This window comes from Prevotella sp. S7 MS 2 (assembly GCF_000762865.1).
Lineage (GTDB): Bacteria > Bacteroidota > Bacteroidia > Bacteroidales > Bacteroidaceae > Prevotella.
In genome coordinates this window covers 1-102,207 of the sequence record NZ_JRPT01000004.1, presented here as the reverse complement: position 1 = coordinate 102,207, position 102,207 = coordinate 1, and the positions used below count along the sequence as shown (strand labels likewise).

Annotated in this window: 91 protein-coding genes and 3 pseudogenes; 58 read left to right on the top strand and 36 right to left on the bottom strand. The window is 47.2% G+C overall.

Going from position 1 to position 102,207, the window contains the following annotated elements; genetic code table 11:
* Positions 1-92, bottom strand: a pseudogene (locus tag HMPREF0671_RS02020) (DNA-binding protein); the annotation flags it as partial.
* Positions 93-123: 31 nt separating this feature from the next.
* Complete coding sequence (locus HMPREF0671_RS02015) at positions 124-423, bottom strand: helix-turn-helix domain-containing protein (RefSeq protein ID WP_019131010.1); 300 nt, start codon at positions 421-423, stop codon at positions 124-126.
* A gap of 280 nt (positions 424-703) precedes the next feature.
* Between HMPREF0671_RS02015 and HMPREF0671_RS02010 the strand changes: the two genes are divergently transcribed.
* The 13 genes from HMPREF0671_RS02010 to HMPREF0671_RS01950 all read left to right on the top strand — a co-directional run bounded on the left by HMPREF0671_RS02010 (position 704) and on the right by HMPREF0671_RS01950 (position 24,141).
* Complete coding sequence (locus HMPREF0671_RS02010; protein ID WP_002561004.1) at positions 704-1,060, top strand: helix-turn-helix domain-containing protein; 357 nt, start codon at positions 704-706, stop codon at positions 1,058-1,060.
* A 3-nt stretch (positions 1,061-1,063) separates the two neighbouring features.
* The gene (locus HMPREF0671_RS02005) at positions 1,064-1,414 is read left to right on the top strand and encodes a helix-turn-helix domain-containing protein (protein ID WP_004291454.1); all 351 of its coding nucleotides are present in this window, start codon (positions 1,064-1,066) and stop codon (positions 1,412-1,414) included.
* A gap of 20 nt (positions 1,415-1,434) precedes the next feature.
* A complete protein-coding gene (locus tag HMPREF0671_RS02000; protein WP_002561002.1) occupies positions 1,435-3,003 on the top strand; it encodes a DUF3945 domain-containing protein in 1,569 nt (522 codons plus the stop codon).
* A gap of 61 nt (positions 3,004-3,064) precedes the next feature.
* Positions 3,065-5,152 carry a type IA DNA topoisomerase gene (gene topB / locus HMPREF0671_RS01995; RefSeq protein ID WP_002561001.1) on the top strand — a complete coding sequence of 696 codons (2,088 nt, stop codon included), beginning with the start codon at positions 3,065-3,067 and terminating at the stop codon, positions 5,150-5,152.
* Between the two features lie 239 nt (positions 5,153-5,391).
* Positions 5,392-5,844, top strand: a complete 453-nt coding sequence (locus HMPREF0671_RS01990; protein WP_002561000.1) for a DUF1896 domain-containing protein — start codon at positions 5,392-5,394, stop codon at positions 5,842-5,844.
* Positions 5,834-11,674, top strand: coding sequence for an N-6 DNA methylase (locus tag HMPREF0671_RS01985; protein ID WP_002560999.1), 5,841 nt, complete (start codon positions 5,834-5,836; stop codon positions 11,672-11,674). The genes HMPREF0671_RS01990 and HMPREF0671_RS01985 overlap by 11 nt, the downstream gene beginning before the upstream one ends.
* A 659-nt stretch (positions 11,675-12,333) precedes the next feature.
* On the top strand, positions 12,334-14,259 hold the full coding sequence (tet(Q), locus tag HMPREF0671_RS01980; RefSeq protein ID WP_002560998.1) for a tetracycline resistance ribosomal protection protein Tet(Q): 1,926 nt from the start codon (positions 12,334-12,336) through the stop codon (positions 14,257-14,259).
* Positions 14,259-16,577 carry an ATP-binding protein gene (locus tag HMPREF0671_RS01975; RefSeq protein WP_002560997.1) on the top strand — a complete coding sequence of 773 codons (2,319 nt, stop codon included), beginning with the start codon at positions 14,259-14,261 and terminating at the stop codon, positions 16,575-16,577. The genes tet(Q) and HMPREF0671_RS01975 overlap by 1 nt, the downstream gene beginning before the upstream one ends.
* Positions 16,570-17,892, top strand: coding sequence for a sigma-54 dependent transcriptional regulator (locus HMPREF0671_RS01970; RefSeq protein ID WP_002560996.1), 1,323 nt, complete (start codon positions 16,570-16,572; stop codon positions 17,890-17,892). Before HMPREF0671_RS01975 ends, HMPREF0671_RS01970 begins: the two co-directional genes overlap by 8 nt.
* Before the next feature lie 279 nt (positions 17,893-18,171).
* A complete protein-coding gene (locus tag HMPREF0671_RS01965) occupies positions 18,172-18,594 on the top strand; it encodes a dihydrofolate reductase family protein (protein ID WP_002560995.1) in 423 nt (140 codons plus the stop codon).
* Between the two features lie 238 nt (positions 18,595-18,832).
* A complete protein-coding gene (locus HMPREF0671_RS01960; RefSeq protein ID WP_036896391.1) occupies positions 18,833-19,435 on the top strand; it encodes an RteC domain-containing protein in 603 nt (200 codons plus the stop codon).
* A 301-nt stretch (positions 19,436-19,736) separates the two neighbouring features.
* Complete coding sequence (locus HMPREF0671_RS01955; RefSeq protein WP_019036225.1) at positions 19,737-20,867, top strand: ATP-binding protein; 1,131 nt, start codon at positions 19,737-19,739, stop codon at positions 20,865-20,867.
* Positions 20,868-20,883: 16 nt separating this feature from the next.
* A complete protein-coding gene (locus HMPREF0671_RS01950; protein WP_019036224.1) occupies positions 20,884-24,141 on the top strand; it encodes a P-loop NTPase fold protein in 3,258 nt (1,085 codons plus the stop codon).
* Positions 24,142-24,278: 137 nt separating this feature from the next.
* Here HMPREF0671_RS01950 and mobC read toward each other — a convergent pair whose 3' ends face one another.
* The 3 genes from mobC to mobA are packed head-to-tail and all read right to left on the bottom strand — an operon-like array spanning position 24,279 to position 27,982.
* The gene (gene mobC / locus HMPREF0671_RS01945; protein ID WP_036896390.1) at positions 24,279-26,297 is read right to left on the bottom strand and encodes a conjugal transfer protein MobC; all 2,019 of its coding nucleotides are present in this window, start codon (positions 26,295-26,297) and stop codon (positions 24,279-24,281) included.
* 30 nt (positions 26,298-26,327) lie between these two features.
* Positions 26,328-27,575, bottom strand: coding sequence for a conjugal transfer protein MobB (gene mobB / locus HMPREF0671_RS01940; protein ID WP_036896389.1), 1,248 nt, complete (start codon positions 27,573-27,575; stop codon positions 26,328-26,330).
* Positions 27,554-27,982 (bottom strand): conjugal transfer protein MobA, encoded by a 429-nt coding sequence (gene mobA, locus HMPREF0671_RS01935; protein WP_036896388.1) that lies wholly within the window; start codon positions 27,980-27,982, stop codon positions 27,554-27,556. Before mobA ends, mobB begins: the two co-directional genes overlap by 22 nt.
* A 422-nt stretch (positions 27,983-28,404) precedes the next feature.
* Here mobA and HMPREF0671_RS01930 point away from each other — a divergent pair, with 422 nt between their 5' ends.
* The 19 genes from HMPREF0671_RS01930 (at position 28,405) to HMPREF0671_RS01840 (ending at position 43,388) form a co-directional block, all read left to right on the top strand.
* Entirely contained in the window at positions 28,405-29,454 is a 1,050-nt protein-coding gene (locus HMPREF0671_RS01930) for a ParA family protein (RefSeq protein WP_084589704.1), read from the top strand.
* A gap of 2 nt (positions 29,455-29,456) precedes the next feature.
* The gene (locus tag HMPREF0671_RS01925) at positions 29,457-29,897 is read left to right on the top strand and encodes a DUF3408 domain-containing protein (protein WP_036896387.1); all 441 of its coding nucleotides are present in this window, start codon (positions 29,457-29,459) and stop codon (positions 29,895-29,897) included.
* A 1-nt stretch (position 29,898) separates the two neighbouring features.
* On the top strand, positions 29,899-30,252 hold the full coding sequence (locus tag HMPREF0671_RS01920) for a DUF3408 domain-containing protein (RefSeq protein ID WP_036896386.1): 354 nt from the start codon (positions 29,899-29,901) through the stop codon (positions 30,250-30,252).
* A gap of 16 nt (positions 30,253-30,268) precedes the next feature.
* A complete protein-coding gene (locus tag HMPREF0671_RS01915) occupies positions 30,269-30,997 on the top strand; it encodes a hypothetical protein (RefSeq protein WP_036896385.1) in 729 nt (242 codons plus the stop codon).
* Positions 30,998-31,199: 202 nt separating this feature from the next.
* Entirely contained in the window at positions 31,200-31,517 is a 318-nt protein-coding gene (locus HMPREF0671_RS01910; RefSeq protein WP_005796934.1) for a DUF4134 domain-containing protein, read from the top strand.
* A gap of 11 nt (positions 31,518-31,528) precedes the next feature.
* Positions 31,529-31,861, top strand: coding sequence for a DUF4133 domain-containing protein (locus HMPREF0671_RS01905; RefSeq protein ID WP_036896384.1), 333 nt, complete (start codon positions 31,529-31,531; stop codon positions 31,859-31,861).
* Positions 31,858-34,374, top strand: a complete 2,517-nt coding sequence (locus HMPREF0671_RS01900) for a TraG family conjugative transposon ATPase (RefSeq protein WP_036896383.1) — start codon at positions 31,858-31,860, stop codon at positions 34,372-34,374. The genes HMPREF0671_RS01905 and HMPREF0671_RS01900 overlap by 4 nt, the downstream gene beginning before the upstream one ends.
* A 38-nt stretch (positions 34,375-34,412) precedes the next feature.
* A complete protein-coding gene (locus HMPREF0671_RS01895) occupies positions 34,413-34,793 on the top strand; it encodes a DUF3876 domain-containing protein (RefSeq protein WP_036896403.1) in 381 nt (126 codons plus the stop codon).
* A 23-nt stretch (positions 34,794-34,816) separates the two neighbouring features.
* Complete coding sequence (locus HMPREF0671_RS01890) at positions 34,817-35,446, top strand: DUF4141 domain-containing protein (RefSeq protein WP_036896380.1); 630 nt, start codon at positions 34,817-34,819, stop codon at positions 35,444-35,446.
* 3 nt (positions 35,447-35,449) lie between these two features.
* On the top strand, positions 35,450-36,454 hold the full coding sequence (gene traJ, locus HMPREF0671_RS01885; RefSeq protein WP_036896378.1) for a conjugative transposon protein TraJ: 1,005 nt from the start codon (positions 35,450-35,452) through the stop codon (positions 36,452-36,454).
* 32 nt (positions 36,455-36,486) lie between these two features.
* On the top strand, positions 36,487-37,110 hold the full coding sequence (traK, locus tag HMPREF0671_RS01880; RefSeq protein ID WP_036896375.1) for a conjugative transposon protein TraK: 624 nt from the start codon (positions 36,487-36,489) through the stop codon (positions 37,108-37,110).
* A 39-nt stretch (positions 37,111-37,149) separates the two neighbouring features.
* Positions 37,150-37,437 carry a TraL conjugative transposon family protein gene (locus tag HMPREF0671_RS01875; RefSeq protein ID WP_036896402.1) on the top strand — a complete coding sequence of 96 codons (288 nt, stop codon included), beginning with the start codon at positions 37,150-37,152 and terminating at the stop codon, positions 37,435-37,437.
* On the top strand, positions 37,418-38,776 hold the full coding sequence (gene traM / locus HMPREF0671_RS01870) for a conjugative transposon protein TraM (RefSeq protein WP_036896372.1): 1,359 nt from the start codon (positions 37,418-37,420) through the stop codon (positions 38,774-38,776). The genes HMPREF0671_RS01875 and traM overlap by 20 nt, the downstream gene beginning before the upstream one ends.
* 37 nt (positions 38,777-38,813) lie before the next feature.
* Complete coding sequence (gene traN, locus HMPREF0671_RS01865; protein WP_036896370.1) at positions 38,814-39,800, top strand: conjugative transposon protein TraN; 987 nt, start codon at positions 38,814-38,816, stop codon at positions 39,798-39,800.
* A 2-nt stretch (positions 39,801-39,802) separates the two neighbouring features.
* Positions 39,803-40,378: a conjugal transfer protein TraO gene (locus tag HMPREF0671_RS01860; RefSeq protein ID WP_036896369.1), complete on the top strand. Its 576-nt coding sequence runs from the start codon at positions 39,803-39,805 to the stop codon at positions 40,376-40,378.
* Between the two features lie 7 nt (positions 40,379-40,385).
* Positions 40,386-41,270: a toprim domain-containing protein gene (locus tag HMPREF0671_RS01855; RefSeq protein WP_036896367.1), complete on the top strand. Its 885-nt coding sequence runs from the start codon at positions 40,386-40,388 to the stop codon at positions 41,268-41,270.
* Between the two features lie 13 nt (positions 41,271-41,283).
* Entirely contained in the window at positions 41,284-41,781 is a 498-nt protein-coding gene (locus HMPREF0671_RS01850) for a DUF3872 domain-containing protein (RefSeq protein WP_005790779.1), read from the top strand.
* Positions 41,782-41,783: 2 nt separating this feature from the next.
* Positions 41,784-42,311, top strand: coding sequence for a lysozyme (locus HMPREF0671_RS01845; protein ID WP_036896401.1), 528 nt, complete (start codon positions 41,784-41,786; stop codon positions 42,309-42,311).
* Positions 42,312-42,404: 93 nt separating this feature from the next.
* Positions 42,405-43,388, top strand: a complete 984-nt coding sequence (locus tag HMPREF0671_RS01840) for a phage exclusion protein Lit family protein (RefSeq protein WP_036896365.1) — start codon at positions 42,405-42,407, stop codon at positions 43,386-43,388.
* A 51-nt stretch (positions 43,389-43,439) separates the two neighbouring features.
* Here the strand turns inward: HMPREF0671_RS01840 and HMPREF0671_RS01835 are convergent, their stop codons facing one another.
* From HMPREF0671_RS01835 to HMPREF0671_RS01795, 10 genes are all read right to left on the bottom strand, one after another.
* A complete protein-coding gene (locus HMPREF0671_RS01835) occupies positions 43,440-43,661 on the bottom strand; it encodes a hypothetical protein (protein ID WP_036896364.1) in 222 nt (73 codons plus the stop codon).
* 119 nt (positions 43,662-43,780) lie between these two features.
* Positions 43,781-44,089 carry a hypothetical protein gene (locus HMPREF0671_RS01830; RefSeq protein ID WP_036896400.1) on the bottom strand — a complete coding sequence of 103 codons (309 nt, stop codon included), beginning with the start codon at positions 44,087-44,089 and terminating at the stop codon, positions 43,781-43,783.
* Between the two features lie 53 nt (positions 44,090-44,142).
* Positions 44,143-44,445, bottom strand: a complete 303-nt coding sequence (locus HMPREF0671_RS01825; RefSeq protein ID WP_369793912.1) for a hypothetical protein — start codon at positions 44,443-44,445, stop codon at positions 44,143-44,145.
* Complete coding sequence (locus tag HMPREF0671_RS11885; RefSeq protein WP_084589703.1) at positions 44,385-44,615, bottom strand: DUF3873 domain-containing protein; 231 nt, start codon at positions 44,613-44,615, stop codon at positions 44,385-44,387. Before HMPREF0671_RS11885 ends, HMPREF0671_RS01825 begins: the two co-directional genes overlap by 61 nt.
* A gap of 19 nt (positions 44,616-44,634) precedes the next feature.
* Positions 44,635-44,892: a hypothetical protein gene (locus tag HMPREF0671_RS01820; RefSeq protein ID WP_036896363.1), complete on the bottom strand. Its 258-nt coding sequence runs from the start codon at positions 44,890-44,892 to the stop codon at positions 44,635-44,637.
* Between the two features lie 24 nt (positions 44,893-44,916).
* Positions 44,917-46,200, bottom strand: a complete 1,284-nt coding sequence (locus HMPREF0671_RS01815) for a PcfJ domain-containing protein (RefSeq protein WP_036896362.1) — start codon at positions 46,198-46,200, stop codon at positions 44,917-44,919.
* The gene (locus tag HMPREF0671_RS01810; RefSeq protein WP_036896357.1) at positions 46,197-46,613 is read right to left on the bottom strand and encodes a PcfK-like family protein; all 417 of its coding nucleotides are present in this window, start codon (positions 46,611-46,613) and stop codon (positions 46,197-46,199) included. The genes HMPREF0671_RS01815 and HMPREF0671_RS01810 overlap by 4 nt, the downstream gene beginning before the upstream one ends.
* Before the next feature lie 13 nt (positions 46,614-46,626).
* The gene (locus tag HMPREF0671_RS01805) at positions 46,627-46,848 is read right to left on the bottom strand and encodes a hypothetical protein (protein WP_036896355.1); all 222 of its coding nucleotides are present in this window, start codon (positions 46,846-46,848) and stop codon (positions 46,627-46,629) included.
* Positions 46,849-46,859: 11 nt separating this feature from the next.
* Positions 46,860-47,075: a hypothetical protein gene (locus HMPREF0671_RS11880; RefSeq protein ID WP_084589702.1), complete on the bottom strand. Its 216-nt coding sequence runs from the start codon at positions 47,073-47,075 to the stop codon at positions 46,860-46,862.
* Between the two features lie 8 nt (positions 47,076-47,083).
* The gene (locus tag HMPREF0671_RS01795; RefSeq protein ID WP_036896397.1) at positions 47,084-47,419 is read right to left on the bottom strand and encodes a hypothetical protein; all 336 of its coding nucleotides are present in this window, start codon (positions 47,417-47,419) and stop codon (positions 47,084-47,086) included.
* A 674-nt stretch (positions 47,420-48,093) separates the two neighbouring features.
* On the opposite strand from HMPREF0671_RS01795, the pseudogene HMPREF0671_RS12625 reads away from it, so the two are divergent.
* From HMPREF0671_RS12625 to rplS, 4 genes and pseudogenes are all read left to right on the top strand, one after another.
* Positions 48,094-48,307, top strand: a pseudogene (locus HMPREF0671_RS12625) (hypothetical protein).
* A gap of 1,022 nt (positions 48,308-49,329) precedes the next feature.
* Positions 49,330-52,377 carry a TonB-dependent receptor gene (locus HMPREF0671_RS01785; RefSeq protein WP_052052756.1) on the top strand — a complete coding sequence of 1,016 codons (3,048 nt, stop codon included), beginning with the start codon at positions 49,330-49,332 and terminating at the stop codon, positions 52,375-52,377.
* A gap of 12 nt (positions 52,378-52,389) precedes the next feature.
* Positions 52,390-53,940 carry a RagB/SusD family nutrient uptake outer membrane protein gene (locus HMPREF0671_RS01780; RefSeq protein WP_036896350.1) on the top strand — a complete coding sequence of 517 codons (1,551 nt, stop codon included), beginning with the start codon at positions 52,390-52,392 and terminating at the stop codon, positions 53,938-53,940.
* A gap of 190 nt (positions 53,941-54,130) precedes the next feature.
* The gene (rplS, locus tag HMPREF0671_RS01775; protein ID WP_036896348.1) at positions 54,131-54,496 is read left to right on the top strand and encodes a 50S ribosomal protein L19; all 366 of its coding nucleotides are present in this window, start codon (positions 54,131-54,133) and stop codon (positions 54,494-54,496) included.
* Positions 54,497-54,612: 116 nt separating this feature from the next.
* Here rplS and HMPREF0671_RS01770 read toward each other — a convergent pair whose 3' ends face one another.
* Positions 54,613-54,891 (bottom strand): hypothetical protein, encoded by a 279-nt coding sequence (locus tag HMPREF0671_RS01770; RefSeq protein ID WP_036896347.1) that lies wholly within the window; start codon positions 54,889-54,891, stop codon positions 54,613-54,615.
* Between the two features lie 222 nt (positions 54,892-55,113).
* On the opposite strand from HMPREF0671_RS01770, the gene HMPREF0671_RS01765 reads away from it, so the two are divergent.
* Together HMPREF0671_RS01765 and HMPREF0671_RS01760 are read left to right on the top strand one after the other, a co-directional pair.
* On the top strand, positions 55,114-55,956 hold the full coding sequence (locus HMPREF0671_RS01765) for a DUF3737 family protein (RefSeq protein ID WP_036896395.1): 843 nt from the start codon (positions 55,114-55,116) through the stop codon (positions 55,954-55,956).
* 12 nt (positions 55,957-55,968) lie between these two features.
* Positions 55,969-57,117, top strand: coding sequence for a MalY/PatB family protein (locus HMPREF0671_RS01760; RefSeq protein ID WP_036896346.1), 1,149 nt, complete (start codon positions 55,969-55,971; stop codon positions 57,115-57,117).
* Positions 57,118-57,154: 37 nt separating this feature from the next.
* On the opposite strand, the gene HMPREF0671_RS01755 is transcribed toward HMPREF0671_RS01760, so the two are convergent.
* The 7 genes from HMPREF0671_RS01755 to HMPREF0671_RS12165 all read right to left on the bottom strand — a co-directional run bounded on the left by HMPREF0671_RS01755 (position 57,155) and on the right by HMPREF0671_RS12165 (position 65,225).
* Positions 57,155-57,934: a FecR family protein gene (locus tag HMPREF0671_RS01755; RefSeq protein ID WP_036896344.1), complete on the bottom strand. Its 780-nt coding sequence runs from the start codon at positions 57,932-57,934 to the stop codon at positions 57,155-57,157.
* 78 nt (positions 57,935-58,012) lie between these two features.
* Positions 58,013-59,008 (bottom strand): DUF4249 domain-containing protein, encoded by a 996-nt coding sequence (locus HMPREF0671_RS01750; protein ID WP_036896340.1) that lies wholly within the window; start codon positions 59,006-59,008, stop codon positions 58,013-58,015.
* Positions 59,009-59,011: 3 nt separating this feature from the next.
* A complete protein-coding gene (locus HMPREF0671_RS01745) occupies positions 59,012-61,687 on the bottom strand; it encodes a carboxypeptidase-like regulatory domain-containing protein (protein ID WP_036896338.1) in 2,676 nt (891 codons plus the stop codon).
* 470 nt (positions 61,688-62,157) lie between these two features.
* A complete protein-coding gene (locus HMPREF0671_RS01740) occupies positions 62,158-63,201 on the bottom strand; it encodes a DUF4831 family protein (RefSeq protein ID WP_036896394.1) in 1,044 nt (347 codons plus the stop codon).
* 10 nt (positions 63,202-63,211) lie between these two features.
* Positions 63,212-64,729, bottom strand: coding sequence for a bifunctional ADP-dependent NAD(P)H-hydrate dehydratase/NAD(P)H-hydrate epimerase (locus HMPREF0671_RS01735; protein WP_036896337.1), 1,518 nt, complete (start codon positions 64,727-64,729; stop codon positions 63,212-63,214).
* Between the two features lie 61 nt (positions 64,730-64,790).
* A complete protein-coding gene (locus tag HMPREF0671_RS01730; protein ID WP_036896336.1) occupies positions 64,791-65,015 on the bottom strand; it encodes a hypothetical protein in 225 nt (74 codons plus the stop codon).
* A 42-nt stretch (positions 65,016-65,057) separates the two neighbouring features.
* Complete coding sequence (locus HMPREF0671_RS12165) at positions 65,058-65,225, bottom strand: hypothetical protein (RefSeq protein WP_156958351.1); 168 nt, start codon at positions 65,223-65,225, stop codon at positions 65,058-65,060.
* A 588-nt stretch (positions 65,226-65,813) separates the two neighbouring features.
* Between HMPREF0671_RS12165 and hpt the strand changes: the two genes are divergently transcribed.
* The 5 genes from hpt (at position 65,814) to HMPREF0671_RS01700 (ending at position 70,596) form a co-directional block, all read left to right on the top strand.
* Positions 65,814-66,350: a hypoxanthine phosphoribosyltransferase gene (hpt, locus tag HMPREF0671_RS01720; protein WP_036896333.1), complete on the top strand. Its 537-nt coding sequence runs from the start codon at positions 65,814-65,816 to the stop codon at positions 66,348-66,350.
* Between the two features lie 29 nt (positions 66,351-66,379).
* On the top strand, positions 66,380-66,952 hold the full coding sequence (locus HMPREF0671_RS01715) for an adenylate kinase (RefSeq protein ID WP_036896331.1): 573 nt from the start codon (positions 66,380-66,382) through the stop codon (positions 66,950-66,952).
* Between the two features lie 456 nt (positions 66,953-67,408).
* The gene (gene obgE, locus HMPREF0671_RS01710; protein ID WP_036896330.1) at positions 67,409-68,590 is read left to right on the top strand and encodes a GTPase ObgE; all 1,182 of its coding nucleotides are present in this window, start codon (positions 67,409-67,411) and stop codon (positions 68,588-68,590) included.
* 10 nt (positions 68,591-68,600) lie between these two features.
* Positions 68,601-69,389 (top strand): peptidoglycan editing factor PgeF, encoded by a 789-nt coding sequence (pgeF, locus tag HMPREF0671_RS01705; protein ID WP_036896329.1) that lies wholly within the window; start codon positions 68,601-68,603, stop codon positions 69,387-69,389.
* A gap of 19 nt (positions 69,390-69,408) precedes the next feature.
* Positions 69,409-70,596 carry a M23 family metallopeptidase gene (locus HMPREF0671_RS01700; RefSeq protein ID WP_036896328.1) on the top strand — a complete coding sequence of 396 codons (1,188 nt, stop codon included), beginning with the start codon at positions 69,409-69,411 and terminating at the stop codon, positions 70,594-70,596.
* An 8-nt stretch (positions 70,597-70,604) separates the two neighbouring features.
* On the opposite strand, the gene HMPREF0671_RS01695 is transcribed toward HMPREF0671_RS01700, so the two are convergent.
* From HMPREF0671_RS01695 to dnaE, 4 genes are all read right to left on the bottom strand, one after another.
* Entirely contained in the window at positions 70,605-70,793 is a 189-nt protein-coding gene (locus HMPREF0671_RS01695; protein ID WP_036896327.1) for a hypothetical protein, read from the bottom strand.
* 163 nt (positions 70,794-70,956) lie between these two features.
* Positions 70,957-72,138 carry a phosphoribosylaminoimidazolecarboxamide formyltransferase gene (locus HMPREF0671_RS01690; protein ID WP_036896326.1) on the bottom strand — a complete coding sequence of 394 codons (1,182 nt, stop codon included), beginning with the start codon at positions 72,136-72,138 and terminating at the stop codon, positions 70,957-70,959.
* Between the two features lie 153 nt (positions 72,139-72,291).
* A complete protein-coding gene (gene trxA, locus HMPREF0671_RS01685) occupies positions 72,292-72,606 on the bottom strand; it encodes a thioredoxin (protein ID WP_036896325.1) in 315 nt (104 codons plus the stop codon).
* 106 nt (positions 72,607-72,712) lie between these two features.
* Positions 72,713-76,420 carry a DNA polymerase III subunit alpha gene (gene dnaE, locus HMPREF0671_RS01680; RefSeq protein WP_036896324.1) on the bottom strand — a complete coding sequence of 1,236 codons (3,708 nt, stop codon included), beginning with the start codon at positions 76,418-76,420 and terminating at the stop codon, positions 72,713-72,715.
* A 205-nt stretch (positions 76,421-76,625) separates the two neighbouring features.
* Here dnaE and HMPREF0671_RS01675 point away from each other — a divergent pair, with 205 nt between their 5' ends.
* Positions 76,626-77,321: a phosphatidylserine decarboxylase family protein gene (locus HMPREF0671_RS01675; protein ID WP_036896323.1), complete on the top strand. Its 696-nt coding sequence runs from the start codon at positions 76,626-76,628 to the stop codon at positions 77,319-77,321.
* 341 nt (positions 77,322-77,662) lie between these two features.
* Here HMPREF0671_RS01675 and HMPREF0671_RS01670 read toward each other — a convergent pair whose 3' ends face one another.
* Positions 77,663-78,121 (bottom strand): nucleoside deaminase, encoded by a 459-nt coding sequence (locus HMPREF0671_RS01670; RefSeq protein WP_369793911.1) that lies wholly within the window; start codon positions 78,119-78,121, stop codon positions 77,663-77,665.
* Positions 78,122-78,201: 80 nt separating this feature from the next.
* On the opposite strand from HMPREF0671_RS01670, the gene HMPREF0671_RS01665 reads away from it, so the two are divergent.
* From HMPREF0671_RS01665 to pyrH, 4 genes are all read left to right on the top strand, one after another.
* Positions 78,202-79,002, top strand: a complete 801-nt coding sequence (locus HMPREF0671_RS01665) for a hypothetical protein (RefSeq protein WP_036896322.1) — start codon at positions 78,202-78,204, stop codon at positions 79,000-79,002.
* Positions 79,003-79,005: 3 nt separating this feature from the next.
* On the top strand, positions 79,006-79,380 hold the full coding sequence (locus HMPREF0671_RS01660; RefSeq protein WP_036896321.1) for a YraN family protein: 375 nt from the start codon (positions 79,006-79,008) through the stop codon (positions 79,378-79,380).
* A gap of 9 nt (positions 79,381-79,389) precedes the next feature.
* Positions 79,390-80,121 carry a biotin--[acetyl-CoA-carboxylase] ligase gene (locus HMPREF0671_RS01655; protein WP_036896320.1) on the top strand — a complete coding sequence of 244 codons (732 nt, stop codon included), beginning with the start codon at positions 79,390-79,392 and terminating at the stop codon, positions 80,119-80,121.
* Between the two features lie 72 nt (positions 80,122-80,193).
* On the top strand, positions 80,194-80,904 hold the full coding sequence (gene pyrH, locus HMPREF0671_RS01650; RefSeq protein ID WP_036896319.1) for a UMP kinase: 711 nt from the start codon (positions 80,194-80,196) through the stop codon (positions 80,902-80,904).
* Between the two features lie 177 nt (positions 80,905-81,081).
* Here the strand turns inward: pyrH and HMPREF0671_RS01645 are convergent, their stop codons facing one another.
* Together HMPREF0671_RS01645 and pssA are read right to left on the bottom strand one after the other, a co-directional pair.
* Positions 81,082-81,363, bottom strand: coding sequence for a DUF4834 family protein (locus tag HMPREF0671_RS01645; protein WP_036896318.1), 282 nt, complete (start codon positions 81,361-81,363; stop codon positions 81,082-81,084).
* Positions 81,364-82,077 (bottom strand): CDP-diacylglycerol--serine O-phosphatidyltransferase, encoded by a 714-nt coding sequence (gene pssA / locus HMPREF0671_RS01640; RefSeq protein ID WP_036896317.1) that lies wholly within the window; start codon positions 82,075-82,077, stop codon positions 81,364-81,366.
* A 279-nt stretch (positions 82,078-82,356) separates the two neighbouring features.
* Here pssA and HMPREF0671_RS01635 point away from each other — a divergent pair, with 279 nt between their 5' ends.
* The 10 genes and pseudogenes from HMPREF0671_RS01635 to HMPREF0671_RS12620 form a co-directional block, all read left to right on the top strand.
* Positions 82,357-84,258 (top strand): LptF/LptG family permease, encoded by a 1,902-nt coding sequence (locus tag HMPREF0671_RS01635; protein ID WP_036896316.1) that lies wholly within the window; start codon positions 82,357-82,359, stop codon positions 84,256-84,258.
* Positions 84,259-84,281: 23 nt separating this feature from the next.
* Positions 84,282-85,493 (top strand): bifunctional 3,4-dihydroxy-2-butanone-4-phosphate synthase/GTP cyclohydrolase II, encoded by a 1,212-nt coding sequence (locus HMPREF0671_RS01630; protein ID WP_036896315.1) that lies wholly within the window; start codon positions 84,282-84,284, stop codon positions 85,491-85,493.
* A 109-nt stretch (positions 85,494-85,602) separates the two neighbouring features.
* The gene (locus HMPREF0671_RS01625; protein ID WP_036896314.1) at positions 85,603-86,796 is read left to right on the top strand and encodes a pyridoxal phosphate-dependent aminotransferase; all 1,194 of its coding nucleotides are present in this window, start codon (positions 85,603-85,605) and stop codon (positions 86,794-86,796) included.
* Between the two features lie 302 nt (positions 86,797-87,098).
* Positions 87,099-87,935, top strand: a complete 837-nt coding sequence (locus HMPREF0671_RS01620; protein ID WP_036896313.1) for a MotA/TolQ/ExbB proton channel family protein — start codon at positions 87,099-87,101, stop codon at positions 87,933-87,935.
* A gap of 30 nt (positions 87,936-87,965) precedes the next feature.
* On the top strand, positions 87,966-88,577 hold the full coding sequence (locus HMPREF0671_RS01615; protein ID WP_036896312.1) for a biopolymer transporter ExbD: 612 nt from the start codon (positions 87,966-87,968) through the stop codon (positions 88,575-88,577).
* Between the two features lie 3 nt (positions 88,578-88,580).
* Entirely contained in the window at positions 88,581-89,228 is a 648-nt protein-coding gene (locus HMPREF0671_RS01610; RefSeq protein WP_036896311.1) for a biopolymer transporter ExbD, read from the top strand.
* A 34-nt stretch (positions 89,229-89,262) separates the two neighbouring features.
* Positions 89,263-90,096: an energy transducer TonB gene (locus HMPREF0671_RS01605; protein WP_036896310.1), complete on the top strand. Its 834-nt coding sequence runs from the start codon at positions 89,263-89,265 to the stop codon at positions 90,094-90,096.
* A 7-nt stretch (positions 90,097-90,103) separates the two neighbouring features.
* Entirely contained in the window at positions 90,104-91,066 is a 963-nt protein-coding gene (locus HMPREF0671_RS01600) for a PstS family phosphate ABC transporter substrate-binding protein (protein ID WP_036896308.1), read from the top strand.
* 87 nt (positions 91,067-91,153) lie between these two features.
* Entirely contained in the window at positions 91,154-92,566 is a 1,413-nt protein-coding gene (locus HMPREF0671_RS01595) for a lipopolysaccharide assembly protein LapB (protein ID WP_036896306.1), read from the top strand.
* A gap of 327 nt (positions 92,567-92,893) precedes the next feature.
* A pseudogene (locus HMPREF0671_RS12620) lies at positions 92,894-93,007 on the top strand (IS982 family transposase); the annotation flags it as partial.
* Positions 93,008-93,124: 117 nt separating this feature from the next.
* Here the strand turns inward: HMPREF0671_RS12620 and HMPREF0671_RS01590 are convergent.
* The 6 genes from HMPREF0671_RS01590 to HMPREF0671_RS01565 are packed head-to-tail and all read right to left on the bottom strand — an operon-like array spanning position 93,125 to position 101,968.
* Positions 93,125-93,457: a DUF2149 domain-containing protein gene (locus HMPREF0671_RS01590; RefSeq protein ID WP_036896304.1), complete on the bottom strand. Its 333-nt coding sequence runs from the start codon at positions 93,455-93,457 to the stop codon at positions 93,125-93,127.
* On the bottom strand, positions 93,454-94,056 hold the full coding sequence (locus HMPREF0671_RS01585; RefSeq protein WP_036896303.1) for a MotA/TolQ/ExbB proton channel family protein: 603 nt from the start codon (positions 94,054-94,056) through the stop codon (positions 93,454-93,456). The genes HMPREF0671_RS01590 and HMPREF0671_RS01585 overlap by 4 nt, the downstream gene beginning before the upstream one ends.
* Positions 94,057-94,060: 4 nt before the next feature.
* Positions 94,061-94,777, bottom strand: a complete 717-nt coding sequence (locus HMPREF0671_RS01580) for a hypothetical protein (protein WP_036896301.1) — start codon at positions 94,775-94,777, stop codon at positions 94,061-94,063.
* Positions 94,778-94,783: 6 nt separating this feature from the next.
* Positions 94,784-99,007, bottom strand: a complete 4,224-nt coding sequence (locus HMPREF0671_RS01575) for a cobaltochelatase subunit CobN (RefSeq protein ID WP_036896300.1) — start codon at positions 99,005-99,007, stop codon at positions 94,784-94,786.
* 28 nt (positions 99,008-99,035) lie between these two features.
* Positions 99,036-101,264, bottom strand: a complete 2,229-nt coding sequence (locus tag HMPREF0671_RS01570; protein ID WP_036896392.1) for a TonB-dependent receptor — start codon at positions 101,262-101,264, stop codon at positions 99,036-99,038.
* 35 nt (positions 101,265-101,299) lie between these two features.
* Positions 101,300-101,968 (bottom strand): HmuY family protein, encoded by a 669-nt coding sequence (locus tag HMPREF0671_RS01565; protein WP_036896298.1) that lies wholly within the window; start codon positions 101,966-101,968, stop codon positions 101,300-101,302.
* Positions 101,969-102,207 lie beyond the last annotated feature (239 nt).

Below are 102,207 nucleotides of genomic sequence, written 5' to 3'. Positions count from 1 at the left end.
AACAGCCATTTCGAGCCTTTGCGCATATCCTGCATCACAGAGGCTATCGGCTCGTCTTCCATCGTAAAAACATCGTTGGTCTCGTTCATCATAACTTCGGATTCAGTGGGTGAATAAATCAAATCATCTGCCGTGCGAATAGAGCGTGCCGATAAGCGGTATCAACCTCTTAACCTCCTCCGGCTTGTAATAGAACCTGCGGTTTATCTGCGAGTAGCCGATAAGCCGCCTGTCGCGCAGCGTCTGCAACGTGCGCGGGCTTATTCTCAACTGCCCGCAGACCTCCTCGCCCGTGAGCCATCTTTCCATGCGCCCCGTGTCGCTTTTGCGCCTTAGGGCGGCGACCTTCTCCGAGAGTGCGCCGAATGCCGCCACCATCATCTCGAAAGTCTTTTTCTCGATAGATACTATTTCCATATTCATGCAATTATCGGTTTGCCCGCAAAGGTAACGATGCAGCCCTTAACACGTACCGTTTTCCGCTGAAAGGCTGCCTGTTGCACCGTTTGACCGGGTTACGGAGCCATCTTCCGTAAAAATCTTACGTGAGTCACGTAGTGAGTTGTTAAAGCCCCTTTTGTTTATTGCCGAATTTTGTCGCAGAAACATAGAGCAAGCCGAGTGTAGAGCGTCAAACTTGCTTGAACGGTATGCCGAGGCGCAGCCTATGTTCATGAAAATAAACAAAAATAAAGGACTGAATATGAAAGTGATAACGATGGAAAGTTCTGCCTTCCGGTCATTGACGGAACAGATAGCGGAGATTGCGGCACACGTCCGTGCCGCCTCCGGCGACAAGAAAGCGGCATCGCCCGACAGGTTGCTCACCACACGCGAGGCGGCGCACCTGCTTAACGTGAGTACCCGCACCCTCCAGCGTATGCGCAGCGAGCAACGCATCGGTTATGTCGTGCTTCGCGGTAAATGCCGCTACCGGCAGTCGGAAATAGACCGCCTGCTTGAAGCGTGTGCCGTCAACGAGGACGCGGCGACACCGCAGGAATTGAAACGCAACCACACGCTGCGCACTGGCGGCAAACCAAAAGGAAGGAGGACATAGGTCATGGAACTGCTCACACGAAACAACTTCGAGGGCTGGATGCAGAAGCTGATGGAACGGCTCGACCGTCAGGACGAACTGCTGCTGGCGATGAAGGCTGAGGGGAAACAGCCTACTATCACGGAAAGCATCCGCCTTTTCGACAATCAGGATTTGTGCATGCTGCTCCAGATAAGCAAGCGCACACTGCAACGCTACCGCAGTGTCGGCGCATTGCCCTACAAGACACTGGGCAAGAAAACCTATTACAGCGAGGAGGATGTGCTGACATTCCTTTCCAACCATATCAAGGACTTCAAAAAAGAAGATATAGCCTTCTACAAGGCTCGTATCCATAATTTCTTTCATAAATAACCCATTAAAACATTTTTCAAATGGCAAAGAAAAAAGACGAAAAGGACGTGCTGGTAGTCCGTGACGAGAAGACGGGCGAGATCAGCGTGGTAGCCGGGCTGAATGCAGACGACACACCCAAGCGTACCCCTGCGAAAGCTGAGAACGCGCAGAGTTTCCTGCAATTCGACCGACACGGCGACGTGCTGGACAACTTCTTCAAGAACTTCTTCCGGCAGTGCAAGGAACCCAGCCGCTTCGGTTTCTACCGCATCGCGGCAGACCAAGTGGATTCCATGCTTGGCGTGATGAAAGACCTGCTTCAGCATCCGTACCAGAACAAACAAATCCTTGCACCGCACAAAATCGACACCTTCCCTTATCAACAGCAGGTGCAGGAAGAGATGGCGGCACAAAAGACAGAGAAACAAGAACCTCAAAAACAGGAAAACATGGAACAACAGAAAGAACAGCAGGAAAGCCCGCAACAGACGCAGGGCAGACAGGGCTACCAACCCATCAACGAGAGCAAAATCAACTGGCAGGAGCTGGAGGACAGATGGGGCGTGAAGCGTGACGACCTTGAAAAGTCCGGAGACCTTACGAAGATGCTCCACTACGGCAAGTCCGACTTGGTAAAGGTCAAGCCCACCTTCGGCGGCGAATCATTCGAGCTGGACGCCCGCCTCTCCTTCAAGAAGGACGGCGAGGGAAATGTCAGCCTCGTGCCGCACTTCATCCGCAAGGAGCAGAAGTTAGATGAGTACAAGGAACACAAATTCTCCGACGATGACCGGAAGAACCTGCGCGAAACGGGCAACCTCGGCAGGGTCGTGGACATTGTGGACAGGGAAACGGGCGAAATCATCCCCTCCTACATCAGCATCGACCGCAAGACGAATGAAATCACGGACATTCCGGCAAACAAGGTGCGCATCCCGGAGCGCATCGGCAAGACGGAAATCACCAAACAGGAGCAGGACATGCTCCGCGCCGGACTGCCCGTGCGCGACAAGCTCATCGAGCGCAACGACGGCAGGAAGTTCGTCACCACCCTTCAAGTGAACGTGGAGCAGCGCGGCGTGGAGTTCGTGCCGGGAACCGGAAGGTCGCCCCGTACCGCACAGACGCAGGAAGCCAAAGGTGACACCTCGAAAAGTCAGGCGCAAGGCGGGGAAAATGCCGCACAGACCAAGAAGGAGCAACGCCGCAACACGTGGATGAACGAGGACGGCAGCATCCGCCCCATCAGCAAATGGAGCGGCGTGAACTTCACCGACAAGCAGAAAGCCGACTACGTGGCGGGTAAAGCCGTGAAACTGGAGAACGTGACCGACAAGCAGGGCTTCCATGCCACGATGTATATCAAGTTCAACCCGGAGAAGGGCCGCCCGTACCGCTACGAAACGAACCCCGACAACGCCCAGCAGGTCGCCCCGTCCAACGAGAGCCGCACACAGGTGGCGGTGAACAACGAGGGCAAAACCAACGAGGCGACAAAGAACCTGAAAGAGCCTTTGCAGAAAGGTCAGACCGCCCCAAAGGACGACCGCCAGCAACAGCAGCAGGAGAAGCCGAAAAAGAAGAACAACAAAGGCATGAAAATGTAATCCCGTGTCCGCCACTGAATCCAAAATAAAATCCAAAGTATCAACAAAAAAGCAAGAAAACATGAAGACAATCATTGCAGAAAAGCCCTCCGTGGCACGTGAAATCGCCCGCATCGTGGGCGCGACAAAGAGAGAGGAAGGATATTTCGAAGGAGGCGGCTATGCCGTGACATGGGCATTCGGACACCTCGTTCAGCTTGCCATGCCCGACGGCTACGGCGTGCGCGGATTTGTCCGTGACAACCTCCCGATTATTCCCGACACATTCACGCTCGTCCCCCGTCAGGTCAGGACGGAGAAAGGTTACAAGCCCGACAGCGGCGTGGTGTCGCAGATAAAAGTCATCAAAAGACTGTTCGACACAAGCGAACAAATCATCGTGGCGACCGATGCCGGACGCGAGGGAGAGCTTATCTTCCGCTACCTCTACCACTATACGGGTTGCACCACTCCTTTCGTGCGTCTGTGGATCAGCTCGCTCACCGACAAGGCTATCCGTGAGGGACTGCGCAACCTCGAAGACGGCAGCAGGTACGACAACCTATACCTCGCCGCCAAAGCGCGGAGCGAATCCGACTGGCTCGTGGGCATCAACGGCACTCAGGCGTTATCCATAGCCGCCGGACATGGCACGTATTCGGTGGGGCGTGTGCAGACACCCACGCTGGCGATGGTGTGTGAACGCTATTGGGAGAACCGCCGTTTTACGTCCGAAGCATTCTGGCAGCTCCATATCGCAACAGACGGTTGCGACGGCGAGGTCGTGAAACTCTCATCCTCCGAGAAATGGAAGTCGAAAGAACCGGCAACGGAGCTATATAATAAGGTAAAGGCGGCAGGCAGCGCAACGGTAACGAAAGCAGAGCGTAAGGAGAAGACGGAGGAAACTCCCTTGCTGTACGACCTGACCACGCTCCAAAAAGAAGCCAACGCCAAGCACGGCTTCACGGCGGAACAGACGCTTGAAATCGCGCAGAAGCTCTACGAGAAGAAGTTGATAACCTATCCGAGAACGGGAAGCCGCTACATCCCCGAAGACGTGTTCGCTGAAATCCCCAAGCTACTCGCCTTTATCGGCACGCAGCCCGAATGGAAAGACAAGGTGCGGGCAAAAGCCATCCCGACACGCCGTAGCGTGGATGACGGCAAGGTAACAGACCACCATGCCCTGCTCGTCACGGGAGAGAAACCGCTCTTCCTCTCCAAAGAGGACAGCACCATTTATCAGATGATTGCCGGACGAATGATAGAGGCATTCTCCGAAAAATGCGTCAAGGACGTGACTGCTGTCACGGCAGAATGTGCCGGAGTGGAGTTCACCGTGAAAGGCAGTGTCGTGAAGCAAGCCGGATGGCGTGCCGTCTATGGCGAGGAAAAGGAGGAAACTACCATCCCCGGCTGGCAGGATGGCGACACGCTCACGCTGAAAGCCACCTCCATCACCGAAGGAAAGACCAAACCCAAGCCGCTGCATACCGAAGCCACCCTGCTCTCGGCAATGGAAACAGCGGGCAAGGAAATTGAGGACGACGCGCTGCGGCAGGCGATGAAGGACTGCGGCATCGGCACTCCCGCCACACGAGCGTCCATCATCGAAACGCTTTTCAAGCGCGGTTACATGGAACGCTGCAAGAAGTCGCTTGTTCCCACCGAAAAGGGACTCGCCCTCAATTCCGTGGTGAAGACGATGCGCATCGCCGATGTAGCCATGACGGGCGAATGGGAAAAGGAACTGGCACGTATCGAGCGCGGGGAACTGCCCGCCGACACTTTCCGCAAGGAGATAGAGGCGTACACACGGGAAATCACCTCCGAACTGCTCTCGTGCGACAAGCTCTTCGGCAGCCGTGATTCCGGCTGCGCGTGTCCCAAGTGCGGCACGGGCAGGATGCGGTTCTACGGCAAGGTGGTACGTTGCGACAACACGGAGTGCGGACTGCCCGTGTTCCGGCAGAAAGCGGGACGCACCCTGTCCGACGACGAAATCAAAGACCTGCTCACCGACGGGCACACCAAGCCGCTCAAAGGCTTCAAGAGCAAGCAGGGCAAGAACTTCGATGCCATAGTCGCCTTTGACGGGGAATATAACACGACGTTCGTGTTCCCGGAAAAGAAATGCAAGTCTTCCTATCCGAAAAAAAGGAAATAATCACTAACTTTTGATAAGTTAGGCTGCATCTCAACAATAGAAACAAACAAGTTTTTTTCGTATTGTCTTCGATTTGCACTAACTTTGCCACTTGTTCAGAGTAATGAATTGTTCTTCGATACCGGATTACACTCATACTTTGGATTTAGTGGTGGCACTCGGAGGGATACCGAGTGCCTTTTTCTTCCTTTTTCCAATCAATTATCCCGTTAAATATCAATCCACTAAACTCCAAAGTAATGAACAACAAGAAGAAAAACGAGGGTCAGACCGACTTTTCCTATTACGGTCTGTACCTGCTGGACTACCTCCGCACGAACAAGTTTGAACAGGCGACTGACACCGCTTTCATACGGGAACGGGCCGACCGTGCCGCCGAAACGTATGAAAAGGCGCGGCTCGAAGGCTATCCCGCCGATGGCGCGCAAGAGCAGGCGATGGACACGCTGCTGCGCGGGCTGCGCTATTCCCGGTACGCCATTCTCCGTGAAGTCGTGGAGAGCGAGTTTTTCGACGAAGTGCCGGAAGAGAAACAAGAAGCCTTTATTCTGAAACTCATGCCGCTTGTCGGCAACGTGTTCTCCGTCTATGACCTTTCGGACGACAACTTCGCCCTGTCTTCCGATTACGACCTGCTCTACACGGAGCTGACGGGGGCAACCGTCCTTTACATCGGGGAATATGGCGTTTAACCGCAAACAGAAACTGCGGGACAACATCGAGGCGATACGGACGGCATTCATCCTTGACAGGGAAAACAGGACAGCGACAACCGAAGAGCGTGCCATACTTCAAAGGTACTGCGGTTTCGGCGGTCTGAAATGTATCCTCAACCCTGCAAAGGAACTGACGGATGCCGTCCGGTGGGCGAAATCCGACCTCGAACTGTTCGCCCCGACAGTGGAGTTGCACAGGCTTATCCGTGAGAACAGCAAGGACGAAACAGAGTACAAGCGGTTTGTGGATTCGCTGAAAGCGTCCGTGCTGACCGCTTTCTACACCCCCAAAGAGATAACCGACACCATCGCGGACGTGCTGGCAGATTACAGCGTCCGCCCCGCCCGTATGCTCGAACCGTCGGCGGGGGTTGGCGTGTTCGTGGATTCCATGCTGCGGCACAACCCCAATGCGGATGTGATGGCTTTCGAGAAGGATCTGCTCACGGGTACAATCCTGAGGCATCTCTATCCCGGCAAGAAAACGCGCACCTGCGGTTTTGAGAAAATCGAAAGACCGTTCAACAATTATTTCGACTTGGCGGTGTCCAACATTCCGTTCGGAGACATAGCCGTGTTCGACCCTGAGTTTCAGCGGAGCGACTCATTCGGCAGACGCTCCGCCCAGAAAGCCATCCACAACTATTTCTTTCTCAAAGGACTGGATGCCGTGCGTGACGGCGGTATCGTGGCGTTCATCACCTCGCAAGGGGTATTGAACAGCACCAAGACCTCCGTGCGTAACGAGCTGTTCAGTAAGGCTGATCTGGTATCCGCGATACGCCTGCCCAACAACCTGTTCACGGACAACGCGGGGACAGAAGTGGGCAGTGACCTGATTGTCCTGCAAAAGAACCTCAGCAAGAAGGAAATGTCGCAGGACGAGCGGCTGATGACCGTAATACAGACGGACACGAAAACCGATCTGACCGACAACGCCTATTTCATCCACCACCCGGAACGCATCGTGCATACGACGGCGAAACTTGACACCGACCCATACGGGAAGCCCGCTATGGTCTATCTGCACGAGGGCAAGGCAGCAGGCATCGCCGGGGATTTGCACCGTATGCTCGACGAGGATTTCCATTACAGGCTCGCCATGCGTCTGTATTCGGGTTCAATCCGGCAGTCGGGAACGGAAGAAAAAGTTACCGTTCAAAAGGAGGTGGAGCGTACTGCCATAAAGATGGAAACAACATCTTCGATGCAGGCGGTGGAAACTCCGACGGAGAAACCGCAACCCACAGAGGAAAAGCCGGAGATAGAGCCACGTCCGAAATATTCTGACGGTGTGCAGCTATCCTTGCTCGATCTCTGGGGGATGACGGAAGAAGTCAGCCAACAACCGAAAACCGCCAAAAAGAAAAAGGAGGCGAAAAAGGAAAGCTCGGCAAGGCGCGTTCTACCCAAGCCACAGGTGCATGTCACACAAAATGTTACGGCTGTGCCGACGGCTACCACCCCTAAGACTGTAACAGAGAACAAGGAGGCTAAAACGGAGAACACCGCCAAGCCTGCCGACCCGGACGACATCTATGCCACGTTGGACTGGGATACCAATCCTCCCATCAACGGCTTCTACGAGATGATGATGGATTTGACGCCGGAACGCAGGAAGGAACTTCGGGAACTGGCAAGGCAGCATAACGAGAAACAAGCGGCGGCGGAAAAGATGGAAGTGAAAGCCGTGCCGGACACTCCCCGTGAGCAACCACGGCAGGAGGAAACACAGCCGGAAGCAGTCACCGCACCTGCCGTTACAGATACCCCACCGGAAGCGGTGGCGACCTCCCTTTTCCCCGACATCGAAGCGGAGAAGCCGAAGGAAGAAGTCGTGGACCTTTCGCCGCGTGCCTACCACCGCACGCCGGAGATGCACCTGCGCGAAGGGTCGCTGGTGGCTGACAGGGGGCGTCATAACATCGGCTACCTGAAGGACATCACGCCATACGGGGCGACATTCCAGCCGCTCGACCTGAAAGGCTACCAGAAGGAGAAGGCGTTACAGTATGTTTTACTCCGTGACGCCTACGAGCGGCTGTACCGCTATGAATCGAACCTGCATGAAGCAAATGTCCCGTGGCGAGAGCATCTAAACACCTGTTACGATGAGTTTGTCATGCGCTACGGCAACCTCAACGCCAAGCAGAACGTGAAGTTAGTGATGATGGACGCGGGCGGGCGTGACATCCTTTCGCTGGAACGGGCGGAGAACGGGAAGTTTGTCAAGGCGGACATCTTCGAGCGTCCCGTTTCCTTCTCCGTGGAGAGCCATGCCAACGTCGGCTCACCCGAAGAAGCACTGTCCGCGTCGCTCAACAAGTTCGGCACTGTCGATCTCGACTATATGCGGGAGATAACCGACAGTACGGCGGAGGATTTGCTCACAGCCCTGCAAGGGCGCATCTATTACAATCCGCTCGTAACCGGTTACGAGATTAAGGACCGCTTTATTGCCGGAAACGTGATAGAGAAAGCGGAACGCATAGAGGCTTGGATGGGCGAAAACCCCGAAAGTGAACGTATGCCGGAGGTGAAGCAGGCGTTGGAGGCTCTGAAAGATGCCGAACCGCCGCGCATCGCTTTTGAAGACCTTGATTTCAATTTCGGGGAACGCTGGATTCCGACGGGTGTCTATGCCGCCTACATGAGCCGGCTGTTCGACACGGAGGTGAAAATCGCCTACTCTGCAAGCATGGACGAGTTTTCGGTGGCGTGCGGCTACCGCACCATGAAAATCACGGACGAGTTTCTGGTGAAGGGGTATTACCGTAACTATGACGGCATGCACCTTCTGAAACACGCCCTGCACAACACCTGTCCCGACATGATGAAGTCCATCGGCAGGGACGAGCATGGCAACGACATCAAGGTGCGCGACAGCGAGGGAATACAGCTCGCCAACGCCAAGATTGACGAGATACGAAACGGCTTCTCCGAATGGCTCGAAGAGCAGTCGCCACAGTTCAAGGAGCGGCTGACGACGATGTATAACCGCAAGTTCAACTGTTTCGTGCGCCCGAAGTATGACGGCTCGCATCAGACTTTTCCCGACCTCAATCTGAAAGGGCTGGCAAGCCGGGGCATCAGGAGCGTCTATCCCTCGCAGATGGATTGCGTCTGGATGCTGAAACAGAACGGCGGCGGAATTTGTGACCACGAGGTTGGAACCGGCAAGACGCTGATAATGTGCATCGCCGCGCATGAAATGAAGCGTCTGAACTTGGCGCACAAGCCGATGATTATCGGGCTGAAAGCCAATGTTGCGGAGATTGCCGCCACCTATCAAGCGGCATATCCCAACGCGAGGATTCTGTACGCTTCGGAGAAAGACTTTTCGACCGCCAACCGCGTGCGTTTCTTCAACAACATCAAGAACAACGACTACGATTGTGTCATTATGTCGCACGACCAGTTCGGCAAGATACCGCAGTCGCCGGAGTTGCAGCAGCGCATCCTGCAAGCGGAGCTTGACACGGTGGAGGAAAACCTCGAAGTGCTGCGCCAGCAGGGAAAGAACGTATCGCGGGCGATGCTGAAAGGTCTGGAGAAGCGCAAGCATAACCTTGAAGCGAAATTGGAGAAGGTGGAACACGCCATAAAGTCACGCACGGACGACGTGGTGGACTTCAAGCAGATGGGCATCGACCACATTTTCATTGATGAATCGCACCAGTTCAAGAATCTGACTTTCAACACGCGCCACGACCGTGTGGCGGGATTGGGGAACAGCGAGGGAAGCCAGAAGGCACTGAACATGCTCTTTGCTATCCGCACCATACAGGAGCGCACGGGCAAGGACTTGGGGGCGACCTTCCTCTCCGGCACGACTATCAGCAACTCGCTGACTGAGCTGTACCTGCTGTTCAAGTACCTGCGCCCGAAGGAGCTGGAACGGCAGGACATTCGATGTTTTGATGCGTGGTCGGCGATATTTGCCAAGAAGACAACGGATTTTGAGTTCAACGTGACGAACAACGTGGTGCAGAAGGAGCGTTTCCGCTACTTCATCAAAGTGCCGGAGCTTGCCGCCTTCTATAATGAAATCACGGACTACCGCACGGCGGAGGATGTGGGCGTGGACCGTCCCAACAAAAACGAGATACTGCACCACATACCGCCCACGCCGGAGCAGGAGGACTTCATACAGAAGCTGATGCAATTCGCCAAGACGGGCGACGCCACCCTGTTGGGCAGACTGCCGCTTTCGGAAACGGAGGAAAAGGCGAAGATGCTTATCGCCACGGACTATGCCCGGAAGATGGCACTCGACATGCGCATGATAGACCCGCATTACGAAGACCACCCCGACAACAAGGCGAGCCACTGTGCCAAAATAATCGCGGAGTATTATCAAAAATACGACGCGCAGAAAGGCACGCAGTTCGTTTTCTCTGACTTGGGGACTTACCAGCCGGGCGATGGGTGGAACGTCTATTCGGAAATCAAGCGCAAACTGACGGAGGACTACGGCATACCGCCAAGCGAGGTGCGCTTCATTCAGGAGTGCAAGACCGACAAGGCTCGGAAGGCGGTGATAGATGCCATGAACGCCGGGACGGTGCGTGTGCTGTTCGGCTCCACCTCCATGCTCGGAACGGGTGTGAACGCACAGAAACGGTGTGTGGCAATTCATCATCTTGATACGCCGTGGCGACCGTCCGACCTGCAACAGCGTGACGGACGGGGAGTTAGAGCAGGCAACGAGATAGCCAAGCATTTCGCCGGGAACAACGTGGACGTAATAATCTACGCGGTGGAAAAATCACTGGACAGTTACAAGTTCAACCTCCTGCACTGCAAGCAGACTTTCATCAGCCAGCTTAAAAGCGGTGCTATGGAAGCGCGTACCATCGACGAGGGGGCAATGGACGAGAAATCGGGCATGAACTTCTCGGAATATATGGCGTTGCTATCCGGCAACACCGACCTGCTGGACAAGGCGAAACTGGAAAAACGTATCGCCTCGCTCGAAGGGGAACGCAAGTCGTTCAACAAGGGCAAGCGTGATTCGGAGTTCAAGCTGGAATCGAAGACCCGCGAGCTGGGCAACAACACAGCTTTCATAGATGCCATGACGGAGGACTGGAACCGCTTCCTCTCTGTGGTGCAGACCGACAAGGAGGGCAATCACCTTAATATAATAAAGGTGGACGGAGTGGATTCCGCCGATGAGAAAGTCATCGGAAAGCGTTTGCAGGAGATAGCCAAGAATGCCACGACCGGAGGGTTGTACACGCAGGTTGGAGAGTTTTACGGTTTCCCGATAAAGGTGGTCAGCGAAAGGATACTCAAAGAGGGATTGGAGTTTACCGACAACCGCTTCGTGGTCGAGGGGAACTACAAGTACACCTACAACAACGGGCATCTGGCGCTGGCTGACCCGTTGGCCGCCGCCCGCAACTTCCTCAACGCGATTGAGAGAATCCCCTCCATCATCGACCAGTATAAAGCGAAGAATGAGGTCTTGGAACGTGAGATACCGCAGTTGCAGGAGATAGCAGGCAAGGTGTGGAAGAAGGAGGAAGAACTGAAACAGTTGAAGTCCGAACTTGCCGCCCTTGACCGCAAGATACAGCTGGAACTTGCGCCGCCTACACCCGAAATCACCGAAAAGGAGCATGAAGGGCAACAGGTCAAACCGGAAGCGAAAGGTGTGCGAAACGGTATCAGGCAATATCCCGAAGATACATCACCGCAAATACGCAATCCATCGGAAAGTATTATCGCCAATCACACCATAACTGGGCATCCGGGGCTGTATGCCAAGGAGGAAACCCGGTCCAAAGGATTGAAAATATAACCTTAGGAATTTTATCTGAAGTATTAATAAGGGCTATCCCAAAAGGTCTAAAAGTAAATTTTATCCTTTCTGCAAGTATCTGTAGGATGGCAACTGCATTTTTTTTCTTTTTGGGCAGCCCTTATTAAAATTTATTCTTATTTTAGGTTATATACATTCATGTCCATTTATGTAAAAAATCCTGCTGACCTTGTTTATGTCTTGTCAGTCACCATTTGCAAAACCATATTTGACCCTCAAAGAGGCTGAATTTGATAAGCAACTTGCTACATACTCATAATAAGGAGCTAAATAGAACACGAATGGGAAATACTCAAATGCCAAACTAAAGAAGATATTGGCCAAAATAAACGTTATACCGAGAGAGAAACTTGATTTTTTTCAACTTCCTAAAACGTTGTTGTTCAAACATTTCTACTTATTTGTACTTACCAGTTGAACCTACGCTTCCCTAATAAAATGTCTATGGTAAAAAGTTAAAAAATCCTCCCACTTTTGTTAGATATATTTTTTTGTGTAATTTTGTAATCGTTATGCGGCAGTAATAATATACATATTAATACGAGTTAGTAATCCTGTAGTTCTCACATGCTACGAGGAGGTATTAAAAGGTGCGTTTCGACAATGCATCTATTGTAGTATATTATTGCTTAATCCAAATGAATATTATAAATTTAGGAATTCTTGCTCACATTGATGCAGGAAAAACTTCCGTAACCGAGAATCTGCTGTTTGCCAGTGGAGCAACGGAAAAGTGCGGCCGTGTGGATAATGGTGACACCATAACAGACTCTATGGATATAGAGAAACGTAGAGGAATTACTGTTCGGGCTTCTACGACATCTATTATCTGGAATGGAGTGAAATGCAATATCATTGACACTCCGGGACACATGGATTTTATTGCGGAAGTGGAGCGGACATTCAAAATGCTTGATGGAGCAGTCCTCATCTTATCCGCAAAGGAAGGCATACAAGCGCAAACAAAGTTGCTGTTCAATACTTTACAAAAACTGCAAATCCCGACAATTATATTTATCAATAAAATTGACCGTGACGGTGTGAATTTAGAGCGTTTGTATCTGGATATAAAAACAAATCTGTCTCAAGATGTCCTGTTTATGCAAACTGTTGTCGATGGATTGGTTTATCCGATTTGCTCCCAAACATATATAAAGGAAGAATACAAAGAATTTGTATGCAACCATGACGACAATATATTAGAACGATATTTGGCGGATAGCGAAATTTCACCGGCTGATTATTGGAATACGATAATCGATCTTGTGGCAAAAGCCAAAGTCTATCCGGTACTACATGGATCAGCAATGTTCAATATCGGTATCAATGAGTTGTTGGACGCCATCTCTTCTTTTATACTTCCTCCAGAATCAGTCTCAAACAGACTTTCAGCTTATCTCTATAAGATAGAGCATGACCCCAAAGGACATAAAAGAAGTTTTCTAAAAATAATTGACGGAAGTCTGAGACTTCGAGACATTGTAAGAATCAACGATTCGGAAAAATTCATCAAGATTAAAAATCTAAAGACTATTTATCAGGGCAGAGAGATAAATGTTGATGAAGTGGGGGCCAATGATATCGCGATTGTAGAAGATATGGAAGATTTTCGAATCGGAGATTATTTAGGTACTAAACCTTGTTTGATTCAAGGGTTATCTCATCAGCATCCCGCTCTCAAATCCTCCGTCCGGCCAGACAGGTCCGAAGAGAGAAGCAAGGTGATATCCGCTCTGAATACATTGTGGATTGAAGACCCGTCTTTGTCCTTTTCCATAAACTCATATAGTGATGAATTGGAAATCTCGTTATATGGTTTGACACAAAAGGAAATCATACAGACATTGCTGGAAGAACGATTTTCCGTAAAGGTCCATTTTGATGAGATCAAGACTATCTACAAAGAACGACCTGTAAAAAAGGTCAATAAGATTATTCAGATCGAAGTGCCACCCAACCCTTACTGGGCCACAATAGGGCTGACGCTTGAACCCTTGCCGTTAGGGACAGGGTTGCAAATCGAAAGTGACATCTCCTATGGTTATCTGAACCATTCTTTTCAAAATGCCGTTTTTGAAGGGATTCGTATGTCTTGCCAATCTGGTTTACATGGATGGGAAGTGACTGATCTGAAAGTAACTTTTACTCAAGCCGAGTATTATAGCCCGGTAAGTACACCTGCTGATTTCAGACAGCTGACCCCTTATGTCTTCAGGCTGGCCTTGCAACAGTCAGGTGTGGACATTCTCGAACCGATGCTCTATTTTGAGTTGCAGATACCCCAAGCGGCAAGTTCCAAAGCTATTACAGATTTGCAAAAAATGATGTCTGAGATTGAAGACATCAGTTGCAATAATGAGTGGTGTCATATTAAAGGGAAAGTTCCATTAAATACAAGTAAAGACTACGCCTCAGAAGTAAGTTCATACACTAAGGGCTTAGGCGTTTTTATGGTCAAGCCATGCGGGTATCAAATAACAAAAGGCGATTATTCTGATAATATCCGCATGAACGAAAAAGATAAACTTTTATTCATGTTCCAAAAATCAATGTCATCAAAATAATGGAGCGGTCAGGAAATTTCTATAAGGCAATACAGTTGGGATATATACTTATCTCCATTCTTATCGGATGTATGGCATATAATAGCCTCTATGAATGGCAGGAGATAGAAGCATTAGAACTTGGCAATAAAAAAATAGACGAGCTCCGAAAAGAAATAAACAATATCAATATTCAAATGATAAAATTTTCTCTATTGGGTGAAACAATACTGGAATGGAACGATAAAGATATCGAGCATTACCATGCACGGCGTATGGCAATGGACAGTATGCTCTGCCGTTTCAAGGCCACCTATCCAGCAGAGCGCATCGATAGTGTGCGCAGTCTTTTAGAGGATAAGGAACGACAGATGTTCCAGATAGTCCGGTTAATGGATGAACAACAATCTATTAACAAGAAGATAGCCAATCAAATTCCGGTTATTGTGCAGAAAAGTGTGCAGGAACAGTCCAAAAAGCCAAAACGAAAAGGTTTCTTGGGCATCTTTGGCAAAAAAGAGGGAACGAAGCCAACGACAACAACGACTACGCTCCGTTCATCCAATAGAAACATGGTCAACGAACAGAAAGCGCAGAGCCGTCGATTGTCAGAACAAGCCGATAGTCTTGCTGCCCGTAATGCAGAACTTAACAGACAACTGCAAGGATTGATTTGCCAAATCGAAAAGAAGGTACAATCTGATTTACAAAATAGAGAAAGCGAGATAACAGCGATGCGTAAAAAATCATTTATGCAGATAGGCGGCTTGATGGGATTTGTTCTTTTGCTGTTGGTCATTTCCTATATCATCATACACCGTGATGCAAAGAACATTAAACGATACAAACGCAAGACAACGGATTTGATCGAGCAATTGGAACAGTCCGTGCAACAAAATGAGGTACTCATAACCTCCCGAAAGAAAGCGGTACATACTATTACCCATGAGTTGCGTACACCACTGACGGCAATAACTGGCTATACCGAACTTTTGCGGAAAGAATGCAATAGCGGTAATAATGGGCAATATATCCGAAATATACTGCAATCCTCCGACCGTATGCGGGATATGCTCAACACTTTGCTTGACTTCTTCCGCCTGGACAACGGCAAGGAACAGCCCCGTCTGTCACCCTGCCGGATTTCTGCAATCACGCACACACTTGAAACGGAGTTCATTCCTGTTGCAGTGAACAAAGGGTTGTCCTTGTCCGTGAAGACTGGACACGATGCCATTGTATTGACCGACAAAGAGCGAATAATACAAATCGGGAATAACCTGCTGTCAAACGCAGTCAAGTTCACAGAAGAAGGCGGTGTTTCTTTGATTACTGAATATGATAATGGAGTTCTGACACTGGTCGTTGAAGATACAGGTACAGGCATGACAGAAGAGGAACAGAAACAAGCGTTCGGTGCGTTTGAACGTCTATCAAATGCCGCCGCAAAGGAGGGTTTCGGGCTTGGGCTTGCCATAATGCGTAATATTGTGTCGATGCTTGGCGGAACAATCCGTTTGGACAGCAAGAAAGGGAAAGGCAGTCGTTTCACAGTTGAAATTTCTATGCAGGAAGCTGAAGAACAGCTTGGATATACAAGCAATACACCTGTTTATCATAACAATAAATTCCATGATGTTGTCGCCATTGACAATGATGAGGTATTACTTCTGATGCTGAAAGAGATGTACTCCCAAGAAGGAATACACTGCGACACTTGCACCGATGCTGCGGAACTGATGGAAATGATACGCCAGAAAGAATACAGCCTGTTGCTGACAGACTTGAATATGCCCGGTATAAACGGTTTCGAATTACTGGAACTGTTGCGTTCGTCCAACGTGGGCAATTCACCAACAATCCCGGTGGTTGTGGCAACCGCTTCGGGCAGTTGTAACAAAGGGGAACTATTGGCAAAAGGCTTTGCCGGATGCCTGTTCAAGCCGTTCTCCATATCGGAGTTGATGGAGGTTTCCGACAGGTGTGCCATAAAAGAAACACCGGACGGGAAACCGGATTTTTCAGCTTTGCTGTCTTACGGCAATGAAGCCGTTATGCTGGAAAAGTTGATGACGGAAACTGAAAAAGAGATGCAGACAATACGGGAAGCGGCAACAGAAAAAGACCTGCAAAAGCTGGATTCCCTGACACACCACCTGCGCAGCTCGTGGGAGGTGCTACGTGCCGACCAACCGCTAAATGTACTTTACAGATTGCTTCATGGCGATGTACTCCCGGATGGTGAAGCGTTAAGCCATGCCGTGACTGCCGTGCTGGATAAGGGAGCGGAAATAATCCGGTTGGCAGAAGAGGAAAGGAGAAAATACGAAGATGGATAAGACAACAATAATTGTGGTAGAAGACAATATCGTGTACTGCGAGTTTGTCTGCAACATGCTGGCGCGGGAGGGCTACCGCACCGTGAAGGCTTACCACCTCTCAACCGCGAAGAAACATCTACAACAGGCGACAGATAATGACATCGTGGTTGCCGACCTGCGCCTGCCTGACGGTAACGGCATTGACCTTTTGCGCTGGATGCGAAAGGAGGGAAAGATGCAGCCCTTCATCATTATGACCGACTACGCCGAAGTTAATACCGCCGTGGAAAGCATGAAACTCGGCTCGATAGACTATATTCCCAAACAGCTTGTGGAGGATAAACTTGTCCCCCTGATCCGTTCCATACTGAAAGAACGTCAGGCAGGACAACGCCGTATGCCTGTGTTCGCCCGTGACGGTTCCGCATTTCAGAAAATCATGCACCGTATAAGGCTGGTAGCCGCTACCGATATGAGCGTGATGATATTCGGAGAGAACGGCACGGGTAAGGAACATATTGCCCACCACCTGCACGACAAGAGCAAGCGGGCAGTCAAGCCATTCGTGGCGGTGGACTGCGGTTCACTCACCAAAGAGCTTGCGCCCTCGGCCTTCTTCGGACACGTCAAGGGAGCGTTTACAGGAGCAGATTGTGCCAAGAAAGGATATTTCCATGAGGCGGAAGGCGGCACGCTGTTTCTGGACGAGGTAGGAAACCTCGCGTTGGAAACCCAACAGATGTTGCTCCGCGCCATACAGGAGAGGCGGTATCGCCCGGTCGGAGACAAGGCAGACAGGAGTTTCAATGTCCGCATCATCGCCGCCACCAACGAGGATCTGGAAGCGGCAGTGAGTGAAAAGCGTTTTCGGCAGGATCTTCTGTACCGCCTGCACGACTTCGGGATAACCGTTCCTCCGTTGCGTGACTGTCAGGAAGACATCATGCCGCTGGCAGAGTTCTTCCGTGATATGGCAAACAGAGAGCTGGAGTGTAGCGTGAGCGGGTTCAGTTCCGAAGCACGTAAAGCGTTGCTGACACACGCATGGCCGGGCAACGTGCGGGAACTTCGGCAGAAAGTTATGGGTGCTGTATTGCAGGCGCAGGAAGGTGTTGTCATGAAAGAGCATCTGGAACTTGCCGTGACGAAACCGACCTCTACTGTCAACTTCGCCCTGCGCAATGACGCGGAGGATAAGGAGCGGATATTGCGTGCGTTGAAACAGGCAAACGGCAACCGGAGTGTCGCCGCCGAACTGCTCGGAATAGGCAGGACAACACTATACAGCAAACTTGAAGAGTATGGACTTAAATATAAATTCAAGCAATCATAGCCTGTAATTCACTGAATTTGGCTATCTTTGCATAACATTTGAGAAAAACGGCGATTGGCAGGAGCTTTTCGCCGCCAACATATAGGATAAGACCGCAAGGCGTTTCAAGCGAAAATCTGGTAAATTGGAACTACGGAGACGATTGCGTGATGCTTATGCTATGCTTACGCATAGCGTGCATTCACGTACTCTCCGTAAAGGCTTTACCAGAGCCATCGCTTGAAGGTAGTGTGAATTGCACGCTACTTTTTTGCCCTTGCCTAATGAAAGGTAACGATTATGGGTAAAGTTCAGATTCTCGCCGTACTGACGATGGACGGATGTCTTTCTTCAGAGTTATATTATAAAGCACATCAGGATTTGTGCCTTGACCGTTGCGGTCTTGATGAAATCAGGAAGAACGCCCTTTACCGCGTGACACCAGACTATTCCATTTCAATGCTGCACGAATGGAGAAAAGACGGCACAAACATCCGTTACCTCGCGGAAGCCACACCGGACACGGCAGACTATATAAACGGACTACTGCGTATGCACGCTGTGGATGAAATCATACTATACACCGTTCCTTTCATATCCGGAAGCGGACGACATTTTTTTAAGTCGGCTCTGCCAGAGCAACACTGGACGCTTTCCTCTTTGAAAAGTTTTCCCAACGGTGTATGCCGCATTATCTACATCCTTGATAAAAAAGCAAGATAGCCAAAATGTGCGGCAAGCATACATTTTTATTTTCAAGAATAGAATAAATGTTCTGATTACAAACAATTTAAGTCGGAGATAATTTGTCCCTGTGAAAAAATATTGAATTTTATACCACTGAAATACAACACTTTGTAAAATTGAGCGTTGGATTTTTTGTTTTCTGCCGCGTTTTTTGCCAATTATATTCATGTGCGCATACCGAAAACAGAGTGTAAAATTTCAAAATTGACAGGACATGAATTATTTTTTATTGGCGGAAACCGAGTTCTTCCGCCGGATAAACGAAGCCGGAGACTGCAATATGGAAAAAGCATACACGGCTTTCGCCACCCAAGTAATAGAACTGTGCAACGGCGGCATGGACATGAACCTTACCGTCATCGCGCTTGCCTACATCGAAATCGAGTTGCAGCACCATCCGGTGCGTAATCTGTCAGAAGAAAGAAGAGAGATTGCCGCCTACGTCAGCAAGGCTCTGTCTTTCGTAAGAAAGATGCAGAAATTCCTTGCCACGCCCCAAGTGCCACCACTAATATCCGCCAACAACGCAACAGAAACCACCGCCAGCCTTCTTTGGACGGGCAACGCCATCGACCTCGTGGAACTTATCTACGGCATAGACGAGATGGGCTGTATCAACAACGGCAATATGCCGCTAAAACAGCTCGCCCCGATTCTCTACAAGATATTCGGTATTGAGTCGAAGGATTGCTACCGCTTCTATACCGACATCAAACGTCGGAAAAACGAAAGCCGTACCTATTTCCTCGACAAGATGCAGGAGAAACTGAACGAGAGAATGCTGCGTGATGAGGAGTTGGAGCGGATGAGAAAATAAAAAAATATCCATTACATATGAGAAGACAGGAATACTCGTATCCTGTCTTTTTATTTTCATTTAATTACATGTTAATTAGCATAATATATGTGAGTTTTTATTCCTATAAGGACAAATTTTAGAAACGTATGTCTGATAAATTATTGAGTCATCATAGTATGAACATATATCATTACTAAAAACAATGAAACAACTTCCATAAGATTATGGTTGTAAAAATCGCCATTTCACAACCTGTTTTTTGTGTAAAATTCGCCAATTAAAAAAAATATGATTATCTTTGCATTATATTTTATAAGGTATGGAAACAGTAAATAGAATACTTCAAGAGAAGATTACAGCACGAATCGCGCCCAATAAAGCAGTACTGATTTTTGGTGCTCGCCGTGTTGGTAAAACGGTAATGATGCGTAAAATTGTGGACAACTATTCAGGTAGGACGATGATGCTCAACGGCGAAGACTACGACACATTAGCACTATTGGAGAATCGCTCAATAGCCAATTATCGGCATTTATTGGATGGTATTGATTTGCTGGCTATTGATGAGGCACAGAACATACCACAAATCGGTAGTATTCTGAAGTTGATAGTTGATGAAATACCGGGAATAAGTGTCTTGGCAAGTGGTTCTTCGTCATTCGATTTACTGAATAAGACTGGTGAACCGTTGGTCGGCCGCAGTACGCAATTTCTCCTTACACCATTCTCGCAACGGGAAATCGCACAGACGGAAACGGCACTTGAAACCCGCCAGAACCTCGAAGCACGCTTGATTTATGGTTCCTATCCCGAAGTAGTAATGATGGAGAACTATGAACGTAAAACAGACTACCTACGTGATATTGTAGGTGCATACCTCCTTAAAGATATCTTAGCAATTGACGGCTTAAAAAATTCGAGCAAGATGCGCGATCTACTGCGATTGATAGCTTTTCAGTTGGGCAGCGAAGTTTCTTACGATGAGTTAGGTAAACAACTCGGCATGAGCAAGACGACAGTTGAAAAATACCTCGACCTATTGGAAAAGGTCTTCGTTATCTATCGTCTGGGGGCTTACTCGCGCAACCTGCGCAAAGAGGTGACGAAAGCCGGGAAGTGGTATTTCTATGATAATGGCATTCGAAATGCGATTATAGGTGCTTTTTCACCATTGGCTATTCGACAGGATGTCGGTGCATTGTGGGAGAACTACATCATAGGAGAGCGTCGTAAAGCGAATTTCAACGAAGGATTGCATAAGGAGTTCTATTTCTGGCGTACTTACGATAAGCAAGAAATTGACTTGATCGAAGAGAGTGCAGACAGCTTGACAGCTTTGGAGTTCAAATGGGGAAATAAGATGCCCAGTGTCCCGAAAGTGTTTCAAGAAGCCTACCCTCATGCTGAATTTCACGTAGTGAACAAGGAGAATTATTTGGAGTTCGTGTAATCAATAAATTACGTATATGGAAAGTAAACTACAATTCCAACAGTCTCAATATCCGCGGTTTATCCAAAATAAACCGTGCGGTATTGATAAATTCGACGGAGGTTCGCAAAAAAGGCTGGCAAAAACTATTGCTCGCCATTTTCGTCAGAACGATTCATTGAATGAAGAATGTTCTTTACCTCGAATTATCGGTATCGAAGGTATTTGGGGGTCTGGAAAATCCAACGTGGTGAAAATGTTGGAAAGCGAATTGTCCGACAACTATTACTTTTTTGAGTATGATGCATGGGGGCATCAAGAAGATTTGCAACGCCGATCTATATTGGAATTGCTTACAAGTAAACTTATTGATGATTGTATCTTATCTGGAGATGCAACAATAAAAGTCAAAGGTGGAGGTTCGAAAACCGTATCGTGGTCTGATAAATTGAAATATTTATTAGCTCGCAAAACGGAAACTGTAACTGAAAAATATCCCCTTATCAGCAATGGTATGGTTGCTGCATTTTTGGTTGCAGTCCTAACTCCGATATTTACATTTATTGCATATGCAGTAAAACCTACACCCACAACGTGGTGGTTTTCTTTATTGTCTATTATCATAGCTGCACTGCCAATTCTTATTGCATTGTGCGTTTGGAAATGGGCATATAGCAAAGATCATAAATATGGATGGAGTTATATGTTAGCTATTTATCAAGATAAAGTCGAAAAGGACGTTTGCTATGAGACTTTGAGCGAAGACGAACCAACGGTTTACGAGTTCAAAACATGGATGCAAGACATTTCTGATTTTATCAAGGAAAAAGGGCTACGTAAATTAGTCCTTGTTTTTGACAACATGGATCGCCTACCAGCTGAAAAGGTGAAGGAATTATGGTCTTCTATCCATACGTTCTTTGCCGATAGCGGTTTTGAAAATGTTTGGGCAGTTATTCCTTTCGATGAAACACATTTGGCTTGTGCATTCGGTGATGAGACCAACGAGCAAACGAAACAACTGACCAAGTATTTTATCAATAAAACTTTCCCTATTGTTTATCGTATTGCTCCTCCTGTTATTACCGACTATCGGAATATCGTAGATAAATTTTTTGTTGAAGCATTTGGTGAAGAAGGGAATGACGAGAGCGAAACAATAAATCGAATATTCAGATTGGTGAATCCCAACGCCAATGTTCGGGAAATTATATCATTTATCAATGAAATGGTTGCTCTTCGTCAAGAATGGAGCAATGAAATTTCGATGATAAACATAGCTTTGTTCTGTCTGAAGAAGGCAGAGATTCTCGCTAATCCGGCAGAACAAATATTGTCTGGCGACTATCTGAATGGCATTCAAACAATAATTAACAATGATCTGCAAACCCAACGCGAAATTGCAGCTTTGGTATATGGTGTTGATGTTGAACATGCGCGACAAATTCCATTGAAGAAATATATCGAAGGTTGCATCAACGGAGAAGACGACCATGATATAAACCAATACGCGAATACCAATAAGCAATTTGACATTGTGTTGGATGAAGTTATAAAGGGAATAGATGATGCGCTTGTCGATAAAATTATACACTGTTTGCATACATTAACTCGAAAGAATGATACTATTTTGCATATATGGCAAAGAATAGCAAAATTGAAGTTAAAGGAGCCTATCGAAAAACAAGCGTTCCCTGTCGAATATCAAGAGTTACTATTGCATTTAGACACGGAAAACCAAAATCATGTGATTGCTCAATTATATAAAAAGGTAGTTCGGTTCAAAGACTTTAATGGCGGCGACTATTTCAAGACATTAAACGAAATCGACCGGTTTATTGAGCAAAATAAGTTGTCGTGCGATTTTGCGTCATTGATTGAAGCAAAAACAGTTGAGTCAAATACGTTTATCGATTATATTAAAGTTGCAAATAAAACACATAAGGCCTATCGAGATGATAATACAACCAAAGCATACGAGTATTATCAAGTAAAAACAAATTCAGAGGTACTCGACACTTATTTGTCAAACTTATTACCCGATAATTTCGACCATGCAGATATTGTAAAAACATTAAAGAGCGATTCTGCCTATACGTTCCCAACACTTCTGCAAACAATCATGAATTGCATAAAAACGAAGGGAGTAAATAAAGACAATTTAGGGGCTATATTTACAACCTATCGTTTATTGGCATCTGACGAAGAAAGACCTTTATCTGTAACGTTAGATCCAACCTACATAAATCAGTTGCATTCTGAATTAAAAACTGATGGTCGAAACATTGAAGAGTCTGGGTATTACGATTTGGTCGCCATGCAACTGGCACATGGTCGCTCCGTTTCCTTAATAGAGGGTGGAGATATAAAATATGTTGCAAAAGTCATGGATTATTACGTGGATCATGGAGATTTATTGATTAAGAGTGTTGGTTGGAATAATTCGTTATTGAATGACACTTTGCAGTATATGGTAAAAAATAAATTGGGGTATAAATTATCACTTATAGATATACTACCTCAGTTTGAAAATATCAAGAATAGGATAAGTGTTACGGAAGATGCATTTATCGAGCATTTAGCCGAATGGGATAGCGATTTGGATGAGCATTTAAGCAAAAACAATATCCAAATTGTAATTCCTCGTGCGTCTTTTTATAGTTTAACCACTAAGATAAGTAATGTCTTGACCGACCATATCAATAAAATAGCAATCGAAGCGTTGTCTGAAGTAAGTTCAGATACGCTATATGCCCAAAAAGCAAACCATGCATCCGATTACTGGCTTGTGGCAACAAACCATTTATTGACTAAAATCAAATCCCTGCCTGATAACCTGACAGAATTTGGTAAAAAGATTCTAATAGATATTGCTTCTGGTACTCAGAATTGGAGTTCTTTGCCTGATTGCTTTAAGAATATAATTGAAAGGCTGGACAAACGAAAAATTAAATCGACTGTTACCGATATAAGAAATGATTTCTGTATCGGTAAAAAGACTATCAATGCAATAAAGTTCCAGTTTTTCGAACCATGGCTTAGAACACATGGTAATTTAAAAAGTCAAGCTGGAGAAGTTATTGACAAAATAGTGAAACCTGTAATTTCCGATGGGGCATGCCGTTCATTGATTCTGCAAAACAAAGATTTTTATATGGATTTAATAAATATAGCAGGGGATGATGCCTATGAATTGAAAAAGAGCCTCAAGAACCTCTCACAAAAAGATTCAGATCCGCAGTTGATTGAATTTGTCAATTCGATAGATTCAGTACCCGAGGTTGAAACCGCGTAAGTATTAGTCTAACAAGTCCGAATTTTACGATTTTACCCCGTCAGAACTGAAGTGCCCCCCCCAAAAAAAATTGTATCCAACTTTTTTGGGGGGCACTTCAAACTTCGATAGGGATAATTTTCAATTTTGGGGACTTGTTAGACAGCCTCATTATCTGGTAGCAGCTTACACAGCACCGGATCGTTTTTGATGCGCTCCAGTTCCTCCTGAACAACCTGCTTCACTTCTTCCTTAATGCGCCGGTAGTTCGCCTGCACCGTCTCTTTCATGCGGTCGTTGCCGTCTTCGTCCGTGAAATCGGTAATGACGGGGATTTTCTTGTAGGCACTTTCCTCCTGCTTCACCTTCTCGGCATCCACCACAATCTCGCAGTGAAAAATCTTCTGCTCGATGCGCTCGTTGAAGTTGTCGGACACCGAACCGACAAACATTCCCTGCGTAAGCCCGGAAATCTTGCTCGGCGGGATGAGCGCGTCCATCTGCGTGTTGATGGAGGTGGACACGTCCTGCCGGTTGATGGAAATGGATTGCCGTTTCTGCAACACCTTTCCGAAACGTTCGGATAGTGTCTTGGCGGTTTCGCCAACCACCTGACCGGAGAAAATGTTGCCGACAGTGTTCATCACCACTTTCGCCTCTTTGTCCCCATAGTCACGAACCAACTGGCTGAAATCCTGAAAGCCCAGACACACGGCAACCTTGTTGCTTCGTGCGGTGGCAATCAAATTGTCAAGCCCCTTGAAGTATATCGTCGGCAGCTCGTCTATAATGACCGACGACTTCAACATCCCCTTCTTATTGATGAGCTTCACGATACGGGAGTTATACAGACCGAGAGCCGCCCCGTAGATGTTCTGACGGTCGGGATTGTTACCCACGCATAGGATTTTCGGCTCTTCGGGATTGTTGATGTCCAACGTAAACTCGCTGTCCGACATCACCCAATAGAGCTGCGGAGAAATCATCCTCGAAAGCGGAATTTTTGCCGACGCTATCTGTCCCATGAGCTGCTCCGCAGCCCCTCCGAGCCAAGCATCCATGAACGGGGAAAGGTAGTTCTCCAACTCCGGGTAAGAGGTCAGTATCGGAAAAATATCCTCATAGCGGCGATTCAAAAATTCGATGGCATGGGGAAACGTGCAATACTTCCCGTTCTGATAGATTTTGAGATACCAGATAATGCTGGCAAACAAAATGATAGGTGACTCCACGAAGAAATCGCCCTGCTTTTGCACCCAAGTTTTATTGAGGTTGAGCATTATCGTGTATGCACTTTCGTAAGCGTCCGTAATATCTTCCATGAAATCCGGATGTATCGGATTGCACCGATGTGAACGTCGCGGGTCGTCGAAGTTGATCACATAGAACTTCGGCTTCACCTTGTAGCCGTCCGGGTGGTTCAGCAGATGGTTATAGGCAATAGTAGATAAGTCACTGAATTTGAAGTCATACACATACATCGAAAATCCCTTTTCAATCTGTTGCTTGATAAAATTGTTGACCACGGCGTAGGATTTTCCGCTGCCCGGCGTACCCAACACGATGGACGCACGGAAGGGATTGACTACATTGATCCAACCGTTGTTCCAACGCTTTTTGTAATAGAAGCGTGTGGGCAGATTGACCGAATACTCGCTTTCGATAAGTCGCGTTTCCTGCATGAAACTCTCGTTCTCGTTGTTGAAAACATCGTCCATCAGATTGTGCTTCAACAGGCGGCTCACCCACAGACCTCCCATCAAAAGGCAGACATAGCCCGTGCCGATGGTAAGGATATACAGCCCCGTGACCGCTTCAATCGGCAGCGACAGAGCCAGTATCCACCAGTTGAGGAAAAACAGCACGAAGCCGGCGACGAGTGCCGTCCAGATTTTACGCCAAGTGATTTTCTCTCCCTTGACACCTTTCGTTCCCAAGCACGACAGCGCAAGCAGCAGGACGGCAAACAGCTTCGTGTACAATATGGAATGGAACAGCCCCGCCGTGCGGTCGAAGTTCATCAGTATTTTGTCCACCACGCCGATGTTCACGCCCCACAGCCGGATGGCTTCGTAGCAGAACCAGTACACGTTCATGACCACTAAAATGATACTCACGGCACGCAGAAAATCCATGATTTTCGCCAATGCCCTCAAATCGTCTTCTTGTTGTGACATACATTGATTTTTTAATTGTTGATACTCCGATTACATACCCAAGCCTTTGCGCTTTTTCTTCTTTTTGCGCTTCATCGCCCGGATGAAAGCCTCTTCCTCGGCATCGGTCGCCGGACCTTCGGGAGTGAGCAAGCCCATACCGCCCGACACGTCTTCACGGTCGTATGCGGTCTGCCCTTGCGTCTTGTCCGAAGCATCCACCGGAATGGAAAGCGGTATCGGTGGCAGTCCGGCGTATGGCAGGGTGAAGTGTTCCTGCAAGGCATTCGCCGAAAGTTCCTTGCCCATGCGCGAGCCGTTCAGCACGCATCTCGTGCGGTGGTCGATGAAGGTGGCCCCGTAGATGCGCCCTTCCTTCGTGTAGCGCAGTACGGTGTCTATGCCCTTCTCTTTGAGTTGGAACACAAATTTGTCCTTGTCATAAGTGCCTTGCAGCACGGAAAGGACGGTGCGTTTCGTCATGTCGGCGAGCTTCCTGTCCTTAATCTCCTGCTTGGAACGGACAAACTTCTTCTGCATGGCTTCATAGCCTGCGGACTTCCCGAAGAGCGAGGACTTGAACGGGTTGCCCACCTTGTCGCCCTTGTCGTCCGTGACGGAATAGACCAACCCGTGATATTCCCGTCCGCGCACGTTACCCCTCGCTTCCTCCACCGTCATATTATATAAGGAAAGGAGTGCACGGTATTCGCCCATCGTCTGGAAACGGTACTGCCCGTTCAGAGCCTTCACGGTGTTGCCCACCTGCTTCTTCACATCGCCTGCTGAAGCGTCCACCTTGCGCAACGGGTTATCCAATCTCGGATTTTTACGTTCAGCCGGATGCAATCCGTACTTCTGTTCCAGTTCCCTGCGGATGCGATCGCTGCGGCGGTAGAGGAAATCCCGGTTGAGCCTTTTCCCGTTCTCGTCCACGTTGATTGTCACGATGTGCAGGTGATGGCGGTTGATGTCCTCGTGCTTGAAGACAAGATAAGGTTGGTTTCCGAAACCGAGCCTTTCCAGATAATCGCGGGCGATATTCTGCAACTCAATATCGGTCAGCACATCTTCCGGGTGCGGGTTGAGCGAGATATGCACCACCGGTTTCTCCACCTTCATCTGCGGTGGCAGGAAGGTGTGGAAGCCCTCCATCGCCTTGCCGATGTCCACCGTTCCCGAACCGTCATTGTAGATGCGGTTGGTGGTGAGCAGCCGTCCCTGCGCCTCGTTAATCTTCTCCCCGTTGTAGGCAATCGCGCCGTACAACGAATTTCCTACACTGATTTTTGCGACCATTTTGCCTCCAATTCTCTCGAAAGTTCCACAATCTGACGGCTCAGTTTCACGAGTTCTACGGTTTGTTGCTCCAGTTTATAGAGCAACGCCATCGCCTTTTTCTCGGAAAAATGCAGCCTCAGTTCCTTCACTACTTGGTTGTAATTCGTTCCCACGGCGCGGAACTGCGCGTGAAAATCCGACAGTTTGGTGTAGTAGTCCACCAGCGTCTTGTCCACCTTCAGCACCTTGAAGGGCTGCCCGAAGAAGTGTGCTTTGAGGAAAACCGACCGTGCATAGACACCCGATTTTCCGAACATGGCGAGGAAACGGTTGTGTTCCTCCTCGTTGAAACGGACGGTGTAGCGATACACCGCCGGATCAAGTTTGGGATTTCTCCCTGCTTTGCTTTTCCTTTTCTCTTTCATATTACTTTGGATTTAGCGGATTGACGGCATAAGCCGCCGCTTCAAGGCACATACACCGCAGGTCTGAAAGGCTTCCCGACTTCGGAGGGAAAGCCCGCCCCCTGCAAGGGCAAGTGCTTTTCGTGGCTGCTCAAAATATTTTGAGCGGCTGAAAAGACATCTTGCTATGTTCAGGTGAACATAAAAATCCGTCAAGGGACGGATTGGGAAGATACCTTTCAGGACTCCGGCTGCGCCACCATCGGCGAACCCTGCTGTCCGGGGGCAAAGTTACGCCCTTAAAGCGGTATCGGACAGATGCTTGACCCGGTCAATGACTGCCAACCGGCGCAACATGCCGCCACTTGCCTGAGAAGTGATACAGGTTCCAAAATATACTTGTTTATTTGCAGCATGATTCAAGAAACGAACGATTTGAAGATATGAGAAAAGGAACACTCAAATACCCGGAAAACCGCTTCGGCGGACACTTGCCGAAACGGATACCCGAACAGTCGGAAACCCGGTTGTCCGACAATTCGGTGACGTATGGATTCAATGACTTCATGACGCAATGTCGTCATTCATCACTTGTCCGCCGCACCGCTTCACCACAGAACCGGATACGCGATGACCCGTCCACGTGCTTGTTCACGGAAACGGATAATGCAGTAATTCAATCCGCATATAAACAGAAAATAAAATCATCAACAATTAAAATAAATGGAACCATGAGTAAAGAAATCTTCGTTGCATTCGCAACACAGAAAGGTGGCATTGGTAAATCCACCGTCACGGCACTTGCCGCCAGCTACCTCCACAACGTGAAAGGTTACAATGTCGCCGTCGTGGACTGCGACGACCCGCAGCACAGCATCCACGGTCTGCGCGAACACGAAATGGGGCTTATCAACAGCAGCACCTACTTCAAGGCTCTCGCCTGCGACCATTTCCGAAAGATAAAGAAGAACGCCTACACTATCGTCAAGAGCAACGCGGTGAACGCCCTCGATGATGCAGAGAGGATGATCGCCACCGAAGATGTGAAACCCGATGTGGTGTTCTTCGACATGCCGGGAACGCTCCGAAGCAACGGTGTGATAAAGACGCTCTCGCAGATGGACTACATCTTCACTCCGCTGAGTGCCGACCGCTTCGTCGTGGAGAGTACCCTGAAATTCGTCACGATGTTCCGCGACAGGCTGATGACCACCGGGCAGGCGAAAACAAAGGGGCTGCATCTGTTCTGGACGATGGTGGACGGCAGGGAGAGGAACGACCTGTACGGCATCTACGAGGAAGTGATAGCCGAGATGGGCTTTCCGGTGCTTTCCACCCGCCTGCCTGACAGCAAGAAGTTCCGCCGTGACCTTTCGGAAGAGCGCAGGAGCGTTTTCCGCTCCACCATCTTCCCGATGGACACGGCACTACTGAAAGGGAGCGGCATCCGTGAGTTTTCCGAAGAGATAAGCGACATCATCAGACCGCAGTGAGCATGGGCAGCAGGAAAGTGAACACGGAAGGTATCGACGAGGAACTGCTGTTAGCCTCCATCGGGCGGCGCACACAGGACGGGAGTCTGTGCCCGGCGCAGGAAGTTCCCGCAGCCGCACCGACCGAAGATGACACCGCCGTACCGGAGCCGCCTCCAGCGCAATCCGTGACACGGGAGAGAGCGCAGAAGGAAGGTGGCCGCCGGAAAAGGCAGGACGAGGACTATAACGAGCTGTTCCTGCGCCGCAACGAGATAAAGACCCGCCAGTGTGTCTATATCAGCCGCGACGTACACGGCAAAATCCTCAAAATCGTGAACGACATTGCCGGAGGGGAAATCTCGGTGGGCGGCTATGTGGATACCGTGCTGCGTCAGCATCTGGAGCAGCACAAGGAGAGAATTAACGAACTGTATAAGAAACAACGAGAAGATTTAATCTGACATGCAAAAGGAAAAGAACCAGAAAAGAAGAGTGCCGCAGCAAGACGGCAAGGGCACGGTTGCCCAAATGCAGACGAGCGTGGAAATCATATCGCTTGCCACGGTAATCTGCAAATGCAGTGAGAAAGACTATGAGCGTCTGTTCATCCGTGAACCCGAAGTAAAGGCGCGTGCCGGAAAGATGGCGTATGTGCGCCCGGAGTACCACGACCGCATCATGCGCATCATCCGCGTAATCGGGCATGACAGGCTCACCCTGTCCGCCTATATCGACCATGTGCTGACACAGCATTTCGACCAGTGCGAGGATGCCATAAGAAGCCTTTACGCCAAGAATTACAATCCGGTATTTTAATCCAAACAGGAAGCGTATGAATGAAACAATAAGCATAACAGACATTCTGTTGGCCGTATCAATCGGCTGCAACCTCTGGTTCCTGTTCCTGCTCCTTTACGAGCGCATCATGGACACACGGCTTGTCCGATTCTTCAGGGGCATCGCCGGATTGTGGCGGTCGCTGGGCGGCACGGAGATAAAACAAAAAACAGTGCAAGAGGAAGTCCCGGCAGAAGAGGCGAACATTATCGGTAAGAGCCTTTTCAGGATGGCATCCACCCGGACAACCGCTGCCATACCGACGCAACAAGCCGCCACTTCGGAAAAAGGCATTGAGCTGTCGGAGGAAGAGGCTACTTTTGACGACGAAAACGCGGAAACCACCTCACGCACGGCACAAGTCCCGGAGGAAAAACTCGATGAAACCTTCACGAGCATACCACCGGAGGAACTGGGATACGGGGAGGACGAGCCGGAAGAGGACGCTCCGGATACGCCACGGGCTTCGGGCAACAGCTTTGACGAGATCGACGACGCCTGCAAGACCGCCAAGAACCCGGACGCGACACAGGCGGAACGTGAAAAGGCGGCAAAGGTGTTCACCGACATGGAAGGCACGGAGCTGTACGAGAAAATGATGGAAGGCTCTTCGGAGATAGGCATCCGCATCAGGGGGCTTATCGAAATCCGGCTGAAAAAGCCTAAAAAGGTGTTCGTCGTGCCGGACAACATCGAGGATTTCGACATCCGCAACTATGTATGACAACTGAAAAAGGAAAGAACATGAAGGAATGACAATCAACCCACGCGGCGAGGAAACGCAAGGCGCATCCAATCCGCAACGGACACACCCAAGTCCGTGGAAACAAACGGGCATCCACTAAAACCAAAGTAAAGTAACAGAGTATCAACCGCCCGACAAAGGACCATCCACCCTTTCGACGGCACAAAAACAAGGACAGTTTATGAACAAGAACATCGTAAGAAACAGAAAAGCAATCCTCTCTGCGGCACTCATCATCGCCGCTACCGCCTCCGCCTTCGCGCAGGGAAACGGCATCGCGGGCATCAACGAAGCCACCTCTATGGTGAGTTCCTATTTCGACCCCGGCACGAAACTGATATACGCCATCGGCGCGGTCGTCGGGCTTATCGGGGGCGTGAAAGTGTACGGTAAATTCTCATCGGGCGACCCCGACACCTCAAAAACAGCGGCAAGCTGGTTCGGCGCGTGCATCTTCCTGATTGTAGCCGCCACCATCCTGCGCTCATTCTTCCTTTAATATAATAATGTATGGCTGAATACCCGATTAACAAGGGTATCGGCCGTCCGGTAGAGTTCAAGGGCTTGAAGGCACAGTACCTCTTCATCTTCTGCGGAGGTCTGCTGGCTCTCTTCGTCCTGTTCGTCATCCTCTACATGGTCGGCATCGACCAGTGGGTATGTATCGGCTTCGGCGCGGCATCGTCCTCCCTCCTTGTGTGGCAGACCTTCGCGCTGAACGCCCGGTACGGCGAACTCGGGCTGATGAAATTAGGAGCGGCACGGAGCCATCCCCGATACCTTATCAACCGGCGGCGGATAACCCGATTGTTCAAACTACAACGAAAGGAAGAAACAACATGAGGAATACATCGAAAATGACAACACTGGAAAACAAGTTTCCCCTGCTTGCGGTGGAGCATGGCTGCATCATCTCAAAGGACGCCGACATCACGGTGGCTTTCGAGGTGGAGCTGCCGGAGCTTTACACCGTGACGGGCGCGGAGTACGAGGCTATCCACGGCTGTTGGTGCAAGGCAATCAAGGTGCTGCCGGACTACTCCGTCGTCCATAAGCAGGACTGGTTCATCAAGGAACGCTACAAGCCGGAATTGCACAAGGACGACATGAGCTTCCTATCACGGAGCTTCGAGCGACACTTCAACGAGCGTCCGTACCTGAAACACACCTGCTACCTCTACTTGACCAAGACGACAAAGGAGCGTAACCGGATGCAGAGCAACTTCAGCACGCTGTGTCGTGGGCATATCATCCCGAAGGAACTGGACAAGGAAACCTCGACAAAGTTCTTGGAAGCCTGCGAACAGTTCGAGCGCATCATGAACGACAGCGGGCTTGTCAGGCTGCGCCGCCTCTCCACCGACGAGATTGTGGGAACGGAGGGAAAGACGGGGCTGATAGAACGCTACTTCTCGCTCATGCCGGAGGGTGACACCACCTTGCAGGACATCGAGCTTTCGGCAAGGGAGATGCGCATCGGCGACAACCGCCTGTGCCTGCACACCCTCTCCGATGCGGAAGACCTGCCGGGCAAGGTGGCTACCGACACCCGTTACGAGAAACTCTCCACCGACCGGAGCGACTGCCGGCTGTCATTCGCTTCCCCCGTGGGGTTGCTGCTCTCCTGCAACCATATCTACAACCAGTATGTGCTGATAGACAACAGCGAGGAAACCTTGCAGAAGTTCGAGAAGTCCGCCCGCAATATGCAGTCGCTCTCACGCTATTCAAGGAGCAACAGCATCAACCGCGAGTGGATAGACCAGTACCTGAACGAAGCCCATTCTTACGGGCTGACCTCGGTACGGGCGCACTTCAACGTCATGGCGTGGAGCGACGACGCGGAGGAGCTGAAGCACATAAGGAACGACGTGGGCAGCCAGCTGGCGAGAATGGAGTGCGTGCCGCGCCACAACACCATAGACTGCCCGACACTCTACTGGGCGGCGATACCCGGCAACGCGGCGGACTTCCCGGCGGAAGAGAGTTTCCACACCTTCATCGAACAGGCGGTGTGCCTGTTCACGGAGGAAACCAACTACCGCTCTTCGCTATCGCCCTTCGGCATCAAGATGGTGGACAGGCTCACGGGTAAACCGCTGCACCTCGACATCAGCGACCTGCCCATGAAAAAGGGCATCACCACGAACCGCAACAAGTTCGTGCTGGGTCCTTCGGGCAGCGGCAAGTCGTTCTTCATGAACCACCTCGTGCGCCAATACTACGAACAGGGTACGCACGTCGTGCTGGTGGACACGGGAAACTCCTATCAGGGCTTGTGCGGCATGATCCGGCGCAAGACGGGCGGAGCGGACGGCGTGTACTTTACCTACACGGAAGAGAAGCCCATATCGTTCAACCCGTTCTACACCGATGATTACATCTTCGATGTGGAGAAGAAGGACAGCATCAAGACCCTGCTGCTGACGCTCTGGAAATCGGAGGACGACAAGGTGACGAAGACGGAGAGCGGCGAGCTGGGCAGTGCCGTGAGTGCCTACATCGAGCGTATCAAGGCTGACCGGAGCATCGTGCCGTCGTTCAACACCTTCTACGAGTATATGCGTGACGACTACCGCCGGGAGCTGGCTGAGCGTGACATCAAGGTGGAGAAGTCAGACTTCAACATCGACAACATGCTCACCACCATGCGGCAGTATTACCGGGGCGGGCGTTACGACTTCCTGCTCAACTCCACGGAGAACATCGACCTGCTGAACAAGCGGTTCATCGTCTTCGAAATTGACTCGATTAAGGAAAACCGCGAACTGTTCCCGGTCGTGACCATCATCATCATGGAGGCTTTCATCAACAAGATGCGACGGCTCAAAGGTGTGAGAAAACAACTGATAGTGGAAGAGGCTTGGAAGGCTCTCTCTTCGGCGAACATGGCTGAATATCTGCGCTATATGTACAAGACGGTCAGAAAATATTACGGTGAGGCAATCGTGGTGACGCAGGAGGTGGACGACATCATTTCCTCTCCCGTGGTCAAGGAGAGCATCATCAATAACTCCGACTGCAAGATACTTCTCGACCAGCGCAAGTACATGAACAAGTTTGACCAGATACAGGCGTTGCTCGGACTGACGGAAAAGGAGAAGGGGCAGATACTCTCCATCAACATGGCGAACAACCCTTCACGGCTCTACAAGGAGGTGTGGATAGGCTTGGGCGGCACACAGTCGGCGGTATATGCCACGGAGGTCAGTGCCGAAGAGTATCTGGCATACACCACCGAGGAAACGGAGAAAGTGGAGGTTTACCGTCTGGCGGAGAAGCTGGGCGGCGACATCGAAGCCGCCATCCGGCAACTTGCCGAAAGGCGGAGAAACAAGGAAACAACCGACAATTAAAACAGAATTTAATCATCAACGAAAAAAGAAAAATGCGTATGAGTTTATCAAAAGTGAAAATGCTGCAAGTCAGCAAGTGCCTGATTGGATTGGCGGTCATGATGCTGCAATCCTGCGACGTGGCCGACAACCGCCGCGATATGTTGTGCGGGAACTGGGAGAGCGTGGAGGGGAAACCGGACGTGCTTATCTACAAGGAGGGCGAAGCCTACAAGGTGACGGTGTTCCGCCGTAGCGGTCTGCGCCGCAAGCTGAAACCGGAAACCTATCTCTTGCAGGAGGAGAACGGCAACCTGTTCATGAACACCGGCTTCCGCATCGACGTGTCCTACAACGAGGCCACGGACGTACTGACCTTCTCACCAAACGGCGACTATGTGCGGGTGAAGCCGCAGCCGGAGAACCCGACAGAAGAATAACAACCGCTAAAATCCAAAGTAACATGAGAACAAGAGTAACAATGATTGTCTGCCTGTGCCTGCTTCTCGCGGGCAGGGCAAGCGCACAGTGGGCGGTGATAGACCCGTCCAACATAGCGCAGAGCATCGTGAACACCTCCAAGAACGTGGTGCATACCTCGACCACCGCCCAGAACATGGTGAAGAATTTTCAGGAAACCGTGAAAATCTACGAGCAGGGGAAGAAGTATTACGACGCGCTGAAATCAGTGAACAACCTTGTCCGGGATGCCCGCAAGGTGCAGCAGACCATTCTGATGGTGGGCGACATCACCGACATCTATGTGACCAACTTCCAACGGATGATGCGTGACGACAACTTCACCGTGGAGGAACTGGGATCCATCGCCTTCGGCTACACGAAGCTTCTGGAAGAGAGCAACGATGTACTGACCGAACTGAAAAACGTGGTGAACATCACCACGCTCTCCATGACCGACAAGGAGCGCATGGACGTGGTGGAACGCTGCCATTCCAAGATGAAGCGTTACCGCAACCTCGTGAGCTACTACACCAACAAGAACATATCGGTGTCCTATCTCCGCGCTAAAAAGAAGAACGACCTCGATCGCATCATGGGGCTGTACGGGAACATGAACGAAAGATACTGGTAGCCTATGGAGTTTGACAACCTTCACCAGATATTACGCTCGCTCTACGAGCAGATGATGCCGCTGTGCGAGGACATGGCGGGCGTGGCGAAAGGCATCGCCGGGCTGGGCGCGTTGTTCTACGTCGCCTACCGGGTATGGCAGTCGCTGGCGAGAGCCGAACCGATAGACGTGTTCCCGATGCTCCGCCCCTTCGCCATCGGTCTTTGCATCATGTTCTTCCCCACGGTGGTGCTGGGTACGATAAACAGCATTCTTTCGCCCGTCGTGCAAGGCACGGCGAAGATGCTGGAGGCGGAAACGCTCGACATGAACACCTACCGCCAGCAGAAGGACAAATTGGAATACGAGGCGATGATGCGCAACCCCGAAACCGCCTACCTCGTGTCCAACGAGGAGTTTGACAAGCAGCTGGAGGAACTCGGCTGGGCGCCCTCCGACATGGTGACGATGGCGAGGATGTATATCGACCGGGGGATGTACAACATGAAGAAGGGCATCCGCGACTTCTTCCGCGAAATACTGGAACTGCTGTTCCAAGCCGCCGCCCTCGTGATAGACACCGTCCGCACCTTCTTCCTCGTGGTGCTGGCGATACTCGGTCCGATAGCCTTTGCCATATCGGTGTGGGACGGCTTCCAAAGCACGCTCACGCAGTGGATATGCCGCTACATACAGGTCTATCTGTGGCTGCCGGTGTCGGACATGTTCAGCACCATACTGGCGAAGATACAGGTGCTGATGTTGCAAAGCGACATCGAGCGTATGCAGGCTGACCCGAACTTCTCGCTGGATTCGAGCGACGGGGTGTATATCGTGTTCCTCTGCATCGGCATCATCGGCTACTTCACCATCCCCACCGTGGCGGGCTGGATTATCCAAGCCGGAGGCATGGGCAGCTACAACCGCAACATGAACCAGATGGCGGGACGAGCCGGAGGAATGGCGGGCGGAGTTGCAGGAGCGACCGCAGGGAACGCCGTCGGACGCATCGGCAAGCTGCTGAAATAACCAATGTGAAATCATAAAACGGAAAAAGAAAAATGGAATTCAAGTCACTCAGAAACATCGAATCGTCCTTCAGGCAGATACGCCTGTTCGGTATCGTCTTCCTCTCGCTGTGCGCCGTGGTGACGGTGTGGAGCGTGTGGAGTTCCTACCGTTTCGCTGAGAAGCAACGGGAGAAAATCTATGTGCTGGACAACGGCAAGAGCCTGATGCTCGCCTTGTCGCAGGACCTGTCGCAGAACCGCCCGGCGGAGGCACGGGAGCATGTGCGCCGCTTCCACGAACTGTTCTTCACGCTGTCGCCCGAAAAGAGCGCGATTGAACACAACGTGAAACGTGCCCTGCTGCTGGCGGACAAGAGCGTGTACCACTATTATTCGGACTTCGCCGAGAAAGGGTACTACAACCGCATCATCGCCGGGAACATCAACCAAGTGCTGAAGGTGGACAGCGTGGTGTGCGACTTCAACGCCTATCCCTACCGCGCCGTGACCTACGCCACGCAGAAAATCATCCGGCAGAGCAACGTCACCGAGCGCAGCCTCGTGACCACCTGCCGCCTGCTGAACGCATCACGGTCGGACGACAATCCGGGCGGCTTCATCATCGAGGGGTTCACCATCATCGAGAACAAGGATTTACAGACAATCAAACGGTAACGGATTATGAAACGGAAAGTAAAAAGTATCAGAAAAACAATGTGGGGCGTGTACTGGAAGCTCCACGACAAACGGAAACGGCTGGTGGCAAGGCTCAAAGGCTACTTGGACGGCTTGCCGCCGGAAACACGCCGCCGCATCGTGCTGGGGATGCTCGCCGCCTTCGCGGTGCTTGCCCTCTACACTTTCGGCAAAGCCGTCTATGACATCGGCAGGAATGACGGCTCACGCATGGAAACGGGACACGCCGGACGGGTGGAACTGCCGACCCCGGCGGAAACAGACAATCACTTAACACCTTATTTATATGGAACAGAAGAAGAATGAACCAAAGAATGAACCGACGAAAGAGAACAAAGCCGCTCCCGACACGGGAAAGCCGAAAAAGGAGCGCGAACCGCTGACCGAGGCGCAGCGGCTGAAACGGCAGAAGATGATTGTGCTGCCCGCTATGGTGCTGGTGTTCATCGGGGCGATGTGGCTGATATTCGCTCCGTCCTCCGGCAAGGAACAGCCGCCGGGAACAGACGGCTACAACACCGAGATGCCCGACGCGGACAAGGCGAACAAGCAGATTATCGGCGACAAGCTGAAAGCCTACGAGCATGGGGAGATGGAAGAGCGGTTAGAAAACCGCAACCGTGCCATCGGGCAGTTGGGCGACATGTTCGACCGCGAGATAGCGGGAACGGAGGACGGGACGGACTTCGACCTCGCCAATCCGGGCGGCAAGGTGGAAAAGGCACAGCCCGCTACGCCGCAGACCATCCAATCCTCCGCTGCCGCCTACCGTGACCTGAACGCCACTCTCGGAAACTTCTACGAACAGCCGAAGAATGACAATGCCGAGATGGACGAGCTGTTGGAGCGCATCGCATCGCTGGAGTCGGAACTGGAAAGCGAGAAGGGCAAGGCTTCCGCCGTGGATGACCAAGTGGCTCTTATGGAGAAATCCTACGAGCTGGCGGCAAAGTACATGGGCGGTCAGAACGGTGGGAAGCCAGAGCAGGCGGCAGAGCCGCCCACTGTGCAGAAAGGAAAGAAGAACACGGCGACACCCGTAAGGCAGGTGACCCGCCAAGTTGTTTCCTCGCTTGCACAGCCCATGAGCAACGCGGAGTTTGTCGCCGCCTTCTCACAGGAACGCAACCGGGGTTTCAACACGGCTGTCGGCACGGCGGAGGTATCGGACAGGAACACCATCCCGGCGTGTGTGCATGGTGCGCAGAGCGTGACGGACGGGCAAACGGTAAGGCTCCGCCTGCTGGAGCCTATGGCGGTGGCAGGCAGGACAATCCCTCGCAATGCTGTGGTGGTCGGCACGGGCAAGATACAGGGTGAGCGGCTCGACATCGGGATCACCTCGCTGGAATACGACGGCACGATTATCCCCGTGGAGCTTGCGGTATATGACACGGACGGACAGCCCGGCATCTTCATCCCGAACTCGATGGAGATGAACGCCGTCAGGGAGGTCGCCGCCAACATGGGCGGCTCGTTGGGGAGCAGCATCAACATCTCCACCAATGCCGGGGCGCAGCTCGCCTCCGACTTGGGCAAGGGGCTGATACAAGGCACGAGCCAGTACATCGCCAAGAAGATGCGCACCGTCAAAGTGCATCTGAAAGCCGGGTACAGGGTCATGCTTTACCAAGAAAAAGATTAAAATCAGAAAAAACATTTACCACTAAAATCCAAAAGTAATGAGAAAAGTAATCATCATGTTTGCCCTCGCTATGGGCATCGCAACTGCCAACGCGCAGGAGAATGTAACCGTTGAAACGACCAACGGGAGTGAACAACCGACCTTGACGAAGGAGGTCTATCCGCAGAAGGCGGCGGACGGCGACCTGTATCACGGGCTGTCACGCAAGCTGACCTTCGACCGCATGATACCGCCGCACGGTCTGGAAGTGACCTACGACAAGACCGTCCACGTCATTTTTCCGGCGGAGGTGCGCTATGTGGATTTAGGCTCGCCCGACTTGATTGCCGGGAAAGCCGACGGAGCGGAGAACGTCATCCGCGTGAAGGCTACCGTGAGAAATTTTCCCAACGAAACGAATATGTCCGTCATCACGGAGGACGGCAGTTTCTACACCTTCAACGTGAAGTACGCCGCCGAACCTCTGTTGCTCAACGTGGAAATGTGCGACTTCATCCATGACGGCAGCACGGTGAACCGCCCGAACAACGCGCAGGAAATCTATCTGAAAGAGCTGGGCAGCGAAAGCCCGATGCTGGTGCGCCTTATCATGAAGTCAATTTACAAGCAGAACAAGCGCGAGGTGAAGCATATCGGCTGCAAGCGTTTCGGCATCCAATATCTTCTGAAAGGCATCTACACGCACAACGGCTTGCTTTATTTCCACACGGAGATAAAGAACCAGAGCAACGTGCCTTTCGATGTGGACTACATCACTTGGAAAATCGTGGACAAGAAGGTGGCGAAGCGTACCGCCGTGCAGGAGCAGATCATCCTGCCGCTCCGTGCGCAGAACTACGCCACCCTCGTGCCGGGCAAAAAGAGTGAGCGCACGGTCTTCACGATGGCGAAGTTCACCATCCCCGACGACAAGTGCCTCGTGGTGGAGCTGAACGAGAAGAACGGCGGCCGTCACCAGTCCTTCGTGATTGAGAACGAGGATTTGGTACGCGCCAATACCATCAACGAACTTCAAGTGCGCTGACCATGAGAAAGTACATCGCAATAATCATCGCGTCGCTTGCCCTTTTTACAGGGCAGGCGCACGCCCAGCGATGCCTGCCTAAGATGCAGGGCATCGAGGTGAGGGCGAATATGGCGGACGGCTTCAATCCCGGTGGCAAGGACGGCGGGTACAGTTTTGGTGCGGCACTCTCCACTTACACGAAGAGGGGGAACAAGTGGGTGTTCGGTGGCGAATACCTCCTGAAGAACAACCCCTACAAGGACACCAAGATACCAGTGGCGCAGTTCACGGCGGAGGGCGGCTATTACTTCAAGATACTGTCGGACGCCCGAAAAATCGTGTTCGTCTATGCCGGGGCTTCGGCTCTCGCCGGATATGAGTCGGTGAATTGGGGAAAGAAGGTGCTGTATGACGGCTCCACGCTGCACGACCGGGATGCCTTCATCTACGGCGGTGCGCTGACGCTCGATGTGGAGTGTTACGTGGCAGACCGTATCGCCCTGCTTGCCAACCTGCGTGAGCGTTGCCTTTGGGGTGGCGACACACGGAAGTTTCACACGCAGTTCGGGGTCGGCATCAAGTTCATCATCAACTGACACGGGTATGGAACGGGCGGAAATAGATGCAGTCAGACGGATACCGCTTGCGGATTTTCTCGCACGACTGGGGCATGAGCCTGTCAGAAAGAGCGGTAACGAGCTGTGGTATATCGCCCCGTACAGAGGCGAGCGCACACCCTCTTTCCGTGTGAACGTGGCGAAACAGCTCTGGTACGACTTCGGTTTGGGCAAGGGCGGCGACATCTTCACGCTTGCCGGGGAGTTTCTGCAAAGCGGTGACTTTAGGACGCAGGCGAAGTTCATAGCGGAAGCCGCCAATATGACGGTTGCCGGATGGGAAAAGCCGACCTATCTCCCGAAGCCTGTCGAGCCTGTCTTTGAGGATGTGGAGGTCGCTCCGCTGCTCCGCTCACCGCTGACGGAGTATCTGTCAGAACGGGGCATTCCTTACGCTATCGCATCCCGCCACTGTTATCGTCTGAACTACGGCGTTCGTGGGAAACGGTATTTTGCCGTCGGTTTCCCGAACATGGCAGGAGGTTATGAAGTCAGAAGCCGATTTTTCAAGGGGTGCATACCTCCGAAGTCTGTATCACTGGTAAAGGCGAATGACATCTTGGCTGACGAGTGCCTCGTGTTCGAGGGCTTCATGGACTTTCTCTCCGCCGTGACGCTTGGTGTAACCGGTAACGCTGACTGCCTTGTGCTGAACTCCGTCGCCAACGTGGAGAAGGCGGCGGGATTGCTGGACGGCTACGGGCGCATCGGATGCTTCCTCGACTGTGACGAAGCCGGACGGCGGACGCTTGACGCTCTTGCCAAACGGTATGGGGCGCGTGTCGCCGACCGTTCCTCCCTCTATGACGGTTGCAAGGACTTGAACGAGTACCTGCAACAGACAACGAAAAACAGAAAAACAACCATCTAAAAATCGAAGAAAAATGAACATACTGAACAACAGAAACAAGAGAACAAACATCTTCAAGGCGGTGGCGTTATGCCTGATAGCCGCCGTGTCATTCACCCTCGTATCGTGCGACGACGACATGGACATCCAGCAGTCCTATCCCTTCACGGTGGAGGTCATGCCCGTGCCGAACAAGGTGACGAAGGGGCAGACGGTGGAAATCCGCTGTGAGCTGAAAAAAGAGGGCGACTTCGCTAACACGCTTTACACCATCCGCTATTTTCAGTTTGAGGGAGAAGGAAAGTTGAAAATGGATAACGGCATCACCTTCCTGCCCAACGACCGCTACCTGCTGGAGAACGGGAAGTTCCGCCTGTACTACACGGCGGAGGGCGACGAGGCTCATAATTTCATCGTGGTGGTGGAGGACAATTTCAAAAATTCCTACGAATTAGAATTTGACTTCAACAACCGGAACGTGAAAGATGACGGCTTTACCGCCATTCCCATCGGAGGTTTCAAACGTGTATGAAGATGATGCGTGTATTCATGATAATGCTCTGTTCGCTTCTGGCGGTCTGTTCTGTGTCCGCACAGATCAGCCGCCAAGAGGGAGCGGACGGGCAGGCGGCAATCTACCGTCTGCCACTTTTCGAGAGGGCGGTGCGCTGCACGAAATATTTTGAAGGCTGGCACTCGGAGAAACACCACCCATACGTGGGTTGGGGGCACAAAATTTTGCCGGGCGAAAGGTATTCGGCACGAACCATGACGAAACGGCAGGCGGATGAACTTTTGAGGAAAGACCTGCGCAAATTTGTCGCCATGTTCCGTAAATTCGGAGTTGATTCGACTTTGCTTGGCACGTTAGCTTACAATGTGGGACCGGCGAAGCTCTTAGGCAGCAAGACAATCCCCAAAAGCACCTTAATCAAGAAGCTGGAAACTGGCGACAGGAACATCTACCGTGAGTATATAGCCTTCTGCAACTACAAAGGGAAACGCCACGCCATGTTGCTCAAACGGAGAAAGGCGGAGTTTGCACTGCTGTATATCCCGTGATATGACTAAAAATCCTTGCGGTAAACAATATCGCAAGGATTTTTAGCGTCTAATACAAATTAACATACTACCTTTGCGAATAAGATTTGTAAAATGAAAGAAGCAAAAGAAATATACTATTTGCCTGTTGAACAGCTATCTGATGATGCTATTCAATGTATCGAAGAAGTTTTTGAACTGTTAGATGCGATAAAAGACGATTGTAATATCAATAACTTTTCTCGTCGATTTACATTCATAAGGGAAGGAAAAGCTATTAGCGATGTTGCGGAAATAAAAAAAGATAGCAATGGATTAAATCATATCTATATCAACGAAAACTTTTGTCAGTATTTATGGTCTGTATGTATTTATCTTAATGCCTATTTTGAGAATGTAATACATATTCCAATAATGGACGCTGTTGGCATAAACAAATATGGTTATAAACCCAATATGGTTGATGTAGAGTATGCTAATGATTGCTTTTTTAGAGGACGGCAATTACTGCATAACTTCAATAGGGATGCCTATTGGGTAACGCCCAACATCTGTAATCCTCAGCAATTTGAAAATATTATAAGTCACACAAATTGTGTATATTGTGCTTCGATAGCATTTATATATGCCCACGAATTTTCACATAATTATTTAGGTCATACACAAATACAACAGACGTTTTCCCATACTATAGATGATGAAATTGCCGCAGATGATACGGCAATCAGTTTTATTCAGACTGAATATGACTCTGCATGGGGAAATACATATAAGGCAGGTGTCGCAACTGTATTAGCAGCCCTTTTATTGATGGGCGAAGATTCTATTTCTGGTAGTGGAACTCATCCAGATATGGATGTCCGAATAGAAAATTTAGTTACTAAACTGGAATTACATGAAATGGATCCACTTTGGGGCTACTTAGGTGTTGCATTAAGATTATGGTTATTGGTTTTTGGTGGTTTATCCATCGAAGAGGATATGCAACAGTCCGGTTTTGGTTCATATAAGGAGATTTATTTATTTTATATGGAAAAGTTGAAAACCGTTAGACAACAACGTTATCCCAAAATTGTAAAACCTGATTGGGATATATAGTTAAATTAAAAAATCCGATGAAGCAGCCAACTTCATCGGATTTTCCGTTTTTCATACATTTGGGATTATACCCGTGTCTATCACGTCACCATCCCTGCAAAGTTCGATGCTGCCGGGTGTAAATCCCATGCTCCCGATTGCGATGTGACGGATATAGTCCGCATACTCCTTTCCTTGAAAATTCTTTCCCGTAAGGTTTCTGAAAATCATCTTTATGCTGATGCCGTCGTTGCCGTGCAAGATGATTTTTCCGTTCTGTCTGATTGTTTCCATGATTAAAACTTGTTTTTTGTGAATGGTATCGCAGATTGGACAAAGGTTTCTTTGCTACTTTCTTTGTCCGCCATCATGCTCACTGAAAGAAAGTAGGGCGGCTTTCGCCGCCCCGCCACTCAAAAGCGTGTGTAAAGTCCTGTCACCATCGTGAACATTTCTTCCAGCATATCAAAATAAACTCCCTCGTGTACGGCAATGTCCTTTTCCTTGCACTCGAACGTCTTTTTGCTGAATGTCTTGCGGTAGAAGCGCATATTGTAGAGGTCTGCCCCTGCATCATAGATGATGTCAAGGCGGTTTGCGCTTGTCTTGTTCCTTGCAAGGCTCATCCGTAAGCCGTTGCCCATATCAATGAAATCCCTGCTGCCCGTCATGGCGGTAAAGCGTTTTCCGCCTATCTGCTGTAATATCGTCTTTGCTATCATATCCTTTGTTTTTAAGGTTTTAAGTGTTGGCGGTGCGGACACCGCCAACTTGTTCAAAATTCTCGCATCTCGGCAATGGGTGTCTGCCGTTGCAGCCACTCTTTCACACATTCCATGTTGTACTCGCTTGTGATGACTGCCGTATGGCTGTCGGTGGCGGTGAAACGTGTGCTTTCGTAATCATCTATCCACCCTTTGAGGGTGTTCGTTCCCCACGCTTCGGCATCGTCAAAGATACCGTCCAATGCCGTGATAGGTTCGCTGAACTTGACTATCAGCGTCTGATAGGTCGTGTTCATCGGTTGTCCTCCTTTCCCTGCTTTGCGTTCAGCCACTTGTTCCTTGCGGTTCGGCACTCGTCCAATGTGGGTTTGACACAAGCGAACAATTCTCCGTCAGTGTGACGGTAGTCATACTGCACAAGTGTCCGCCTGCGTCTGCCGATACCCGATTGGAAACGCTCGTATTTCTCCGTACCTGCTTCCGTGCAGGTGCTTACTCCGTTGATGGTCATTCGTGTTGCCATAATGTTGCTTTTTAGATGGTTAAAAATGTACTGACAGAACTCTGTTCTTCATCACCATTTCGGGATTGCTCGTGTAGCGTTGATGCAGATAGAAATGGTGTGAGCCGAAGCCGTAAAAGAAAAACTTGTCAAGTTCGTGCTTCTCGGCAAACGCCTTTACGCTCTTTCTCAATTCCCCCTCACTCGTTGTGAGAGTGAGGAGGTTTACAAATTCAAGGAACAAGGTGGGGATTTTATCGTCCCACACGCAAATCATACTTTCAATTCTTACTTCCATATCAATGTTGTTTTAGGGTTGATGCTATGCCGCTTTCATCCGCTCACGGATAAGATTGGCGTTCTTGTTCACAAGGTCTATGATGCGCTCGTGGTATTCGGTGTTCTCGTTGCATAAGCCACGACACTGCACCACCTCAAAGGTTTTCAAGGACACTTCCACCGTTTCTATGCGTCTGCCGTCAATGGTCGCTGAAAGGATAAGGGAGTTTTCCCGATTGTGGTAGCCACCCACGCAATGGTGCATCATCCGTCCTTCCTCAACCATTTCCTCCACGCTCTCTATGACCTTGACGCAGATAAGGCTGTCGGAAAAGACAAGTCCGAAGAATATGCCTTTGGCTTTCAGATATTGCTTTTCGTCCTCAACCGCTTTCTGCCGTTGCTGTTCAGTCAGTTCACGTTCCCTTTGGCGGTTGCGTCTTGCCACCAACCTGTCGTGTTCGGCTTTGAGGTCTTGGGGGCATACGTACTTCGGGCTGTTCGTGTCCTTGCCGAAGTGTCGCAGGAGGTCTATCGTGTCACGCCACATAGAGCCGTCAGCGATGGTGTAGCCGTTGCGGATACATATCTTGATTGACGCCCAATACTCCCCGATATTGAAAGAGTGGTGCAGGTAGTAGCGCAACATCTGATATTGCCCAGCCTTCAACAGCGTTTCCGCACGGCTGTCTGAAAGAATGCCTTTGAAAAGGTCGTAAGGCAGAATGTTGTGATATTCGCCCTTGAAGCCGTTTCGCTTCACTTCGGGTATGAAACGCTGTCGGGGGTAGGTGCATCTTGGAGTGATGTCGTATGCCCGAATTTCTTGGTTCTTGCGCACCTCCATGTCGCTGTATTCCGACCATTGGTCATAGTAGATAAATGACATACCACGCAGTCGGGCAACGGTCGTTGTCCTGCCATCGGGAGCAATCCACCTCTGCACCACTTCAAAGATGGAATACTCTGCTGGCTTTCCTGCCTTGTATCGGGACTTGACGGAGAAGAAGCGTATTACTTGGTACTGCTTGCAGGTGGTGACAATGGAAAAATACTCCATATCTCTGAAAACGCTCTTTCGGGTGCGCAACGCTTCCAACTCCATACCGCAACGGGGACAGGTGCATCCGCAAACGGTGTCTGCAAGGTCGTGGTCGCTTTTCCACGAATGTCCGCACTCGGTGCAGATGTTCGTGCCGTTTGCCCTCTTGACTGCGTAATGCTTGAAGCAATGGCGGAAAGCGTATGCCCTTTGTTCTTCGGTCAATCCCGGTAGTCGCTTGCTCAAACGTGCGACTTCCTGCTGTATGCGTGTTCTCGGTTTCATAAGCCTAAATCAAATAATGAGGGTTGTGATTGAGTTTCTTTTCTCGCTGACGGTCTGTGACGGTTCTGCAACTTGCGGAGTTCTTCCTCTTGGTATCTGCGGACAGCGTTCTGACGTGCCTCCGCCTTTTCCTCTGCCGTGAGTTCCACAACGTGGTTCACTACCACTTGGCAGTTCATCGGCTTGCCTACCTCTATCTCGTTCTCGTCATAGTAGTGTACGGCTTGCCCGAATATCTCTCCGTCCGTGAAGCCGTTGCAACCGCTTTTCTTCACGTAGTTCAGAATATAGGTCACGCACTCGTCTATGTTCTTGACAGGGTTGCGGTAGTTCTTCGCAAAGAGCGCATCCTCTTCCGCACGCTGTTCCAGATACATCTGTATCGTTCTCTTGAAATGGTCTGTTCCTTTCATATCGCTGTCGTTTTTAGATTGTCTGTTTCAGTATCTCTCTCCAATAGGTCGGCTCTACCTCGCTGAGAAGGAAGTCCATGAAGTCCCTCCGTGCGTCCTTGTTCAGTTCGTGGTAGAGTTCACGGAACACGGATATGTTGCCGTTGATGTACGTTTCCACCATATACACGAAGATGTTGTCCACCTCGTAATATCTGCACTGCTGCGCTACCGTCCTGCTGTTTCTCTTTGCCATATCGGTAAGGGTTAAAGGGTGAATAACCAAAGAATGAAGCCGAAGAAGGCTATGGTGGAAAGGATAGCCACGATTACACCTATCGCCACTCGGAACACTTCGTTTACAATCTCTCTGATGATGCCCCAAAGGATGCCGAACACCCTGAAGGCGGTGCGCATCATCAAGCCGCATATCGCCAACCCGATGTATTGCGCCACTTGTCTGAAATTTGCCGTTGCTGTCATAGCCGTATTTACTTGTTAAGTTCCACGATGCTGTCAATCCTGCCGTAAAGGAAACTGCGGAGTGCGGTCTTGTCGGTAGCCTTGTATTCCGCCCAATGTCCGTACTGCTTCACGATGTAGGTTCGGAGAATGTCGGAGAAGTCAAACTTCCAACCTTGCAGGGGTACTGCGCTATTGAAATAGGAATTGCTGTTCACGTTGCGTGTAAGCCAGTCCTTTTCCTCTCGGCTCAATTTTTCTCCGTTGTTGAGTTTGCTACGAAGTCCGTACACCTTGCAGTCTTGCAGGTTCTCCAAATTTGGTACTTCCCATGCCACGAATTTTGTTGCTATCGCTGTTCTCATATCCGTTGTTTTTTGATTTTTTGTTTTTTTATGCGGATTCAAGAGCTGAGGGAGTTGAGTTTCAAACTATCTTATCTGCCTCTCGTTTATCCGACATTTTTTTTATGCGTCTTTCTGTCGCATCGGTCGTTTTCGTTTCGGGTGCTTGAAAAGGTAGGGATTAGGGAATGCAAGGTTTTTCGGTCAAAATACTACCCGCAGGGCTGGAGATTTTTACCGAAAACAGGAGGCTTGACCTTGCTTTCCCGTCCAATCCCGGAATTACCTTTGCGCCCAGAACGAAAATGACTGACTGATGCGGCTCACTGAAAGGCGCAAAATGGAGGTAAACGAAAACAGAGGCAGATTGGGTAGAAAAAACTTCAGGAGAAAATCCGTAAAAAAGGAATCACCAAAAGGGAAAAGACATCACCGGAGCGTGAAATGGGCAAACCCCACCAAAGGAAGTATGATTGTTTCCGATCCGACGGAACTTGTCCAGCCGGGCGACAACAATCATTATTCCCGGTTTGCCCGGCTGTGTGTGTCCGTCTGCTTCATTCATGGGGCAGGCTGACACACTCTGCATTCACTTTCCGCTTCCGGCAAAAGGGACAGCGAAAAAAGAAAAATCATCTGAAAACCCGTAAAAGCACCTCTTGGCATAGGCGCAAAAGAAAGGGGCACTGCTTCATCTGTCTAAACATCGTTTAGGCGTGAGACAATGCCCTTTTCTCCGGCTATGCGGTAGTCGGCACACGTTTGTTCAAAACTCGTTTTGGGCAATGGTGTTCCGACTAACAAAACCGCTTTTACGGAAAAATCTTATGAATGAGGAAATAAAAAAACGGGAGTTTATATCAAAATCTCGAATTAAATAGCTACTTTTGCATACGAAGAGTTCTTTGAAGGTTACGCAACGCGCAGAAGGATAATGCAGTAGATAACTAACTAAATCGTAACCTATTACTATCAAGAGCGATTAACCTACGCTCATTTCCAATAAATTACACTCTTTTCGTAACTTCTTATTACAAATTTACATAAAAATCGCGATATATAAGCCAGTGGAAATAAAAAACGGGAAATAAATTCCCGAATCGCCTTCCCATTTGACGTGCACAAAGATAGGAATAAAATACGATAATAATGATTTCTCATCTTTATTTCATTTTCCGAATCTAGTAAGACTTCCCTTCTCACCAACACTTTATATAGAGATTGGGCAAAGAGGGGGAGCCTTTCAGGCTCGGTCATGTTCGGCTTCTTTTACCGTAAGCCTAAAGGCATACGGTAATTCATGGGTTGTCCTTCAGACAGAAAAGCTCTTATATCACGACTTATAAAGTCTGTTTGTACTTGGAAATAGTTTATGTCTTTCTTTAAACTAGTCTCTTTCTCCTTCAACTTACAAACTTATTAAGTCATAAACTTGCAAACTTAATCTGCTGCACGGGCTTGGCAGCGATGCTGCCTCAACTTTTCAGCAATGTTGCAAAGGCGAGACAGCATTGTTGCCAAGCCCGTGCAGCAGATTCAGAGTGAGGAGTTAAGAGTGAGAAGTGGGGAGTTAGTAATGGTGAATAGTGAGGATTTTGTGATTATCAGTCTTTGTTTCGAGATGGGGAATGGGCTAAAATGCGGATTTATTGTTTAAATTTTCTGTGTTATTTTGAATAACGTAAGTAAAAAAACAGTATATTTGCATCAGATATAACTATTTGTGCTATGAGGACGGAAAGCCAAATAATCTATGCCGATAAACAAAAACGATGACTTATTTCTAGCCAGCTATGACTATAACATGTCATGGGGAATATGTCGGATACATGGTTGTTTCTTCCCTTTTGAAATGCATATAGTAGTGAATAAGGATGTTATTAACTGTTAGGAATCAACCTATACTTATATATTAACAAAACTGTATTAACATGAAAAAGACAAAAAGATCCAAGATCGGCCTGTTTGGAGGCATTGTACTTGCTATCGGAGTCTCAGCAACACCTGCTCATGTCTATGCTGTAACAGATGTTTCACCTGCAGCCAGTGTACAACAACAGAACTCGCAACGTGTAGTTGGGGTTGTGAAAGACCACAAAGGCGAACCTATTATCGGTGCCGTGGTTACCTCGGCCGGGCGAAAAGCGGGAGCTGTGACAGATGTTGATGGGCACTTTACCATTAATGTGTCACCCGGAAGCGAACTCCATGTGTCGTGTATCGGTTTCAAACCGGCTGTTGTTCGTGTGAAGGGAGATACTAACCAATACAATATTGTGTTGGAAGAGGACAACAAGGCTTTGGACGAAGTGGTGGTAGTAGGTTACGGAACACAGAAAAAGGTAAACCTGACCGGTTCTGTTGCGTCTATCAGTTCAGATAAATTGGCCAATCGTGTGGGTAGTGATGTCACCAATATGTTGACAGGTTTGATGCCCGGTGTGACGGTCATACAGAATAGCAGCATGCCGGGGGCCGACCAAGGAATCATGCGTGTGCGCGGATTGGGCACTATGGGCGATGCCAGTGCGATGGTAATCGTCGACGGAGTAGAAAGTAGTATGAGCAGTGTCAACCCCAATGATATTGAGAATATATCGGTATTGAAAGACGCTGCAGCCTCGGCTATCTACGGTGTTCGTGCTGCTAATGGTGTAGTACTTATCACGACGAAGCGCGGAAGCAAAGGTCGTACGAACGTAAGTTACGACGGTTACGTGGGATGGCAGCAAGCTACGCGCATGCCCAAGTATCTAGACTCTTACAATTATGCCACTCTTATGAATGAGGCATATACGAACGATGGCGTGCCAGCACCTTTCTCTAACGAAGATTTGCAGAAATTTAGAGATGGAACTTCACCCGATACGCATCCCAACTCGGACTGGTTGGATGCTTTACTCTCGCGTAGCGGTTTCTTCCACAATCACCATGTGAGTATCAAAGGTGGTGGTGAGAAAGTGACTTACTCGTTAGCACTGAACTATTATGACAAGCAAGGACTTGTAGAAAATACCAACTTCAAGAAGTTCAACGTGCGTACGAACATCGATGCACAGATTAATAAACGTGTGAAGTTGACTACCGACCTTGCCATGTATCGCAGTCGGTCTACGCAACCGGCCGATGGTATGGACAACTTGATGCATTATGCGTTCCGCGAAACACCTACTACGCCTATCCAACTCAGCAATGGTAACTACCCATTGTTCAAAAACGAGCATAATTCTGTGGCTTATTCAAGGATTGGTGGTACTGATGAGGCAATCAATACCAACTTCCAAGGAAGCTTGGGATTACAAGTAGACATCATCGATGGATTGAAATTGCGAGGCTTGGCAGCTTCTACGGTGAGCCTGCTCGACAATCCTATACATACTAACTCGATGAGTTTCTATGAAGCCGGCCGGGAAACGCCTATCAAGGTGACGCAAAGTAAGCAGGCAGAAAGCGATACCAAAGCATACGAAATCAATTTACAGGCCTATCTGGACTACCATAAGTCGTTTGGTAAGCACGACATAGGTGCGCTTTTGGGTTACTCACAACTCTATCAACAGACGCGTCTTTTAGGAGCTTCGCGTAAGAATCTGTCTAACTCACTTAGCCAGCTTAATGCCGGAGAAGTGACTGGACAGACAACTACCGGTACCGAAGTGGAATATGCACTTCGCTCTGTATTCGGTCGTCTGACTTATGCTTATGATAACCGTTATCTATTCGAAGCAAACCTTAGAGACGACGGAACATCGCGCTTCCCCAAGAATAAACGTTTCGGTGTATTCCCCTCTTTCTCTGTAGGATGGCGTATCTCAGAAGAGAAATTCTTCAAAGTCGACTGGGTAGACAACTTGAAATTGCGTCTGTCTTGGGGACTTTTGGGTAATCAAGAGACCATCGACGTGAATGGAGTAGTTAATAACTATCCTTTCCAGAATACTTATGTGTACGGTTACGATTATAGTTTCAATAACAAACTCTACACAGGTATCTCTATTGCCAGCCCAATGGCTAATAACAATATTACTTGGGAAAAGACCGAACAGTGGAACGTTGGTTTTGATGCTACACTGTTTAGAAACCGCTTAACGTTCTCGGCCGATTTCTTCCGCAAGGAGACTCGCGATATATTGTTGCAACTTCCTATTCCCTATATTACAGGTGTAGGCGCACCGATGCAGAATGCCGGAACCGTACTCAATACCGGTTTTGAATTGCAGTTGGGCCACAACAACCACATTGGTGATTGGAACTACTCGCTGAATGCCAACTTCAGCTACGTACACAATAAGATAACCGACCTCAAGGGGGGCGATACTCCCGGACAATCTGTAGGCGATCCGTTGTGGGCTTACTATGGATACGAGTGTGATGGTATCTTCCGTAGTGCTGACGAGATAACAAAACACCCTGCACAGACAATGGGTACACCTGTTCCCGGCGATTTGAAGTATCGTGATTTGAATGATGATAAGACTGTAGATAGTCGCGACCGCCGTGTGCTGGGTTCGTATTTCCCCAAGATTGGTTTTGGTCTTAACTTCGCAGTACAATATCGTAACTTCGATTTGAATGCCGTATTCCAAGGCTCTGCAGCCGTTAAGGGACTTCCGGTGAGCGAGATTCGCTATGCTTTCTACAATGGTGGAAAGGTGACCGATAAGTATTTGGATCGTTGGACCAAGGATAATCCCAATGGTTCGATGCCTCGCTTGTCGATGAAAGACTCTAAGAACCGTGTCACTTCTAGCTTCTGGGTACAGGATGCATCCTATCTTAAGATGAGAAATTTGCAAGTAGGATACAGCTGTCCGAAGTCTTTTATCTCTAAGTTCGGTATCAGTCGCCTACGTATCTATTGCAGTATTGACAATCTCTTTACGCTCTCCGGCTTCGATAGTGTCGATCCGGAAATGGTATCGGGTAACTATTATCCGTTGACACGCAATTATTCATTCGGTCTCAACATAAACTTCTAAATTTTGAACAGTATGAAAATCAAACAATATATTCCACTGTTGGCTGCCGGCTTATTGCTGTTTGCATCGTGCAACGACAGTTTTCTAGAGCGTACTCCGAAAGATCGCCAGTCAGATGCATCGTTTTGGAAAGACGGCAATGATGCCCAAAGCTATGTTAATGGTATCTATCTCTACTTGGTACAGCCTGAGAACCACACCATCATGACCGATTGCTATACCGATAATGCTGTTCCGGTGCATGTGGGAGCAGAGCAGGGAGCACTCTCGGCAGGTACTTCTACATCGAGTAATCCGCACTTCCTCCAATTATGGAACGATGCTTATCAAGGTATTCGTCGCTGTTTGGTGTACAAAGAGAAGATAACCGATGTCCAGATGAACGACAAAGACAAAGCACAACTCACAGCAGAAGTGCAATTCTTGGAGGCATTCTTCTATTCTACCTTATTAAAATATATGGGTGGTGTGCCTGTTTTGGATCATCCTTTGGCACTCAATGAGACGATGCCTGCAAGGAAGACGGCTGAGGAGACCTATGATTATATCGTAGGATTACTTGACAAAGCTGCTCCCAATCTGCCTATGAAGCGTGCTGTTGTAGACCATGGTAAACCCAGCGCCGGTGCTTGTTATGCCTTAAAAGCGCGTGTGGCTTTCTATGCCCATAAGTATGATGTAGCGGAAGAAGCTGCTGCCAAGGTGATGGCCTCAAAGCAATTCAAACTCTACGATAATTATGGTGACCTTTTTCAACCGGTAGCTGAGACCTGCGATGAAATACTCTTCGATCGCGAATATATCGAGAATCCGAAGAATTCTAAGGAAGGTAGCAAGATAGGATTGTTCTTTGCACCTATCATGATGGGTGGTTGGGAAGCTCTTTCGCCCACTCAAGATATGGTAGATGCTTATCCTTGTACCGATGGAAAGTCTATCAAGGAGTCGCCACTCTATAATCCGGCTAAGCCTTTTGAAAATCGTGACCCACGATTGGCTTTCTCTATTCTTTGGAAAGGGGCACAGATAGCAGGTAAAGCCTATGATATTAAGCAATTGGGCGACGGTAGTCATACCCGTACAGGATATTGTATGCGTAAATATATGAATCCGGAGAATGATGGTATCAATAATTATGACTGGACCAACTTTATCTATATACGTTATGCTGAAGTGCTGCTTACCTTTGCAGAGGCTCGTAATGAACGTCTCGGAGCACCCGATCAGCAGGTATATGATGCCGTGAATGAAGTTCGTCAGCGTCCGAGTGTTAATCTACCGGCATTGCCTGCAGGGCTTAACAAAGACCAAATGCGTACAGCCATTCGACTGGAACGCAGACTGGAATTGGCCTTTGAAGGTATCCATCTCTTCGATACGCGTAGCTATAAGACTACTGAGAAAGAAGTGACAAAGCCTGTCATGGGCGTGGATGATAGTGGAAAGCCATTCCAAGTAGAAGTTCGCAAGTTTAATCCAAGCCGTGATTACTTGTGGGCAATCCCTCTGAAGGAAATCGATTTGGCCAAAGGTGTATTGAAACAGAATCCCAATTGGGATTAAATCCATAGGAAGGAATGTTGGCAAAAAAGTACAGTGAGATATTCCAATGACGTCAAGAATTATGTAATAACATTTGGCATATCGTGGAAAAAGCTGTAACTTTGCACCGATTTTCGGCGTAACCGCTGGTGACAGAAGAGTTGTCGCGCACGTTGCGTTGGAGCAACAAACATTTTTTTAATACAACAAAATGGATTTAATAAAGGTTGCTGAGGAAGCATTTGCTACCGGTAAGCAGTTCCCATCGTTCAAAGCCGGTGATACAATCACTGTAGCTTACAGAATCGTCGAGGGTACAAAAGAGCGTATTCAGCTCTATCGTGGTGTGGTAATCAAAATATCCGGCCATGGTGACAAGAAGCGTTTCACTGTTCGTAAGATGTCTGGTACCATAGGAGTAGAGCGTATCTTCCCTATTGAGTCGCCTGCTATAGACAGCATCGAAGTGAACAAGCGTGGTAAAGTACGTCGTGCTAAACTGTACTATCTGCGTGCACTTACCGGTAAGAAAGCTCGTATCAAGGAGAAGAGAACTCTTGTTGCTACAGCAGAATAATTCATTCCATCCGATAAGGATAGTAAAAAAAGAGGTTCAGCCCATTGCGGTGCTGAACCTCTTTTTGGTTATTGGGGGGATGAGAGTAGTCGTACTAATTGGCCTTTATAGACTAATTATTTGTTATTAGTGTTTTCTTCCTCATCCTTAAATGTTGTACGTAGGGTGTTCCAATCGTCAAAACCCGCAAGCAAGGCAAGGCGGTCAAGGACTTCAGGAGACGGTTTCTCTATCCCCTTGACGTATTTCCAGAGCTTACGGAGCGATGCTGACTTCAGATGTATGTGATGTTTGGAAAAATATTTCGATAGTTTTTCGAAATCTACTTGTATCGTTTCTCTTGCATTCAGCTTGGCTTGGACTTCTTTCCAGATAATCTTAATATCTTTTCCCATATCTCATAACAAAACAAATAACTTATTAAGTGTTTCTATTATTTGTTTGCAAAGGTATGAAAAACTTCATGAGTGCCATCTTAAAGCAATGAATATTTCTTGTGTGAGGGATGATATGATGTTCTTGATGTGGCGTCAAGTAATATTGATAGTTAAATCTGTAAATTGTTTAATTGCCGTTTACGATATTCTCTTTACCTTTGCAAAAGATACAAGATGAAGATGGAAATAATAAAAGATAAAAAGTTTGGGGGCGAGCGCCCTCTCTTTGGAGCACACGATGTGCGTTTGGAAAATATTGAAATAACGGACGGTGAGTCGGGTATAAAATGCTGTCGAAATTTGGAATGTGACCATTCTGCATTCTATGGCAAATATCCTTGGTGGCATGTAGACGGCAGTCTGATAACCAACTGCTACTTTGCGCCGGAGAGCCGGTCGGCTATTTGGTACAGCACAGATATGGTAATGAAAGATAGTGTGATTGATGGACCGAAGTTTTTTCGTGAGATGAAGAACCTTACATTGGAGAATGTGAAAATCAATGATGCTGATGAAACTTTCTGGAAAGTTGATGGTTTGACAATAAAAAATGTATCTTTGCATGAGGGGACTTATCCTTTCATGTTCAGCAAGAATATCTATGTGGATGGATTGGAGAGCGATGCAAAATATGTTTTCCAATATTGTGAGAATGTAGAAGTGCATCATGCTAAGATTACCACGAAGGATGCGTTTTGGGAATGTGACCATGTGATCATCTATGATAGTGAACTTGACGGTGAGTACTTGGCTTGGCATAGCAATCATGTGCGCTTGGTAAACTGCCATATTAGTGGAGAACAACCGCTATGTTACGTGGAAAACCTCGTGTTGGAGAACTGTACATTTGATGCAGCATGCGACCGTGCCTTTGAAGACTCGGATATTCAAGCCGATATTCGTGGTACGATAACCAACATCAAGAACCCTCGTACCGGTCGTATTGTGGCCGATGAGATTAGCAGTGTGACTTACGACGAATTCGTGAAAGCACCAAATAACTGCGAAATAGTAAAACGATAAATTTATAATAACATGTTTGACTTTGATAAACTAATAGACCGTCGTAATTCCAATTGTATTAAATGGGATTTAGTGAAAGACACTGATGTCATCCCAATGTGGGTGGCCGATATGGATTTTGAAGTTGCTCCTTGTATCAAGGAAGCATTGATGAAGCGTGTAGAACATGGCGTTTTCGGTTATACACTAGTGCCCGAAAGCTATTATGAGGCTGTGCAGGGGTGGTTTGCGCGTCGTCATGGATTTACGATTGAGCGCGACTGGATGCTCTATACATCGGGAGTAGTACCCGGAATTGCCTGTGTTCTCAAGGCATTGACGATGCCGGGAGAAAATGTTTTAGTTCAAACACCGGTATATAATTGCTTCTTCTCGTGTATCAAAAATGCCGGGTGTAATGTCTTGGAGAATAGATTGGTACGCCGAGATGATACCTATGAGATAGATTTTGAGGATTTTGAAGCGAAGTGTGCCGATGAGAAGACGACGGTATTCTTGCTTTGTAATCCTCATAATCCGGGTGGACGTGTATGGCGGAAAGAGGAATTAGAACGCATGAACGATATCTGTTTGCGCCATGGGGTGCGTGTGGTGTGTGATGAAATACACTGTGAATTCGTGATGCCGGGCTATCAATATACTCCGTTTGCGACTGTATCGGAGGCTTGCTTAAAGAATGTGGTAACGCTGAATGCGCCTTCTAAGGCTTTCAATATTGCAGGTTTGCAGATTTCTAATATCATTTGTGAGAATGCAGAGGTACGTCGTCGTATCGACAGAGCTATCAATATCAATGAAGTTTGCGATGTTAATCCGTTTGGAGTGGTGGCTCTTGAAGCTGCTTATCGGGAGGGTGAGCCGTGGATTGATGAATTGAATGTTTACTTAAGAGATAACTACAAAGCACTAAGGGCATTCATTGTAGAACACAAACCGGAATGGACAGTGATGCGACAAGAGGGCACTTACGTGGTATGGGTAGATGTTTCGGCTATGGGAAAGCCTGTCGCTGAATTGGAAGAATGGTGGCTGAAAGAACGTAAAGTGTACGTCAATGCCGGTACACATTACGGTGATGTCGCCGGAGAAGGCTATATTCGTATAAATATAGCTTGTCCTCGGAGCAGGATGCTGGAAGGTTTGAGTCGACTATGTCGCTAAACTACTGTTACCATTCCGAGGACTAAGCGCGTGTGTATTATAATGAAAGGTTTATATCAAGTGTCTTATTGATAATCTCAATAATCTCATCTAGCTTCCCGGCATCAAAGTTTCCTGTGAGACGTTTATTGGTGTTGGGAGCTATAAGATGAGTTCCATAGTGGGCATTCAGGTCTTCCACCACCTCATTGATAGGGGTGTTATCGAAGTGGAAGCGATGGGTGGCCCAACTAACGTGGTTCTCGTCTTCGTCAGCAATGCGTACAGGGCGCTCATCTTTTTGTGATATGACGGCGCGCATACCCTTGGTTAGCATGATTCCATCGGCTTGACCTAGTGCAGTGAAAAGCACTTTCCCACTATTGACATATACTTCTGTATGTGCTGTCGTTTCGGCTATCTCAAACTTAGTACCCAATACTCGTACATGGCCTTGGCTACTTTCCACATCAAAAGGGCGCTGATTGTCATGCTTTACTTCAAAGTATATCTTGCCAGTCATGGTTACTTGTCGGCAGTTATCGCCTTTGTAAGAGAGTGTCGAGTGTGGTGATAGGGTCACATGTGTGCTGTCTGACAGCCAAAAACTTTGGGTCTCTGTCCGGGCAACCAATGTAGTTGTGGGCTGACGCAGCATCAAGTAGCTGCCAATAGAGAGCAAAATGAGGAATGATGCTACCATACTGACGATTCGTAAGGCTGTATGTTTCGGCTTTATACCGACGCTTGCACGAAATCTATGGATAGCTTTTCGGGTATCGAGCTTTCCTTCTTGATAATAATGCAGCACAAAGGCAGTTTCTTGTTTTTTGTCCATGATCAAATTACTATTTCATTCATATGACGTAAGAAAGTCTATTTCCCCCCATTCAAAATGCAAATAAAAAAACTTTTCTCAATATTCTAGTTCTACTTTCATCCAATCGCTCTCGCTCAGAGCGTAGCAACCAAGGACGCCAAAGCCCCCGCGGATGTTGGTAAAAGAGGGTTTCATCTGCGATAAACCATAGCGAGCAAGCTTGTTATTGGCTAATTCATTGATTGATTTGAGGAATTTATAATACTCCGGGGAAAGCTTGTAGAGGAATACCTTAAAGCTTCGACTGATGGGTACTTGGCTTGTCATGGCGGTTTGATAACTCAACACGTTGAGGCGTAGGGTATGGGTTAGTCCGTTGATATTGTGGTCGTTGAAGATGTAGAAGTTACGATAGAACATGTTGTTGAAGCCCAAACTGTTGTCAATATCGGATATATGGTTGAGCACAATTTCGTCTTTGGTATTGATGTCAGCCCAGAAATAGGCGGAATCTAAATCTTGTAGATTCTCATACGAGTCGTTTTTGGGTGCTATATCCTTTACTAGAATGCGCACGGCATAGTAGTCTGCAGTAGCTTCGGGGTCGGTAAAGTGGGCTTGTATTTGGTAGTATGTATCCTTGATGTTATCTTCTCCGATGCGTGTGACGTATATAGTATTGTCGGATATAATCGGAATAGCTTGTGGAATGGAACCTTGCGATTCTACGTTAGGGAGACTGTCGGTTGATACACTCAAGTTGATGAGATCTCCGGTTTGCTGTTTCCCCGTGGTATAGTACATACCATTCTCTTTCTTGTAAACTTTGCGTGGCATGCCATTGACACTATATTGTATGTTGGCTTCCCTTACCTCAGAGGCTGATATAGACCGTTTTGTACCTACAGGAATGCTCTTCCATAGTTGTATATAGGTGGTGTCGGCCGTAGAAGGGAATACATAGGCTACTAATTTGTTGTTAGTATCGGTAGAAACAATATTGAAATCATCTTGACATGCCACCGTACTGAACGCCAACAAGCATATGATACAGAGGATGAAAGTATGTTGTATGAATCTTCTTAGTCTCATTTTTTAGAACTTATAAGTGTAACTTATTGATGGAATGATGGGTATAAAGCCTTTTGCCTGAGCTGTAAACTTACCTTCTTTGTTCACTTTGATTTGTACGTAAAGTGGGTTTAGGTGACAATATACATTATAAAGACTGACGTTCCATATACGTTCGTGTTTCTTCTTGGTAAGTTTATGGAAGTCGAATCCTACATCCAAGCGATGGTAGAGTGGCAACGATTGGTTGTGGGGACGGTCGTAGATATAGCCAAAGCTAGCTATATTATCGCCCAGATTCAAATAGTATTGCACGATTCCGTCGTCAATATTTGCGGGCACTTCCGGCAAATTAGCATACTGTGTAGGGATACTTACGCGATTACCACTGTGTAAAGTCCAAGCTGCAAAGCAATAGATGTTGCGTGCTAGATGGTATCTGCCACTGATATTGAATTTATGTCGGTTGTCGAATTTGTCGTAATACCATCCCGGATAGAACTCTTTAAATTTGCGTTTATTCCATGAAAGCGTGTAAGCTGCGTCTATCTTGAGGTCTTTGGTCTTATATCCGAGGTCGACCGAGATGCCGTAATAGCGTCCTTTTCCTTGCATGATGTCTTTGTCCCAACTAGCTGCCGGCGGTTCCAGTCCCATCCAATTAGCATATTGTACTAGATTGTGCGAAGACTTATAGTATGCTTCAAGCGAGGCTGTCCAGTTATGTCCAAGCTGCGTATATACTCCTGTGGCAACCTGATACGACCGCATTGGTCTTAGCGAACGAGTTGTCGGCACCCAGTAATCAGTCGGCATGTCAAGATAGGTATTGGAAAGTTTGTGAACGAATTGGGTCATGGATGTCCATGAAAGTTTCATGGAGAGATGGTTGTTTACCTGATATTTGATAGCTAAACGAGGATCAATATTGAAGTAATTCTTACCCACAATACCGAAAAGGTCTAAATGTATGCCGGCATTGAGGCTTAGATGGTTGTTGAAAGTCATCTCATCTTCGATGTAAGCATTCCGTTCCATAGCGTGCAAACGGTTGTGGCTAGTGGTTCTAACGCTATCCAGTTCGTTCTCGTTATAGCCATAGTAATCCAGTCGTCTGTAGGTTTGGGGATGGAATGTATGGTAGGTAAGGTCGTTACCAAAGCGTATATGGTGGGTTGGGTTCGGTCTGTAATCGAACTCAGTACGGTATCCTAAGTCGTAGATAGTAGATTTGTAGCCATGCTCTGTGTGCGAAATATCGGCCGTAGTATGGTCTAAGAAGTATATTCTATCATCGTCGCTATAGGTGTAGTTCGACCTGTTATAAGAGTAAATACCAATGAAATTGGCGAAAAGTTTGTGCGAAAATTGGTATCGCCAAGCCACTGTGGCGTTGAAATTCCCCCATGTTAATTTCGATTTACTGATTTCCCGATCCCATTCGGTCAATATGGCTGAAGCCACATTGTTGTCTAATCGTAGCATATCGCGCCCCGAATAGAGGCTCAATGCCAATTTGCTTCGGTCGTTAAACTTATGTGTAACCTTCGCATTGACGTCATGGAAGATATAGTTGACAGTGGTCTTTTTGAATTCTTTACTATGACTGATAATCGAAGAGATAGGCTTGGAGAGCAGGTCTATCCATGAACGTCGGATGCCAATATTGAATGAAGTCTTGCCTTTCTTGATAGGTCCTTCGAGTTGGAACCGTCCGTCTATCAGTCCGATAGAGGCAGCTCCGTGTATTTGTTCCATATTTCCTTCGTTGGTACGGACGTCGATAACCGATGACAGTCGGCCACCGTAGCGTGCCGGAAAGCCGCTTTTATAGAAGTCTACATTGTTTACTATGTTTGTATTGAAGGCCGAGAAGATACCTAATGTGTGGTTTGAATGGTAGAGTGGGCTGCTATCCAGCAGGAATAGATTCTCATCATTGTTGCCACCATGTACGTAAAGTCCGGAGGCAATCTCTACACCTTCGGCCACACCGGAGACTCTTTGTAATGTCTTTACCACATCGGGCGAACTGAGTAGTGAGAACTCTGTCTGTAGATCTTTGCGTCCAAACGAACGTTTACCTGTCTGTGTGGTCAGCAAAGGTGAGTTCAAATCGCCCGTGACAACAATCTCCGAGAGGTGTGTATTCTCCTTGAGAATGATAGAACAATTGTGGTTGCGCTTGAGTTCAAAGCTTCTTATTTCATCAGAGAAACCTATGTAAGAAATGCGAATCGTATGTTGCCCACTTGGCAGTGTGAGACTATAGAAGCCGTATTCATTGGTCATGGTGCCTGCACCTGTATCTTTATCGTAGATGGTTGCATTGATAAGCACTTCTCCATGTTCGTCGTGTACGTATCCACTAATTGTATATAGGGTAGGTGGTTTGGGCTGGTTTTTGACGACTTGTAACTCTTTGGCTGTCAGTATTACGTATTGTCCTTGTATCGACCAAGCTATATGGGTATTGCCAAAGAGTTGTGTTAAAGCTTCAGAGAGTGTCAAGCCTTTTATAGAAGCCCCATTGTAAGCTTGATTGATGGGTAGTGAAGAGTCATAAATGAAGTGTACATGCCTATCTTTCTCAATGAGAGCCATTTGTTGTTTGATAGAGGTTAGATCTTTTCCAAGACTCTCCATCGAAACAAAACAAATAAGTGCTATTGTTATATATATGGTATGAATGAACTTCATTCTACAAAAATACGCAAAAGTTTGCGTATTTCTTATTCCATCAAATCTTTTTCTTAGAAAACATGAACAGAGAGGAGAGACTTTAAATCGTGTGAGTTGGCGTGTTTACCGCCATCGTAAAGTTGAGTGTCTAAATGTGTGTCCGTTATATGAAAGTATATTGCTCTCCTTCTGTTTCATGCATATATATGTCCAGTTGAGATTTCATGGCTAGCCGGGAATGTCTTTATTCCCTTGGTTGTCAATCACTTTACTGTCTTGTAGAGAGAGATTCTACTCGTTAATTCATCTATATGACGAGAAAAAATAAAATCCCCCTATCCGCTTAAGATATTTTTTTATTTTCTTTTTCCAAATGATTGAAATAGAATATAGTCCTTGTTAGAAATCCATATAAAAGATATGCCATGCACGACTCGTTCAAAGTCCTGCATGACATATTATATAATAGTACGCGCGTGTGCGCGAGTTTACTGTGGTTGCATATTGATACTCTCCACGTTTCCTGTGATACCGTTCAATATAAGATTTGTATTGAACTTCTTACCAAATAATTCTCCGCTCATAGTTTCCATGCGTCCGAACTGCGCTGCATAAAGTTCAAAGCTCGCCCATTGTTCATCTGCCTTGAATAAGGTGAGGCGGATACGTCCCGGCAGATTGACATTCAGGCCTATATCATCCTTGGATTTCTTCTCTTTCTCGGTTCCCAGCTGAATCGTAGCGATGTCGTGCAAGTCCTCAACCTTTACAAGATAAGGTCTGCCGGCAAGATCGTCAATGTCTACCATGCCCAATTTTTGAGAGAAGCGGAATAGTAGTTGTTTATCAACCTCTTTTTCTGGAACGAATGTTATCTCTGTCTCAACGGTGTCTTTTTGCGTTGTTCCTTCGAACACCTGCATCAGTGCACGCTCCTGTTTGTCTAGGTTTTCAAACATCAATTTGAGTTGTTCTCCATCTTTGGGCATAAAGTCGGCCTCTCCACGCGACAGTTGGTTGCGGCTATCGCGTATGTCGTATATCTCACGTGCAATGAGTTCGGCCATTTTCGCAGAACTTCCGGCAGCCAAAATGTCCTCAGTCATATAGTTGTGGGCGTCTATTGGAGTCGGTTTGCGAGCCGGTTTGAAAGCCTTATAAGGTCGTTGTTTCTTCGGTTGGGCGTTGACAGCCAGCAGCACGCCGTTCTCATCTCTGTTCACACTATAGATGACATGCTTCTTGTCCAGTTGCAATGTGAACTGCTTGGTAGAGTCGGGTAGACCCACCGAACGTGTACTTACGCTTACCAATCTGTATGTAGTGGTTGGTTTTTGCGGTACGTCGCGCATTCTCATATATTTGTCGGCATAGAGCGCCAGTTGCCCCGGAGTGGTGGTAGTCTTCTCTATGAGCACGTTGAACTTGATGGCCGTTTTAGGCAAGAAATACGTTGTTCCTTCCACAGGCTGTTGAGCTTGTAGATTCATGGCAGTCAGTATAAGGGCTGCCGGTAGCAAGATTTTCTTGATATTCATAGTTTCAGTCGTTTAAACGTTTAAAAGCTTGCGGCAGATACTCTATCAAATCGCTGGCTATGAGGCTCTCCATGCCTTTGTCGCGAACAGCGATGTCGCCGGCCAGTCCATGTAGATACATGCCTAATAGGCATGCTTCGCGCTGCTGATAACCACGAGCTAACAAACCTGTGATGATACCTGTGAGTACGTCACCGCTCCCCGCTGTGGCCATACCGGCATTTCCTGTACTGTTGAAGAGGATGTTACCATCGGGCAAGCAGAGTGCCGAGTAGTGTCCTTTTAGGATGATGTATGCCCCCAAATGCTCAGCTAAGTCGCGTGCTTTGGCCAATCGTTCGTAGTCTCCGTTACTTGCTCCGCCCGATAGACGGTCGAACTCTTTGGGATGTGGTGTCATGATGATACCCTTAGGCAACTGTTGCATCCATGCCCGGTGGTTGGCCAACATGTTCAAAGCGTCGGCATCGGCCACGATAGGGCACTGAGTACGACGTAATTGGGCAATCATAGCGATGGCTGTACTCTCCTGTAGCCCCATACCGGGACCTATACCTAGTACATCGAAGTCGGCAGTATCAACAGGTTCGGAGAAGAAAGTTTCGTCTTTATCTAGTTGCATCACGGCTTCCGGGACGCTGATTTGCATGATGTCGTAATTGCGTTTTGGCGTGTTTATGGTTACCTTTCCTGCTCCCGAACGCATACAAGCTTTGGCAGCGAGTATCGCTGCTCCCGACATACCGTAGCTTCCGGCAATGAGTAAAGCGTTGCCCATGTTGCCCTTGTGTACGAAGTCACCACGATGTTTAAGCAGTTTTCTTACGTCGGTCTCATCAATAAGTGTGTAGGAAGCTTCTGTTTTTGCGATGTATTCGGATGACAATAGGATGTCGAGTACCTGTATTTCGCCGAGGTATAGTTGGTTATCGGGCAACAGCATCGACAGTTTTTTCTGCTGTAAGGTGAGGGTGACGTTGGCTCTTATGATGTTCATACGAACATTATAAGTATTGTCTTCGGTCATCAACCCCGACGGCATGTCAATGCTTACCACCTTGGCCGGTGACTGGTTGATGTATCTTACGAGCGAGGCAAAGCCCCCCGCCAGTGGCTTGTTGAGGCCAGAACCGAAAAGTCCGTCGACCACTAAGGTGTCGCTAGTGAGTTTGGGAGGATCAAAGTTGACGGATATTTCGTTGAACTCCTTGACACGTTTACAGTCAAGCAGTCGCTGTTTGTTGATGGTACAATCCTCGGATAGATAGTTGTGTACGTTGAATAAGTACACGTTTACTTGGTAATCGTGCTCGGCTAACATGCGTGCTACGGCCAATGCATCGCCTCCGTTGTTACCCGGGCCGGCAAAAACCATCACTTGCATACGGTTGGTCCACCGGTCGGTGATGGCTCTTGTGATGGCTTTAGCAGCACGTTCCATCAAGTCAATCGACTCGATGGGTTCGTGCTCTATAGTATATTTGTCGAGTTCTTTGATTTGAACTCCGGTAAAAATCTTCATATCCCTGCAAAAATACAAAAAATGGCGGATATGAGAGTGGTTTGTCCTACTTTTTATTTGGTTATTGTATGTTGGCTTTACCGGCAAACTCGCCCTTTCGCTTCTGTTCTCCGCCACGAATAGTCTGCTTCAAATTGAAACGAAGTTCTATATTTTCTTTGCCCACCCTCTTTACAAATACGGAGCTTGTAGGGTCAAGTAAATTGTCTTTGCCATTGGCTTTGATGTCTTTGCTATCTACAGTCCAGTCTCCATTTTTGCTGAGATCAATCTCTTTACCGTCCATATTGCTGGGTACGGTGAATGTGATGTCTGCTTCGGGAGCTTTTCATGTGCTGTATTTGAAGATGTATTTACCGTTGGCTTCTTTAAATGTGAGCATCTTGGAAAGTACATTCTTGTCGAACTCGTCGTCTTTGCTGCACGAGCTGAAAAAAGTTGTTGATACTAAAGTAATTGCTGCTAAAAATAGAATCATCGAGATTCTTGAAATCATTTTCTTGTCCATATAGTTATAATCCTGATTAAAATAAAAACTTAAATAATTGGTGCAAAGTTATACATTTGTCTTGATAAAACTTTCAGTTTATACATTTTTTCAATGTTATTTTTGGTGTTTTGGGAAGTTGGATAGGGCGTTTTGAAGGCATGTGTAAGTGGCTGAGCCGACAACAACTACTCAATCAATGACCGATGGTTTCCCAAAAGGGAGGGAGAACAAAGAACTTATCAGCTTAAAACTCATGAACTAACAAGTTCACTCGATAACTCATCTACTCAAAAACTGATGAACTCAATTTGTTGCAGTAGTTTCTCAGTACTGCTGCCAAGCCCATTCAGCATTGCTGCAAGGGGGAGACAGCAAAAATGCCAAGACGCTGCAGTGGACTAGTTGACAAATTGACGAGTAGACAAGTAGACGAGAGGGGGAACTAGAAGTGAGGAGTTAGGAGTTAGAAGTGATGAGTTGGTGGGGGTGAAAGAGACAATTTAACGATGTTGACTACGTAATATCTATGTGGAAATGTACTATTATTCATTTCTTTTTCGTATTTTTGCAATCAAATTTTTTATTCCAAGTGCAATGGATAAAGTAACTATTAAGGACAAAACGTTTAGGACGTTTATCCCTGAAGCAAAGATTCTAGAACGTGTGAAAGCAGTGGCTGAAAGGCTCAATCGTGATATGGCTGGCAAGAATCCACTGTTGTTGGCTGTGCTCAATGGCTCGTTTATCTTTGCAGCTGATTTGATGCGCAACCTCACGATACCTTGTGAAATCTCATTTGTGAAGTTGGCTTCTTATCAAGGGACGACTTCTACGGGTACAATCACAGAGATTTTTGGTGTCAATGAAGATTTGACGGGGCGCACAGTTGTTATCGTTGAAGATATTGTGGATACCGGATTGACCATGAAGCGCATGGTGGAACAACTTGGAACGCGTAAGCCTGCGTCTATCCATATTTGTACGTTGCTGTTGAAACCCGGTAAGTTGCAGGTACCACTCAATATAGAGTATGCTGCAATGGAGATTCCCAACGACTTTATTGTGGGCTATGGACTAGATTACGACCAGCAAGGTCGCGAGTTGAGAGACATTTACACGTTGGACAGCTGATAAGAGAGAAGAAAATAATAAGATAAAAAATGAAGAATATTGTAATTTTCGGTGCTCCCGGTGCTGGTAAAGGTACACAGAGCGATAAGTTGATTGAAAAGTACGGATTAGGTCATATCTCTACTGGTGATGTGCTCCGTAGCGAGATTAAGAACGGTACAGAACTTGGCAAGACTGCGAAGGGATATATTGATAACGGCCAGTTGATACCCGATGAATTGATGATTGACATCCTCGCCAGCGTATACGACGGCTTTGGAAAAGACCATGCCGGTGTGATTTTTGACGGGTTTCCCCGTACAACTCCACAAGCTGAGGCTTTGAAGAAGATGCTCTCTGAGCGTGGACATAAGGTGGCTGCCATGCTGGAACTATCTGTTCCGGAAGACGAATTGATGGCTCGACTCATCAACCGTGGTAAGGAAAGTGGCCGCTCCGATGATAATGAAGAGACTATCAAGAAGCGTTTGAATGTATATAACACACAGACAGCTCCGCTTATCGACTGGTATGAGCAGGAAGGTATCCATCATCATATCGAAGGACTTGGCACCGTTGACGAGATTTTTGCTCGTATAGCAACAGTAGTAGACGCTCTATAATAATATAGGGTGTTTAAGTTTCGCATGTATGCTCAACTTAGGAGTTATCGGGAATTAAAGGGAGTTAGCAGGAGCTATCGGACAAATGTCTGTTATCTTCCGCTATCTCCCGTTACCTCCTACTAACTTCTATCTATATATCAACTTGTAAAAGCAGAGTAAGGTATAGGAGTTAGCAGGAGCTATCGGACAAATGTCTGTTATCTTCCGCTATCTCCCGTTACCTCCTACTAACTTCTATCTATACATCAACTTGTAAAAGCAGAGTAAGGTATAGGAGTTAGTGGGAGTGGATGGAAGCGTGAGCCACGGGCTTATGACTTTGCTGAGAACTCGAATCCTACTAACTCTTGTTCGTTTTTAATAGATGGAGGTCTCTCCATGGATTTTTAGAAGGCATAAAGAATTGACTCCTAAACATCTGAACAAATTCCCCAACGTGTAATCTAACAATATATGGCCGATTCAAATTTCGTAGACTACGTAAAGATACATTGTCGCTCAGGTAAGGGCGGAAGAGGTTCTATGCACTTACGCCACGTGAAATACCAGCCCAACGGTGGACCCGATGGTGGTGACGGTGGGCGTGGTGGTAACATCTATCTGCGTGGTAACCACAATTACTGGACGCTATTGCACTTGAAATACCAGCGCCATATATTTGCAGAGCATGGTGGAAACGGTGGAAGAGACAAGTGTCATGGTACCGATGCTAAGGATGTGTACATTGATGTACCGTGTGGTACGGTGGTCTATAATGCTGAAACGGGTAAGTATATCTGTGATGTGATGGAAGACGGACAGGTGGTCATGCTGCTGAAAGGTGGTCGTGGCGGACTTGGAAACTTTCAGTTCCGCACCGCAACCAATCAGGCTCCACGCTTCGCACAGCCCGGAGAACCGATGGAAGAGCTCACCGTAGTGATGGAGTTGAAACTTTTGGCTGATGTGGGATTGGTGGGATTCCCCAACGCGGGTAAGTCCACGTTGCTTTCATCGTTGTCGAGTGCACGCCCGAAAATAGCCAACTATCCTTTCACAACGCTAGAACCGTCGCTTGGAATTGTGGGCTATCGCGATATGCAATCGTTTGTCATGGCCGATATTCCGGGAATTATTGAAGGGGCAAGTGAGGGTAGAGGACTCGGTTTGAGATTCCTTCGCCATATAGAACGAAACTCATTGTTGCTCTTTATGGTGCCCGGTGATACAGACGACATCAAGAAAGAGTATGAGATTTTGCTGCGCGAATTGGGTAATTTCAACCCTGATATGCTGGATAAGCATCGTGTATTGGCCGTAACGAAGTGTGACTTACTAGACGAAGAGTTGATGGAGATGCTGAAAGAGACGTTGCCCGACGACCTACCGGTGGTGTTTATCTCGTCGGTGACAGGGCAAGGACTCATGGAATTGAAGGATATTTTGTGGCGCGAACTGAACAGTGAGAGCAACAAACTGCAAGGAATCATGGCCGAAGATACACTCGTACATCGCGACAAAGACATGATACGCTTTGCCGACGAGATGCATGATGAAGGTGCCGATGAGGATGTTGAGGAACTGGAAGATGCTGATATCGAAGACTTCGACGAGTTGGATGACTTCGAATATGAGGATGAAGACGATATAGAATAATAACAAGCCCATGACAAAGCCTATACTCCATACTTATAAACTGGCCGAAGGTGTTGTGGCTTTTAGCACGACACGGCATGGCGGAGTGAGTAAAGGCGATTATGGAGAGTTTAATATCAACCCCTATTGTGGGGATGATGCGGAAGCGGTGGCTGATAATAGAGCCGCGTTTTGTGCGACATTAGGTATTGACGACGACAGGTTGTTGTTGCCGCATCAGGTACATGGTACGGAGAATCGGGTGGTATCGGCCGACTTCTTTACCTTGCCCACTGGTGAACGTCGCATTATTCTCGATGGTGCGGATAGCATCATGACCGATATTCCGGGTGTTTGTATCGGTGTGTCGACAGCCGATTGCATCCCGGTTTTGCTTTACGATCCTGTGCATCGTGCCGGTTGTGCTGTTCATGCCGGTTGGCGTGGCACTGTAAAGCGCATTGTATTGAAGAGTGTCGCCGAGATGGTTGCAGCCTATGATACCAAACCTTCTGACCTATTAGCAATCATTGGTCCCGGCATTTCACTGGAACATTTCGAAGTTGGACAGGAAGTTTACGATGAATTTGAGCAAGCATCGTTTGACATGTCTGCCATTACGCGAAAGTTAAATAAGTGGCATATCGACCTGCCGGAGTGTAATCGACTCCAGCTACTACAGGCAGGCGTGGCTTCACAGTGCATTCGCATGAGTGGGATATGCACGTATGCTCATTCCGATGAATTCTTTTCGGCTCGTCGACTGGGTGTCGAATCCGGCCGAATATTCACTGGGATACTTTTGACAGAGACTATATAACAATTAAAACCTAAACAAAATGAATACACGACTCAGACAGATTGTCATGGGCCTGACGCTTATTGGTATTACAACGGGATTTATGCCTGCTAAAGATACATTCAGTGCGTCGGAACAACAACAAATCAGTATCAGCACACCGGGGCTGTTCAGTCGTTCCAATGCTTTCAGTGTAGACTTCAGTATACTTAAGAATAGCGATTATTCTTTCCCACTTCCGGTGGGAAAGGCAGAGGTGGTGAATCAACAAGAAGTGAAGATAACGACCACGCAGGGCGATGCTGTAAAGGCTATGTTTGAAGGAGTAGTCCGTTTATCGCGTTCGGTGAACCGCTTCGGAAATGTGGTTGTCATTCGCCATAATAATGGATTGGAGACTGTGTACAGTCATAATGCGCAGAATTTGGTACAGGTGGGGCAGCACGTTCAGGCCGGACAGACAATCGCTATTGTGGGGTATGACGGTGCACAAGCTTATACCTTGTTTTCCATTATGGTGAATGGAGCGCGTATTAATCCCGAAACAATTCTGGAAATAAAGTCACATCGATTGCGTAAACAGACTTTGTTGTGCAAACGTGTAGGCCAAAGAGTGAGTGTAACGGTATCGCAACCGGAGCCATCGAATGTAGGTTCACAGAGTTTGGCTATGGCTAATAAGGGTGGAACAAGCAATAGTATGAGCGGAGATGTGGACAAGAATCCGTTTGAAGGAGGCAATACGATTAGGCTGAATTTGTCTAATCTGTCGAAGATGGAGTGGTCTTATCCACTGTTAGGAAGTAAAGTGATAAGTCCGTATGGCGGAAAACGTCGCCATTCGGGTGTTGATTTGAAGACTAGACCGAACGACAATGTGCGTGCAGCATTTGATGGTGTGGTTACTCGTTCGGGGCGTTTCTCAGGCTATGGTAACTGTATCGTTATTAAGCATGCCAATGGCTTGGAGACACTTTATAGTCATCAATCAAAGAATCTAGTTAAGGCTGGGCAGCGAGTGAAAGCCGGAGAGGTGATAGGATTGACTGGTCGAACCGGTCGCGCCACCACGGAGCACTTACATTTTGAGGTGCATTTTCAAGGTCGAAAGGTGAATCCGGCTGTTGTCTTCGACCATGCCAACCGTTCTTTGCAGCAATGTACGCTCGTATTGTCAAAGAACGGGAATATCAAAAGCGAACGTAATTATTTCGCAGAGAAGAAGTAAGATGATGATTACTTGTGCCGCTTAGCTCGTTGTTGTCTGTATTTAGCCTTCTGACGAGCTGAGCCTGAGCCGTGAGCTCCGGTGATATATTTCTTCTTCTTAGCTTTGGTCTTTACTTTATCATCATTCTGCCCGCTCTTATTGGATGCGGCCTTAAAGACCATTCCTGTTTCTATTATCTCGTTGATGTCGTTCATTGTGGTTTGAGTTGACGAGTTAACAAGTAGACAAGTTAACAAGTTTATTTTTGAATAAATAATTAAGTAGGCAAGTGAACGAGTTTACAAGTAGATTAAAAGTTGTTGGTTGTGTTTTCTAACTAGTCTGCTTGTCAACTCGTTTACTTGTTAACTTTAACTCTTAGTGATGGAACAATCTCACTCCAGTGAATGCCATAGCAATGCCATATTTGTCGCATGTGTCGATAACATGGTCATCGCGGATGCTTCCACCGGCTTGTGCGATGAATTCAACGCCACTCTTATGGGCACGCTCGATGTTGTCTCCGAATGGGAAGAAAGCATCGCTACCGAGAGCAACTTTCGTGTTTTGGGCAATCCAAGCTTTCTTTTCTTCCATCGTAAGTACCTCCGGCTTCTCGGTAAAGAACTGCTGCCATACGCCATCTGCTAATACATCATCGTGCTCTTCGCTGATATAGACGTCTATGGTGTTGTCTCTGTCAGCGCGACGGATACCCGGTTTGAACGGAAGATTCATAACCTTGGGACATTGGCGCAACCACCATGTGTCGGCTTTGCTACCAGCTAAGCGCGTACAATGGATGCGACTTTGTTGTCCGGCACCTATTCCTATGGCCTGACCATCCTTGACATAGCATACGGAATTGCTTTGGGTGTACTTTAAAGTAATCAATGCGATGATGAGATCGCGACGAGCTTCGTCGGTGAAAGTCTTATTCTGAGTGGGGATATTCTCGAAAAGTGCAGGATCATCGAGCTTGATTTCGTTGCGTCCCTGTTCAAATGTGATGCCGAATACTTGCTTATGTTCGATGAGATTCGGTCGATAGTTTGGATCAATCTTGATGACATTGTAGGTGCCTTTACGCTTGTCTTTCAGGATTTCGATGGCTTCCGGCGTGTAATCGGGAGCAATAACTCCATCGCTAACCTCACGTTTTAAGAGGGTCGCGGTGACTGCGTCACAGGTGTCACTCAATGCAACGAAGTCGCCATACGAACACATTCGGTCGGCTCCTCTGGCACGAGCATAGGCACAAGCGATCGGAGAAAGCGGAAGTTTAACGTCGTCTACAAAGTAGATTTTCTTGAGTGTATCGCTCAAGGGGAGTCCTACGGCAGCGCCGGCTGGGCTTACGTGCTTAAAACTTGCGGCTGCCGGAAGTCCTGTTGCTTCCTTTAATTCTTTCACAAGTTGCCAACTATTCAAGGCATCCATAAAGTTAATGTAGCCCGGGCGACCGTTAATGACTTCGATAGGTAGTTCGCCTTCTTCGATATAAATACGTGAAGGCTTCTGGTTCGGATTGCATCCGTACTTTAATGCGAGTTCTTTCATACAGCAGGATAAGTTGAATATCTTATGCAAAGATACTTGATTTTACACAAAAAGGGAAGAGATAAGGTCACATTTCCTATTCTTTGAGAATAAAAAAAGTGCAACGACATTCTGTCATGTCATTGCACTTGTATGTTTAAAACATTCTGTAGATTACAGAAGTATCTTGAATTTCTCTTCAATACGTTCTTTGCTTGCAGCACCAACAAACTTGTCAACCAGCTGACCTCCCTTGAAGAAGAGGATAGTAGGGATGTTGCGAACACCATACTCCATTGCGATTTCGTTGTTTTCCTCAACATCGCACTTGCCTACAACGATTTTGCCGTCGTAGTCATTTGCCAACTCTGAGATGATAGGACCAACCATACGGCAAGGTCCACACCATGTTGCCCATAGGTCAACTACCAAAGGTAACTCTCCATTTTTGTAACTCTCAAAGTTCTCGTTTGTAATTTTAACTTCCATCTTTTCGTTCTTTAATATTCTATATGTATTTTATTATTCTTGTCACAATATTGTTATGAGCAAATTGTATGCCAAAAGTCGCGACCGATAGTAATTGCCGTTTTTGTCAGTTTACGTGGTAACTCATGACTGGATTAGACTCTACATAGTTTACAAAGTCGCGAGTAAGGCCTATTTCATGAGCTCTTGAACGCAGTATTAAGTTTGAATTATGCTCTTTATCAACTACTTGTATGAAGAGCATTGTGTGTCCCGGACTGTCTGATACCAGTGTAGATATGTCGTTTACTATGGTCTCGTCGATGTCGTTGATGTCCATACTGATGGTGAATCTTTCGATGCGTGTGTCGCGAATAGTTTGCATATACTGGATGTCGGCAATCTTAAAGTCGACGTAGGTGCTTGTGGGATATCTCTTGCTACAGTTCGCTTTCATGAAGATGATGGCTCCCTGAATAAACATTCCGCTCCATCTGCCCCATTCGGCATCCATGATAAAGAGTTCACCACTGCCTTCGAAGTCTTCTAAAGTGACTACTCCATAGGGCTTACCTGATTTGGTGAAACCGGATTTTACGGCCGTTACCATACCGCCAATTGTTATCTCTTGCTTGCCAACGAGAGCTTCCTTGTCCTCTAATTCGGCACAATGTGTGTTGCACATAGAGTTCAAGATGATGCTGAATTCATCGAGAGGATGAGCCGACAGATAAATACCTACGAGGTCGCGCTCATGATTTAATTTCTCTATTGTGCTCCATTCTTCCACTTGAGGAATGGGAGGAGTGGCTATCTCTACGGCGTCTGAACCTCCAAACAAGGAGTTACGAGCCTCTGCCTGTTCCGCTTGATACAACTGACCATAGCGAACCAAGGTGTCCAAGAAGGCGTCACCTTTATTATTCTTGCCGAAATATTGCTCGCGTTTCAGCCCGAAACAATCAAATCCGCCACTCATGGCGAGCGATTCAAAGGCTTTCCTATTGACGTTAGAGAAATCTACTCGTTGTGCAAAGTCGAATATATCCTTGTATGGCCCATTCTCATTTCGCTCGTTGATGATAGCTTCTGCGGCCTGTTCGCCCATTCCTTTGATGGCTGCCAAACCAAATCTTATCTCGCCTTTTTGGTTTACACCGAAGTTACCATAGCTCTCGTTGACACTCGGTTCCAGCGTAGGAATACCCATAGACTTACATTCATCCATGAGTTTCGTGATTTCTTTGATGTCGCTTTTACGTCGTGTCATAATGGCAGCCATAAACTCTGCCGGGTAATGGGCTTTCATATAAGCCGTCTGGAAAGCCACCCAACTATAGCAAGCTGCATGAGACTTGTTGAAAGCATAGGATGCAAACTTCTTCCATTCTTCCCAGATATGGTTCAAAGTCTTGTGGTCATGCCCGCGTGCTTCGCCTCCCTCGTAGAACAATTTCTCCAGTTTGTTCATCTGGTCAATCTTCTTTTTACCCATAGCTTTACGCAATGTGTCGCTCTGTCCACGCGTAAAGCCAGCCAATAAGCGGCTCAGAAGCATGACTTGCTCTTGATAAACGGTGATGCCATACGTATCTTTTAGATACTTTTCCATCTCAGGAATAGGGTAGGTGATAGGCTCTTTGCCGAGCTTACGGGCAATGAACGACGGAATATTGTCCATTGGTCCGGGGCGGTAGAGGGCGTTCATGGCAATGAGATCGCCAAATACCGTGGGATGAAGTTCGCGCAGATATTTTTGCATACCGGGCGATTCAAACTGGAAAGTACCAATCGTTCGTCCCTGTTGATAGAGCTGATAGGTAAGCTCATCGTCAATAGGTATGTTGTCAAGGTCTACTTCTACGCCCGTTGTCAGCTTTACATTCTTGACAGCTTCTTTCAACTCAGAGAGCGTCTTGAGTCCGAGGAAGTCCATCTTAATGAGTCCGGTAGACTCGATAACGTGCCCATCGTACTGCGTCACAGGCACTTTTAAGTCCTTAAAGTCGGGATCGTCGGCCGTTGAGATAGGCACCCAATCGCTGATAGGGTCGCGACAAATGATGAATCCGCAGGCATGGATACCCGTTCCGCGTACCGTTCCTTCAAGCATCTTTGCATACTTCATGGTGTTACGTTCGCGTGGGTCGGTCGAAGCTTCCGCCTCGCGTAGCATGTCAACGCTCTTGATAGCGTTGGTAAGATTCATCTTCAAACCATTCGGCAGACGGTCGGGGATAGCTTTACAGAGTGCATTCGCTTTTTCCAACGGGAGTTTTTCTACACGTGCCACATCCTTGATGGAGTTTTTCGTAGCCATACTTCCGTAGGTAATGATATGCGCACAGTTCTCGTGACCATACTTATCCATCACCCATTGGAGCACGCGTCCACGTCCGTCATCGTCGAAGTCGGTATCAATATCGGGGAGAGAAATACGGTCGGGGTTAAGGAAACGCTCAAACAGCAAGTCGTATTTCAACGGGTCTATCTTCGTGATTCCTAAACAATAGGCAGCTACCGAACCCGCAGCAGAGCCACGGCCGGGACCTACCATCACTCCTAACTGCTCGCGAGCAGAGTTGATGAAGTCTTGTACAATGAGGAAGTAGCCGGGGAATCCCATTGTCTTCATCACGTGAAGTTCAAATCTGATGCGCTCTTCTACCTCTTTTGGCACCGGGTCTCCATATATTCTTTTGGCTCCTTGGAATGTCAATTCATCCAAATAGTCGGCTTCAAACTTGATTCGATAAATCTTGTCGTAACCACCAAGGTGTTTGATTCGCTTCTCTCCATCTTCGGCCGACATGGGATTTTCGCCATTCTCGTCGCTGCAAAATTCCTTATATAAGTCTTCTTCTGTGAATTTTTGACGCCACTGTTCTTCTGTTCCGAAGCTCTCCGGGATTGGGAAGAAAGGCATCACAGGGTCGTGGTCAATACTGTAGAATTCCACTTTGTCCAGAATCTCAAGCGTATTTCGCATGGCTTCCGGATGGTCGGGGAACACCTCGTTCATCTCTTCGCGCGTCTTAAACCACTCCTGTTTGCTGTAGCGCATGCGGTTCGGATCGTCCAGATCCTTTCCTGTGGCTAGGCAAAGCAGGTGGTCGTGCGCCTCGGCCGTCTCTTTATCTTCGAAGTGGCAGTCGTTGGTACAGACGAGTTTGATGCCCAATTCCTTGCTGAAGTCTTCCAATACAGCATTCACTTTCTGCTGTAAAGGATAGGCAGTACGATTGGCTAGCAGGGTAGGGTCGGTAACTTGATGGCGTTGTAACTCCAAATAAAAGTCGTCACCGAATAGATTCTTGTACCATAGACATGCTTCGCGTGCGCCGTCAAGATCGTCGGCCATAATCTTACGAGGTACCTCTCCGGCCAAGCAAGCTGTACAAATGATAAGTCCTTCGTGGTATTTCTCTAGGTCTTCGCGGTCAGTTCTCGGTCGGTAGTAGTAACCGTCTACCCACGAACGCGATACCAATTTAATAAGATTCTTGTATCCTTGATAGTTCTTGGCAAGTACAATGAGGTGATAACCCGAATTGTCACCATTCTCTTTCACCTTGTCTTCCTTGCGATGGCGGGCCACATACATCTCGCAACCCAATATGGGTTTGAAAGGTTCCAGTCCATCTGCCTTTCGTTTTTTGTTGACTTCGCTACAATAATCCCAAAATTCCTTAATGCCAAACATGACGCCATGGTCGGTAATGGCCATGCCTTTCATGCCGTTGCCAATGGCTTTATTGACCAAGTTTGAAATCTTGGACTGGCCATCTAGAATAGAATAATAGGTGTGAACGTGTAAATGAACGAAATCTTCCATGAAAAAGCCACAATTAGGAGTTCAAAGTTACGGCTTATCCCCGACACAACAAAAGAAAAATAGTAAATTTTTGTGGAGCTAACAAAAAATCATTAACTTTGCAAATGGTAGGTAAAAGGCCTTCCCAGTATTATTGAGCATAAGTCAGAACAACCTTTGGCACCGGCTAACGCCTTGTTGAAATGTTCGCATATCCTTAGTTACTATGATTAAAAGAATCAATAAACTCAAAAAGATACGCATACACAGAGAAGGTACCGATACGCTTCTTTATGGTTTTATCGTAATGGCTTCCATTATATTATTATTATGGAGAGGCTTTGATACCAAGATCCCTTTTTGGGTGGTTTTGGTTGTTTTCTCAACAATCTATGGTATCGTACTGAACTTCTACCGCTGTCCCATTCGCTATTTCTCTGCCGAAGACAATACCGATAAGGTGGTTGTAGCTCCTGCCGATGGCCGAATCGTGGTTATAGAGGAAGTAGAAGAGAACGAATATTTCCACGACAAACGTCTTATGATTAGTATTTTCATGAGTCTGTGGAATGTCCATGCCAACTGGTTCCCTGTAGACGGCAAGGTGAAATTCGTATGCCATAAGGATGGAAACTATCATAAGGCATGGTTACCTAAGGCTAGTTCGGAGAACGAACATGCTGATGTGATGATTACTACACCCGATGGAGTGGACGTATTGTGCCGTCAGATAGCCGGCGCCATGGCTCGTCGCATTGTTACTTATGCCAAGGAGGGCGAAGATTGCTATATTGATGAGCATCTTGGTTTCATCAAGTTGGGTAGCCGTGTAGATGTATTCTTGCCTATAGGTACAGAAGTTTGTGTCAAGATGGGACAATCTACAACCGGTGACCAAACTATTATTGCGCGGTTGAAATAACCAACTCGGAAAATTATTCAATTTATTATATTCGATAAGTTGCTTCTCTTTATCTAAGAGGAGCAACTTTTTTTATGCCGTAAATTTGACTTGTGATGTAGGGACGGATAGTATTTGCCCTATATTGGAAGTCTCTCTTGTCTTATAACTCAATAACTCGTCAACTTAAAAACGGCCAAACTTAATTTACTGCAAGGGTATGGCAACATTGCTGTTTCGCCCTTTCAGTAATGCTGCCAAGCCTAGGCAGCAATACTGGCAAGCCGTTGCACTTCGCTGATAGATAAGTTGGCGAGTAGACAAAGGAATGAGTTAGGAGTGTGAAATGATGGGGATAGAAATTATCTTTTGCTTCTGAAGAACTCTTGCATCAAGGCTTTGCACTCCTCTTCCAGTATCCCTCCAACGATTGCTGCTTTGGGATGGAGGGCATGGGGAGCGTATTCCGTGTATCCACGTTTTTCATCGGGTGCTCCATAGACGACACGACTCATTTGAGACCATCCCAAGGCACCGGCACACATCACGCAGGGTTCGACGGTGACATAGAGTGTACAATCTTGTAAATACTTCCCTCCGAGCGTGTTGGCAGCCGCAGTGATGGCTTGCATCTCGGCATGTGCTGTGACATCATTGAGCGTTTCGGTGAGGTTGTGCGCCCTGCTGATGATACGACCTCGGCATACCACGACTGCACCAATGGGTATCTCGCCCTCGTCTAAAGCCCGATGTGCTTCGTCTAGCGCTTTGAGCATGAATTGCTCATCTATCTTTTTTAGTTCTTCTTCCCTTGTTATCATGGCTGCAAAAATAAGGTATTTTATTGTAAGAATGGAAGAATTGTATTATTTTTGCAACTAATCAAACCCGATAGGAGGTCATGAAAAAGGTTAACGTTTTATTTTTCTTTCTGTTCATCATGGTCGGTCATCTCTATGCAACCGATGATTCTAAAAAGCCAATTCTAGGTGCCTTTACGCTAGGAATGACACCAGAAGTGTTTCAAACTCAATATCATGCGTTGCTGGAGAAATATGAGGTGGCACAGAAGGATGGCTATGAAAGTGTTTATCCGGTATCAATCGGTGGAGTATCGATGGATATGAAGAGTCTTGGCAAAGATATGTATGAGACAGATAAGATACTGAACGATTTATACAAGGTGTCTTTTCAAGGTGACGAACCTCTCTTTTTCTGTGGCTCTACCACCTTTTCCGAGAATAAACTAAGCGCTGTGACCATCATCGGATATGGCAATCAAGATGCTACCATATCTTATATTATAAGTAGAAATCCGCTGAAGATAGATGCCGAACCGGAGTTGGTGTGCTGTGACTATAAGGCTCATAACGACGTTTTGGAGGCTTGTAAATCGCTCACTGTTTTTCTTCAAGGAAAGTATGGGGTGCCTACAAAGACATACACTATACCGCAGATGCCCTCAAAACAAGAAGTGGGCGACCAACAGATACTCAAGGTGAAGTTCGTACAGGCGAATGTCTACGGTTCGGTTGTACCTTACGCTGAATGGAAGGTCGGAGATATGCAGGTGGTAGTAGGTATCAAGGCGGCCGGGGCAGAACCGTTTATTATGTTCTACGATGCACATCGGCTCTCGCACTCATATCTTAACAATCTGTTGCAAGAAGATCCATTGCCGACAAAAGAACTCAATTGGTAGGCTATGGCTGCGCACAACGATCTTGGTAAATGGGGCGAGGACTATGCCGCCGACTACTTGGTGCGTGAGGGATATGATATTATTGAGCGCGATTGGCGGTTGGGTGGAAAGGACATAGACATTGTTGCTCGGACACCGGATGGTACGACTGTGGTCTTTGTAGAGGTGAAGACGCGTCGCTCGGATGCCATCACCAAACCGGCTGATGCGGTGAATCGGCAGAAAATGCGGAATTTGGGACATGCTGCCAATGCCTATGTGAAGATGCACCTGCTGTGGGATGAACTGCGATTTGATGTGATTACAATTGTAGGATGTGATGAGGAAACGGTACGCATGGAACATATCAAGGATGCGTTCAACCCATTGCTACTTTAAAATACGGAAATGAAAAGAGAAATCATACGACTGAACGAGGTGGGCTCCACCAACGATTACTTACGTCAACATGGTGTTGTGGGCGATGAAGAAATGACGGTTGTTGTGGCCGATTATCAGACTTCGGGACGTGGGCAGGCTACAAATACGTGGGAAAGTGAGGCTGGGAAAAACCTGCTATTAAGCATCCTCGTGCATCCTTGGCACACCCCTACAGCCTATCAGTTTCTTTTGTCCATGGCCGGAGCGTTGGCATTGAAAGATACGCTTGGTGCTTATACGGACGGAATTACGTTGAAGTGGCCGAACGATGTGTACTGGCACGACCGTAAGATTAGTGGTACGCTGATAGAAACATCGCTGAGTGGCGGTCGTTTGAAAGGGTGTATATACGGTATCGGACTGAATGTCAATCAACTGATGTTTGTGAGTGACGCGCCCAATCCTGTATCATTAGCCGGTATCGTAGGGCATGAAGTGGATCGAGAGCAAGTGTTGCAACGGTTGTTAGATAACTTTGAGAAACGCTATGAGCTTTTGGAACGAGGTGGAGCAGCCGATATTTCAGAAGAATACTATATGTCTCTTTACCGTCGTGATGGTTTCTATCCTTACGAAGATGCCGACGGACAGTTTGAAGCTAGCATCGTAGAGGTGGCAGATAATGGCACTATCGTCTTGCGAGACAAGGAGGGACGATTTAGGGAATATACATTTAAGGAAGTGAAATTTGCGAGGTAAGATAATTTATACATACGACAATGATATTAAATCAAGTCTCTTTTAGGGGATGAGATTGCTACAAATAGAACTATGACAAAGTTTAAAAGAATACTGCTCAAATTGAGTGGTGAGAGTCTAATGGGCTCACAAAGTTTCGGTATCGACCCCGAACGTTTGGCAGATTATGCACGCCAAATTAAAGAAGTGCATGAGATGGGTGTACAAATCGGTATTGTTATCGGTGGCGGTAACATTTTCCGTGGTCTCAGTGGCAGTCAGAAAGGCTTTGACCGAGTAAAGGGTGACCAAATGGGAATGTGTGCTACGGTCATCAACTCGCTTGCATTAAGTTCAGCGTTGGGTGCTATCGGGGTGAAGACAAAAGTGCTTACGGCTATTCGTATGGAACCTATCGGTGAGTTTTATAGTAAGTGGAAAGCCATCGAATCAATGGAACAAGGATATGTTTGTGTATTCTCGGCCGGTACAGGCTCGCCTTATTTCACCACGGATACAGGAAGTTCGTTGCGTGGTATCGAGATTGAGGCCGACGTGATGTTAAAAGGTACGCGCGTGGACGGAATCTATACGGCCGATCCGGAGAAAGATCCTACAGCCACAAAGTTTACGGATATTACCTACGACGAGATTTATACACGCGGTCTTAAAGTCATGGATCTCACTGCAACTACGATGTGTAAGGAGAACAATCTACCTATCTATGTGTTCAACATGGATGTTGTAGGAAACTTGAAGAAGGTGATGGACGGTGAGCCTATCGGCACGTTGGTGCATAATTAACGAAAAAGACGCACCTTTGAATAAAGGTGCGTCTTTTTCATAATAAGGGACTAGGGGGAAAAGATGAGAAATTAAAAGTATACACTCTCTTTAGTTCAATTGTCCCCAGTTATGAATGGGAATCTCTTCAGGCTGTTTTAAGCTCACTCTCTTTGGGAGAGGGGTAGGGAGAGGTCTCTATTCCTCCTTAAAATCTACATATTCTCCCTCGTCTTTAGAGAATATTTTATGGTTGGCCTCGGCTGAAGTGCGATGGTCAACAACTGTTTCGCCTTTTTTGTTTGAATATGTTTGGCGTGTAGATGACGACGTTCTTGTTCCACTCGTATATCGCCCGTTCATTTGGTCTTGCATTCTTTTGGCAGACTCACGGAGCCGTCTAAAGAATGAATAAGCGATGAATACGAGGGCAAAAAGTCCTGCGACAAAAATGAAAAATATCAATTTGAGAATCACCATCTATTTTTTATTTTTAGCATTAACAATGGCCGACAAGATTACATACCACGCAATGATAACGGCAAAGGCCGATAATCGGAAGATAATCAGGATGGGTAGGCATGTGGCAAGGAAGATGTATTTTACTTCGTTACCTTTGTATCCCCACTGTTTGAACTTGAGTGCGAACATTGGAAGTTCTGCTATCAATAGCCAACTGCTCAAAGCTACCATGCCTAAAACGACGAATAGCATATACTGTGTAGACTCCAAGAAATTGCTCGCCCCTACTATCAGAGAGCCCCAAAAAAGGGCGTTGGCAGGCGTGGGTAGTCCGATGAATGAAGTGGTTTGCCGTTCATCCAAATTAAACTTGGCTAATCGTAGAGCCGAGAAAGCCGCCATGATATAGGCAGCATAAGGCAGCCAATCTCTTAAAGGTTCTAACCCTGCCGGATAGTCCATAATGTAGAGCTCATTGAAAACCATTGTAGCAGGAGCTACCCCAAATGTAATGTCATCGGCCAGTGAATCCAACTCTTTACCAATGGGAGAAGATACATGCAGTAGGCGAGCGCTCATACCATCGAAGAAATCGAAGACAGCTCCCATTACTATCCATGCCAGTGCCCATGTAGGCTGGACGTCTAAAGCACATACGGTAGCGATGCAACCACAAATGAGGTTGCAACAGGTTATCGTATTTGGAATATTCCTTGTTATAATATTAGCCATAACTTATAATTGTCTTTTGCAAAGATAACGCAAATGAGTACAATGAAAACTAGTTTCCAAATTGTCGAGTGCAGATTATCTTATGCAAAGATAGTGGAAACGTGCATAAATGCAAAATTTATTCCATACTTTTGAGATGTAAGTAGTTTAATTGCAGAAAGCATTGAGATTTGGGCTTAGATGTGGCGTGAGGCATAAAAAAATGAAAAAGACGGAGATTCTAACAAATTTATACTAATTTTGTATTCAAATCAATATGGTCACGACGGACAGTCAGTAATGTTTCGCATCAAGAAATTAGATATATTCATTGCCAAGCAGTTTGGTATGCTTTTTCTGGGTACTTTCTTTATCAGTCAATTTGTGCTGATGATGCAGTTCCTTTGGAGGTATATCGATGAATTAATAGGTAAGGGGTTGTCTATGGAAGTGATGGCTCAATTCTTTTGGTACATGGGCTTGATGCTTGTTCCGCAAGCTTTGCCGCTAGCCATTTTGTTGTCTTCGTTAATAACTTTTGGTAATCTTGGAGAAAGTAGTGAGTTGACTGCTATCAAAGCTGCGGGTATATCTCTGATGCAATCGTTCCGTTCGCTCATCTTTATTTCGGTATTGATTTGTATAGGTTCGTTCTATTTCCAGAATAATGTGGGGCCAACGGCTAATATGAAGATTGCGCAGTTGTTGATTTCCATGAAGCAGAAGAGTCCGGAACTGGAAATCCCCGAAGGTGTATTCTATGATGGTATCCCTAATAGTAATCTCTTTGTGCAAAAGAAAAATATGGATACCGGTAAACTTTACGGCATTATGATTTATCGTATGACGGGAAGTTACGAAGATCAAGCTATCATCTTGGCCGACTCCGGGATGTTGCAGGCCACGGCAGAGAAGAAACATTTGCTGTTGACACTGTGGAGTGGGGAATGGTTTGAGAATATGCAGTCGGACGAATTTGGTAACTCCGCAGCTATACCTTATCGTCGGGAGAGTTTCATACAGAAACGTATCGTCATAGATTATAATGGTGATTTCAATATGACTGATGCTACAAGCCTTTCTAATAACGCGAGTAGTAAGAGTCTTTTGGAGATCTATCATGCTATGGATTCGCTGAACGCCAGATATGACAGTATCGGTAGGATGTACTATCAAGATGAAAAGCAAGGAGAATATGCGGCGATAACATTGTCGAAGAAGGATTCGCTTGCGGCTGTAAAACTAGCGACGACAGATAAAGTGGATATAGACACGGTGTTTAACAAGCTGTCTTTAGACAGAAAACAACAGGCGGTGTCGATGGCTTTGAGCAAAGTACAATCCAAAGTAAGCGATTTGAACTTTAAAAGTTTGGTGACAAGTGATGGTGATTACTTCATCAGACAGCACGAAATAGAAGCTATCAATAAGTTTACGTTGGCTCTTTCGTGTTTGATATTTTTCTTCATCGGTGCACCGCTTGGTGCCATTATCCGAAAAGGAGGATTGGGTATACCGGTCATCATATCGGTTTTGGTGTTCATTATTTACTATATCCTCGATAATTCGGGCTATCGTATGGCTCGTGGTGGAATGTGGGCTGTGTGGTTTGGTAAAGGATTGGCTCCCGCGGTCTTGACACCTGTGGCTGTGTTTGTGACATATAAGGCAAATAATGACTCAATGGTATTCAACTTGGATTTATACATAGAGTTCTTCAGGCGCTTGTTGGGTTTGCGTGTGAAACGGCATGTGTTTGCTAAAGAGGTAATCATTAATGACCCGGATTATGAAAAAGATAAAGAGCGACTTCGCCAAATTAGCCGAGATGCATCGCGTTATTCGTTGAATCATAATTTGCGTTCGGCTCCTCATGTGGTGAATGTGTTTTTCAAGTACCAGTCTGATCATGAGATAGAACGTATCAGTGGGGAAATAGAAGAGGTGATAGAAGATTTGTCGAATACGAAAGATAAACATATTTTAGGGGCTATTAGTAGCTATCCGATTCTTTCAGTAAGGGCACATACGCGGCCTTTTGCAAGAAAATGGATGAATGCGGTTGCGGCTATTATATTCCCGGTGGGTATCGTTCTTTACCTGAGAATGTGGCGTTTCAGACTGCGTTTGTTGCGCGATTTGAAATTGATTATGAGAACGAATCAACTGGTGGTAAGCAGAATTAACGATTTGAAAAAGTAGAATCACATATACATATATATAATATGGAAGACTTCAAGCTGAGTAGCATTAAAGATGCTGTACAAGATTTCAAGGATGGCAAGTTTGTCATTGTTGTTGACGATGAAGATCGCGAAAATGAAGGCGACTTGATAATAGCCGCTGAAAAGATAACGCCTGAGAAGGTAAACTTCATGTTGAAGAATGCGCGTGGTGTGCTCTGTGCGCCTATTACGTTACAGCGTTGTGACGAGTTGGATTTGCCACGTCAGGTTGTAGATAATACATCGGTGTTGGGTACGCCTTTTACAGTGACCGTAGATAAACTGGAAGGATGCAGTACAGGCGTATCGACGCATGATAGAGCAGAAACTATCAAAGCCTTGGCCGATCCGAATTCGGCACCGCAAACATTTGGTCGTCCCGGTCATATCAACCCCTTATATGCGCAAGATAATGGGGTGTTGCGTCGTAGTGGACACACTGAGGCGGCTGTAGATCTGTGTAGATTGGCCGGACTGTATCCTGCCGGTGCGTTGATGGAAATCATGGAAGAAGATGGTACTATGGCTCGTATGCCCAGTTTGCAGCAGAAAGCTAAAGAATGGGGTATGAAGATCATTACTATCAAGGATTTAATAGCTTATCGACTAGAGAAAGAATCTAGTATTGAGGTGGGTGAAGAGGTTGATATGCCTACTGTTCATGGGCATTTCCGTTTGATACCGTTCCGCCAAACCAGCAATGGACTTGAGCATATGGCTTTGATTAAGGGAGAATGGAAGGAAGACGAACCGATATTGGTGCGCGTCCACTCTTCTTGTGCTACCGGTGATATTCTTGGTAGTCGTCGCTGTGATTGTGGAGAACAGTTGCACAAGTCTATGGAGATGATAGAAAAAGAAGGTAAAGGCGTGATAGTCTATATGCAGCAAGAGGGGCGCGGTATCGGTTTGATGAATAAGATTGCAGCCTATAAATTGCAGGAAGAAGGGTATGATACGGTAGACGCGAATATACACTTAGGTTTTAAACCCGATGAGCGCGATTATGGTTGTGGGGCTCAGATGCTGCGTCATCTAGGCATCCATAAGATGAGACTGATGACAAACAATCCTACCAAACGTGTTGGATTGGAAGCTTATGGGCTTGAAATAGTGGAAAATGTGCCTATCGAGATAGAACCCAATGAAAACGATTTGAAATATCTCAAAACCAAACGCGACAGAATGGGACATATACTCCATATAAAATAACAAATGACACAAAATCGAGATAAAAGTGTAAAAACTGTTACGAATTCTTCGCTGTAACAGATAATATGCGTACTTTTGCAGCCTAACGAATAAACTGTAGAATAAAATTATGGCACAATTATCTAATCGATTGAACCGTCTGGCACCATCGGCAACGCTTGCCATGTCGCAGAAGAGTAGTGAGATGAAGGCTCAGGGTGTTGATGTAATCAATATGAGCGTGGGTGAACCTGATTTCAATACGCCTGATCATATTAAAGATGCTGCAAAGAAAGCTATTGATGAGAACTACTCTCGATATTCTCCTGTTCCCGGATATGCTGACTTACGCAATGCTATCGTTGCTAAACTCAAGAATGAGAATAGATTGGATTATACTGTCAATGAAGTCTTGGTGAGCAATGGTGCTAAGCAGAGTGTCTGTAATACGCTGATGGCATTGGTCAATGATGGTGATGAGGTGATAATCCCTGCTCCTTATTGGGTGAGTTATCCGCAGATGGTGAAGTTGGCTGGAGGTAATCCTGTGATAGTGAATGCCGGCTTTGATCAGAATTTTAAGATGACTCCGGAGCAACTGGAGGCTGCCATTACCCCCAAGACACGTATGTTGATACTATGCTCTCCCAGTAATCCTACGGGAAGCGTGTATTCTCAGGAAGAATTAGAAGCCTTGGCAACTGTCATAAAGGAACATGAGGATTTGTTTGTGTTGGCTGATGAAATCTATGAGCATATTAATTATATAGGTGAACATGCCAGCATAGCGAAGGTAGATGGTATGAAAGAGCGTACCATCGTTGTGAATGGGGTGTCTAAGGCTTATGCTATGACTGGTTGGCGTATTGGATATATTGCTGCTCCGGAGTGGATAGTTAAAGGCTGCAATAAGTTGCAGGGACAGTATACATCGGGGCCATGTTCGGTGAGTCAGAAAGCTGCTGAGGCTGCTTATACGTTAGAACAGGGCTGCGTGGAAGATATGCGCAAGGCATTTGAGCGTCGCCGTGACTTGATTGTAGCATTGGCAAAGGATATTCCGGGTTTAGAGGTGAATGTTCCACAAGGAGCTTTTTATCTGTTCCCGAAGTGTAGTAGTTTCTATGGTAAGACGGATGGCGAGCGTACTATTCAGAATTCTACAGATTTAGCTATGTACTTACTTGAAGTCGGACATGTCGCAACAGTAGGTGGTGATGCTTTTGGTGACTCAGAATGTTTTCGTATGAGCTATGCTACTAGCGATGAGAATATTCGTGAGGCCATGAAAAGAATAAAGAACGTATTAGGCAAGTTGAAGTAATAATGCAATCTTGTTAAGAAATGTTGTAACGTAGAATATTCGTGCTCTATTCTTTATATATATAATGTGCTATTCAAGTGGAGTTTTAGACCAATTTGCTTTCGGCTTTGTATAAAGGGAGACATTTAATATACTATCTCGTTAAAACTTCTTAATTCGGTTTGTAGTTATTCATAAATGATTATCTTTGCGATACAAAAAATGGGTATTCCTACGTGGTTTTCCTACATTTGCTAACCATTGACACTAAATCGAACAAATATTATAAATTTTCAATAACTAAAAATTAATTTTTAAAAATTATGGCAACTACACAAAAAACAGCCACCCCTAAGAAGGGACAGGGCTTCCAAGGTATCAGAGCAGCATTCTGGATCATCGTAGCATGTTTCATTATTGCTATTTGTATCTTTAACTTTATTCTCGGTAATCCTGCAAACTTCGTAAATAACGATCCTTCAGGTGCCGTTCTTAATGGTAACTTGATGGGTACTATCTATAAGGGTGGTATGGTCGTTCCAATTATCCACACTTTGTTGCTTACCGTTCTTGCTCTTTCTGTAGAGCGTTGGTTGGCTCTTCGTACCGCTTTTGGTAAGGGTTCTTTGACCAAATTCGTTGCTAATATTAAGGCAGCTTTGAATGCTGGTGACTTCGCTAAGGCTCAGCAGGTTTGCGACAAGCAGAGAGGTTCTGTAGCTAATGTTGTTGCAGCTTCTTTGAATGCTTACAAGGAAATGGAAGCTACTAGTGGTATTAAGAAAGGTCAGAAGGTTGCTAAAATCCAGCAGGCTCACGAGGAAGCAACTCAGTTGGAGATGCCTACTCTTCAGATGAACCTTCCGATGATTGCTACTATCGTAACATTGGGTACATTGACAGGTCTTCTCGGTACTGTAACCGGTATGATCAAGTCGTTCGCCGCTCTTGCAGCAGGTGGTGGTGGTGACTCTCTTGCATTGTCAACTGGTATTTCTGAGGCCTTGATCAACACCGCATTCGGTATTTTGACATCTTGGTTTGCAGTAGTTTCTTATAACTTCTTCACAAACAAGATTGATAAGTTGACATACGCACTCGACGAAGTAGGTTACTCTATCGCTCAGACATACGAAGCAAACCACACAGAAGAGGCTTAATTTTTGCTAACCCTTTAAAATTTTATCGCTATGGGTAAAGTAAAAATTAAGAAGAGTGACGTTTGGATTGACATGACCCCTATGTCGGACGTGATGGTGCTCTTGCTGACTTTCTTCATGTTGACATCAACGTTTGTGAAGAATGAGCCAGTAAAGGTTGTAACCCCCGGTTCGGTATCAGAGATCAAAGTTCCAGAGAAGAACGTTCTGAATATCTTGGTTGATAAGACCGGTAAGATATTTATGAGTATGGACAACCAAACACAAATGATGGATGTACTTGCTGGTATGACCGGTCAGTTTGGTGTGTCATTGAATGGTGAACAGGAGAAAAAGTTCCAGAAAGATGCAATGTGGGGTGTTCCCATGGATAGACTGGGTGCTTATTTGAACTTAGAAACAAGTCAGATGGCTGCAGAACTTCCTAAGTTTGGTATTCCTACAGACAGTATCGAGGGCAAGAAGAGTGAGTTCCAGATGTGGGTAGAGCAGGCTCGTACTGCTAATCCTGATATCAAACTCGCTATCAAGGCCGATGAGAAGACTCCTTATAAGGTAATCAAGAAGGTAATGTCCGAACTTCAGGATATGAGTGAGAACCGTTACTATCTCATCACTTCTTATAAAAAGTTGGAGGACTAAGGCATGGCTAAAAAGAAAGAAAGTAGACAGAAGAAGATAAATATCCGTGTAGACTTTACGCCTATGGTGGATATGATGATGCTTCTTATCACATTCTTCATGCTCTGTACATCTTTGGCAAAACCACAGACGATGGAGTTGAGTATGCCAAGTAACGATAAGAACATTCAAGATGAAGACAAGTCGGTTACCAAGGCTTCACAGACGATTACTATCTATGTAGGTAGTGGCGACAAAATCTACTATGTAGAGGGTATGCCTAACTACAGCGATCCCAATACGTTGAAAGAAACCACATGGGGTGCAAAGGGTATTCGTAGTGTGCTCATCAATCATGAGACTGAAGACGGAACAATCCCTGTTCAGGCTATTATGCGTGCCAAGGCTAAACTCGACGCTAAAAAGTTGAACGAGCCTAATAAGTATACTCAGGAAGTTTACGACAAGGAACTTGCGAAGTTGAAAGCTGGTGAAGTTGATGGTGAGAAGATTCCTACTTTGACTATCATTATCCGCGCAACAGACGGTGCTTCTTATAAGAACTTGGTAGATGTTCTTGATGAAATGCAGATTTGCAGTATTGGTAAGTACGTAATCGACAAGATCAATCCTCAAGACAAGGAATTGCTTGACAAGAAGGGTGTGAAATAAGTCTTTTACGCAAATGATTTAAAACAAAAAGAAAATGTCAAAAATAGATTTAATATCTGGTGAATGGACCGATTTGGTCTTCGCTGGTAGAAACCAAGCTTACGGTGCATACAAGCTTCGTAAGGGGACTGCCAAGAGAAATCTTATCGCCATCGCTGCCGTTTTCGTTCTTGCCATCGTTGCTTTCTCTGCTATAGCTATTAAGAATATCGTAGATGAGAATGCTCGTAAGGTGGCTGCCACACAGGTAAACGAACTTTCTGCTTTGAATCAGCCTAAAAAACAGGCCGAGGTAAAGAAGAAGAAAATTGAAGTTGAACCTGAAAAGGTAGTTGAACGTGTAAAGAGTTCTATTAAGTTTACTCCTCCTGTAATCAAGAAAGACTCTGAGGTTAAGCCCGAAGAGGAATTAAAGACACAGGATCAGTTGATGCAGACCAAGACAGCTATTGGCTCGTTCGAGGTTAAAGGTAACGATGAAGTTGGTGGAGAGGTGTTGAAGGCTAAGGAAGTAATTGCTCAGCCTGAACCTCCAAAGCAGGAAGAGGAAAAAGTCTTTGAAGTCGTAGAGCAGATGCCTATGTTCCCCGGTGGACCTACCGCATTGCTTCAATACCTTAGCAGTAACGTGAAATATCCTGTAGTTGCACAGGAAAATGGTGTACAAGGACGTGTCGTTGTATCTTTCGTTGTTGAGAGAGACGGTTCTATCACAGATGTTCGTGTCGTACGTTCGGTAGATCCCTCACTTGATAAAGAAGCACAGCGTGTCGTACGTAGCATGCCTCGTTGGACCCCCGGTAAGCAGAATGGTTCAGCTGTGCGTGTGAAATACAATGTTCCTGTATCGTTCAAGTTGCAGAACTGATAAGTAAATGAAGAAAAGAGTATCTTACATATTCGTAGGATTAACACTACTGTCTGTCAGCCTTCTTGCTTCTTGTGGACAAAAGAAGCATAAAGGTGGCAGAACAGACACATATTCGTCAGGGGTGATTAGTTTCGCCTCTGACGAAAGTTTTAGTCCCATTATCGAGGAAGAGCGACAGATATTTGAGACTATTTATACTCAAGCAAAGGTAAAGCCCATTTATACTAACGAATCGGATGGTATGAATATGTTGCTGAAAAATAAGATTTGCTTGATGATTACAGCTCGTGACTATAAAGAGTCGGAATTAAAGAATTTAAGAGATCGCACTTTTATGCCGAAGGCTCTCAAGATTGCCTATGATGGTTTGGCTCTCATTGTCAACAAGGCAAATCCTGATACCTGCATAACTGTGAAAGACATAGCTCGTATCTTAAGTGGCAAAGTGACACAATGGAATCAGATTCATGCTGGTTCTAGGAGTGGGCAGATTACTGTTGTCTTTGATAATCGTAAATCTAGTGCCGTGCATTTTGCCGAAGATTCCATCTTAGGTGGTAAACCTATTGCCAGTCCGAATGTGTTTGCTACGCAGAAGACTGCTGATGTTATCAGCTATGTAGAGAAGACTCCCGGTGCTATTGGTATCATCGGAAGTAATTGGCTGAATGACAGTCGAGACACTACCAATCTTACTTTTAATAAGAATATTCGTTTAATGTCGGTAAGCCGTAAAGATAAAGCTACTCCTATGAATAGCTGGAAGCCTTACCAATATTATATATATAATGGAAATTATCCCCTTATCCGTACTGTTTATGCGTTGTTGAACGACCCTATTAACGGACTTCCATGGGGATTCGCTCATTTTTTGGCATCACCTAAAGGCCAGATGATTATTCTCAAGTCGGGTTTGCTACCTGTACAAGGGAATATTACCATTCGAGATGTTAATGTAAGCGAATAATAATGTGATGGATGTTACATTTAGTATTGTTATACGTCTAATAATTAGCATTCAATACTTGAATTAATAACAGTAAAAGAAGAAATTATGAAAGCAATTAAATACTTATTAGTCGGAGCATTGATGATAGGATTTGGTGCTCCTGTGATGGCTCAGAATGAGAAAGCTGCCATTGAGCAAGTGAATAAGATTCTTCAGTCTAACAGCCCTGATAAGGCAAAACAGATGAAGGACATTGTGAAGATGTACAAGAAGAATCCGGAGGTTCTTGTTGGTATTGGTCGTGCATATCTTGATATTCAAGATACACTCAATGCTCAGGTCTATGCCGATATGGCTCTTAAACGTGACATGAAATATGGTCCAGCTTTCATTTTGAGTGGTGATATTCAGGTTATCAAGGACAATGGTGGTGCGGCTTCTTCTTGGTATGAGCAGGCTACATTCGTAGATCCGAAGAATCCCGAAGGTTATCGCAAGTATGCACAGATCAATAGTAAGGTTAGCCCTTCTTCTTCTGTGGCAATGTTGAATAAGCTTCATGAGAACCTACCCGATTATCCAGTAGATATTGTCTCTGCACAGATTTACGATAAGGCCGGTAATTTGAGCAAGGCTATTGAGTATTATGATAAGGTAGATAAGAACAAGATGGAAGCTACCGACTTGGTAAGTTACTCTTTGGATAACTTCCTTAAGGGTGACTTTGAGAAGAGTTTATCTATTTCTCAGTTCGGTAACAACAAGTTCCCACGTCATCCGGCTTTGAATCGTATCTCGTTCTTTAACCTTACCAACTTGAAGCGTTACCCAGAGGCTCTTACTTATGCTGACCGTTTGTTCAATCAGAGCGACTCTACTAAGATTACAGAGAGCGACTATCTCTATTATGGTTATGCTTATCAAGGTAACAAGGAGTATCAGAAAGCTATTGATATGTTTAGACAGTCTTTGGCAAATAACAAAGATAATGATGCCGATAAGTCTGACGCTTTGAAGAATATTGCAAGTGCTTACTCAGAGATGGGCGATATTGCTAATGCTACTAAGACTTATGATGAGTATCTCAAGACTTTGAAGCAGATTACAGCTATCGACTATAATGCGTTGGCTAACATGTATATGAATCAGGCTACCAAGACCACTGGTGCTGAACAGAAGGAAGCTTATGCTAATGCTGACCGAGTATTCGGTGAGATGGCAGAGAAGTTCCCAAGTGCAGCTGACTTCGCTACCTATCAGCGTGCTCATATCGGTTATGCTCTCGACCCTGAAACAAAGACCGGTGCGGCTAAACCTCATTATGAGAAGTTGATTGAAATCATTAAGAGTCATACCGAGAAAGGCGACCGTGACGATGCTCGTCTGTTGGAAGCTTACCAGTATCTAGGATACTATTATACGCTGAAGAGCGATAAGAGTACAGCAGATAGCTATTGGAACAAGATGTTAGAGATTGATCCTAACAATGAAACAGCTAAGCAAGCTCTTGGTAAGTAGTAAATTGAATTAATTCTTAAATAGATATATATCCTCAAAGGCAGCAATGCTTTTGGGGATTTTTTTGTCCATGTATGTGAGAGAACCGTTCGTCTCCCATGGCTTAATTTCTTGTATAAGGCCCGATGATGGGGAAGTCTTATCAGACTTTATCTCCGGTATATACTCATACCGGAGACTATCTTCGTTTAGCTCGACAGTTCCCGGCTATTCAAGGCTAGCCCTCCGGGCTATAAATCCCATTTGTTTGCGGATGTTGCATATTCCCTTTATGATGAAAAGAATTTCATAGGAAGCTATGCAAGGGTAGTTCTTTCAGTTTATAAATTTGATAATTTTATCGTCAATATGCTTGGAGCATTGGCTGCATATTGTTTGTTTCCAAAGAAGCCGTGCGTCAATGTACAAAGGACATTTGACACACAGCCTGCACTATTTTAAATTCGTCGAACTCACATTATTTTTCTACATTGCAATAACATTTAAGCAACATCTATCATACACCAATAACCTTACAACACAAACCTGCTGGATTTGAATTAACGAAACAGGGACTGTTCATTCCTCGGGAATGTAGATAATCTCGCCATTCTCCAGTTGGTATGCCACACCCACGCGACGGCCTTTGTCGCCCTTGGCATTCTGATTTTCCGACGGTGTGTAGCGATCTATCTGCTTGCCTTTCTTAGAGATGATTTCCATATTCTCCTTCCCAGGATTTTTCACCACGGTGAAATCCTCGGTGCTGAACATCTCGGTCATCTTGTAGTGGGTGACGAGTGCTACCATTAGTGCCACAGCAAAGACCATTGCTGCGTCGAAGAGGTTGCCCACTACGCTCATCGGGTCGTCGTCCTCGTCATGCCCAATTCTGATTGGTCGTCTTCTCATGATGGATTGTCGCTGTTTTCGTTCAACATATCGGCAATGTAGTTGAGCGCGCTCATGTCGCGTCTGTACCAGCGTTGCCTTACCGATTTGACCACGAAGCCTACTCCTCCTGCAAATAGTCCGATGACGGTAGTGGCAAACGCCACCTGCATATTGTATGCCATAGAGGCTATGTCGCCCGATGATAGTCCCACCAGTGCGGGCCCCATTGGTATGAGTGTGCCCATGAGTCCTGTCATTGGCCCCATCTTGGCAAACATCTTAGAGGTTTCAAGTTCACGCTCCGCCATGCATTCGTATTCGTCGATTAGGTGGTTAATCTTGGCTGCGCTCCCTCGGTGCTCCACCATCTTCTCCATGTAGGTAACTATGGGTAGCCTTCCCTTCGGTAGGCGTTCGGGGAGCGTCATAAGATTATCAGCCGTGAGCGTTTTCATCTCTCTGTGTAGCATGACCCCGCTCTGTCGCATGGTGAGATACTGATTGAAGAATCCACCCAGCAATAGCAACGAGCGGAGGAAGAAGAATATGAGAATGAGGATAACGGGAACGAGGAGTCCCGACGAAATCCAATAGAGTATGTCTGTTATGTAATTCATTGTTTTATATCCGTTTGTTTTTTCTATTCATTTGAATTATTTGTTGTTTGGTGCGCCACCGATACCACGCCATACCTGCCACTATCGATGTGGCTATAAGAACCAGCGTGCCGACGAGGGATTCGAGGTCGACGCTGTCGGTTCCCGTCACGGTTGTCTTGCCGTTAACCGTTGCCACGATGCCCATTAGCGCGATGAGCAGACTGCAGAGGAAGAGCAGTTCGAGGCGTAGGAAGGGTTCGGGCAGCAGGCGTTTCAGCGTATGTGTGAGCAACGGAATGGCTACGGCGAATACGCCACCCAGCGTCCATGCCACGAGCGAGAAGTCTTCGCCAGGAAATGCAAAGATGACTTTGACGAGAATCCCAAACATTGCCGGTACGACCATGATGCCGGGGAAGAAGCGTAGAAAGACGAGGAGCCAGTGTGCCCTACGACCCACCTGCCCCGATATTTCCATGTCGGTCGCCAGCAGGCAGAAGGCCATGGCTAACAATACATCGAGATTGAGCAACACGGAGATGTCGCGCACCAGTTCGGTGTCGGTAAGCCAACCTGCAATCTGTGTAGACGACTGCAATATCGCGCCACGCCATGCCAGCCCAGTAAACAGCCATGCCGCCATCGCCGTGATGCCCATCTGCAACGGACGTACAAAAGTCTGTTTCAGCACGAAGCTGAAACAGACAAGTATGAAGAGTATGACAACTAAGGTTTCCATAGCGTCTTATCGTGTACGGTTTTTGCGGCGCATGCGGATGACGAACATCAGCAGAGCAAGGAGAATAAATATCGCACCGCCAGCGAGCATGCCTTCGCTGATCTTCTGTGTATGTTCTTCCGTCTGCGACATATCCTCGTGCTTCATCACCGTGCCCTTGCCCGTGTTTGTCGCCGCATTGCGCAGTCGGTCAATCTGTTGCTGGTATTCCTTGCCACGCTCAGCATCTACCTTTGAGGCGATGAAGTTGCACAGTTTGGCATTGTCGCCCACGAAGCCAGAGCCTGACGGTTTGTATTTCTTCACCATATCGACATGCAGTTTGGCAAGGTCGGCCACCTGCTGTGGTGTAGCATTCCACATTCCCTTTCGCACGGTTTCGAGCATTACAGCGGTAATCTGCTGCAATGCTGCAGGATTTTTCTGCTCGAAGAATGCCTGTGTGCCAAGGTTGTACTTGTCTTTTACGTACACATCGTAGATGTCGTCCCAAAGTTCCTTGTCTATCGCCTGTGGCTTCATCACGTTCCACCCGTAGGTGTTTTCCACGATTTCGGCAAAACCTCCTGCTGCGCTCGCGCCACCTTTCATCTTCTCCTTTATATATACGGGATTTAGAATAGTGGTGCGACTCTCCACACCTATTGCCTCTTTCACCTCCTGCATGCGCACGTTGTGGCGGTTGCGGTAGTCGCTCAGATAGGCATCGGGGTCTTTGCCCGTCACATGTCGTACGGCAAGGTTCAGTCCGCCCATAAACTCGTAGACATGGTCTAGGCTCAGTGCTCCCCATGTGTTGCTCTGGCGAGGCTGCACCACAACGTCGGTGCGGGTGAGGGCGGCCTCGAAAGCATGCTTGCTATACTGTTCCCAGTCTTTCTCGCTGCCGTAGAAAGCACCCATATTGTTGATGTAGGTGTTGGCAATCTCTTCACGCTTTTCCCAGCGGTCGCCACTCATCACCATGCCCTGTATGCCTGTGCCGTAGTTGCCGTTCATACCTCCGAAGATGCGTTGCGATGCCAGTTTGCGTGCCTCCTTGGGCGACACACCTTTCTCTGTGAGGTAACGTTCGGCCTCCTTCATGCCAATGGATACCTCGTTCTCGAAGGCATCGTCCTTGGCATTAGCTGCCATTTCCACCGCTCTGTTGATGAGGAAAAGGCGTGACGCTGCAAGGTCGCGGAGCTGTCCGGAGGTCTGCACCACTACATCGATACGCTTTCTTCCCAACTCTTTCGAGGGAATCAGGCGTAGGTCACTCACTCGGCCGAACGAGTCTCTGATAGGCTCAACACCCAGCATATAGAGCACCTGCGCTATCGTTGCACCCTCGGTCTCTATAAACTCGCCACTCCATAGCGTATAGCTCACCTTGTGTGGCATTTCGCCGTTGTGGCGACGCTGGTACATCTCGATGGTATTCTGTGCCAGTTGCTTTCCTTTCTCCCATGCTGCCTCGCTCGGTGTGGCCTCGGCATTGATACCGTAGAGGTTTCTACCCGTTGGCAGGGTATTCGGGTTTACAATCGGGTCGCCACCTGGCGATGGCGCTGTGTAGCCACCGTTCATAGCATTGAGCATGCTCTCCAGCTCGCACCGTGGACTTTCCACAAGATATTGCCTGTACTTGTCGATGCTTTTCAGCGTGCGCTCAAGTTCTCGCACGGCAAAGGCAAAAGCTTTCTCCTCCCTGCTATATGATTTCTTTTCTTTTTTCATCATCGCAGACATAGCCGACATTCCTTTTTGAGGCATTCCTTTTTGAGGCATACCTGTCGACGGCTTTCCGTGCATGGCGTTGCCCATACCTTTCGGCATGCCACTCTTTGGTTTCTTGCCCGTTGCGCCCATGCCCATCATCATTTTCATCATATCCGACGGTGCTGTGAGGTCTTTATAGATACTGTGTGCACGTTGCAGGTCGGACGGTGAGAGTTGTCCAACTTTGCATACGAAGGCGTCGGTGACTGTTGCCGGACTATTGATGACCGACTGCACCAGCGATTTGGCAGGATAAAGATAACGGCTGTTGAATTCGGAGCGACGTTTCAGCATTGCCTCGCTTGCTTTTCCTTTCACCTTGTCGAGCGTAAAGAGCGAGTAAGCCACGGGGTCGGTACACATTTCGAGTAGGCTACTGTTGATACGAGCCGGCTCGTAAGAAACGCCAAGGGTATAGAGCTGACCAGTAATCTTCTCGGTCGAGAGCTCTTCGGCAAAGTTGTCGATGCGCAGAATGTCTTCCTCTGTGTAAGGGCGTGATATTATGCTATCCAATCCCAAATCACGATGGAATCCCAAACGCACCACGAGTTTTTTGATGTCGAGCGAGGTGCGATGCAACAATGCTTTATCCTTGCCGATGTTCTGCGTGTAGAGTTTCAGTTTGGAAGAGAGTTCGCCGTATTTGCCACGCATTCCGCTTTCCATGAACGGTGGTGTGAGATACGACTGCAAGCCTGCATACGAGCGACGTTTGGCGATAAGACCTTCGCCTACGTTGCCGATGGTGTATAAGTAGAAGTGTGGTATTGCGCCCACCAGTCGGTCGGGCCAGTCGAGATTACTCAATGCCACCTGCTTCTTCGGTGTAAACTCAAGACTACCATGTGTGCCGAAATGTATCAGCACATCGGCTTTGAAACCGTGCTGTGCCCATAGGTAGGAAGCTATGTAGGTGTAGGGTGGGGTAGCTTCGGTGCCATGCACTATCTGGAATGAGTTGTCGCCCTTGCCTGCGGCATTCTGAGGAAGTAGCACAATATTACCAAACTGCACACGAGCCACGGCTAGCTTGCCGTCGGGTGTTGCCATATACTCACCTGGAAATTCACCGTTGGCTTTCACCACCTCCTTGTATTTTTCGGGGCGGAGTGTCTTTTTTACCCAGCTGTCGTATTCGGTCTTGCTGACGAGTGCAGGTTTTCCGTTTTTCATAAACTCGTCAAAAGCTCCTTTGGCATAAAGGCTGAACACTGCACCCTGCCGATGAATGGCTTTCTCCAGTCCTTCGGGCGATTCGGGCAGTCCTGCCACGTTGTAGCCCTCCTGCTTGAGGCGCACCAACAGGTTGTAGAGCGAAGGTCCAACCTCCATGCCACCTGCGGTCATGGCATTCTGCCCCGGACCTTTATAATAGTAGATGACCACACGCTTTTTGCTGTTTGGCTTGTGTTTTAAACCAATGTAGTTGTTCACTGTCTGCACAAACGTGCTGAGGCGTTCGGGCATCGCCGCCACATATTCCAGGTCGTCTTTACCAACGTAATGAGCGAAAAGGGCGAATGGTCGCAATGCACCGTCTATTTCGGGCGTTACCACGCTCTGCGACAGGAAACCACCATTCATTCCCATCTTATCGTCTTCCCATTTCTTTTCCTGCCTTCCCACGTTCAGCGGAGCAAAGAATGGTACGTTGACATGCTTCAAATAGTCCACGAAACCATCGCCGAGACGCCCGTGCGCCATGTTGATGATGGCCGACACGTTGATGCTGTCGGCATGGTGTTTCTCCACGAATTGATGGATAGAGTTGACAGGGAACACCACATTGCCCGTTTTTTCCAATTCGGCAATAAGTTCCTCTGGTTCGCCCATCGAGCCTGTGATGACAATGGCAGGGGCCTTATCTTTCCACAAACCTTTTTCCATAAGGAATTTCTTGTATTCCGACACGGAGTTGAATTGTAGGTTTTCACCGTCAGCATGATCGGGGTCGGTATGGTAAAGCAGTCCGTATATGCGTTCTACGACCTCGCCTGGTTCGGGAGCATAGATAATTTTCCGGTCGATGTGCCTGCGCACATAAGAAAGCATATTGCAGTAGTTCTCGCGTCCGCCGTTGCCGATGTAGGCTTTCAGACGATTGGCTGTGGTGGTGTCTACCGAGCAGAAATCGTTGTCGGGATTAGTAATCATCGTACTCACCACGGGTGTTCCGCCCTGCATTGCCTTTTCCAACTTTTCGCGTTGCTCCTCGGTGAGACGCAGTCCCATAGCCTGCACGAAGACCATGTCGTAGTCGGTTGCTTTCTTGATGTCGTCGGCACTAAGATTTTCTATCTTGATGAACGGATTATCATTAGCACGGGCTATCTGTCCGAGTGTGATTGTCTGATAATTCACAAAGGCTATCCTTGTAGTGGATAGCCATTTGTGCCATATGCCTATACCCATGAGTAGCAATGCTACCACGGCGGCTATGATTGATAATTTTCGTTTATTCATAATTTGGTTTTAAGGGTGTAAGGCATGATTACTTTCTTATCATGTCGGCAATGTTGATGCTGACTGTCGCCACATAACTGATACCGTTGAGCGGAAGCTGTACCGCTGAGTCGGCAGCCTTGTCCCGAAAGTTGAAAAGGTTGTCCATCATCAGTCCGAGGGTGATGCCTCTCGGTAGCTCCGAGCGGAGATTGATAGAGCAGACCGTACGCGGTTCAAACACGTAGCGCGTGTAGGCTTTGGCTGTGCTGTTGTACGAGTAGCGCGTGATGCGCGACATCCACTGGCTGTTGAATGCAATAGACTCGGTGGTCTTGCCGAACTTGTGCTTGTATATGGCGTTGAACTTTGCGCTGTGTGGACGTATCCACGACTGGTTGTAGCCGTCGCGCACATCGTAGTCGTTGATGTAGGTGTAGGCTCCCCTGAATTGGAGACCGCATGCCATACGGTAGTTGGCCGTAGCCTCAATACCCGTGGTCTTCACGTTCTCGGCATTGACATACCTCATATTATAGCTTTTACCAGGCTCCGTATACTCGTATGAAATCTTGTTGCGGAAACGGTTGTGGTAGGCCGACACCGAAAGGTTGAAGCCTCCATAGTCATATTCTGCCGAAGCCGATAGCTGACTACCCTCTTCTGGTTTAAGGTCTTTATTGCCATACATCATGATTCCCATTCCGCCCATGTTGAATTCCTGATAGAGCTCTTTGAGTGTGGGAATGCGGTAGCCCTGTGAATAGCCGGCACGCAATGTGACATGCTTGAACGGACGATAGAGCATCGACACCTTAGGAGTGAGGTGGAAGCGGTAATGATAGCCTTTATCGCCACGCACGCCCACCACGAGGTTGAGGTTGTCGGTAATGCGCCAGTCTTCCTGAGCACAGAGCGAGAGTTGGGAGATGTCTACCGTACCCGTGTCTTTCATCATATAGTGTTTCAGGCTTTCGTGTATGCCCTCTATACCTGCACTGAAAGTATGGCGACCGAAGTTGCCCGTATAGTAGAGACGCGTGCTGTGGTTGATGTTGCCATAAATCTTCTCAACGAGATCCACACGGTCGAACACATCCTTCTTGACATAGTTGTCGAAGGTGTAAGAAAGGTCAAATCTGTTGTTGTCGTTTACCTGCCACTTCATCTTCGCGCCAGCTACGAGGTCTTCATACCGCTGATGCCATCGCTTGCCGTTCATTGTCGGACGTGTGTTGGTATAGAAGGTGCCGTATGCTTCAGCGCTGAGATGGTCATTGAAACGATACTTGAATCGCTGTCCGAAGTCCATGATACGGTAGCCATACATGATTAGGGAAGAGGGCTTGCTCTGCGACTTGCTCACACTGCCGTCGGGCTTGATCATCTCAACCTGCTTACCCTCCGTGTCTTTTACCGTATAATTGTCGCGATGGCGGAAGCCGAACGACGACTGCGAACTGAACTTGTTCTTGTTGATGCCCAATGACATGGCATAGTTCTCGCCGTTGTATCCTGCGTAGCGCATATTGACCCTAGCATCAAACGGTCTGATACTCTTCTTCGTGATGATGTTAATCACGCCACCTATGGCCCGACTGTCGTACAGTGTCGAAGCTGCGCCACGCACTATCTCGATACGCTCCACATTGTCGATGCTGATACGCGAGAAGTCTATATTATGGTCGGAGCCCTCGCCACTGATGCGCTCGCCGTCGAGCAGGAAGAGCACCGACTTGCTGTCCATGCCTTGATAGTTGAGCGTAGTGGTCTGGCTCATGCTGTTATAGTAGAACTGTACTCCGGGTAAGGTATATTCCAGCAATGTGTTCAGATCAACGGGGTTGACCATTCTTATTTCCTCCTGCGAGATAACACGCGTGATGACGGGCACGTCCTTTAGTGGCTTCTCCGTCCTCGCTCCTGTGACTACCACCTCGTCGAGCTTGGTGTGCGACTGTGTCATCTTGACCGTGAGCGACGGATGACCCGTGGCGGGTACATGCAATGTGCGGGCTACATAGCCCATATAGTTGACATGAATGGTATACACCTTGTTGTCCTGCACGTAAATGGTAAAGGCACCCTTGCCATCGGTGCCAGCTACAATATTCGTTCCCTCCACAGTAAGTCGCGCACCAGGCATTGCCGTCCCGTCACCGGCATCGACAACCTTTCCCGTGATGGCATATTTCTTTTCAAGTGGGGGAGTGTTATTGGCACAAACGGTGGCAAAAGCCACCGTAAGCAATACTAATATGGAAAGTAGTCTTTTCATAATTGTATCTATCATCATGAAATGTGAAACTATAGTTATTTATTCATAACTCTATAGTCGAAACTCACGATTTTCTTCTTGCCTGTGGCATCAACATAGTCCTTAAACTTTAAGAGCATCATCTTGCCATTCTTAAACTTTACGGCAAACACCTTGTCGCTCACAATCTTCGGCTGGCCCATGCCCGTACTCTTGAGCCACTTCTGCAGCTCTTTATTAATCTGTGCCTTTGCATAACCGATGATACGCTTTCTCATTCGACTAATATCCACGGTGATGAGACCAGGTACGTTGCCCTTGTATTCTCCGCTAGGCATTTGGGTAAATTTCATGATGTCAGTCTCTTCGGTCATCAGCACCTCGCCGTCCTTCACGCATGGATTGTGTACGTTGAAGGCGATGTCCCACTTCTGAGGCTTGTCCTTCTCCGTGCCTGTGGCAGCTTGCGTCTCGATGACTTTGGATAAATCCTCACCTTTCTCGTTCTTCTCATATTTGCGGTATGTCCACTCGCCGAGTTCTTTCTGCACGGTGGTCTTCCCTGTCTCAAGGTCAATATACAGCCACGAATCGAATCCAGTTGCCGGAGCCTCGAAGTGCTTGGCCGTTGTATTAGGTTTTGGATCGGTGTCACCGGCGTTTTTATCGCATGACGTAAAAACACATAACATTAAACAAATAGTTGCGAATAATTTTGTCTTCATTTCTATAAAAAAAATAGGATTAATAAAATATTTTTCAACGCTTGCAAAATTAATACGAATTATAAGTGCCTACAATACCTAAATCTTGTGATTTAAAGAACCTGTTTATAAATGAATTTATCGTATTTTTTTTTATGTTCTGTGACAAAGCATAAGAGAATACCCTCAAATCCGCAACTAAACCCTTGAACGTCCTTATTGCGTTTCGCGGCAGTGTCTTGCCCCGTCCGCGGGTGCGG

Excerpts from the sequence above, each read along its gene's own strand:
- trxA (WP_036896325.1), bottom strand. The coding sequence starts at position 72,606 with ATGGAAGTTAAAATTACAAACGAGAACTTTGAGAGTTACAAAAATGGA.
- HMPREF0671_RS01735 (WP_036896337.1), bottom strand. The coding sequence starts at position 64,729 with ATGAAGATTTTTACCGGAGTTCAAATCAAAGAACTCGACAAATATACT.
- HMPREF0671_RS01645 (WP_036896318.1), bottom strand. The coding sequence starts at position 81,363 with ATGGTGATTCTCAAATTGATATTTTTCATTTTTGTCGCAGGACTTTTT.
- HMPREF0671_RS01620 (WP_036896313.1), top strand. The coding sequence starts at position 87,099 with ATGGCAACTACACAAAAAACAGCCACCCCTAAGAAGGGACAGGGCTTC.
- HMPREF0671_RS01875 (WP_036896402.1), top strand. The coding sequence starts at position 37,150 with ATGTGGGGCGTGTACTGGAAGCTCCACGACAAACGGAAACGGCTGGTG.
- HMPREF0671_RS01675 (WP_036896323.1), top strand. The coding sequence starts at position 76,626 with ATGATTAAAAGAATCAATAAACTCAAAAAGATACGCATACACAGAGAA.
- HMPREF0671_RS11880 (WP_084589702.1), bottom strand. The coding sequence starts at position 47,075 with ATGACAGCAACGGCAAATTTCAGACAAGTGGCGCAATACATCGGGTTG.
- HMPREF0671_RS01700 (WP_036896328.1), top strand. The coding sequence starts at position 69,409 with ATGAATACACGACTCAGACAGATTGTCATGGGCCTGACGCTTATTGGT.
- HMPREF0671_RS01585 (WP_036896303.1), bottom strand. The coding sequence starts at position 94,056 with ATGAATTACATAACAGACATACTCTATTGGATTTCGTCGGGACTCCTC.
- HMPREF0671_RS01890 (WP_036896380.1), top strand. The coding sequence starts at position 34,817 with ATGAGAACAAGAGTAACAATGATTGTCTGCCTGTGCCTGCTTCTCGCG.
- HMPREF0671_RS01600 (WP_036896308.1), top strand. The coding sequence starts at position 90,104 with ATGAAGAAAAGAGTATCTTACATATTCGTAGGATTAACACTACTGTCT.
- HMPREF0671_RS01655 (WP_036896320.1), top strand. The coding sequence starts at position 79,390 with ATGAAAAGAGAAATCATACGACTGAACGAGGTGGGCTCCACCAACGAT.
- HMPREF0671_RS01930 (WP_084589704.1), top strand. The coding sequence starts at position 28,405 with ATGAGAAAAGGAACACTCAAATACCCGGAAAACCGCTTCGGCGGACAC.
- mobB (WP_036896389.1), bottom strand. The coding sequence starts at position 27,575 with ATGGTCGCAAAAATCAGTGTAGGAAATTCGTTGTACGGCGCGATTGCC.
- HMPREF0671_RS01745 (WP_036896338.1), bottom strand. The coding sequence starts at position 61,687 with ATGAAGTTCATTCATACCATATATATAACAATAGCACTTATTTGTTTT.
- HMPREF0671_RS01810 (WP_036896357.1), bottom strand. The coding sequence starts at position 46,613 with ATGAAAGGAACAGACCATTTCAAGAGAACGATACAGATGTATCTGGAA.
- HMPREF0671_RS01760 (WP_036896346.1), top strand. The coding sequence starts at position 55,969 with ATGTTTGACTTTGATAAACTAATAGACCGTCGTAATTCCAATTGTATT.
- pgeF (WP_036896329.1), top strand. The coding sequence starts at position 68,601 with ATGACAAAGCCTATACTCCATACTTATAAACTGGCCGAAGGTGTTGTG.
- HMPREF0671_RS01925 (WP_036896387.1), top strand. The coding sequence starts at position 29,457 with ATGGGCAGCAGGAAAGTGAACACGGAAGGTATCGACGAGGAACTGCTG.
- traK (WP_036896375.1), top strand. The coding sequence starts at position 36,487 with ATGGAATTCAAGTCACTCAGAAACATCGAATCGTCCTTCAGGCAGATA.
- HMPREF0671_RS01715 (WP_036896331.1), top strand. The coding sequence starts at position 66,380 with ATGAAGAATATTGTAATTTTCGGTGCTCCCGGTGCTGGTAAAGGTACA.
- HMPREF0671_RS01665 (WP_036896322.1), top strand. The coding sequence starts at position 78,202 with ATGAAAAAGGTTAACGTTTTATTTTTCTTTCTGTTCATCATGGTCGGT.
- HMPREF0671_RS01630 (WP_036896315.1), top strand. The coding sequence starts at position 84,282 with ATGGAAGACTTCAAGCTGAGTAGCATTAAAGATGCTGTACAAGATTTC.
- HMPREF0671_RS01610 (WP_036896311.1), top strand. The coding sequence starts at position 88,581 with ATGGCTAAAAAGAAAGAAAGTAGACAGAAGAAGATAAATATCCGTGTA.
- HMPREF0671_RS01670 (WP_369793911.1), bottom strand. The coding sequence starts at position 78,121 with ATGATAACAAGGGAAGAAGAACTAAAAAAGATAGATGAGCAATTCATG.
- HMPREF0671_RS01860 (WP_036896369.1), top strand. The coding sequence starts at position 39,803 with ATGAGAAAGTACATCGCAATAATCATCGCGTCGCTTGCCCTTTTTACA.
- HMPREF0671_RS01660 (WP_036896321.1), top strand. The coding sequence starts at position 79,006 with ATGGCTGCGCACAACGATCTTGGTAAATGGGGCGAGGACTATGCCGCC.
- HMPREF0671_RS02010 (WP_002561004.1), top strand. The coding sequence starts at position 704 with ATGAAAGTGATAACGATGGAAAGTTCTGCCTTCCGGTCATTGACGGAA.
- dnaE (WP_036896324.1), bottom strand. The coding sequence starts at position 76,420 with ATGGAAGATTTCGTTCATTTACACGTTCACACCTATTATTCTATTCTA.
- HMPREF0671_RS11885 (WP_084589703.1), bottom strand. The coding sequence starts at position 44,615 with ATGGCAACACGAATGACCATCAACGGAGTAAGCACCTGCACGGAAGCA.
- HMPREF0671_RS01780 (WP_036896350.1), top strand. The coding sequence starts at position 52,390 with ATGAAAATCAAACAATATATTCCACTGTTGGCTGCCGGCTTATTGCTG.
- mobA (WP_036896388.1), bottom strand. The coding sequence starts at position 27,982 with ATGAAAGAGAAAAGGAAAAGCAAAGCAGGGAGAAATCCCAAACTTGAT.
- HMPREF0671_RS01840 (WP_036896365.1), top strand. The coding sequence starts at position 42,405 with ATGAAAGAAGCAAAAGAAATATACTATTTGCCTGTTGAACAGCTATCT.
- mobC (WP_036896390.1), bottom strand. The coding sequence starts at position 26,297 with ATGTCACAACAAGAAGACGATTTGAGGGCATTGGCGAAAATCATGGAT.
- HMPREF0671_RS01915 (WP_036896385.1), top strand. The coding sequence starts at position 30,269 with ATGAATGAAACAATAAGCATAACAGACATTCTGTTGGCCGTATCAATC.
- HMPREF0671_RS01850 (WP_005790779.1), top strand. The coding sequence starts at position 41,284 with ATGAACATACTGAACAACAGAAACAAGAGAACAAACATCTTCAAGGCG.
- HMPREF0671_RS01615 (WP_036896312.1), top strand. The coding sequence starts at position 87,966 with ATGGGTAAAGTAAAAATTAAGAAGAGTGACGTTTGGATTGACATGACC.
- HMPREF0671_RS01805 (WP_036896355.1), bottom strand. The coding sequence starts at position 46,848 with ATGGCAAAGAGAAACAGCAGGACGGTAGCGCAGCAGTGCAGATATTAC.
- hpt (WP_036896333.1), top strand. The coding sequence starts at position 65,814 with ATGGATAAAGTAACTATTAAGGACAAAACGTTTAGGACGTTTATCCCT.
- HMPREF0671_RS01970 (WP_002560996.1), top strand. The coding sequence starts at position 16,570 with ATGGATAAGACAACAATAATTGTGGTAGAAGACAATATCGTGTACTGC.
- HMPREF0671_RS01830 (WP_036896400.1), bottom strand. The coding sequence starts at position 44,089 with ATGATAGCAAAGACGATATTACAGCAGATAGGCGGAAAACGCTTTACC.
- pssA (WP_036896317.1), bottom strand. The coding sequence starts at position 82,077 with ATGGCTAATATTATAACAAGGAATATTCCAAATACGATAACCTGTTGC.
- pyrH (WP_036896319.1), top strand. The coding sequence starts at position 80,194 with ATGACAAAGTTTAAAAGAATACTGCTCAAATTGAGTGGTGAGAGTCTA.
- HMPREF0671_RS01900 (WP_036896383.1), top strand. The coding sequence starts at position 31,858 with ATGAGGAATACATCGAAAATGACAACACTGGAAAACAAGTTTCCCCTG.
- HMPREF0671_RS01965 (WP_002560995.1), top strand. The coding sequence starts at position 18,172 with ATGGGTAAAGTTCAGATTCTCGCCGTACTGACGATGGACGGATGTCTT.
- HMPREF0671_RS01960 (WP_036896391.1), top strand. The coding sequence starts at position 18,833 with ATGAATTATTTTTTATTGGCGGAAACCGAGTTCTTCCGCCGGATAAAC.
- HMPREF0671_RS01590 (WP_036896304.1), bottom strand. The coding sequence starts at position 93,457 with ATGAGAAGACGACCAATCAGAATTGGGCATGACGAGGACGACGACCCG.
- HMPREF0671_RS01570 (WP_036896392.1), bottom strand. The coding sequence starts at position 101,264 with ATGAAAAGACTACTTTCCATATTAGTATTGCTTACGGTGGCTTTTGCC.
- traM (WP_036896372.1), top strand. The coding sequence starts at position 37,418 with ATGGAACAGAAGAAGAATGAACCAAAGAATGAACCGACGAAAGAGAAC.
- HMPREF0671_RS01985 (WP_002560999.1), top strand. The coding sequence starts at position 5,834 with ATGGCGTTTAACCGCAAACAGAAACTGCGGGACAACATCGAGGCGATA.
- HMPREF0671_RS01580 (WP_036896301.1), bottom strand. The coding sequence starts at position 94,777 with ATGGAAACCTTAGTTGTCATACTCTTCATACTTGTCTGTTTCAGCTTC.
- HMPREF0671_RS01575 (WP_036896300.1), bottom strand. The coding sequence starts at position 99,007 with ATGAATAAACGAAAATTATCAATCATAGCCGCCGTGGTAGCATTGCTA.
- HMPREF0671_RS01565 (WP_036896298.1), bottom strand. The coding sequence starts at position 101,968 with ATGAAGACAAAATTATTCGCAACTATTTGTTTAATGTTATGTGTTTTT.
- HMPREF0671_RS01750 (WP_036896340.1), bottom strand. The coding sequence starts at position 59,008 with ATGAGACTAAGAAGATTCATACAACATACTTTCATCCTCTGTATCATA.
- rplS (WP_036896348.1), top strand. The coding sequence starts at position 54,131 with ATGGATTTAATAAAGGTTGCTGAGGAAGCATTTGCTACCGGTAAGCAG.
- HMPREF0671_RS12165 (WP_156958351.1), bottom strand. The coding sequence starts at position 65,225 with ATGATTTCAAGAATCTCGATGATTCTATTTTTAGCAGCAATTACTTTA.
- HMPREF0671_RS01605 (WP_036896310.1), top strand. The coding sequence starts at position 89,263 with ATGTCAAAAATAGATTTAATATCTGGTGAATGGACCGATTTGGTCTTC.
- HMPREF0671_RS01955 (WP_019036225.1), top strand. The coding sequence starts at position 19,737 with ATGGAAACAGTAAATAGAATACTTCAAGAGAAGATTACAGCACGAATC.
- HMPREF0671_RS01920 (WP_036896386.1), top strand. The coding sequence starts at position 29,899 with ATGCAAAAGGAAAAGAACCAGAAAAGAAGAGTGCCGCAGCAAGACGGC.
- HMPREF0671_RS01950 (WP_019036224.1), top strand. The coding sequence starts at position 20,884 with ATGGAAAGTAAACTACAATTCCAACAGTCTCAATATCCGCGGTTTATC.
- HMPREF0671_RS01795 (WP_036896397.1), bottom strand. The coding sequence starts at position 47,419 with ATGAGAACAGCGATAGCAACAAAATTCGTGGCATGGGAAGTACCAAAT.
- HMPREF0671_RS01895 (WP_036896403.1), top strand. The coding sequence starts at position 34,413 with ATGAGTTTATCAAAAGTGAAAATGCTGCAAGTCAGCAAGTGCCTGATT.
- HMPREF0671_RS01835 (WP_036896364.1), bottom strand. The coding sequence starts at position 43,661 with ATGGAAACAATCAGACAGAACGGAAAAATCATCTTGCACGGCAACGAC.
- HMPREF0671_RS01910 (WP_005796934.1), top strand. The coding sequence starts at position 31,200 with ATGAACAAGAACATCGTAAGAAACAGAAAAGCAATCCTCTCTGCGGCA.
- HMPREF0671_RS01845 (WP_036896401.1), top strand. The coding sequence starts at position 41,784 with ATGATGCGTGTATTCATGATAATGCTCTGTTCGCTTCTGGCGGTCTGT.
- HMPREF0671_RS01785 (WP_052052756.1), top strand. The coding sequence starts at position 49,330 with ATGAAAAAGACAAAAAGATCCAAGATCGGCCTGTTTGGAGGCATTGTA.
- traJ (WP_036896378.1), top strand. The coding sequence starts at position 35,450 with ATGGAGTTTGACAACCTTCACCAGATATTACGCTCGCTCTACGAGCAG.
- HMPREF0671_RS01730 (WP_036896336.1), bottom strand. The coding sequence starts at position 65,015 with ATGGACGGTAAAGAGATTGATCTCAGCAAAAATGGAGACTGGACTGTA.
- HMPREF0671_RS01905 (WP_036896384.1), top strand. The coding sequence starts at position 31,529 with ATGGCTGAATACCCGATTAACAAGGGTATCGGCCGTCCGGTAGAGTTC.
- HMPREF0671_RS01690 (WP_036896326.1), bottom strand. The coding sequence starts at position 72,138 with ATGAAAGAACTCGCATTAAAGTACGGATGCAATCCGAACCAGAAGCCT.
- HMPREF0671_RS01990 (WP_002561000.1), top strand. The coding sequence starts at position 5,392 with ATGAACAACAAGAAGAAAAACGAGGGTCAGACCGACTTTTCCTATTAC.
- HMPREF0671_RS01625 (WP_036896314.1), top strand. The coding sequence starts at position 85,603 with ATGGCACAATTATCTAATCGATTGAACCGTCTGGCACCATCGGCAACG.
- HMPREF0671_RS01820 (WP_036896363.1), bottom strand. The coding sequence starts at position 44,892 with ATGGAAGTAAGAATTGAAAGTATGATTTGCGTGTGGGACGATAAAATC.
- HMPREF0671_RS01695 (WP_036896327.1), bottom strand. The coding sequence starts at position 70,793 with ATGAACGACATCAACGAGATAATAGAAACAGGAATGGTCTTTAAGGCC.
- HMPREF0671_RS01770 (WP_036896347.1), bottom strand. The coding sequence starts at position 54,891 with ATGGGAAAAGATATTAAGATTATCTGGAAAGAAGTCCAAGCCAAGCTG.
- HMPREF0671_RS02015 (WP_019131010.1), bottom strand. The coding sequence starts at position 423 with ATGAATATGGAAATAGTATCTATCGAGAAAAAGACTTTCGAGATGATG.
- topB (WP_002561001.1), top strand. The coding sequence starts at position 3,065 with ATGAAGACAATCATTGCAGAAAAGCCCTCCGTGGCACGTGAAATCGCC.
- HMPREF0671_RS02000 (WP_002561002.1), top strand. The coding sequence starts at position 1,435 with ATGGCAAAGAAAAAAGACGAAAAGGACGTGCTGGTAGTCCGTGACGAG.
- HMPREF0671_RS01815 (WP_036896362.1), bottom strand. The coding sequence starts at position 46,200 with ATGAAACCGAGAACACGCATACAGCAGGAAGTCGCACGTTTGAGCAAG.
- traN (WP_036896370.1), top strand. The coding sequence starts at position 38,814 with ATGAGAAAAGTAATCATCATGTTTGCCCTCGCTATGGGCATCGCAACT.
- HMPREF0671_RS01635 (WP_036896316.1), top strand. The coding sequence starts at position 82,357 with ATGTTTCGCATCAAGAAATTAGATATATTCATTGCCAAGCAGTTTGGT.
- HMPREF0671_RS01755 (WP_036896344.1), bottom strand. The coding sequence starts at position 57,934 with ATGGACAAAAAACAAGAAACTGCCTTTGTGCTGCATTATTATCAAGAA.
- HMPREF0671_RS02005 (WP_004291454.1), top strand. The coding sequence starts at position 1,064 with ATGGAACTGCTCACACGAAACAACTTCGAGGGCTGGATGCAGAAGCTG.
- HMPREF0671_RS01975 (WP_002560997.1), top strand. The coding sequence starts at position 14,259 with ATGGAGCGGTCAGGAAATTTCTATAAGGCAATACAGTTGGGATATATA.
- obgE (WP_036896330.1), top strand. The coding sequence starts at position 67,409 with ATGGCCGATTCAAATTTCGTAGACTACGTAAAGATACATTGTCGCTCA.
- HMPREF0671_RS01765 (WP_036896395.1), top strand. The coding sequence starts at position 55,114 with ATGGAAATAATAAAAGATAAAAAGTTTGGGGGCGAGCGCCCTCTCTTT.
- HMPREF0671_RS01595 (WP_036896306.1), top strand. The coding sequence starts at position 91,154 with ATGAAAGCAATTAAATACTTATTAGTCGGAGCATTGATGATAGGATTT.
- HMPREF0671_RS01855 (WP_036896367.1), top strand. The coding sequence starts at position 40,386 with ATGGAACGGGCGGAAATAGATGCAGTCAGACGGATACCGCTTGCGGAT.